Source organism: Alsobacter soli, assembly GCF_003004785.1.
GTDB lineage: Bacteria > Pseudomonadota > Alphaproteobacteria > Rhizobiales > Beijerinckiaceae > Alsobacter > Alsobacter soli.
In genome coordinates this window covers 1-114,371 of record NZ_PVZS01000012.1, presented here as the reverse complement: position 1 = coordinate 114,371, position 114,371 = coordinate 1, and the positions used below count along the sequence as shown (strand labels likewise).

Below are 114,371 nucleotides of genomic sequence, written 5' to 3'. Positions count from 1 at the left end.
ATCCCGCCAAACGCGAGCAGGGGCAGTCGCCGGGCGAGGTCACGGTCACGGGCGTGCTACGCGTGCCCGAGAAGCCCGGCTACTTCGTTCCGGCGAACGACCCCGTCAGAAACAACTGGTTCTCGCGAGATCCCGCCGCCATCGCCCGGGCCAAGGGACTGGAGCGCGTGGCGCCCTTCATCATCGACGCCGACGCCACGCCCGTTCCGGGCGGATGGCCGAAGGGCGGCAACACGGTCGTGAGCTTCCCCGACAACCACCTCCAATACGCGATCACGTGGTTCGCACTGGCCCTGGCGCTGCTGGGCGTGTTCGGTTTCTGGGCCCGGCAGCAATGGCGGGCCAAACCTGCGTAACGCAAGCTTGTCAGGCCCGGACCGGGCCCCTACCCTCGACGCCGTTCCAAGAGGTCCATCCGTGCTCCACGTGTCCACCCGGGGCGAAGCGCCCGCCCTCGGCTTTTCCGACGCCCTCCTCGCCGGGCTCGCCCGCGACGGCGGCCTTTACCTGCCCGAGAGCTGGCCGACGCTGAGCCGCGAGGCCATCGCGGGTCTGGCCGGCCTGCCCTATGCGGAAGCCGCAAAGCGCGTCATCGGCCCCTTCGCGTCGGACATCGAGCCGGCCGCCTTCTCGGACATGGTGGACAAGGCCTACGCCTCCTTCCGGCACCCGGCCGTGTGCCCGCTGGTGCAACTCGGCGACAACCTCTTCGTGCTGGAGCTTTTCCACGGCCCGACGCTGGCCTTCAAGGACGTCGCCATGCAGCTGCTGGGGCGGCTGATGGACCATGTGCTGGAGCAGCGCGGCCAGCGCGCCACCATCGTGGGCGCCACGTCGGGCGACACGGGGGGCGCCGCCATCGAGGCGTTCAGGGGCCTCAGGCGCGTGGACGTGTTCATTCTCTACCCGCACGGGCGCGTCAGCGAGGTGCAGCGGCGGCAGATGACCACGGCGGCGGCGGACAATGTCCACGCGGTGGCGGTCGAGGGCGACTTCGACGATTGCCAGGCGCTCGTGAAGGCGATGTTCAACCACCACGGCTTCCGCGACCAGCTGCAGCTCTCGGGCGTCAATTCGATCAACTGGGCCCGCATCGTGGCCCAGGTCGTCTACTACTTCACCGCTGCGGTCAGCCTGGGCGGGCCGCACCGGCCCGTGAACTTCTCCGTGCCGACCGGCAATTTCGGCGACGTGCTCGCCGGCTGGGTGGCCAAGACCATGGGCCTGCCGGTCGGGCTGCTGAACGTGGCCACGAACAGCAACGATATCCTGGCCCGCGCCATCGCGACCGGACGCTACGAGGCGACCGGCGTGGTGGCGACGACCTCGCCTTCCATGGACATCCAGGTGTCGTCCAACTTCGAGCGCGTGCTGTTCGAGGCCTATGGCCGGGACGGGACGGCGATCCGCCGCCTCATGCAGAGCCTCTCGCAGAGCAAGGCGTTCACCATCGATGCGGTGCCCCTGGAGAGGATCCGGTCGGAGTTCACGGCCAGCGCCGTGAGCGAGGAGGCGGTCAAGGCCGAGATGAGCGCCACCTACAAGGACGCGGGCTACACGCTCGATCCACACACCGCGATCGGCATCTCCAGCGCCCGGGGCGTGCTGAAGCGCGATCCCGCCACGCCGATGGTGGTGCTGGGCACCGCCCATCCGGCCAAGTTCCCGGATGCGGTTGTCGCCGCCACGGGCCGCAGGCCGGAGCTGCCGGAGCATCTGGCGGATCTTCTCGACAGGCCTGAACGTTTCACCGTCCTGCCGAACCAACAGGCCGCGGTTGAGGACTTCGTCCGCAGCCGCGCCAGGGCCGCCGGGGCGTCCCGGCCGGGAGCCGCCGCATGAACGCGCCATCGCGCAGCAAGGACCTGAAGATCGGCGCGCCGCGCGAAGAGGCGGTGCGCATCACCACCCTTCCGAACGGGCTGCGCGTCGTCACTGAGACCATCCCGGCCCTCGCCACGGCGTCCCTCGGGGTCTGGATCGGGGCCGGCACCCGGCACGAGCGCGAAGGCGAGCAGGGTCTCGCCCATTTGCTCGAGCACATGGCCTTCAAGGGCACGCGCCGGCGCTCGGCGCTGGACATCGTGGCCGAGATCGAGGCCGTCGGCGGCGACCTCAACGCCGAAACCAGCGTGGAGCGGACGTCCTACTACGTCCGCCTGCTGGGTGAGGACGTGCCGCTCGCCCTCGACATCCTGTCCGACATCCTCACCGAGCCCGCCTTCGACAAGGGCGAGCTCAAGCGCGAGAAGGGCGTCGTGCTGCAGGAGATCGGCGCCTGCGAGGACACGCCTGACGAGGTCGTGTTCGACATGTTCATGGAGACGGCCTACGGCGGCGCGCCCATCGGGCGGCGCATCCTGGGCACGCCCAAGACCGTGCGGGCGCAGACGCCGGAGTCCATGCGCACCTTCCTGGACCGGCAATATCGCGGGCCCGACATGGTCGTGGCGGCCGCAGGCGCCGTGGACCACGACGCCGTGGTGGAGGAGGCGAGCCGCCGCTTCGCCAGCATCAAGGGCGAGCAGCCCGGGGCTCCCGTGGAGGGCGTCTACGCCGGCGGGGACGAGCGCAAGATCCGCAAGCTCGAGCAGGCCCACATGGTGCTGGGCTTCGCCGGCTGCTCGTTCCACAGCCCGGACCACTACGCCCTGCACGTCTTCTCCAACCTCCTCGGCGGGGGGATGTCGTCGCGCCTTTTCCAGGAGATCCGCGAGAAGCGCGGGCTCTGCTACGAGATCTACTCGTTCCACCAGCCCTTCTCGGACACGGGGACCTTCGCCATCTATGGCGGCACCGGCGAGGACAAGCTTGGCGAGTTCATGCCGGTGATGCTCGACTGCCTCCGCGAGGCGGCCGAGCGGCCCACCGACGAGGAAGTCGCCCGGGCGAAGCAGCAGATCAAGGTCTCGCTGCTGACGGGGCTCGAATCCTCCGCTCGCCGGGCCGAGCAGATGGCGCGGCACGTTCTCGCCTTCGGGCGCGTGCTGCCGCGGGAGGAGATCGTGGCCGCCATCGACGCGATCACGCTGGACGACGTGAAGCGGGTCGCCCGGACGATGCTGGCCTCCGCCCCCACGGTCACGGCCGTCGGGCCCGTGCGCAAGCTCATGGACCCGGGGCGGATCGCCGCCCACCTGGGCTCGGCGGCATAAGGGACGCGCGGCGATGGCGTTCTTCCGCCTGCCCATCGCCGCCGAAGAGCCGCCAAGCGTCCGCGGCCAAGGCCTGCTGCTGCGCACGCCGCGGCTGGAGGATTTCGACGCCTGGTCGGCCCTGCGCGAAGCGAGCCGCGAATTCCTGAAGCCCTGGGAGCCGATCTGGCCGGCGGACGACCTGACCCGGTCCGCCTATCGGCGGCGGCTGAAGCGCTACGCGCGCGAGATCGAGGAGGACGCGGCGTACCCGTTCTTCCTGTTCCGGGAGCGCGACGGCGCGCTGCTGGGCGGGCTCACGCTCGGCATGGTGCGGCGGGGCGTCTCGCAGGCGGCGACGCTGGGCTACTGGATGGGCCAGGCGTTCGCCGGCCGAGGCTACATGACGGCCGGCGTGCGGCTCGCGGCGCACTACGCCTTCGACACGCTGCGACTGCGTCGGATCGAAGCGGCCTGCGTGCCCTACAACCTCCCATCCATGAAGCTGCTCGAGCGGGTCGGCTTCCAGCGCGAGGGCTACGCGCGCCAGTATCTCTGCATCGACGGGTTGTGGCAGGACCATCTCCTTTACGCCTTGTTGCGCAGCGACTTCGCGCCCGACACACCCTCGCCTTGAATCCTCGGCAGAACGCGCCCGCATTGCTCCTGATGGGGCAAGCCCGCCTTGCCCTCCACCCCAGCCAAGGCTACCACTGCTGACGCTTCGAAGCGGGCTGCGCGAGCAGCCGGCCGATTCCCCAGGGTCCTGTCTTTGCGTCTTTTCCGGCTCATCCTCGCTGTCGTCGGGTTGGCCCTCGCGCTGGCGGCCGTCCCCCAGGAGGCGTTCGCGCTCGACCCTGTCTCCGTGCGCTCGGGCAGCGCGGCGATCGACCTGCTGCCCTTCGTGGAGCGCTCGCGCTCCGACAGCGACCTGATCCAGATCTCCACCGCGCCCGGGGCTGACGGCATCGTCCGGCGCATCGCCATCAAGGCGAAGGAGGCCGGCACGCGGCCGGACTGGATCGTCTTCGCGCTCAAGAACGACACCAACGAGCAGCTCACCCGCTGGCTCGTCGCGCCGCATTTCCGGCTGGTGAACTCGGGCGTGGTCGCGCCGGACCTCGGAGCCACGCGCATCACGGCGGTCACGGCCTCCCAGGGCGAGAGCCCGGACCGCGAGGACAACGCCGAGGCCGACATCTTCGAGATCGTGCTCGATCCCGGCTCCACGGTGACCTACATCGCCGAGCTCGCGAACCCGCGGCTGCCGCAGCTCTACCTGTGGAATCCGGACGACTACAAGGAGAAGGCCAACGGCCTGACGCTATACCGCGGCATCGTGATCGGCATCGCGGGGCTCCTGGCGCTGTTCCTCACCATCGTGTTCGTGGTGAAGGGCGCGGTGATCTTCCCCGCCGCGGCGGCGCTGGCCTGGGCGGTGCTGGCCTATATCTGCATTGACTTCGGCTTCTGGCAGAAGATCGTGCCGACCACGCCGCAGGGCGAGCAGGTCTATCGCGCCGCCGCGGAGGCGGTGCTGGCGGCGACGCTGCTGGTGTTCCTGTTCGCCTATCTCAATCTCAACCGCTGGCACGTGCGCTACAGCCACGTGACGGCGGGCTGGCTGGTGTTCCTCACCGCCCTGATCGGGCTCGCCGTGTTCGACCCCGTGATGGCGGCCGGCGTGGCGCGGATCTCCATCGCGGCCGTGGCGGCGGTGGGCTTCCTGCTGGTGGTGTATCTCTCCACGCACCACTACGACCGCGCCGTGATGCTGGCGCCCACGTGGTTCCTGCTTCTGGTCTGGGTGATTGCGACGGCCTTCGCGGTCTCCGGCACGCTGACCAACGACTTCGTGTCGCCTGCCCTCCTGGGCGGCCTCGTGCTCATCGTGATGCTGATCGGCTTCACGGTGATGCAGCACGCGTTCGCCGGCGGAGCGCTGGCGCAGGGCCTGGTCAGCGACGCCGAGCGCAAGGCGCTGGCGCTGGCGGGCTCCGGCGACACCGTGTTCGACTGGGACGTCACCGCCGACCGGGTCTTCGTGAGCCCCGAAGTCGAGGCGCATCTCGGGCTCAAGCGCGGCACGCTGGAAGGACCGGCGGCTAACTGGCTCGAGGTGATGCACCCCTTCGACCGGGACCGGTTCCGCGCCACCCTGGACGCGGTTCTGGAGCAGCGGCGCGGGCGCGTGTCCCTCGATTTCCGGCTGAAGACCGCCGATGGCCACTACTACTGGTATGCGCTGAAGGCGCGGCCCGTCGTCGGCTCCGACGGCGAGGTGGTGCGGGTGGTCGGCACGCTGGGCGACGTCACCGAGATCAAGACCGCCGAGGAGCGTATCCTGCACGACGCCGTGCACGACAACCTCACCGGCCTGCCCAATCGCCGCCTGTTCCTCGACCGCCTCGACGCGGCGCTCACGCTGGGGCGGTCCGACGAGGACGTGCGCCCGACCGTGATCGTGCTCGATCTCGACCGGTTCAAGCAGATCAACGAGTCTGTCGGCCTTCCGGCCGGCGACTCGATCCTGCTCGCCATCGCACGCCGCCTCGGCCGCCTGCTCAAGCCGCAGGACACGCTGGCGCGCGTCACCGGCGACCAGTTCGGCCTGCTGCTGCTCTCCGAGCGCGAGCCCGAGCGTATCACCATGCTGGCCGACACCATTCGGCGCGTGATCACGACGCCCGTGGTGTTCGGCGACCGCGAAATTTTTCTCACGGCCTCGACCGGGATCGTCCTGCCAGACCCCAGCGCGCAGTCGCGCGGGGAGGACGTGCTGCGCTCGGCCGAGATCGCCATGATGCACGCCAAGCGTCTCGGCGGCGACCGCATCGAGGTGTTCCGCCCCGCCATGCGGGCGCAGCGCACCGACCGGCTGGCGCTGGAGATGGACCTGCGCCGGGCGCTCGAACGCAACGAGATCAAGATCCTGTTCCAGCCCATCGTCCGGCTGGAGGACCGCACGGTCGCGGGCTTCGAGGCGCTGATGCGCTGGGATCATCCGAAGCACGGGCGGCTGGCGCCGAGCGAGTTCATCGGCATCGCCGAGGAAAGCGGGCTCATCATCGAGCTCGGCGTGTTCGCCATGGATCGCACGGCCCAGGAGCTCGCAGCCTGGCAGCGGGCGCTTGAGGTGGACCCGCCGATCTTCGCCAGCGTCAACGTGTCCAGCCGGCAACTGCTGCGCCACGACCTGCTGCAGGACGTGAAGATGGTGCTGTCGCGCTACCCGGTTCAGCGCGGGACGCTGAAGCTCGAGATCACCGAAAGCCTGGTGATGGAGAACCCGGAATACGCCACCCAGATCCTGACCCGCATCGCCGACCTGGGCGCCGGGCTTGCCCTGGATGACTTCGGCACGGGCTATTCCTCGCTCAGCTATCTGCAGCGCTTCCCCTTCGACACCATCAAGATCGACCGCTCCTTCGTAAAGCCGGACGGCAAGGGGACGCGCCCGGTCATCCTGCGCTCCATCGTCACGCTCGCGCATGACCTCGGCATGGAAGTGGTGGCGGAGGGAGCGGAGTCCGAGTCGGACGCAGTGGAGCTGTCCCAAATCGGCTGCGAATACGCCCAGGGCTACGCCTTTGGCCCACCCATGACGGCGCTGGAAGCGCGCAAGCTGGTGGGAGCCGCGACGGAAGCGGCCTGAAGCGCTTGCCTCAAGACCACCGAGGTCGCTCCCGGGCGCCGTAGTAGACGGCGAGGGTGTCGATGGTTCCCCGCGCGAGGTCGAGCCGGTAGACGATCACATCTGACGAGATAGAACGACGAGTTCCCGTGTCATGCGGTGGCCAGTGCGGCCAGCCTGAGGCCAAGCCCAGAGTCGTTCCGCTGATGCCCGGATGCGTGAAATGATTTCACGCGCACTGGTTGCGTTGCGGTCTGCGATGTAGCGTTTGATGTCCCGCGGCTGGCGAGTGGCTTTGTATGTAAACCGAAGCTTCACTCGAGAAGATCGCGCCAGAGGCGCTCAACTTCTTCGCCCGTCGCAAATTCGAGCCGCCCCTCGTCCAGCTCCCGGAGCATCTGGCGAACTTCGGCGATCTGCTCGGCCGACAGAAGAGTCAGCGGCTCCTTGTCCGCACGGCTCTCAATCTTTTCGGTCGCGACACAGGTTCGCGATTGCGGCATGCAAGCCCTGCAGTGGGCTGATGCTGAAGGTGTCAAAGCTCGCCGGAAGAGTCGCCTACGCGTGTCCCGCCTCAGTGGACAGCATCGCGGGGTCGATGCCGATCTTGCGCAGGGCGCGGTCGTACTTTGTCTCGAAGCTCAGGTCGAAGAGCAGTTCCGGGTCGGCCTCGCAGTGGAGCCAGCCGTTCTCGTTGATCTCCGTCTCGAGCTGGCCCGCGCCCCAGCCGGCGTAGCCCAGGGCCAGGATGGCGTCGCGGGGGCCGCCGCCCGTGGCGATGGCGCGCAGGATGTCCACGGTCGCGGTCAGGCAGATGCCGTCGTCGATCGGCAGGGTCGACTTGTCGATGAAGAAATCGGACGAGTGGAGCACGAAGCCGCGGCCGGTCTCCACCGGACCGCCCTTGAGCACGCGGAACCGCTCGGCCCGCTCGGGCAGCTTGATGCCGCTGTCGCTGGAGATGATCTCGAGTTGCTCCAGCAGATGGGGGAATTCGATGTTGGGCGCCGGCTGGTTGATCACCAGTCCCATCGCCCCCTCGGGAGAGTGGGCGCAGACGTAGATCACGCTTCGGGCGAAGCGCTCATCGGGCATCCCCGGCATCGCGATCAGAAGTTGTCCGTCCAGGAAGCCGCGGGAAGTCATCGCGACGGAATTCTCGATGGTTTCAAGAAACATGATCGTATGCCCTTTCGCCGTGGAAGCCAACGCGGGCGCGCCAGCGACGTTCCCCCTGCGGCTGCGCGACCCGGGCATTCCATGCGCGGTTTCACTCCATCGTGGCTTTGCGGTGCGATGGCGCTCTGGCATGACACGGGAATGACTCCGTTTCCCCGTTCCGCCCTTGCCGCTTGTGCGGCCCTCGTTCTCGCAAGCGCCTCCCAGGCCGCCCCTCCGGGCGTCTCGGAATGGTCTTCCGGCCTTCACGCGTCTGTCCGGCTCGTCGACGGTGGCCCAGGCGCCGAGGGGACGCGGAAGGCCGGAATCGAGATCCGGCTGGATCCTCACTTCAAGACGTATTGGCGCACACCGGGCGATTCGGGCCTGCCGCCCAGCTTCGACTGGTCCGCCTCCGACAACGTGAAGTCCGTCGATGTGCTGTGGCCGGCGCCGGAGCGCTTCCAGGACCCGGCGGGGTTCAGCCTCGGCTACAAGGGCCAGGTCGTCCTACCACTCCGGGTCACCACCACGGAGCACGGCAAGCCGGCCACCCTCCTTCTCAAACTGGACTACGCGGTGTGCGAGCAGATCTGCATTCCCGTTCACGGCGAGGCTGCCCTGCCGCTTGGGGGCCCGCTGGCGCCGTTCGCCGACTTGGTCGCGGAGGCCGAGAAACGGGTTCCGACCCCGGCGGCCATGGGGGAAGGCGCCCCGCCCGTCCTCGCCGCGGTGCGACAGGACGGTGACGCGCTTCGTGTCACCGCGGCGCTTGAGCCCGGCGCCCCGACTGACCTCTTCGTGGAGGGCGACAACGCCGATTGGATCTTCGGCGCCCCGGCCGTGCTTTCGGATCAAACGGCGGGCGGCGTCCGGCGTGTGGAGATGAGGATCCCGGTCGACAGCCGACCGCCGGATGCGAAACTCGCCGGGCAGGCGCTCACCCTGACGCTGAAGAACGGCGACAAGGCCGTAGAGGTTCGGACTCGCCTCGACGCAGAGGTCAAGCCGCACTAAGTCTAGGACGTCATGACGCAGGGCGGCGGCCCCCGACCGCTCGCCCGCGCCAGCGCAAAGCCCGGGCCCGTCCCGAGACCCCTAGGAGAATCCTTCGATGAGCATCGCAGTTGGCGATACCCTGCCCCAGGCCACCTTCCGCGTCATGACCGAGAACGGGCCGGCCGCGAAAACCACCGATGACATCTTCAAGGGCCGCAAGGTGGTGCTGTTCGCCGTGCCCGGCGCCTTCACGCCTACATGCCACCGGAACCACCTTCCCGGCTTCCTGGAGAAGGCGGACGAGATCAAGGCCAAGGGCGTTGACGCCATCGCGGTGACCGGCGTCAACGACGTCTTCGTCATGGACGCCTGGGCCAAGTCCACCGGCGCCAATGGCAAGATCGAGTTCCTCTCCGACGGCAACGGCGACTTCGCCAAGGCGCTCGGCCTCGCCCTCGACGGCTCCGGCTTCGGCCTCGGCACCCGCTCGCAGCGCTATTCCATGCTGGTCGATGACGGCGTGGTGCGGTCGCTGAACGTGGAGGACACGCCTTCCAAGGCCGACGTGTCCGGTGCGGAGAACCTGCTGAAGCAGCTCTGAGCTAATAGCCGTCATCGCGAGCGCAGCGAAGCGACCCAGGAGAAGGGACCTCGCCCGCCTGGGTCGCTTCGTCGCTGCGCTCCTCGCGATGACGGAGAGGACGTCAGCCCCCGAACAACGTCCCCTGCCCAACGGGCTCGGGAGCCTTCGGCCTGGCGGGCCTCGGCCGCGGGCCCTCGCCGGTGACGGCCTTCACCTTGCCGTCCGCGAACTCGATCTCCACCGTGGTTCCGAGCGCCACGTGGGCGGCTTCGCGCACGAGGTGGCCGTCCGGCCCGTGCACCAGGGCGTAGCCGCGCTCCAGCACGCGCCTGTAGTTGTAGCTTTCGAGCAGCTGGTTGAAGCGCCCGAGCATTTCGGCCCGGCGCTGCACCCCGGCAGCCACGGCGCGCTGCGGCCGGTCGTCGATTCGCTCCAGCCGCTCGCGACGCTTGCCGATCAGCACCAGCATGGCCCGGTCGCGCCGCTCCCCGAGGGCGGCCAGGCGCTCGCGGCGCTGCGCGATGCGTTGCCGCTCGGCCCGCAGGTTGGCCGCCTGGGCGGCCGCGAGCCGCTTCTCCAGACCGTCGAGCTTGGCGCGCATGCCGGCGAGCCTCGCCTGCGGCGACAGCCGCGCGAGCCGCCGGGAGGCCTCGGCCAGCCGCGCCTCGTGCTTGCGCGAGTTCACCACGAGCGCGTGGGCGAGCTTGCCGCCCGCGAGGTCGAGCCGCTGGCGCGGCGTGGCCAACAGATCCTCCGGCCCCGGCAGCGCGCGGGCGGCCGAACGCAGGTCCGCCCTGCGACGGTCGAGATGACGCATGAGGGCGCCGAGCACGCGGCGGCCGAGGTCGCCGACGCTCGCCATCAGTTCGGAACGGACCGGCACGGCCATCTCGGCCGCGCCGGTGGGCGTGGGAGCGCGCCGGTCCGCCGCGTAGTCGATCAGGGTCCAGTCGGTCTCGTGGCCCACGGCCGAGATCAGCGGGATGCCGCTGTCGGCCGCGGCGCGCACCACCTGCTCGTCGTTGAAGCCCCAGAGGTCCTCGATCGAGCCGCCGCCCCGGGCGACGATGAGCAGGTCCGGTCGCGGAATGGGTCCGCCCTCGGGCAGGGCGTTGAAGCCCCGGATGGCGGCCGTCACCTCCGCGGCGCAGGTGTCGCCCTGCACGCGCACCGGCCACACCAGCACGTGGCGCGGAAAGCGGTCCGACAGCCGATGGAGGATGTCGCGGATCACCGCGCCCGTGGGCGAGGTCACCACGCCGATCACGGCCGGCAGGTAGGGCAGCAGCTGCTTGCGGGCCTCGTCGAACAGACCTTCGGCGGCGAGCCGCTTCTTGCGCTCCTCGATCTGCGCCAGCAGGGCGCCGACGCCCGCGGGCTCCAGCGTCTCGATGATGAGCTGGTACTTGGACTGCCCCGGGAAGGTCGTGATCTTGCCCGTGGCGATCACCTCCATGCCCATTTCGGGCCGGAACCGCATCTTGCTCGCCGCGCCGCGCCAGATCACGCCGGCAAGGCAGGCCCGGTCGTCCTTGAGGTCCAGGTAGACGTGCCCGCTGCCGTGCACGGTGACCTTGCCGAGCTCGGCGCGCACCCGCACGTGGCCGTAGGCGTCCTCCAGCGTGCGCCGCAGGGCGCCCGACAGCTCGCTGACCGACCACTCGGGGACGTTGGAGACGGGTTCGTCGAACATGCCGGCACCATAGTGGGCGAATCGGCCGGGTGGTAGGGCCGGCGCTCATCCGGCTTCCGCGCCCCCGCCACGTGCTCCAGCCGTCATTGCGAGCGCAGCGAAGCAATCCAGGGCCGCGCCTCGATCGACCGCATATTGCGTCTTCGCGGCCTTGGATGCTTCGTCGCTGCGCTCCTCGCAATGACGGAGGGGCACGAGCGCCCCGTTCCCCTTCCGCCTCGCATGTTCTAAAGCACGGCCACGTTCTGACGCGGCGGAGGCCACCATGAAGATCCTGCTCATCGGCTCGGGCGGGCGCGAGCACGCGCTGGCGTGGAAGCTCGTCCAGAGCCCCCGCTGCGAGAAGCTGTTCATCGCGCCTGGCAACCCCGGCATCGCGCAGTGTGGCGAGAACGTCGCCGTGGACGTGACCGACCACAAGGCGGTCGTGGATTTCTGCCGCCTGATGGGCGTCGACTTCGTGGTGGTCGGCCCGGAGGCGCCGCTGGTGGCCGGGCTGGTGGACGACCTCGCGACGGCGGGAATCAAGGCGTTCGGGCCGGGCAAGGTGGCCGCCCAGCTCGAGGGCTCGAAGAGCTACACCAAGGAGCTGTGCCGGGAAGCCGGCATCCCCACCGCCGCCTTCGCGCGCTTCACGCAGCCGGGGCCGGCGAAGGACTACATCCGCGGCCAGGGCGCGCCTATCGTGGTGAAGGCGGACGGGCTGGCGGCCGGCAAGGGCGTGGTGGTGGCCGTGACCGTGGCGGAGGCCGAGGCTGCCGTCGACATGATGTTCTCGGGCGGCCTCGGGGCCGCCGGCGAGGAGGTGGTGGTGGAGGAGTGCCTGGTCGGCGAGGAGGCGAGCTTCTTCGCCCTCGTGGATGGCGAGCGCGCCGTGCCGCTGGCCTCCGCCCAGGACCACAAGCGCGTGGGCGACGGCGACACGGGACCCAACACGGGCGGCATGGGGGCCTATTCGCCCGCCCCGGTGGTGACCGAGGAGGTCGCCACCCGGGTGATGCGCGAGATTATCGAGCCCACCGTGGCGGCCATGAAGCGGCGCGGCGCGCCGTTCCGGGGCGTGCTGTTCGCTGGTCTGATGATCACGGCCGAGGGGCCGAAGCTGATCGAGTACAACTGCCGCTTCGGCGATCCCGAGTGCGAGGTGCTGATGCCGCGCCTCGAGGGCGACCTCGTGGACCTGCTGCTCGCGACCGCCGAAGGCCGCCTGGACCAGGTAAGCCTCGGCTGGCGCCCCGAGGCGGCCCTCACGGTGGTGATGGCGGCCAGCGGCTACCCCGGCAAGCCCGAGACGGGCACGCCCATCCGGGGCGTCGAGGCTGCGGAGGCGCTGGAGGGCGTCACCGTGTTCCACGCCGGCACGAAGGCGCAGCCGGACGGGACGCTGGTGGCCAATGGCGGCCGGGTGCTGGCCGTCACGGCCTTGGGGGCCACGGTGGCGGAGGCGCAGAAGCGCGCCTACGAGGGCGTGGCGCGCATCGATTGGCCGGGCGGCTTCTGCCGCAAGGACATCGGCTGGCGGGCGGTGTAGGCTCGCGGCCCAACCCGGAGCGCACCGATGTCCGACCTCGCCGACCTCTTCCCCGGCTTCGCCTCCAAGTGGATCGACACGGAGGCCGGCAAGATCTTCGCCCGAGTCGGCGGCGAGGGCCCGCCGCTGATGCTGCTGCACGGCTTCCCGCAGACGCATGTGATGTGGCGCCGCCTCGCGCCCGCCCTGGCCGAGCGCTTCACCGTGGTGGCCATGGACCTGCGCGGCTACGGCTGGTCCACGGCGCCGCGCGGCGACGGCGGCCTCGAGGTGTACTCAAAGCGCGCCATGGGGCGGGACGTCGTGGCCGTCATGGAGCAACTCGGCCATGTGCGCTTCGCGCTGGTCGGCCACGACCGCGGCGCCCGGGTCGGCTACCGGCTGGCCCTGGACGAGCCCGGCCGGGTGGAGCGGCTCGCTCTGCTCGACATCATGCCCACCCTGCTGATGTGGGAGCGCATGGACGCCAAGCGCGCCATGCAGGTGTACCACTGGACCTTCCTGGCCCAGCCGGAGCCCCTGCCCGAGAAGGTCATCGGCGGCGATCCCATCCACTGGCTCGAGCACACCCTGGCGAGTTGGACCAAGGCCAAGTCGCTCGCTCCCTTCGACGCGGGGGCGCTCGCCCACTACCGCGCCTTCTTCAACAACCCGGACCGCATCCACGCCTGCTGCGAGGACTACAGGGCCGGCGCCACCACCGACCTCGCCCAGGACCGGGCGGACCGCGACGCGGGCAAAACCATCGCCTGCCCCACGGCGGTGATCTGGGGATCGGCCGGCATCCCGGCGGCGGGCTCCAGCCCGCTCGACACGTGGCATGAGACCTTCGCCCCGCAGGCGACCGGCCAGGCGGTGGACAGCGGCCACTTCGTCGCCGAGGAAAACCCGCAGTCGACGCTCGACGCGCTGCTGCCGTTCCTCACCGCCTGAACAACGGCTTCGACCCAGGGCTCGGCGCCTGGCGCTCCTGGTCCCCTCCCGGCCTGCTGCGCAGGCCGCCGGGGATGACGCGGCGAGGCGGGTGAGATAGGGAGCGTAGCCCCACCTGCTGCCCGGAGACTCCCCTTGCGCCTGTCCGTCGTGATCTCGGCCGTGGTCGCGGCCCTGGTGGGGTTCGGCGGCACGCTGGCCATCATCGTGCAGGCCGCGCAGGCGGCCGGGGCGGACGCGGCGCAGACGTCCTCCTGGGTCACGGGCCTGTGCCTGGCCATGGCGGCGACCAGCACGATCCTGAGCGTCCGGCACCGGATGCCGATCATCACCGCCTGGTCGACGCCGGGCGCGGCGCTGATCGCGGCCTCGACGGCGCCGGTCGGCATGGAGGCCGCCGTGGGCGCCTTCGTGCTGGCAGGCGCCCTGATCCTGGTGGCGGCGGCGTTCCGGCCCCTCGGCGACCTCATCGGCCGCATCCCCACCGCCGTCGCGGCCGCCATGCTGGCCGGGGTGCTCATCCGCTTCGTGCTGGCCGTGTTCGAGAGCGCGGGGCACGCGCCGGCGCTGGTGTGGCCGCTCGTCGGCCTGTTCCTGGTCGCGCGCCTCTTGAACCCGTCCTGGGCCGTGCTGGCGGTGCTCGCCGCCGGCGGGGCGCTCGCGGCGGCGCTCGGACTGACCGGCCCCATGCCGGCGCATCTGGGCCTGACCACCGTCACCCTCATCCCGCCGCGCTTCGAGCCGGCCGTCCTCATCGGGCTCGGCCTGCCGCTGTTCCTGGTGACCATGGCCTCCCAGAACCTGCCGGGATTCGCCGTGCTGCAGGCCGCCGGCTACCAGCCTCCGGCGCGCTCGATCCTGTCGCTCACTGGGCTCGCTTCCGTGCTCACCGCCTTCCTGGGCGCGCACACCAGCAACCTCGCGGCGATCACGGCCGCCATCTGCACCGGGCCGGACACGCACCCGGACCCGCACAAGCGCTGGATGACGGGGCCGTTCTACGGCCTCACCTACCTGGTGTTCGCCGCCTTCGGGGCCTCCCTGGTCGCGATCTTCGCCGCCCTGCCGGGCGACCTGGTGAAGACGGTCGCCGGCCTCGCCCTGGTCGGGCCGCTCACCGGCGCGCTCGCCGGCGCCCTGGCGGACGAGAAGCGCCGCTTCGCGGCCGTGCTCACCCTGGTGGTGACGGCCTCGGGCTATTCCGCCTTCAGCATCGGCTCCGCCTTCTGGGGCCTCGCCGCCGGCCTCCTGGCGCTCGGCCTCGACAAGGCTGTGCAGGCCTGGCGAGGACGCCAGGCCATGCCGTCCCCGTCATTGCGAGCGTAGCGAAGCAATCCAGAGCCGCGGGCCTATCCCGTCGAGACTGGCGCCCTGCCGCGCCTGGATTGCTTCGTCGCTGCGCTCCTCGCAAGGACGGGAGAGGCTCTGGCATCACGCCTTGACCTCGCCCCGCCGCGCCCCCACAAGGACGGCATGGCCGACGCTTCCCTTTCCGTGACCCCAAGCCCCGACAAGCCGCCCCTGACCGTGCTGCTGTGCGCCCCGCGCGGGTTCTGCGCCGGGGTCGTGCGGGCCATCGACGCGGTGGAGCAGGCGCTGCGGCTCTACGGGCCGCCGGTCTATGTGCGGCACGAAATCGTGCACAACAAATACGTGGTCGAGGGCCTGCGCCGGAAGGGCGCTGTCTTCGTGGACGAGCTCGCCGAGATCCCGGACACGACCGCCCCGGTGGTCTTCTCCGCCCACGGGGTTCCGAAGTCCGTTCCGGCCGAGGCGGCCGAGCGCCGGTTTTTCGCCGTGGACGCCACATGCCCTCTCGTCACCAAGGTTCATCGCGAGGCCGAGGTCCACTGGAAGAAGGGCCGCACCGTGGTGCTGGTCGGCCATTCCGGCCACCCCGAGGTGGTCGGCACCATGGGCCAGTTGCCGCAAGGCGCCGTGCTGCTGGTGGAGACCGTGGCGGACGTGGCGACGCTCGCGCCGCCCGATCCGCAGACGCTGGCCTATGTCACCCAGACCACGCTCTCCGTGGACGACACCCGCGAGATCGTGGACGCCCTGCGCGCCCGCTTCCCGGCCATCGTCGCCCCGCACAAGGAAGACATCTGCTACGCCACCACCAACCGGCAGGAGGCCGTGAAGGTCGTGGCCCCGAAGGTGGACGCCATGATCGTGGTGGGCTCGCCCAACTCGTCCAACTCGCAGCGCCTGAAGGAAGTGGCCGAGCGGGCTGGCTGCCCGGTGTCGCGCCTGGTGCTGAGGGCCGAGGACATCGACTGGTCGCTGTTCGGCGCCATCCGGGCGCTCGGCGTCACCGCCGGCGCATCGGCGCCCGAGGTGCTGGTCGAGGAGATCATCGACGCCTTCGCCGAGCGCTACGCCGTGACGGTCGAGACCGTCTCCACCGCCGACGAGAGCGTCTTCTTCCCCCTGCCGCGCGAATTGCGCGGCGCAGCCGCGGAGTAGGCCGGTGGCCGTCTACACCGACGTCTCCGACGAGGAGCTTTCCGCTTTCGTCGCCCGCTACGACATTGGCGGCCTGCTGGCCGCCAAGGGCATCGCGGAGGGCGTGGAGAACTCCAACTACCTGCTCCACACGGAGAAGGCCTTCTTTATCCTCACGCTCTACGAGAAGCGGGTGAAGGAGGAGGACCTCCCCTTCTTCATCGGCCTCATGCAGCATCTCGCGGCCGGCGGGCTCAACTGCCCGGTGCCGGTGCGCAATCGCGAGGGCGAGGCTCTGGGACGGCTCGCCGGCCGGCCGGCCTGCATCGTGACCTTCCTGGACGGCATGGGCGTGCGCCGCCCCGGGGTCGGCCACTGCCACGCGGTCGGCGAAGCCCTGGCGCGCCTCCACCTCGCCGGGGCCGACTTCCCCATGCGGCGCGTCAACGCCCTTTCGGTGCAGGGCTGGCGGCCGCTGTTCGAGCAGGCGCAGGACCGGGCGGACACGGTCACCCCCGGCCTGCGCGAGCACACCGCCAATGCGCTCGCCGCGCTCGAGCGCGACTGGCCGACCGGGCTGCCCGACGGCGTCATTCACGCCGACCTGTTTCCGGACAACGTGTTCTTCCTGGGCCAAACCCTGTCGGGCCTCATCGACTTCTACTTCGCCTGCACGGACGCCCTGGCGTACGACCTCGCGGTCTGCCTGAACGCCTGGTGCTTCGAGGCGGACGGCTCCTACAACCTCACCAAGGGTCAGGCCATGATCACGGGCTACGAGCGCGTGCGCCGGCTGGAGCCGCGCGAGGTCGAGGCCCTCCCCATCCTGTGCCGCGGCGCGGCGCTGCGCTTCATGCTGACCCGGCTGGTGGACTGGCTCAACGTGCCCCCTGGGGCGCTCGTGCGCCCCAAGGACCCGCTCGAATACTACCGCAAGCTCCGCTTCCACGAGCGCGCCGCGAGCGCGGCCGACTACGGGAGGGCCGCGTGACGGCGCAGAACGTCCAGGCCGACAAGGTCACGATCTACACGGACGGCGCCTGCAGCGGGAATCCTGGCCCGGGCGGCTGGGGCGCCCTGCTCGTCTCTGGCGACCACAAGAAGATCATGAAGGGCGGCGAGCCGCTCACCACCAACAACCGCATGGAGCTGATGGCCGCCATCATGGCGCTGGAAGCCTTGAAGCGCCCCTGCGTGGTCGATCTCTACACGGATAGCCAGTACGTCCGGCAGGGCGTCACGTCCTGGATCTACGGCTGGAAAAAGAACGGCTGGAAGACGGCCGACAAGAAGCCCGTGAAGAACGCAGAGCTGTGGCAGCAGCTCGACGCGGCCCGGGCGAAGCACACCGTCCAGTTCCACTGGGTGAAGGGCCACGCCGGCCATACGGAAAACGAGATGGTCGACGGCCTCGCCCGCGAGGGCATGGCGCCTTTCCTCGGCAAGAAGCGCAGCGCCGCCGGCTAGCGCCGCAGCCCCGCCTCGCTTTCCACGCCAGTCCTTGCGAGGAGAGCAGCGACGAAGCAATCCAGGAGAGATCGGCGTCCGCCCCTGGATCGCTTCGCTGCGCTCGCGATGACGGCGTAAGCGCCGGCGTCAGGGCCTTTCGACGAACTCCCGCTTGCTCAGCACCACGGGGCGCTCGGGCAGGCAAGTGGTCTTGCGGCGCTGGAGGAAGCGGGGGCGGCGGCGGCTGATGGTGGCCGTGCGGCGGCGGTAGCGGAAGGGGCCCATCATGACGGCCCCGCAGTTCTGGTAGGGCTGGAGGATCTCGCCGTCCTGGCGCTGGACCATCAGAGGCAGCCCGAGTTCGATGGCGGTGCGGCGCCAATGAGCCACCACGGCGGCGTCGTCCTGGGCGGCGGCGAGCACCTGAGGGGTGCGGCCGTCGGAGTAAACCAGGCTGATGTCGTAGAAGTCGCCGGGCACCTCGCTCTGGGACAGGAGCACCCCGCGCGCCTGCGCCGCAACCGTACGGCGGGCTGCGGTGGGCCCAGTCTGCAGCATGGCGCCGAGCGGACCCACGATCACCGCCCCGTGGCGGGCTGCGGCCGCGAGCCGCTGTGCGCGGCCCGCGGCGCCGGCCAGCTCCTGAAACCTGTTCATCGACGTCTCCCAAGACGTTGGCGGCCCGTTTGTTTTTGGGTCCGCTCACTTGCCTGCGAGGATGCCGGCAGCCATCTGGGAATCGCTTAAAGGGCGTGGTTAACGCGGTGATCCAAACGGGTTAACGCGCGTTTTCCTTGAGCATCCATTACCTGAACCGCGGCTTGCCGCATCGCAGCAACGGGGCTAGAAGACCCTCGCCCCCCAGACCGGATGATCCATGGCCCACGAGCCGAGCTCCATTCCGCTAGGCGCGCTGGACGCCGCCCGCGACGCCGCCATCGAGGCCGGGCGCATCGCGCTGGGCTATTTCCGCCATGGCGGGAAGACCTCGGCCGGCGTGAGCTACAAGGAGGGTGGCTCCCCTGTCACCGAAGCAGACCTCGCGGTGGACCGCTTCCTGAAGAAGCGGCTGACCGACATCGCCCCGGCCTTCGGATGGCTCTCGGAAGAGACTGCGGACAACGCCGCACGCCTGCGCCGACGGCATGTCTGGGTGGTCGACCCCATCGACGGCACGCGCTCCTTCGCGCGGGGCGACAAGGACTGGACGGTCGCGCTCGGGCTGGTGGAGGACGGGGCGCCGGTCGCGGGCTTCGTCTACGCTCCTGTCCAGGACGTCATGTACGAGGCCCTGCCCGGCGGTCCGGCCCTGCGAAACGGCATGGAGATCCGGGCCACCGGGCACGCTACGGTCGAACGCGCCCGCATCGCCGGGCCCGGGCCGATCCTCGACGCCATGCAGGCGGCCAGGACGCCGTTCCAGCGCATGCCGCGCATCCACTCGCTGGCCTACCGGCTGGTGCATGTCGCCGAGGGGTCCGTTGACGGCGCGCTGGCCAGCGGCCGCGCCCACGACTGGGACCTCGCCGCCGCCCACGCCATCGTGGCCGCGTCCGGGGCCGTGGTGCAGACCACGTCCGGCCAACCACCTGCCTACAACCGACCCTCCACGGTTCACGAACCCATCGTGGCGGCCTCCGGCGCGCTTGCGGCCGACCTGGCCCGGATGCTGGCCGCCGGACCGGTCGCCCGCGCGGCCGGCCACAAGGACGCCATCGCAGGGCTATAGCCGCTCCCGAGACCCCCGCCCCCTCGCCACCCGCAACTGCTCCGTATCGCCGAGGACGCCCATCATGACCGAAACGCCCGCCAAGCAGCTCCCGCATCTCGTGTTCGGCGGGGAACTCGTCTCCCTGGAAGGAACCGAGTTCCGGGATCTCTCCAAGCTCGACATCGTCGGCGTTTTCCCGAACTATGCGTCGGCTCACGCGGCCTGGAAGGCCAAGGCGCAGTCCACGGTCGACAATGCCCACATGCGCTACTTCATCGTGCACCTGCACCGGCTGCTCGATCCGACCAGCGGCTCCGGCGAGGCCGCGGCGCGCTGAGGCGCGCTTCCCCCGCATGCGCCCATGTTGAACAGGATCGGACGTTCGCGCGCCGTCCAGACAGCCGTTGGACGGCTTCTGGCGGGGTATCTGCGGCTGGTGGGCCGCACCAATCGGTTCGACGTGGACCCGCCGGACCTGTTCGAGCGGCTCGACGCGGAGGCGCCGTTCATCTGCGCCCTGTGGCATGGGCAGCATTTCATGATCCCGCTCGGCAAGCGTCCGCAGGACCGCTACGCCGTGCTGATCTCGCGCCATGGCGACGGCGGCATCAACGCCGCCGCCTGCGAGGCCTTCGGGATCCGGCCGATTCGGGGCTCGGGCGGCAAGCCCTCCAAGATGCACAAGCGCGGCGGGGTCCATGGGCTGCGCGAGATGCTGCGCGCCCTGGAGGCGGGCGACAACGTCACGCTCACCGCGGACATCCCCAAGAAGGCCCGGATCGCGGGGCTGGGCATCATCACGCTGGCCCGCATGTCCGGCCGGCCCATCCTGCCCGCGGCCGTGGTCACCAGCCGGCGCATGACCCTCTCCAACTGGGACCGGACGTCGATCGGGTTGCCGTTCGGGCGCGGGGTCGTGGCCGTGGGCGAGCCCATCCGCGTCGCGCGCGACGCGGGCGAGGCGGACATGGAGGCGGCGCGCGCGGCGCTCGAGCGCGAGCTCGACCGGGTGCACGCACGCGCGTACGCGCGCGTAGGCGGCGCGGACCCGGGCGCGGCCCTGCGGCCGCGGGAGCGCGCCGCATGAGCGCGCGTCCGCTGTCGCTGCGCGCCTACGCGCTGGGCACGCGCCTGTTCGGGCCGTTCGCGCGCGTGCTCCTGCAGCAGCGCGCGCGCCGGGGCAAGGAGGAGCGCACGCGCATCGGCGAGCGCCGGGGCGAGCCCAGCCTCGGGCGTCCGCCCGGGCGCCTCGCCTGGCTGCACGGCGCGAGCGTGGGCGAGACCCTGTCCATGCTCCCGCTCGTGGAGCGCCTGGCCCAGCGCGGGCTCAACGTGCTCGTGACCTCGGGCACGGTCACGTCCGCGCGCCTGCTCGACCGGCGCCTGCCCCCGGGCGCGTTCCACCAGTTCGTGCCCCTGGACGTGCCCGCCTATGTGCGGCGCTTCCTCGACCACTGGGCGCCCGACCTGGTGCTCGTGGCCGAGTCGGAGCTCTGGCCCAACATGCTCGTGGAGGTTGACGAGCGCGGCATCCCGCTCGTGCTGGTGAACGCCCGCATGTCCGAGCGCAGCTTCCGGCGCTGGCAGCGCTTCGGCGGCATGATCGAGGCCGTGCTGTCGCGCATCGACCTGTGCCTGGCCCAGACGCCCGCGGACGCGGACCGGCTCGCCCGCCTGGGCGCGCCGCGGGTCGGGGTGGCCGGCAACCTGAAGTTCGACACGCCGCCGCCCCCGGCCGACCCGCTGCGCGTTTCGGCGCTCAGCGGCCTCGTGGCGGGCCGGCCGCTGTGGGTCGCCGCCTCCACCCATCCGGGCGAGGAGGAGATCGCCGCCGCGGTCCACCGCGCCATCGCGCCCCATTTCCCGGGCCTGCTCACCATCGTGGCGCCCCGCCACATCGTGCGGGGCGACGAAATCGCCGAGATCGCCGGCGACTTCGAGCTGCGCGCCGCCCAGCGCTCGAAGGGGCTGGAGCCGGACAGCGGCGTGGAATTCTACGTCGCCGACACCATGGGCGAACTGGGGCTCTTCTACCGGGTAGCCCCGGTGGTGTTCGTGGGCAAGTCCCTGGTGGGCGACGGCGGCCAGAACCCGATCGAGCCCGCGAAGCTGGGCGCGGCGATCCTGCACGGCCCCCACGTCCAGAATTTCGCCGACGTCTACGCCGCCCTGGACCGCGACGGCGGCTCCCTGGCGATTCCCGACGCCCAGCAGCTCGCGAACACGCTGATGCGCCTCCTCGGCGACGGCCAGCGCCTGCGGCGCATGGCCCGCGCGGCCGCAGCCACCGTCGATTCCTTCGGGGGGGCCGTGGAGCGCACCATGGCGGCCGTCGAGCCCTATCTCATGCAGATGCACCTGGAGGCGCGCTGATGCGGGCTCCCGCCTTCTGGCGGACCCGCGGGCTCCCCGCTCGGCTGCTTGCGCCCCTAGGGGCGATCTACGGCGCGGTGACGGCCCGGCGCATGCGCCGGGAGGGGGTCCGCGCGGAAGCGCCCGTGGTCTGCATCGGCAATTTCACAGCCGGAGGCGCCGGCAAGACGCCGACCGCGCTGGCCCTCGCGGACGCGCTCGCGGCCCAGGGGCGGCGCCCCGCCTTCCTGTCGCGGGGCTACGGCGGCGCAATCCGCGAGCCGACCCGGGTGGACCTCAACCGGCACCGGGCGGACATGACCGGCGACGAACCGCTTCTGCTGGCCCGGCGGGCCCCGACGGTGGTGTCTCCCGACCGGGTGGAGGGGGCCCGACTGGCTGCCGCCCTGGGCGACGTCGTGGTGATGGACGACGGGCTGCAGAACTCGTCGCTGGCCAAGGATCTTCGCCTGGCGGTTGTCGACGGCGGCTTCGGAGTGGGCAATGGCCTGTGCCTTCCGGCAGGCCCACTGAGGGCTCCGCTGGAGACCCAGTTGGACGCCGTGGATGCGGTGGTCGTGGTCGGCCCCGGCGCGCCGGGAGCGGAGGTGGGCCGGCTTGCCGCTTCGCGGGGCCTTCCCGTGCTGCAGGCCGACATCGCGCCCGACTCGCGCACGGTCGCGGCGCTCAGGCGCGGCAAGGTCCTGGCCTTCGCGGGCATCGGCCGTCCGGAGAAGATGTTCGAGACATTGCGGGCCGCAGGCGTGCTCGTGGCCGAGGAGATGGCCTTTCCGGACCACCACCCCTTCACCCGGGCCGAGGTGGCCTCCCTGCTGGCGCGGGCGCGCCGCAAGGGGCTCAGGCCCGTCACCACGACCAAGGATTGGGTCAGGGTGTCCGGCCTCCTCGCGCCTGGCGAGGAGCATGACATCGTGGCGCTGCCGGTGACGCTCGAGTTTCGCGACCCCGCCGCGCTCGGAAGGCTCCTGGCCGAGCGGCTTAGGCGGCCGGCGCTCAGGCCTTCCGCGTGACGCCCAGCCGCTCCAGCGCCGCCTCGCGGGTGGCGTAGGCTTCCTGCAGGTCCACGTTCCAGTATTTCAGCTCGTCGAGCGGGATGGGCTGCTTCGTCACGGCGCAGCGCACGAAGGCGCCCGGCTTGACCACGCGGAAGTCCCCGTCGAGGAACTCCACCACCGCCTCGCCCTGGATGGGGCCGCGACGTTCGAAACGGTTCAGCACAGGCATCACTCCTACTCGACTTGCGGACGTGCGGCGAACGGGGACAATAGGCGCTGTTTACTCCAGCGCGCCGCGCCATCCAAGCTTCGGAAACCTCATGCGCCTCGTCGCCGCGCTTTCGGCGCTCCTGATCGGCTGCTTCGGCCTGACCCCGGCCCGCGCGGGGGCGCCGGAACGGGTGCGCATCCACGGCTCGGACGTGGTGCTCGCCGCCGCGCTTTACAAGCCGGAGGGGCACGGCCCCTTTCCCGCCGTGGTGGCTCTGCACGGCTGCGGCGGATTGTTCCTGCGCAACGGCAAGGTGGCCCCGCGCGACGCCGACTGGGGCGAGCGCCTCGCGGCCCAGGGTTTCGTGGTGCTGATGCCCGACAGCTACGGTCCGCGCGCCCTGGGGCCCCAATGCCGCAACCGCGACCGCGTCGTGCGGCCGAGCCACCAGCGGCAGGCGGACGCCCATGTCGCCCGGCGCTGGCTGCAGGCTCAGCCCTACGTCAAGCCGGACGCCGTGAACATCCTGGGCTGGTCCAATGGGGCCACCACGGCGCTCTACGCGATCCGCGACGGCAAGACCAGCCGCGCCGCCATGGGCGCTGGCCCCGACTTCGCCCGCGCCGTGACGTTCTACCCTGGCTGCCGCACGCTGGCCGAGAGCGGCCACTACAAGCCGCGCGCGCCGCTCCTCGTGCTGATCGGCGCAGATGACGACTGGACTCCTGCGGAGGCCTGCAAGCGGCTGGTCGAGCAGGCCAAGGCGGCCGGGCGCGAGGCCACGATCGTGACCTATCCGGAGGCGGTGCACGACTTCGACCATCCGCACCTGCCCCTCGTCACCCGGCGGGGAATCGCCTTCTCGGCCTCCGACACGGGCGAGGCCCGGGCCGGCACCAACCCGGCTGGCCGCGCCGACGCCATCCGCCGTGTGCCGGAGTTCCTGGCGCGGTAAGGGCGGAAAGCCGGCGCCATCGCGTTCCTTGCCCAGCCTTCACCCCACCCCGCCGCTGCGCGGCGACCCTCCCCCTCCAGGGGAGGGTGGCGCTGCGCGCGAGCTGGTATCGCTCCTAGCGTCATCGCGAGCGCAGCGAAGCGATCCAGGGGGGCGCACGCCGACCTGTCCTGGATTGCTTCGTCGCTGCGCTCCTCGCAAGGACGGGGGCTGGGTGGCGGGCTTCAGACGGCGCGAAGCGCCGCGCCCTTCCCTTGAGGGGGAGGAGCCTGCCCTCGGCCTTGACCCGAGGGTCGTCGGCCGGAGGCCGGCGGGGTGGGGTGGCGCCGCGCCGGGCGAGGGCGCGGGCTTTCACGGCCGAATGCCTGCGCCGTCGCGTTCCTTGCCCAGCCTTCACCCCACCCCGCCGCTGCGCGGCGACCCTTCCCCTCCAGGGGAGGGTGGCGCTGCGCGCGAGTGGACGTCGTTCCTACCGTCATCGCGAGCGCAGCGAAGCGATCCAGGGGGCGCACGCCGACCTGTCCTGGATTGCTTCGTCGCTGCGCTCCTCGCAAGGACGGGTGGAGCGTCGGAGGGTGTCGGCGGCGCGCCCGGGCGCTAGAGGCTGCGGGAGAGGGCGTCGAGGGCCAGGCCGGCGAAAAACAGGAGGCCGGCGTCGCGGTTGGAGCGGAACAGGCGCAGGGCGCGGGCGCTGTCGGCGCCGCGGATCTGGCGGATCTGCCAGGCCAGGTGGGCCGCGAAGGCGAGAAGGCCGAGGTAGGACAGCCAGCCCAGTTCCGCGCTGCGCACCGCGGCGGCGGCGAGCGCGATCGTGATGGCGTAGAAGGCCCCGACGGCCTCGCGGGCGTGGGCGCCGAACATGCGGGCGGTCGACTTGATGCCCGCGATGACGTCGTCCTCGAGGTCCTGGATGGCGTAGACGGTGTCGTAGCCGATCGTCCACGCGATGGCGCAGGCGTAGAACAGGAAGGCCGGGAGGGCGAGCGCGCCCTCGTGGGCCGCCCAGCCCATCAACCCGCCCCAGGCGAAGGCCAGGCCCAGCATGGCCTGGGGCCACGACGTGACCCGCTTCATGAAGGGGTAGATCGCCACGAAGACGAGCGAGGCGAAGCCCGTGACGACGGCGAAGCGGTTGAATTGCAGCAGGACGGCAAGGCCGACGAGGCACTGGGCCGCCAGGAAGGCGGCCGCCTGCCGGGTGGTCACCTGGCCCGAGGGAATGGGGCGGTTGCGCGTCCGCTCCACCTGCCGGTCGAGGTCGCGGTCGACGATGTCGTTGTAGGTGCAGCCAGCCCCGCGCATGGCCACCGCGCCGATCCAGAACAGCGCGAGATGCCAGACGGAGAGCGGCCCCGCCGCCGGGTCGCTGGCCGCCGCGGCCGCGGAGGACCACCAGCAGGGCAGCAGCAGCAGCCACCACCCGATCGGCCGATCGATGCGGGCCAACCGGAGGTAGGGCCGCCACGAAGGGGGCGCATAGCTGTCGACGATGTTGCCGCGGGGCGCGTCAGGGAGGACCTGACCGTCCCCCGCCGCCTGTGGGCTCACAGCGCCCCTTGGGGCATCTTGATCGGACCGCCGACCACGTCGTCGCCGCCGCCAAACAGGCCCGGGGCCTGGCCGCCGCCCTTCTTGGCCTGGGCTTCCATCTTCTTCTGGGTGGCCGCGGCCTGGCAGGCGTTGGCCTTGGCCTTGTTCACCGCCGCTTCCTGGGCGCCGATGTTCTGCGCCACCTCCGGCGGCACGTGGCACCAGTCCTGGTTGGCCTTGAGCCAGGGCATCACCTTGGAGCCGTTGGCGGCCAGGTTGGAGAACACCGAGCAGGCTTCCACGGCGGTGGGCTTCTTCTTGTGGAACGCCTGGACGCGCTGGAGGAGTTCCCCGCGCTGCTTCAGCATAGGGCCGATGGCCGCGCACTCGGCGGGCGCCTGGGCGAAGGAAGGCGAGGCGACGCCCATCACGAGCGCCGCGCCGAGCGCCGCCGCTGCGATGCGCATCGTCCTGCAAGCACGCGAATCAGCCGAGACCATGCTTCGTCCCCCGTTCAACATCGACGTTCCTTAACAGCATGAGACAAGCGGGCGCAACGCCCGGTGGGTCCCGCCGGCGAAGGGCACGAGAGCTTTCCCCACGTCCTGCACGCCCGCCTAGACGGAGAAAGCGGCTGAAATCCGGCCACGCGCCGCTTATGACAGGCGCTCAACGAGAGGAGACGCGTCTTGGCCGCCTATGACTTCCGCGCGCATCGCCTGTTCGTGGACGCCCCGCTTGCGGTTGGAACGCCCGCGACGCTGGAGCGCGAGCCGTCGCACTACCTCCTGAACGTGCTTCGCATGCAGGAGGGCGACCGCGTTCTGCTGTTCAACGGCCGGGACGGCGAGTTCCTGGCGCGCCTCGCCGGGGGGTCCAAGAAAGCCGCCGTCCTGGACGTGGTGGAGCAGACGCGGCCGCAACCGGCGGCCCCGGACCTGCACTACCTGTTCGCGCCGCTGAAGCATGCGCGGCTCGACTACATGCTGCAGAAGGCCGTGGAGATGGGCGCGGGGCGGATCCAGCCCGTGCTGACGCGCCACACGCAGGTGTCGCGGGTGAACCTGGAGCGCATGCGGGCGAACGTGACCGAGGCGGCCGAGCAGTGCGGCGTGCTGGCCGTGCCCGAGGTGGCCGAGGAGATCCGGTTCGAGCGCCTCCTCGGCGCGTGGCCGGCGGAACGGCTGATGATCTTCTGCGACGAGGACGCGCCCATCGCCGATCCGATCGCGGCCCTGAAGGGGGCCCCGCGCGGGCCCGCCGCGGTGCTGATCGGCCCGGAGGGCGGCTTCTCGGAGGAGGAACGGGCGGCCCTGCTGCGGCTGCCGCGCGTGCTGCGGGTGTCGCTCGGGCCGCGCATCCTGCGCGCCGACACGGCGGCCGTGGCGGCGCTGGCGCTGGTGCAGGCGACGTTGGGCGATTGGGGACAGGCCTAGGCTGCACGGTTTCGAGCGTCCTGACGCTTCCCCCTCCCCCTGTGGGGAGAGGCCAGGGGTAGGGGTCTTGCTTCAGAGATCGGAGGCGCCCCCCAGCCTCATTCCCTCCCACAAGGGGAGGGGGAGGCCGATCAAGCCTGGCCCTGACCTCGCAACGACTGGGCGAGATCTTGAGGCGCAAACGAAAGGAGGCCCCGCCGGGGGAGACGGGGCCTCAGGGGCGGATCGCGGGAGGGGGTCACGCGATCCGCGAAGTCGGATCGATCACGCGGCGCGATGGCCCGTCGCGGCGGGGGCGGACTGCGGGGCCGCCGCCGGTCGGGTCAGGTTCAGAACCCGAGCCGATCGAAGGCTTTCCCGCAGGCGCATGGTCTCGTTCTGGCGTGCGCGGGCGGCGCAGGCGCCGAGCGCGGCCGATGCGTCGCCCATCGCAGGGCCGCTGAGCGCCTCGAAGACGTCGCCGCGGGCCACGCCGAGATCGGCGAGCAAATGTTCGTCCAGGGAGAGCAGCGCCGCGACCTGGCGGCGGTTGCGCCAGCGCTTCCAGGCGGACGCCACGCGCTCGACCAGCGCGATGGCGCGCATGTCGGCTGTTGCGAAAACCTGCGGCGCCGGGGACGTCATCGTACTCTCCTGTGGTCTGGTCACCCCTGGTGGGATCATTGCTGAACGGGTCGCGACCTTCGCGTCCCATGCGACGGATGTACGCGCGCCACGATCATTAGTGAAACGAATGTTTCTGATGGACGCCATCAACAGAACAGATCATTGTCACGCACACGTCATCCGGCGCGCGGGTTCCGCCATGCACCTCCTGGACACCGACCAGCTCAAGACCTTCGTAGCCATCGCGGACACGGGATCGTTCACCAAGGCGGCGGACGTGGTGCACAAGACCCAGTCGGCCGTCTCCATGCAGATGAAGCGGCTGGAGGAGCGGCTCGGGAAGCCGGTGTTCGAGCGCGACGGACGGGCCTCGCGCCTCACCGAGGACGGGGAGCGGCTGCTGGACTACGCCCGGCGCATCCTGCGGCTCAACGCCGAGTGCCTGGCGAGCTTCGCGGACGCTGAGCTGGCGGGGCGGGTGCGGCTGGGCGTGCCGGACGACTACGCCGAGCGCTACCTGCCGGAGATCCTGGCGCGGTTCTCGCACTCGAACCCGAAGGTCGAGGTGACGGTGGTGTGCGAGCCGACGCCCATGCTGGCCGACCGCATCCAGACCAGCGACCTGGACCTCGCCATCATCACCCATGTGGAAAGCCGGGGGCCGGCTGAGATCTTCAGGACGGAGCGGCTGCTCTGGGTGTCGTCAGCCCGGCACGCGGTGCACGAGGAGGCGCTGCTGCCGCTGGCGCTGGGCCGGCCGACCTGCAACTGGCGCCAGGCGGCGACGGAGGGGCTCGACCGCATCGGGCGGCCGTACCGCATCCTCTACGCCAGCTGGAACTCCAACGCGGTGGGGGCGGCGGTGCTGGCGGGACTGGCCGTGGGGGTGCTGCCCGAAAGCGCGGCGCGGCCGGGAATGCGGGTGCTGGGGCCGTCGGAGGGGTTCCCCACCCTGCCCTCCTGCAAGATCGGGCTCCTGCGCAACCGGCACGAGCGCTCGGCGCTGGCGGACGCGCTGGCCGGGCACATCGTCTCAAGCCTGGACAACCTGAAGGGGACGAGCTTCGCGGACGCGGCGGAGTGACTCAGGTCGCGGCGGCCATCCTGGTCAGGATGGTGTTGAAAGTGTCCCACAGGGCGCTACGGATCGATCCGGAGCCGCCGATAATCACCAGCGAGATGATGGCCGCGATCAGCCCGTATTCGATGGCGGTGGCGCCGCGGTCGTCGGTCGCGAACTGATTCAGGAGACGGCGCATCACGGGTATCCAGGGGTCGACGCTTCACCTTAGGCGCCCGCGATTTAACGTATTCTGATCGGGATCGGTGAAAACTACCCCTGGTTGCAATTTTCTTGCTCGACTGGCGGGCGAAACGCCCCACATCCATCAAGAGTATGAGCCACACAGATCCCGCGGCGGCTCAGGGTGGTCTTGTTCGCACAGCTTAGGCGTGCCACCCTGATTGCATTCAGCCGATGGGCGCAGCGGTCCTCCTGCCCGGCTCAAGGAACGTTCGCACCGCGCATGGCGTTCTCCCGTGCTCATCAAGCTGGCCGGAGCCCAGTGCGGGAGTCCGTCGACATGTTTCAACCCGTTGCGGGCTCCTTTGGGGCTTCCCGCGCCGCGGCGCGGTCGCCCCGCGTCCTTATCTACAGCCACGACACGTTCGGGCTGGGGCACCTGCGTCGCTCGCGCGCCATCGCGAACGCGCTGGTGGATTCGGCGCCAGACGCCTCCGTGATGATCGTGACCGGCTCGCCCGTGGTGGGCAGCTTCGACTTCGGCAACGGCGTCGACTTCGTGCGCGTGCCGGGGGTGGTGAAGCTGCCGAACGGCGACTACACCACGCTCAACCTCAACATCGGGCTCGACGAGGCGGTGGCCCTGCGGGAGACCATCATCCGCAACACGGCGCTGGCGCTGAGCCCGGACATCATCATCGTCGACAAGGAGCCGACCGGGTTCCGGGGCGAGATCGCGCCCACGCTGGAGATGATGAAGGCGCGCGGCTCGCGGCTGGTGCTCGGCATCCGGGACGTGATGGACGAGCCGGCGCTGCTGGCGGCGGAATGGAGCCGCAAGGGCGCGGTGCAGGCGCTCTGCGACTTCTACGACGACATCTGGATCTACGGGCTCAAGGAGCTCTACGACCCGCTCGGGGGATTCGACCTGCCGGCGGAGGTGACCGCGCGGATGAGCTATACGGGGTACCTCCGGCGCGAGTTGCCCGACTCGCCCCAGTTCGCGCGCTATCCCAAGATCACGCGAGGGCCCTACGTGCTCGTCACCACGGGCGGGGGCGGGGACGGCGCCGAGCTGATCGACTGGGTGATCTCTGCCTATGAGCACGACCCGGAGATCCCGATCCCGGCCCTGGTGGTGTTCGGCCCCTTCATCTCGCGCAGCACCCGGCAGCAGCTGGTGGACCGCATCGCGCGGCTGGACAAGGTGGACGCGATCACCTTCGACTCGAAGATCGAGCACCTGATGCAGAAGGCCTCGGCGGTTGTCGCGATGGGCGGCTACAACACGTTCTGCGAGATCCTGTCCATGGACAAGCCGGCCCTCATCGTGCCCCGCAAGGCGCCGCGGCTGGAGCAGGCGATCCGGGCGCAGTTCGCCGCGGAGGCCGGGCTGGTGCGGCAGCTGGACGGGCTGGACGCGCCCGCCGCCACGCGCGACCCCCTGGAGATGGCGCGCGCCATCCGCGAGCTGCGGACGCGGCCGCGGCCCTCGCAGGCGGTGATCCCCGGCCTGCTGGACGGGCTCGTGAAGATCGGCGCCATGACCAAGCCCTGGTTCGAGGCCGCGCGCGAGCGGCCCTGCCCGGCCCGGGCTCTGGGCGTCGCGGCGGAGTGACCGGCGCGTGAGCATCGAGGCGTCCGCCCCGGCTCGGGGGCGCGCAGGCCTGCCGCCCGTGGCGGTGGTGGTGAAGGGCTACCCACGGCTCTCCGAGACCTTCATCGCCCAGGAGATGCTGGGGCTGGAGCGCGCCGGTTTCCGGCTGCAGATCTGGGCGCTGCGCCGGCCCACCGACAAGGCCGTGCATCCGCTCAACCGCGCCATCCGGGCGCCAGCGCGGTACCTGCCCGAATACCTCTACGAGGAGCCGCTGCGCGTGCTCCGCGGCGCGTGGGCGGCCCGGAATGCTCCCGGGCTCGCGCGCGCCCTGGAGACGTTCTGGCATGACCTCCTGCGCGATCCGACGCCGAATCGCATGCGGCGGTTGGGGCAGGCCTTCGTTTTCGCCCGGGAGCTCGATCCCGCCGTGCGGCACGTCCATGTGCATTACCTGCACACGCCGGCCTCCGTGGTGCGGTACGCCTGCCTGCTCACCGGGCGCACCTTCAGCTTCTCGGCCCACGCCAAGGACATCTGGACCACGGGCGACTGGGAGAAGCGCGAGAAGATCGCCGACGCGGCCTGGGGCACGACCTGCACCCGGCAGGGGTGGGACGAGCTGCGCCGCCTTTCCCCGGCCGACGCGCCCGACCGCGTCTCCCTGATCTATCATGGCCTCGACCTGTCCCGCTTCCCCGCGCCGCCCGCGACCCGGCCGGCGCGGACCGGGGCCGAGCCTGGCGACCCGGTGCGGATCCTGTCCGTCGGCCGGGCCGTGGCGAAAAAGGGGTACGGCGACCTGCTGGACGCGCTGGCCCGCCTCCCGGCCGAGTTGAACTGGCGCTTCGTCCATATCGGGTCCGGCGAGCTGAAGGACGCCCTGCGCCAGCAGGCGGAGCGGCTCGGCCTCGCCGACCGGATCACCTGGATGGGTGGACAGGCGCAGGACGCAGTGATCACGGCCATGCAGGAGGCGGACCTGTTCGTGCTGCCCTGCAAGGAGGGCGACAAGGGCGACCGGGACGGGCTGCCCAACGTGATCATGGAGGCGTCCACGCAGGCGCTGCCGATCCTGTCCACGGCCTTCGCAGGTGTGCCCGAGTTCGTGGACGGCGGCGTCAACGGCCTGCTGGTTCCGCCGGGCGACCGAGCCGGGCTGGCCCGGGCGCTGGAGCGGCTGATCCTCGACGCCGCCTTGCGAGAGCGGCTGGGGCAGGCCGCCGCAGCCCGGGTGCGCGCGTTCTCGTTCGAGGCCGGCGTGGGGGCGATCGCACACCAACTCGACTCCCTGCTGGGCCGCGCGACTGGGGAGGAAACCCCGCCCGCGCCGGCCCGGGCCATCGAGGCGCTGGCGCCGTGACCCGCGCGATCTTCCATGCGCCGCTGAAGCCGCCGGACCACCCCGATCCGTCCGGCGACCGCGAGATGGCCCGCCTGCTCCTCAAGGCGCTCGACCGGGCCGGGATCGCCGTCGAGACGCCCTGCCCTTTGCGCATGTTCGACCGCGGCGGGGATCCGGCGCTGATGCGGCGGCTGTCGGACGAGGCGCGGCGGGCGGCGCAGGCCTATGTGGATGAGGTGCGTCGGCGGGTTCCGGAGGACAGGCCCGACACGGTGCTGACCTACCATGTGCATTACAAGGCGCCGGACGTGTTCGGCCCGGCCGTGGCGGATGCCCTGGCCCTCCCCTACGTCGTGGTGGAAGGCTCCCGAGCCCCCAAGCGGGCGGGGGGCGCGTGGCGACTCGGCCACGAGCTGGCCGAAGCCGCGCTGGACCGGGCCGACGCCGTGCTGATCGTCAACGCCCGTGACCGGGCCATGCTGGAGCGGTTTCGCCCACCCGGGCAGGCGCTCGTCGACTTCCCTCCGTTCCTGGACGCGGACGCATGGCCCACGGCCGAGCGACCGCGGACGTCGCCGGGCTCGCCCCCTCGCCTGCTCGCCGTCGCCATGATGCGGCCGGGCGACAAGCTCGCCTCCTATCGCCTCCTCGCAGCCAGCCTGGAGCTGCTGGCAGGCCACCGGTGGGTTCTCCATGTGGCGGGCGACGGTCCGGCGCGCGCGGAAGTGGAGGCGGCGTTCCGGCCCTTCGCGGACCGCGTCACCATGCTGGGCGAGTTGGACCGATTGGCCTTGGCCAGGGCCTATGCGTCGGCCGACCTGCTGGTCTGGCCGGCGGTCAACGAAGCCTTCGGCATGGTTTTCCTGGAGGCGGCGCTGTTCGGCTGCCCGGCCCTGGCGGGGGCCTATGGGGGCGTGCCCGGGGTGATCCGGGACGGCGTCACCGGCCTGCTCGCGGAGCCCGGCAATGTGAATGACTTCACAGACAAGCTCACGACGCTCCTCCAGAATTCCGCGCGGCTGAGTCGCCTTGGCGAAAGCGCCAGGGCGGATGTCCTTGCCGCGCGCGGGCTCGACGCCGCCGCTCGACGCCTCCGGGACGCCCTGGAGGCGGGCCGGGCGGCGCACCTGGAGCGAAGCGCTTGAGCCTCTCGGCCCTGTTCGTCGTGACCCATCTGCTGGGCGTCGGGCACCTCGCCCGGACAGCCGCCATCGCCCGCGCCATGGCGCGGCGGGGCCATCGCGTGACGCTGGCGAGCGGCGGCGAGGCGGCTCCGACAGTGGACATGGACGGACTGCATCTTGTTCAGCTCGAGCCCGTCCATTGCGAGAACGCCGATTTCTCCCGGCTGCTCGACGCCCATGGCCGGCCGGTCGCGCCGGAACTCCTGGCCCGGCGCCAGGCCGCGCTTCTCGATGCGTTCGACGCGGCCCGGCCCGATGTGGTCGTCATCGAGCTGTTTCCGTTCGGCAGGCGCCAGCTCGCAGGCGAGTTCCTCGCCCTGCTGGAGGCCTGCCGTGAGCGCCGGCCCCGCCCCGCCGTAGCCTGCTCGATCCGCGACGTGCTGAACCCGCCCTCCAAGCGTGGCCGGGCGGCCGAAGCGCTGGAGCGGCTGGGCGCCTGGTATGACCTCGTCCTTGTCCATGGGGACCCGGAGGCCGCCCCGCTGCAGCTGTCCTGGCCCGTGGAGCCGGACCTTGCGCGCCGGCTCGTCTACACGGGCTATGTGGGGTCGGATGGGGCCGAAGCGGGAGCGGCTGCGGCGGAGGACGACGGCGGCGTCATCGTCTCCGGCGGCGGCGGCGCGGCCGGACTGCCGCTGCTCCGGGCCGCGGCCGAAGCGGCGCGCACGGACCCGCAGCGGCGCTCCTGGCGCATCCTGGCCGGGCATGGCGTGCCTGAGGCGGACTTCGCCGCGCTGCGCGGCCAGGGCGGCGAGCGCGTGCTCGTCGAGCGCGCCCGACGCGACTTCCCGGTCCTGCTGGCGCGTGCGTCCGTGTCGGTGAGCCAGGCGGGCTACAACACCGTCATGGACCTCGCCGCCGCACGAGCGCGGGCCGTGGTGGTCCCATTTGAGCAGGGGGCGGAGAAGGAGCAACGGCTCCGGGCGGAAGGGTTCGCCCGAACGGGCCTTCTCGACGTGCTGCCCGAGGCCGAGCTCTCGCCCCAAAGCCTGCTCGCCGCCGTGGACCGCGCGGCGCAACGGACCCGGCCCGTGTGGTCCGTGCGAGGGAACGGCGCGGAATGTAGCTGCGCCGCGCTGGAGCAGGCCGCCGAACGCGCCCGGCGGACGGCCCATGCATGGGATCGGCTGGATCGCGCGCTGGCCCGGCTCCATGCAGCGGGTCTTCGGCTGGACGTCTGGTGGCGGGACGACGACTGCGTCGCGCCCTCGCCCGCCCTCGACCGGCTGCTCGCGCTTTCAGCGCGGCATTCCGCGCCCGTGGCGCTCGCCACGATCCCGGCCACGGTGGAGCCGGCGCTCGCCCCCATCCTGGCGCGCCATCGGCTGGCGTGCGTGCTGCAGCATGGCTACGCCCACGCCAACCATGCCCCGCCCGAGGCCAAGAAGCAGGAGCTGGGCTATGCGCCCACCGCTCTTGTCGTGGCGGAGTTGGAGTTCGGCCGCGAACGGCTGGAGGCGCTGTTCGGCGAGCGGTTCCTGCCGATCCTCGTGCCGCCCTGGAACCGCATCGCGCCGGACGTCACGCGCGAGTTGCAGCGCATCGGCGTCCGGGGGCTCTCGACCTTCAAGCGGCGCGAAAGCGCCTGGGCGGCGCCCGGCGTCTATGTCGCGAACACGCATCTGGACCCGATCGATTGGCGCGGCTCGCGGGGGCTGGCGGACGTGGCCGGTCTCGTGTGCAGCCTCGCGGCCCATGCCGCAGATCTCGCCGAGGGCCGCGCCGACCCGGAGGAGGCCTATGGCCTGCTCACGCACCACCTCGTGCACGACGGCTGGATCTGGCGCTTTCTCGAGGATCTGCTTGGGCGATTGGCGGTATCGCCGGCAGCCCGCTTCGTGTCCGCGCGCGAGGCTTTCGGCTTGTGACAGCGCGATGACGCAGGTTTTGCGTGGCGGCCTAAGCTAATCCACGTTCTTGCGCGTTGTAGTTGCAGGTGGGCACAATACCATGGCCACGCTGGCGCTTGACGGTCCGCCGGACCGCCGCATGCCGGGCCCGCGAGACCAAGAATGCCGGAGGCGTTGGAGCCGCTCGTCAGAATTCGCGACCTCGCCGTCGACTTCGACGGCGACGCCGGGCTGGTGCACGCCGTCCGGGGCGTGTCGTTCGACCTTCACGCCGGCCGCACCCTGGCGGTCGTGGGCGAGTCCGGCTCCGGGAAATCCGTCACCGCCAACGCCATGCTGCGGCTCCTGCCGAAGCGCGGGCGGATTGTGAACGGCTCGATCCTGTTCCGCGACCCGGAGGGGGGCGGCACGATCGACATCGCCGGCCTGGACGCCGCCAGCGAGAAGATGCGCCAGCTGCGCGGCGCGCGCATCGCCATGATCTTCCAGGAGCCGATGACATCGCTGTCGCCGCTCCACACGGTAGGCGACCAGGTGACCGAGGCGCTGCGCATCCACGACGCCGTGCCCATGGCGGAAGCGCAGAAGCGGGCCATGGCGGTGTTCGAGCGGGTCGGCTTCCGCGACCCCAAGCGCATGCTCGACACCTATCCGTTCGAGCTTTCTGGCGGCATGCGCCAGCGCGCCATGATCGCCATGGCGCTGATCTGCCGGCCGGCGCTGCTGATTGCGGACGAGCCCACCACGGCGCTCGACGTCACCACCCAGGCGCAGATCCTGGCGCTCATCAAGGAGCTTCAGGCCGAGACCCAGATGGCCGTGCTGCTGATCACGCACGACCTGGGCGTGGTGGCCAACATGGCCGACGACGTGGTGGTGATGTATCGCGGCCAGGTGATGGAGCGCGGCGGCCTGGCGGACATCTTCCGCCGGCCGGAGCACCCCTATCTCAAGGCGCTGATGAAGGCCGTGCCCCACTTCGACATGAAGCAGGACGAACGGCTCACGCCGCTGCGCGAGATCCGCATCGACGCGGCCGCGGCGGCCGCGGCGGCCCATTGCGGGCGGGAGCCCATCCAGCACGGGCGCACGGTGCTGGCCGTCACGGGCGTGACCAAGACCTTCACGCTGCGCTCGGGCGGGCTTCTGGGCGAGCCGCAGCAGGTCTCGGCGCTCTCCAACGTGAACCTGACGCTGCGGGCTGGCGAGACCCTCGGACTCGTGGGCGAATCCGGTTCGGGCAAAACGACCCTGTCCAAGGTGATCATGCGGGCCATGGCGCCGAATTGCGGACAGGTCTGCTTCGACGACGGCGGCGGCCCCCGCGACGTGTTCAAGCTGAAGGGGCCGGACCTCAAGGACTTCCGCCGGGCGGTGCAGTTCGTGTTCCAGGACCCGTTCTCGAGCCTCGACCCGCGGATGACCGTGTACGACATCCTGGCCGAGCCGCTGCGCATCCACCGTGTGGGCAACGAGGACCAGCGCTTCCAGCGGGTCAAGGACCTGCTGGAGCTGGTCGGCCTCGACCAACGCTCGATGCGCCGCTACCCGCACTCGTTCTCCGGCGGGCAGCGACAGCGGATCGGGCTCGCGCGGGCGCTGGCGCTCAACCCGGCCGTGATCCTGTGCGACGAGCCGACCTCGGCCCTGGACGTCTCCGTGCAGGCGCAGATCCTCAATCTGCTCAAGGATCTCCAGAAGGCGCTGGGGCTGTCCTACCTGTTCGTGTCGCACAATCTCGCCGTCGTGGACTACATGGCCAACGACATCGCGGTGATGTGCCGGGGCGTGATCGTGGAGCAGGCTCCGCGCGAGACGCTGTTCCGCTCGCCCAAGCACCCCTACACGCAGGCGCTGCTCGCCGCCGTGCCGAGCCCGGACCTGGACCACCCGCTCGACTTCGCCCGCCTCACCCGCGGCGGCTTCTCCAACCCGGCGGACTGGCCCGAGCCGTTCCGCATCGTCCCCGGGGAGACCCGGCCGGAAATGGCGGAGGTGGAGCCCGAGCACTTCCTGGCGCTCGCCCGGCCCTGCGCGCCGGCGCACCCCGAACCCATGAGGGCGGCGTCATGAGCCAGACCCGCCGCGCCATGCTTCAGACCGGGCTCGCCGCCGCCGCGGCGGCGGTCGGGCCGCGGCTGGCGCTGGGCCAGGAGATGCCGCTGGGCGAGGCGCCCATGCTGGCCGAGCTGGTCGAGAAGGGGCGGCTGCCGCCCGTGGCGGAGCGGGTGCCGCTCATTCCGCATATCGCCGAGTTCGCGTCGCGCGACCGCGTGCTGGGGCGCTACGGGGGCGAGATCCGGACCCTCGTCGCGAAGACGCGCGACCTCCGCTACATGTCGGCCAACGGCTACACCCGGCTGGTCGGCTACGACGAGAGCCTGCTGCTGCTGCCCGACCTGGCGCAGTCCTTCACGCATGAGGGCAACCAGCGCTTCACCTTCAAGCTGCGGCCCGGCCACCGCTGGTCGGACGGCCACCCGTTCACGACGGAGGACTTCCGCTACTACTGGGAGGACGTGGCGCTTAACCGGGACCTGAGCCCGAGCGGGCCGTCCGAGATCTTCGTGGTGAACGGCAAGCTGCCCCGGTTCGAGGTGCTGGACGAGTTACGCGTCCAGTTCACCTGGGACGCGCCGAACCCGCGCTTCCTCCCTGCCCTGGCGCTGCCGCGCCCGCTGCGGCTGTTCTCGCCGTCGCACTATCTGCGCGCCTTCCACAAGCGCTACGCCGACAAGGAGGCGCTGGAGCGCGCGATCGCCGCCGCCAAGGTGCGCAACTGGGCGGCGCTGCACAACCGCCTGGACGATGACTACGATTTCAGCAACCCGGATTGTCCGACCCTGACGGCGTGGAAGATCGTGGTGGGGCCTCCGGCCTCGCGCATGGTGTTCGAGCGCAACCCGTATTTCCACCGGGTCGACCCGGAAGGGCGGCAGCTGCCCTACATCGACCGCGTGCTGGTGGACATCGCATCCCCCGGGCTGTTCGCCGCCAAGGCCAACGCCGGCGAGGTGGACCTGCAGGCGCGCGGGCTCTCCATGAACGACGTGCCGGTGCTGAAGGAGGGCGAGGCCGTCCAGCAGTACCGGACGCTGCTGTGGCCCTATGCGCGCGGGTCCATCTACACGCTCTACCCCAACCTGAACACGAACGACCCGGAATGGCGCCGCCTCAACCGCGACGTGCGTTTCCGTCGGGCGCTCTCCGCCGCGATCGACCGGCGCATCCTCAACAACGCGCTGCTGTTCGGGCTGGGGGTGGAGGGCAACAATACGGTGCTGGCGCGCAGCCCGCTCTACCTGGAGAGCTACCGGACGCAATTCGCCGAGTACAACGTGGAGCTCGCCAACGCCTTCCTGGACGACCTCGGCCTCAAGGGCCGGGACACGTCCGGGTTCCGCACCCTCCCGGACGGGCGCACGCTTGAGATCGTTGTGGAGGTCGACGGCGAGGCCGGCGACGTGATCGACGCCCTGCAGCTCATCACCGAGTTCTGGCGCGACATCGGCGTGAAGCTGTTCATGAAGCCTCAGGACCGCAGCATCCTGCGGCAGCGCTCCTTCGCGGGCCAGACCGTGATGGTCGCCTCCACAGGGCTCGACAACGCGGTGCCGACCGCGCTCATGCCCCCCACCGAGCTCGCCCCGGTGCGGCAGGAGCACTACGCCTGGCCGAAGTGGGGGCAGTGGTTCGAGACTCAGGGCAAGGCGGGCGAGGAGCCGGACACGGACGAAGGCAAGCGGCTGCTCCAGCTCTACAAGGCGTGGCTGCAATCCTCCGACAAGGCCGAGAGCACCACGATCTGGCGCGAGATGCTGGGCATCCACGCCGAGCAGCAGTTCACCATCGGCACGGTGGCCGGCGAGCTGCAACCCATCGTGGTCAACAAGCGCATGCGCAACGTTCCCGAGAGGGCCCTGTTCTCCTGGGAGCCGACCTCGCTGCTCGGGGTCTACCGCATCGAAGAATTCTTCTACGAGGCGTGAGATGGGCGGCGCTGCATTCAAGTCCCACATGGCGAGCGGAGCGAAGCCATCCAGGGCCGCTCGCGGTCCTGCCCGCCTGGATTGCTTCGTCGCTCCGCTCCTCGCAATGACGGGGGAAAGCGCGGGAGGCGGCCCATGCGGATGATCCTCTACATCCTGCGCCGCAGCGTCACGATGATCCTCACCCTGCTCGCCATTTCGGCGCTGGTGTTCATCGTCATCAAGCTGCCGCCCGGCGACTTCCTCAGCAACCAGATCGCCGAGCTGCGGTCGCAGGGCGATCCGTCGGCGGTCGCCAAGGCCGAGTTCCTGCGGACCCAGTACGGCCTCGACCGGCCCGTGTGGGAGCAGTACCTCATCTGGATCGGCGCCTGGCCGGGTCCGAACGGGTTCTCCGGCCTGCTGCAGGGCGACTGGGGCTGGTCCTTCGAATTCCAGCGGCCGGTCAACGACGTGGTGGGCGGCGCGCTCGGGCTCACCCTGCTGGTCAACATCGCCGTCGTGATCTTCGTGCACGTGGTGGCGATCCCCATCGCGCTCTATTCGGCCACGCGGCAGTATTCGTGGGGCGACTACGCCGCCACGCTGCTGGGCTATCTCGGGCTGGCCACGCCCAACTTCCTCCTCGCGCTGATCCTGCTCTTCTACCTGAACCGCTGGTTCGGCATCTCCATCGGCGGGATGATGGACCCGAGGTTCGACCAGGAGCCCATGAGCATGGCGAAGCTCCAGTCGATCGGCTCCCACCTGATCGCGCCGGTGATCGTGATCGGCCTCGGCGGCACCGCCGCGATGATCCGGCGCATGCGCGCCAACCTGCTGGACGAGTTGCAGAAGCAGTACACCATCACGGCCCGTGCGAAGGGCATGAAGCCAGTGCCCGCGCTGGTCAAATACCCGTTCCGCATGGCGCTGAACCCGTTCGTGGCGGATATCGGCAACCTGCTGCCGCACCTCATCTCCGGGTCCGTGCTGGTGTCGCTGGTGCTGAGCCTGCCGACGGTCGGGCCCGTGCTGCTGCAGGCGCTGAAGCAGCAGGACCAGTTCCTGGCGGGCTTCATCCTGATGTTCGTGGCCGTGCTGACCGTGGTCGGCATGCTCCTGTCCGACCTGCTGCTCGCGGCCATCGACCCGCGCATCCGCTTCGGGCGCCGGAGGGGCTGAGATGAGCAGCGGCGTCCTCTCCCCCATCACCCACGACCCGAACGCGCCGGGCCACTACGTCAACACCGCGCCGTTCGACCCGGTGACGGCCGAGAAGATGACCGTGGAGGAGGAGGCGTTCTATCGCGCCTCGGCGGCGCAGCTCATCTGGTGGAAGTTCAAGCGCCACAGGGTGGCGCTGGTCTCGGCGGCGTTCCTGGCCCTGCTCTACCTGGCGCTGCCCTTCGTGGAGGTGATCGCGCCCTACACGGTGGGCCACCGCAACGCCAACCACCTCTCCGCGCCCCCTCAGGGCGTGCACCTGTTCCACGAGGGGCGCCTGCAGGCTCCGTTCGTGTATCCCTACACCTTCCATTTCAACGTCGACACGTTCCGGCGTGAGTACCGGGTCGACACGACCACGCCGCAGCCGCTGCGGTTCTTCTGCCAGGGCGCGCCCTACACATTCTGGGGGCTGTTCCAGTCCCGCTTCCACCTGGTGTGCCCGCCCGCGGAGGGCACGTTCTTTCTGGTTGGCACGGACAAGCTGGGGAGGGACCTGTTCTCGCGGATCATCTACGGCGCGCGCATCTCGCTCACCGTGGGCCTGATGGGCATCGCGGTGTCGTTCGTGATCGGCCTCACGCTCGGCGGGCTCGCGGGCTACATGGGCGGATGGGTCGACGCCGCCGTGCAGCGGCTCATCGAGATCCTTCGCTCGCTGCCCGAGCTGCCGCTCTGGCTCGCGCTGTCGGCGGCCCTGCCGGCCAACTGGAGCCCGGTGCTGGTGTTCTTCGCCATCACGCTGATCCTCGGCCTGCTCGACTGGCCGGGGTTGGCGCGGGCCGTGCGATCCAAGCTGCTGGCGCTGCGGGAGGAGGAGTTCGTCCGGGCGGCCGAGCTGATGGGCGCCTCCCGGGGGCGCATCATCGCCCACCACCTCGTGCCCAACTTCATGAGCCACCTGATCGCCAGCGCGACGCTTTCGATCCCGTCCATGATCCTGGGCGAGACGGCGCTGTCCTTCCTCGGCCTCGGCCTGCGCCCGCCGGTGACCAGCTGGGGCGTGCTGCTGAACGAGGCGCAGAACCTTGCGGCGGTGAACCTCTACCCGTGGCTGCTGGCCCCCATGGTCCCGGTGATCCTGGTGGTGCTGGCCTTCAACTTCATGGGCGACGGGCTCAGGGACGCCGCGGACCCGTACAGCTGAGGCTTTCACCCTCCGTCATCGCGAGGAGCGGAGCGACGACGCGATCCAGGGCGGCGGCCGGCCCCTGGATCGCTTCGCTGCGCTCGCGATGACGGCTGAGGGGCCGTGCAGGGCAAGACCGGGCATGCGGGACGGAGCGGCAGGCTTCCTCACCCCGCCCTGTCCCGCGCCGGGGAGAGGGGGTGGCGCGGCATGGCGCATGCGGCCTCGCCTCGGCGCGGTTGGGGGCCTATGTTGGAGGGTCCATTCCCCCGGCCCCGGACCCATGCCCGATCATCCAGAGACGACGAGCTTCCTCGCGCCCATCCTGATTTTCTGCCTCAGCGCCGTGCTGGCGGTGCCGCTGTTCAAGCGGCTGGGGCTGGGCGCTGTGATCGGCTACCTGGTGGCCGGGGCGGCGATCGGGCCGGCCGGGCTGCGGCTGTTCACGGACGCCAATGGCGTGCGCACGGTCGCGGAAGTCGGCGTGGTGATGCTGCTGTTCGTGATCGGGCTGGAGCTCAAGCCTTCCAAGCTGCTCGCCATGCGGCGGGATATCTTTGGGCTCGGGACGGCGCAGTTCCTGGCCACGGGCGTCGTGATCGCCGGGGCGGCGATGGGGCTCGGAGCGAGCGCGCGCGGCGCGACGCTGCTGGGCGTCGCCCTGGCGCTGTCGGCTACGGCCATCGCGCTGCAGATCCTGGACGAGCGCGGCACGCTGCAGACGCCCTACGGCCAGCGCACCTTCTCCGTGCTGCTGTTCCAGGACATGGCGGTGGTGCCGATCCTGGCGCTGGTTCCGCTGCTTGCGCCGGAGTCGAGCGCGCCCGGCGGGCCGGACCTGTGGGACGGCCTTCGCTCGACGGGCGTCGCGATGGCCTCCATCGCAGCCATCGTGGTGGCCGGCCTCTACCTGCTGAACCCGCTCTTCCGGGTGCTCGCATGGACCGGAGCACGGGAGGTGATGACGGCGGCGGCCCTGCTCGTGGTGCTCGGGGCGGCGCTGCTGATGGAGCACGCCGGCATGTCCATGGCGCTCGGCGCCTTCCTGGCGGGGCTGCTGCTGTCGGAATCCAACTTCCGGCACCAGCTGGAGGCGGACATCGAGCCGTTCCGGGGCCTGCTTCTGGGCCTGTTCTTCATGAGCGTCGGCATGGGCATGGACGCCAAGGTCATCCTGGCCGAGGCCGTGCCCCTGCTGTTAGCGGCCGTCGGCGTGGTGGCCCTGAAGATCGCCGTCGCCTATGGGCTGGAGCGCTGGATGTGCTCGGCCCGGCGAGACGCCCTGCGCAGCGCGGCGCTGCTGGCGCCGGCCGGCGAGTTCGCCTTCGTGCTGCTGCCCATGGCAGGGGCGCTCGGCATCCTTTCGCCCCAGGAGTCGGGCCTTGCTTCGGCCCTCGCCGCGCTGACCATGGTGATCGGGCCCATCGTGGCCAAGCTGATCGAGGTTGGGATCGCCCGGCGCGAAGCCGCCCAGCCGGAGCCCGAATTCGACCCCGCAAGCTTCGACGGCGCGCATGGGAGCGTGCTGGTGATCGGCTTCGGGCGCTTCGGCCAGATCGCCACCCAGGTCCTGCTCGCCGACGGCGTCGACGTGACGGTGATCGACAAGGACGTGGACCGGATCAAGGCGGCCGGCCGGTTCGGCTTCAAGGTCTATTACGGCGACGGCGCCCGGCTCGACGTGCTTCGGGCGTCCGGCGCCGGGCAGGCGCGCGTCATCGCCATCTGCGTGGACGACAGGCAGGCGGCACTGGCCATCACGGAGCTGGTCCGGGAGAACTTCCCGCTCGCGCAGGTCCACGCCCGCGCCTATGACCGCATCCATGCCATCGACCTGATCAAGGCGGGAGTGGACTACCAGATCCGCGCGACCCTCAGCTCCGCGCTGGAGTTCGGCCGCGAGACGCTGGTCGCGCTCGGTTCGGCCGCCGAGCGGGCCGAGGAGGTCCGGCTCGCGGTGCGCGAGCGCGACGAGCAGCGCCTCGCCCTGCAGCAGGCGGAGGGCAAGCTGCGCCCGGCCGACTACAGCAAGGTCGCGCCGCGGCTCACGCCGGAGCCTCTCGTCACTCCCAAGGCCAAGTCCCGGGCGCTCTCGGCCGAGACCCAGGACGTCATGGACGCGCCCGAACGGGCGGATTGAGCCGAACGGCTCATCCAAAGGCGTGCATGGTAAAAACGTGCAACCCGTGAGAGTTTGCGATTGAGAAGCGCGCCCGCGGGCGCGATGCTGCGGGGTGCGCGACTTCCGCTCGGGCGCACCTGCACAACACAGGATCGCGATGATCAACCTGTTCGAGATGATGCAGAAGGCGCAAGGAGGCCAGGCCGTGAACGACCTCGCCCGGCAATTCGGACTGACGCCGGAACAGAGCGAGGCGGCCGTGGACGCCATCCTGCCGGCCTTCACCATCGCGCTGCGCCAGCAGCTCAAGAACCCGCAGGCCTGGCCCTACCTGGTCGCGGCCCTGTCGATCCCTCCTGGCCAGCCCGGCGCCATGTTCCAGGCCTTCTCGCCGCAGGGACTGCAACAGGGCCAGCAACTCATGGGCGCGCTGTTCGGCTCGCCGCAACTCGGGCAGCAGATCGCCGCTCAGGCGGCCTCGGCCACCGGGCTCAACGCCGCCCTGATGCAGCAGATGATGCCCGCGATGGCGGCCATGCTGACAGGGGGCGCGTGGAAGACGTTCGGCAACGCGATCGCCAGCGCCATGGAGGCCTTCGCGGGCGCGATGGGCACGGGCAAGCCCGAACCCAAGCCGGCCGCAGGGGCGCCCGGGTTCCCGGTCGGGATCCCGGAGAACTGGGGCGAGATCGTCGGCGAATGGATGGGGGGCAAGCCGGAGCCGAAGCCGGAGGCGGCCAAGGCGGACGAGCCGAACATGTTTGACCCCGCCGGCCTCGGCCCGATGCTCCAGCGCATGATGGAGCGCGCCGCGGACTCCGCCGCCAGAACCGCGCCCGATACGCCGCCTGCGCCAGAGGCGACACCGGCAGAGCCGGCGACTGCCCCCGAGGCCGCCGCACCCGCGCCGGAGCCGACCCCCGAGCCGGCGCCGGCGGAAGCCCCGAAGCCGGCGGCCGCAACCGCAGGGACGACGCCGAACTTCGACGCGTTCACGCGCATGATCGAGACGGGCCGCGAAGTCCAGCAGCAGCACCTGCGCAACCTGCAGGCCCTGATGGGCGTGTGGAGCCCAAGCCTCGGCGAGGCGAAGCAGGACACGGAGGGCGGGGCCGGGAGGACCGGCTAGCGCTTGTCTTGCGCGGGCCCGCCACTTCTTCGCGCAAGTTTGCGCAAACGCAAAGATGAAGCCCTGAGCTGTCATTGCTTCTTTGCGTTGCGGGCTCTATCTAACGGGACCCTTGCCCGCCCCCGGAGCCCAGGATCCCCGCATGGCCCGTGACCAGTCCGACCCGACGCCGATCGAAAGCCGCGCCGAACTGGTCGCCTGGTTCGAAAAAGGGTGCAAGCCTGAGTCGGATTTCCGGCTCGGGACGGAGCACGAGAAGTTCGGCTTCTACGCCTACGACCACGCGCCCGTGCCCTATGACGGCCCGCGTGGCATCCGGGCCATCCTGGAGGGCCTGCAGGCGCGGATCGGCTGGGAGCCGATCATGGACGGCGAGGCCATTATCGGGCTGGCCGACCCTCTGGGCGGCGGCGCGATCTCGCTGGAGCCGGGCGGCCAGTTCGAGTTGTCCGGCGCGCCGGTGGCGACCCTGCACGAGACCCGCTCCGAGCTCGCCCAGCACCTCGACGCCCTGGACGCGGTGGCCGCGCATTTCGGCATCCGCTTCCTCGGGCTGGGGCACAGCCCGACCTGGACCCGCGCCGAAACGCCGGTGATGCCGAAGCAGCGCTACGGCATCATGAGGCGCTACATGCCGACCGTCGGCTCGCGCGGGCTGGACATGATGTTCCGCACCTCCACGGTGCAGGTGAACCTCGACTTCGCCTCCGAGGCGGACATGACGCGCAAGATCCGCGTCGCCGTCGCGCTGCAGCCCGTGGCGACGGCGCTGTTCGCCAACTCGCCGTTCACGGAGGGCAAGCCGAACGGGTTCAAGTCGATGCGCTCGGAGATCTGGCGCGACACGGACAACAACCGGGCCGGCATGATCCCGTTCGTGTTCGGGGACGGCATGGGCTTCGAGCGCTATGTCGACTATGCGCTCGACGTGCCGATGTATTTCGTGAAGCGCGGCGACCATTACCACGACGTGGCCGGCGCATCCTTCCGCGACCTGCTGGACGGCAAGCTGCCGCAGTTGCCGGGCGAGCGGGCCACCATCTCGGACTGGGCGAACCACCTCTCCACGCTGTTCCCCGAGGCGCGGTTGAAGCGCTACCTGGAGATGCGCGGCGCCGACATGGGCACGTCGGACATGGTGGTGGCGCTGCCCGCCTTCTGGGTCGGCCTGATGTATGACGCCGGCGCGCTGGACCAGGCATGGCAGCTGGTGAAGGACTGGACGGACGAGGAGCGGCAGGCCCTGCGTGACGCCGTTCCCCGGCAGGCGCTGGCGGCGCCGTTCCGCGGCCGCACCGTGCGCGAACTGGCGCGCGACGTGCTGGCCATCTCGACGGAAGGCCTCAAGCGCCGCGCCAAGGTCGAGGGCGGGCAGGACGAGACAGCCTACCTCGCGCCGCTGCAGGAGATCGTCGAGACGGGTCGCACCCGGGCGGACGTGCTGCTGGAGCGCTATGCGGGCGAATGGGGCGGCTCGGTGGAGCCGGTGTTCGAGACGAACGTTCTGTAGCGTCATCCCCGGCGGCGCGAAGCGCCGGGAAGGGGATCCAAGAGACCACGAGCGATTTACTGACCCGGTCGGGCCCGGCGCGCGGCCCCTGGATCCCCTTCCCCTCCGCCGCTTCGCGGCTCCGGCCGGGGATGACGGCGGAAAGGCTGGGCCATTCCGCGCCGCGCGGCCTGGGCGCATTCCCCCGCGCCCGCGCTGCGCTATGCTCCCGCCCATGACGCACCCATCCTCTTCGCCCCGCATCGCCCTCGCTCTGGGAGGCGGCGGCGCGCGCGGGCTGGCGCACATCGCCATCCTGGAGGCCCTGGACGAGCTCGGCGTGCGGCCGGCCGCCATCGCGGGCACGTCGATCGGGGCGATCGTGGGCGCCGCCTATGCGGCGGGGCTTTCCGGCAAGGACCTGCGCGCCCACGCGGTCTCGCGGCTGAGGGACCGTGCGCAGGTGATGGCGCGGCTGCTGCAGGCCAGGGTGGGCAGGCTCACTGACCTGTTCTCCAGCTTCAGCAACCCAGTGCTGATCGACGGCGAGAAGATGCTCGACCTGTTCTGGCCGGACGCGGTGCCGGACACGATCGAGGAGCTCGAACTTCCATTCCAGGCGGTTGCGACGGACTATTTCGGACGCTGCGAACACCGGTTCGCCAGCGGCCCGCTGGTGACGGCGGTGGCGGCTTCGATGGCGGTTCCGGGCCTGGTGCGGCCGGTCGCGGCAGGGAGCCGGGTCTATATCGACGGGGGGGCCGTCAATCCGCTGCCCTTCGAAGGGCTCGACGGGCCGGACATGGCCGTGATCGCCGTGGACGTCACGGGCGGGCCTGCGACCGAGGTTAAGGCGGCGCCGGAGGCGTTCGAGGCCATGCTGGGCGCGTCGCAGATCATGCAGGGGGCCATCGTGGCCGAGAAGCTGAAGGCGCGGGCGCCGGACATCCTGGTGCGGCCGCTCGTGGACGGGTTCCGGGGACTCGACTTCTTCAGGGCCAAGGCGATCCTGCAGGCGGCGGAGCCGGCCAAGGACCAGCTCAAGCGCGACCTGGAGGCGCTGCTGGCGCCGCCCGCACGGGTCAGCGCCGCCCGGCGAAGAAGGCCCTGAGCAGCGCGGCGGCCTCGCTCTCGCGGATGCCGCCGTAGACCTCCGGGGCGTGGTGGCAGGTCGGCGAGCCGAATAGCCGGACGCCATGCTCCACCGCGCCGCCCTTGGGGTCGCCGGCGCCGAAATAGAGCCGCCGGATGCGCGCGAAGGAGATGACGCCGGCGCACATGGGGCAGGGCTCCAGGGTGACATAGAGGTCGCAGCCGACGAGGCGCTCCGAGCCAAGCTTCGCGGCGGCCTCGCGAATGGCCAGCATTTCGGCGTGGGCCGAGGGGTCGCGGTCGGCCAGGGTGCGGTTGCCGGCCGCCGCCAGGATGGCGCCGTCCTTCACCACCACGGCGCCCACAGGCACCTCGCCCCGCGCGGCGGCGGCCTCCGCCTGCCTCAGGGCCTCGGCCATGGGGTGGGGACGTGATTGCAACGCTGGCGGCCTCTCATTTATTCCGAGATGTCGATACCACTTCCCCCGGAAATGCTCTATCAGCGCGACATGAGCGACAGAACCAACGATCGTGGCGGCGGCGGCAAAGGCCGGCCTCCGGGCAAGGGCGGCGCACGGGGCGGCGCCGGCAAGACTTTCGGCGCCCGCGGCGGAGACCGGCCGGCCAGGGGCCGCGGCGGCGATGAACGGCCCTCTCGCGGCCCGCGCCGCGAAGGCGACGAGCCGCGCGCCAAGCGCTTCGGCGGCGATCGCCCGGCGCGGTCCGAGCGGCCGCGGCGCGACGAGGGGGACCGGCCCTTCCGGGGCAAGCGTCCGACTGGCGAGCGCGAAAGCTTCGGCGAAGGCCGCTCCCGGCGCGAGGACCGGACCCGGACGCGCCCCAAGGCGGCTGCGGCTGGCGAGAAGGTCGCCAAGCCGCGCACCGAATTTTCCGAGCGCATCGCCAAGGTGATCGCTCGCGCGGGCCTCTGTTCGCGCCGGGACGCGGAGGCCTGGATCGAGGCCGGACGCGTCGAAGTCAACGGCGTCACGCTGACGAGCCCGGCCCTGGACGTCTCCTCCAAGGACAAGATCCTGGTGGATGGCGCGCCGCTGCCGAGCCGCGAGCGCACGCGCCTCTTCATGTACCACAAGCCTCGCGGCGTGGTGACGACGGCGCGCGACCCTGAAGGCCGCACCACGGTGTTCGAGGCGCTCCCGCCGGGGCTGCCGCGCGTGGTGACCATCGGTCGGCTCGACATCAACACCGAGGGCCTTCTGCTGCTCACCAACGACGGCGGGCTGGCGCGCGTGCTGGAATTGCCGGAGACCGGCTGGCTGCGGCGCTACCGCGTGCGCGCCTTCGGGGAGATCACCCAGCCGCAGCTCGACGCGCTGCGCGACGGCGTCACCGTGGAAGGCATCCATTACGGGCCGGTCGAGGCCACGCTGGACCGCTCGCAGGGCGACAACGCCTGGCTGACGCTGGGTCTGCGCGAGGGCAAGAACCGCGAGGTCAAGAAGATCCTGGAGCACCTGGGCCTGCAGGTGAACCGGCTGATCCGCCTCTCCTTCGGGCCGTTCCAGCTGGGCGACCTGCCGGAGGGCGCAGCGGAGGAAATCACGACGCGCGTGCTGCAGGACCAGCTCGGCCCCGAGCTCGCCGCGCAGGCAGAGGCGGACTTCGACGCCCCGGTGTTCGTGTACGACGAGGACGATTTCCGCCCGACGGCCAAGATCATCCGCGGCGCGGGCGTGAGCGGCGACGACCGGCCGCGGCGCCGCGGCCGCGACGAGCCCCCCGCGTGGGGCGAGGACCGGGACGAACGCCGCGGGCGTGGACGGGCGGAGGCCGAGGAAGAGGCGCCCCGTCCCAAGCGGCGGCATCCCATGGAGCCGCTGACCAGCATTTGGCGGGCCGAGGACGCCGAGGCCCAGGCCCCGAAGGGGAAGATCCCGCGCCGGGGCGCGGACCCGAAGCTGGCGCGCCAGGAAAGCGCCGACAAGCCGCGGGAGCGTGTCGGCAAGGTGACCGACCCGAAGGGCCGCGCCGTGAAGGTGGAGCGCATCAAGGCGGCGCCGGAGCTCGCCGAGCGCGCGCCTGAAGGCGAGCGCCGCCCGCGTCGGGCGGCGGCTGACCGGCCCATGCGCGACCGGGGCGACCGGCCCGTGCGTGACCGAGCCGAGCGGAGCGAGCGCCCAGCGCGCGCAGGGGGCGAGCGTCCCTTCCGGGGTCGCACCGAAGGCGAGCGCGGCGAGGGGCGGGGGTTCGGCGGCAAGGGCCGAGGCGAGCGCCCGGCCGGTGGCAAGCGGTTCGAAAGCCGCGGGCCGCGGGACGACGGCGGCGGCGGCGAAGGAAAGCCCAAGCAGAACCTCTGGTTCGAGAGCCGCCGCGCCGAAGGCGAAGGCGGCGCGCGCAAGCCGCGGTCGTTCAAGCCGCGCGAGGACCGTGGCGAGGGCTTCAAGCCGCGCGGCGAGCGCGCGGCTGGCGGCTTCAAGGGACGGGCCGACCGTGCCGAGGGCGGCTTCAAGCCCCGCGGCGGCAAGCCGGGCGGCGGCCGGGGCGGTCCGGGCGGCTCGCGTCCTGGCGGCTCGCGTCCTGGCGGCGGCGGGCGTCCGCCGCGGCGTCCGCGCGAGGGGTAAGCGATGCGGATCGTCGGGGGGCGGTTCAAGGGCCGGTCGCTGACCGGCCCCAAGACGCAGGCTGTGCGGCCGACGTCCGACCGGTTGCGCGAGACGATCTTCAACATCGTCGCCCACGCCTATGACGATCCCGTGCCGGGCGCGCGCGTGCTGGACCTCTTCGCCGGCACGGGGGCCATGGGGCTGGAAGCGCTGTCACGCGGGGCCGCCTATGCGCTGTTCGTGGACGACTCGGCCGAGGGTCGCGGGCTGACCAAGGCCAACATCGAGGCGCTCGGCGCCGCTGGGGTCAGCAAGGTGTTTCGTCGCGACGCCACGAAGCTCGGCCCTGCGCACCCGAACCAGCCGTTCGGGCTCGTGTTCTGCGACCCGCCCTACGGCCGCGGCTATGCGCCCCTGGCGCTCGCCTCGGCGCGCGAAGGGGGCTGGCTCAAGCCCGAGGCGCTGGTTGTGGTGGAAGAGGCCGCCGGGGCGGAGTTCTCGCTGCCGGAGGGGTTTCAAGAGCTGGACCGGCGGGAATACGGCGACACGCAGGTGGTGTTCACGAAGCTGGGCTAAATGCTCCGTCCGCCGTCATCCCCGGCGGCGCGAAGCGCCGGGAAGGGGATCCAGGAGACTGGGTCCCATTTCTGTGTTCCGGACAAAGGCAAGGTGGCGCGCGTGGCCCCTGGATCCCCTTCCCCTCCGCCGCTTCGCGGCTCCGGCCGGGAATGACAGCGGCAGGTGGCCCGCCCGATCAAGACGGACGCAACAGTCTTCTACCGCCTCCCGAACAGCCTTTCGATGTCAGCCAGCTTGAGCTCCACGTAGGTCGGCCTGCCGTGGTTGCACTGGCCGGAGAGGGGCGTGGCCTCCATCTCGCGCAGGAGGGCGTTCATTTCCTCCGGCTTCATGCGGCGGCCGGCGCGGACGGAATGGTGGCAGGCGAAGGTCGCCAGCACGTGGTCGAGGCGGTCCTCCAGGGCCAGGGCGCTTCCCCATTCCTCCAGGGAATCGGCGAGGTCGCGGACGAGCGCCGGCACGTCAGCGCTGGCCAGCGCGGCCGGGACTTCGCTGACGGCGATCGCGCCCGGGCCGAACGGCTCGATCACCAGACCAAGGGAGGCGAGCAGGTCCGCCTTCTCGGTTAAGCGGTCGACTTCCACGGGGTCGAGGTCCACGACGGCGGGGATCAGCAACATCTGGCGGGCGACGCCCTGGGCCGCGCGCTCGGCCTTCAGGCGCTCGTAGACAAGCCGCTCGTGGGCGGCGTGCTGGTCGACGATGACCACCCCGTCCTGCGTCTGGGCGACGATGTAGGTGTCGTGCAACTGCGCGCGGGCCGCGCCGAGGGGGCGGGCCAGGAGGTCGGGCCCCGGCGCCGCTTCGGCGGCGCGGGCGTCGGCGACCGGATCGGCGAGGGCTGCAAAGGCGGCCTGGGCGGCTTCGGCGAAGCCGAAGGCAGGGGCAGCGGCGGGCGCGCTCGGCTGGGGGTAGCCGGCGACAGAAGCCGTCCCGACATCGAGGGGGCGACCGCCCGGCTCGGCAGGCGCGGCCGGGCTGGCGCGCCAGTCCCAGTTGGCGTTGCGCGCCGGCTCGCGGCCGGAGAACCAGGAGCGGGCCGGCTGGGCGCCCGTGTGAGCCCGCAAGGCGTCGATGGTCGCAGCGCCGACCGTGTTGGAGGCGCGGTAGCCGGCGTCCGCGATGGCCTGCTTGAGGGCCCCGACCACGAGACCGCGGATCAGCCCGGGGTCGCGGAAGCGGACTTCGCTCTTGCCGGGGTGAACGTTCACGTCCACGAGCCGCGGCGGACACGTGACGAAGAGCGCCAGGGCCGGATGACGGCCCGTGGGCACGACGTCGGCGTAGGCGCCCTTCACCGCGCCGAGCAGCAGCTTGTCGCGCACCGGGCGGCCGTTGACGAAAAGGTGGACCGCGGCGGCCGTGGGCCGATGCGCGGTGGGCAGGCCGGCGAGGCCGGTCAGCCGCGCCTCCTCGCGCCAGGCGTCCACCGGCACGGCGTTGTCGACGAAGTCGCGGCCCATCACCTGGGCGAGGCGCTGGGCCAGCGCGGCCGCGGGATCGCCGGGGGCGGCCGGGTAGTCGAGGGCCGGGGCGCCCTCCCCTCCCAATTCGAAGCGCACGCCGGGGTTGGCCATGGCGAGCCGCTTCAACATGTCGGCGACGGCCTGGGCTTCGGCGCGGTCCGTCTTGAGGAACTTGAGCCGGGCGGGCGTGGCGAAAAACAGGTCGGCGATCTCGACGCGCGTGCCACGGTCGAGGGCGGCGGGGCGGACCGGGTGCTTGAGGCCGGCGTCCACCAGGATGGAGATCCCATGCGGCGCGCCGGCTTGGCGGGTCGCGATGGAGAGGCGTGAGACGGCGCCGATGGAGGGCAGCGCCTCGCCGCGGAAACCGAGCGTATCGATGGCGAAGAGGTCGCCGTCCGGCAGCTTCGAGGTTGCGTGGCGCTCCACGGCGAGGTCGAGGTCGTCCGGGCTCATGCCCAGGCCGTCGTCGACGACGCGAATGAGGCGGCGGCCGCCGCCCTCCAGCACCACCTCGATCCGGCTCGCGCCGGCGTCGAGGGCGTTCTCGACAAGCTCCTTCACGGCGGAGGCCGGGCGCTCCACGACCTCGCCAGCGGCGATGCGGTCGACCAGGACGGGATCCAGGCGGCGGACAGCCATGGTCAGGCAAGGCCCCGCACGAGGCGGGCCTGGGCGGTGACAAAGCGGCAGCTGATTCCCTTGCCGGACATGCCGCGACAATAAGAGCCCCGGCGCTGGAGGGCTAGGCCGCGGCCCGAGCCGCCCAATGAAAACGAAGCCCGGGCAGCCCGGGCTTCGTCGGCTCTAACTCAGTAATGGCAAGTCTCACGCCCGGGCATGTCCCGGGCGTGAGCGCGATACCCGCCTTACTGCTGGATGGCCGCGTACTTGCCGTCGTGCCAGCGGTTGATGTCGTAGCGCGGGTCCTTGATGTCGCCCTTCTGGTCGAAGGTGATCGGGCCGAGCACGGTCTCGACCGGCTTGCCGTCCTTCAGCGCCTTGGCGACCTTCATGGGATCGTCCGAGCCGGCGCGCTTCACGCCCTCGGCGATGGCCTGGATGACGGCGTAGCTGAACAGGGTGAAGCCTTCCGGCTCGTAGTTCTGCGCCTTGAACTGCTCCAGCGCCTTGGCGGCGGTGGGCGAGCGGCGCGGGTCGGTCGGGAAGGTGAACATGGTGCCCTCGCCGGCCGGGCCGGACACGGCCCAGAACTCGGACGTGGCGATGCTGTCGCCGGTCATCAGCGTCGGCTTGTAGCCCTGGTCGGCCGCCTGGCGGAGCATCAGGCCCGCTTCCGTGTGGTAGCCGCCGAAATAGATGAACTCCGCGCCCAGCGACTTCAGCTTGCTGACCACCGCGCCGTAGTCCTTCTCGCCGGCGTTGATGCCGTCGAAGATCACTTCCTTCACGCCGGCCTCGTTCAGCTTCTGCTTCACGACGGTCGCCAGGCCCTTGCCGTAGGCGGACTTGTCGTGGAGCACGGCGATTTTCTTGTCCTTGTAGTGGCTGGCGATCCACGGGCCGATGAAGGCGCCCTGGGCGTCATCGCGGCCGTAGAGGCGCATGATGGTCGGGTTGCCCTTGTCGGTCAGGGTCGGGTTCGACGAGGCCGGGCTCATCATGAGCACGTTGTTCTCGGCGTAGACGTCCGCCGCCGGGATGGACGCGCCCGAGCAGGCGTGGCCGGCTACGAACTTGATCTGCTGGCCGACGATGCGGTTGGCCACCGCGACGGCCTGCTTGGGATCGCACTGGTCGTCCTCGACCACGATCTTGATCTTGCGCCCGTTGACGCCGCCCGCCTCGTTGATGAGCGCCGCGGCGTTCTCAGCCCCGCGCTTCTGCTGCTCGCCGATGGTGGCGACCGCGCCGGTCATGGGGCCGACCACCGCGATGGTGAGATCCTGCGCGCGGGCGACGGCGGCGGACATGGACAGGGCCGCCGCGGCCAGGGACAGGATGAGGCTGGTGCGCATCGTGTTTCACTCCTCAAGTCGGGCGACGAAGCAAGGCGCATGGGTCGCCCGGGGTCGCCATACAGCCTTGTCTGGACATGGATCAATCGCGACCTTCGGTCCCCACCTCCGATTTCTCGCCGGACTGCTCCAAACCTGCCGGAACGGGGAAGCCCGCGAGAACGCGGAAATAGACCGGCAGGAGTTTGCGGCGGAATGAAGCCGACTCCACGATGTGGAGCGCGTAATAGCCGACCTGGTGGTAGTAGAGGATGCGGGCGCGGACCTCGGCCTCCAGGGCCTCGTAGCCGATTGCGGCGAAGAGCCCGCGCAACAGGGCGACCCGCTCGTCATCCACCTCGCGCACCCTGGCGTCGACCTCCGGCGAAGATCGGGCCCAGTCGCGCAGCGCCGCGTCGTAGCGGGGGTCATAGCGCTGCTCGTCCAGCCACACCTCGCTGAAGCGCAGCAGTTGGATCTGCGGCTGGCCAGGGCGACTGGCGATGGCGGCCACGAAGGGGGAAATGGCGGACAACCGCCAGTCCTCCAGCAGGGCCGCGAGCAGATCCTCCCGCGACTTGAAGTGCCAATAAAAGCTGCCGCGGCTCACGCCCATGGCCCTGGCCAGGACATCCACCTTCACGGCCGCGACGCCCTGCTCGACCAGGGCGGAGCGCGCGGCCGCGACCCAATCGGCTCGCCCGAGGCGCTCGGTCCCCGTCGGGCTGGCCGGCTGTTTCCCCAGTTTCGCCATGGCGGTCCCCTTGCTGCGCCCAAGAACCATACAGTAGTGTATGGAGAAGACCATCTCTGCTATGACCGGGAGCGATCCAGTGAAGCGCTACAGCGCGGCGAGCCTGTTCACGGAGGGGTTCCGCGGCCATACGGGCTGGGAGCGGGCCTGGCGCCACCCGGACCCGAAGCCCGCCTATGACGTGGTGATCGTGGGGGCCGGCGGGCATGGGCTCGCCACGGCCTACTACCTCGACAAGGAGCACGGCATCACCAATGTCGCGGTCGTCGAGAAGGGGTGGCTGGGCGGCGGCAACACCGGCCGCAACACGACGGTCGTGCGCTCGAACTATCTCTACCCGGAGAGCGCCGCGCTCTACGAGAAGGCGCTGCAGCTCTACGAGGGGCTCTCGAAGGACCTCAACTACAACATCATGCTGAGCCAGCGCGGCATGCTCGAGGTCGCGCATTCGCGGCACGAGCTCGAGGCGTGCGCCTATTGGGCCAACGCCATGCGGCTCAACGGCATCGACAGCGAGGTGTTGACGCGGGACGAGGTGATCGCGCTCGTGCCGGGCATCAACGCCGGGCCCGGCGCCCGCTATCCCGTCTGCGGCGGCTACATCCAGCGCCGGGGCGGCATCGCCCGCCATGACGCGGTCGCCTGGGGTTACGCCCGCGCGGCGGACGCACGGGGCGTGGACATCATCCAGAACTGCGAGGTGACGGGCTTCCGCCGCGACGGGGCCGGAACGCTCGTCGGCGTCGAGACTACCCGCGGCTTCATCGGGGCCAAGAAGGTGGCGCTGGCGGTGGCCGGGCATTCCAGCGTCATGGCCGAGCGGGCAGGCTTCCGCCTGCCAGTGAAGAGCTATGCCCTGCAGGCCATGGTGACGGAGCCGGTGAAGCCGATGCTCGACACCGTGGTGATGTCGCTCGCCACGGGCGTCTACATGAGCCAGTCCGACAAGGGTGAGCTCGTGATCGGCGGCGGGCTCGATCTCTACGGCAGCTACGCGCAGCGTGGGAACTTCCCGACGATCGAGAAGGTCGTCGCCTCCGCCATCGAGCTGATCCCGGCGATCGGCCGGCTCAAGCTCATGCGCACCTGGGCGGGCATCGTGGACGTGACGCACGACTCCTCCCCGATCATCGACCGGGCGCCCGTGCAGGGCGTCTACGTGAACTGCGGCTGGGGGACCGGCGGGTTCAAGGCCATACCGGTGGGCGGCTACACGCTGGCCCACCTCCTCGCCCGCGACGAGCCGCATCCGCTCGCTGTCCCGTTCAGCCTCAGGCGCTTCGAGAGCGGGCGCCTGATCGACGAGGCCGCGGCCTCCGGCATTCCGCACTGAGGGCGCCGCCATGCTGCTGATCACCTGCCCCGAATGCGGCGCGCGGCCGGAGACGGAGTTCGTCTGCGGCGGCGAGACCCACATAACGCGGCCCGGCCCCTTCGCCGAGGTCCCGGCGGACGTGTGGGCCGGCTACCTGTTCCACCAGGCGAACCCGCGCGGGAAGCTGCGCGAGCGCTGGCGCCACCAGGCGGGGTGCGGGCTGTGGTTCAACCTCGTCCGCGACACCGTCACCCACGAGATCACGTCCGTGTACCGCATGGGCGACCCCAAGCCGGAGATCGCCTGATGGCGCGCCTGCCGCAGGGCGGCCGTATCGACCGGTCGCGTCCCCTCGCCTTCCGGTTCGACGGCCGGACCTATCATGGCTTCCAGGGCGACACGCTCGCGTCGGCGCTGCTCGCCAATGGCGTCTCGGTGGTGGGCCGCAGCTTCAAGCACCACCGCCCGCGCGGCGTCCTGGCGGCCGGAGACGACGAGCCGAACGCGCTGGTGCAACTGGAGCCGGGCACGCCCTACAGCGAGCCCAACGTCAGGGCGACCCGGGTGGAGCTCTACGACGGGCTGACCGCCCGGAGCGTCAACGCCTGGCCCTCGGCCCGCTTCGACGTGAACGCCGCGACGGGGCTGCTGGGACGGTTCATGCCGGCGGGCTTCTACTACAAGACGTTCATGTGGCCGGACTGGCGCCGCTTCGAGCCGTTCATCCGGCGCGCGGCGGGGCTGGGCGTGGCCGAGGCGCCCTTCGACCCGGAGCAGGCCCTCAAGCGACACGCCCACTGCGACCTGCTCGTGGTGGGCGCAGGGCCGGCCGGCCTGGCGGCTGCGCGAGCCGCGGCGGCTGGCGGCGGGCGCGTGATCCTGGCCGAGGTCGAGGCGGACCTTGGCGGATCGCTGCTGTCGGACCCGCATGCGACGATCGAGGGGCAGCCTGCCCGTGCCTGGGTGGCCGAAACGGAAGCCCTGCTCGCCGAGGCGCCGCATGTCACGGTGCTGCGCCGGACGACCGTGACCGGCTACTACGACCACAACGAACTCGTCGCGGTGGAACGCCTGGCGGACCATCTCGCCCCCGCCGCGCGGCGCGGCCGGGCGCGGCAGCGGATCTGGCACATCCGGGCCAGGCGCGTGGTGCTGGGGACAGGCGCGCACGAGCGGCCGCTGGTGTTCCCGGACAACGACCGCCCGGGCGTCCTGCTGGCTTCCGCGGCACGGACATACCTGCACCGTTTCGCCGTGCTGCCCGGTTCGCGGGCCGTGGTGGCGACCAACAATGACAGCGCCTACGAGGCGGCTTGCGACCTCCATGACGCCGGAATGCGGATCGCGGCGATCGCTGATTTGCGTCCCGGTGGGCCGGGCGAGGTCGGCGCGTCAGCGCGCGAGCGAGGCATCGAGGTGCTGGCCGGATCGGGCGTGACCGGCGTGCGGGGGCGATCGAGGGTTCGGGGCGTGCAGGTCTCCCCCGCCGGCGAACCAGAACCCGGGAGGTGGCTGGAGGCGGACCTGTTGCTCATGTCCGGCGGCTGGACGCCGGCGGTTCACCTGTTCTCGCAGTCCGGCGGCGCCCTGGCCTATGACCCGGCGCTAACCGCCTTTCGGCCGGACCGATCGGCGCAGGCGGAGACCTCGGTCGGCGCGGCCGCCGGGCGGTTCTCGCTCGCCGAGGCGCTGGCGGACGGGCACGCGGCGGGGGGCGGCGATCCGACCTCCGCGCCGCAAGCCGGGCCAGCGCCAGAGCCCGCGCCCATCGCGGCGGCATGGCGTACGCCCGGCGCCGTCGGCAAGCAGTGGGTCGACTTCCAGAGCGACGCAACCGAAGCCGACGTCGCGCTGGCGGCGCGCGAGGGCTTCATCTCGGTGGAGCATCTCAAGCGCTACACCACCATCGGCATGGCCACCGACCAGGGGAAGACCTCCAACGTCAACGCCCTGGCGATCCTGGGCGAGGAGACCGGTCGGCTTCCGCCGGAGGTGGGCACGACCCGTTTCCGGGCCCCCTATACGCCCATCACCATGACCACGGTGGCGGCGGGCGCGCGCGGCGACCTGTTCGCGCCCCGGCGCAAGACGCCGCTTGACGCCTGGCACCGCGAGCACGGCGCCGTCATGGAGGATTTCGGCGCCTGGAGCCGGCCGGACGTCTATCTCCAGCCGGGCGAGAGCCACGAGGCGGCCGCCCGGCGCGAGCACCTGGCGGTGCGCCAGGGCGTGGGCCTGTTCGACAGTTCGCCCATCGGAAAGATCGCGGTGAGCGGGCGAGACGCTGCGCGCTTCCTCGACTTCATCATCGCCAACCGGATCGCGAACCTGGGAGTCGGAAAGGCGCGATACGGGCTGATGCTGACCGAGCATGGGGTCGTGTTCGACGATGGCGTCACGTTCAGGCTGGGGGAGGACAGCTTCCTGCTGAGCCCGTCCAGCGGCGCGGCCGCGCGGGTGTACGCGTGGCTGGACGAGTGGCGGCAATGCGAGTTCCCCGACTGGGACCTGCGCATCGCCGACCTCACCACCGCCTGGGCTGCAATCGCGGTGGCGGGACCTCGCGCGCGGGATCTCGTGCGCACGCTGCCGGCCGGGTTCTCGTGGGAGGCGGCGGGCTTCCCGCACATGACCTTGCGCGAGGGCGCGGTCGGAGGCGCGCCGCTTCGGGCGTTCCGGGTGAGCTTCTCGGGCGAGGTGCAATACGAGTTGCAGGTTCCGGCCTCCTATGGGCTGTCGCTCTGGGAGCACCTGATGAGGGCCGGCGCCGCGCATGGGGTCACGCCGGTGGGCGTGGAGGCGTGGCTGCGGCTGCGTCTGGAGAAGGGCTACATCCACGTGGGCTCGGAGACGGACGGCAATACCTTGCCGGACGACATCGGCTTCGGCCCGGCGCTCGCGGCCAAGCCGGGCGACTTCGTGGGCCGGCTCTCGCTGCTGCGCGAGAATGCGTTGGACCCGGACCGGGAGCAGTTGGTGGGTCTCGAGAGCCTCGACGGCGACAAGCTGCCGGTGGGCGGCTGCCTGTTCCGTGGCCCCGCCTTCAACCCGCCGGTCGAGAAGCTCGGACGCGTGACTTCGAGCGCCTTCAGCCCTGCGCTTGGACATCCGGTGGCGCTGGGCCTGCTCAAGCGGGGCCGATCGCGGCATGGCGAGGTGCTGAATGTGTTCTCGCAAGGATGGATCGGCCGCGTGCGGGTGACCTCGCCGGTATTCTACGACCAGAAGGGAGAGCGGCTGCGTGGCTGATCTTGCCCTGACGCGCCACATGGGCGCGCCGCGCCCTGCGCTATCGTGGAACGGCCTCTCCGTTTCACACGCTGCCCACGGGCGCCTGACCCTCGCCATCGGGCTCCATCGGCCTCCCTTGCCGAGGCGGGTGGGCGAGATCGCGGCCATTGACGGAGCCCAGGTGGTGGCGCTGGCGCCGGACCGTTGGCTTGCAGCGGGGGAGGATTCCTTCGGCCAAGCCGCGCCTGCTCTTCCACCGGATCTCACGCTGCACGACGTCACGGACGCCTACGCTGGCGTAAGGATCGACGGCCCTCTCGCGGAGGCCCTGCTGGGGGCTGCGACCGGGATCGACCTGGGGCCCGACGCCTTTCCCGTGGGCCAGGCCCGGCTGACGGAATTCGCGAAGACACGCGCCGTCCTGCTCCGGCAGGCAGGAGGCTCCTTCGACGTCTTCTTCGACAGCTCGGTCGTGGATTCTATCTGGGAGTGGGCGGCCGTAAACGGGGCGCTGGTCGCGTCCGCCTGAGGCGCGCGCCCCTGCGACATTTCGCCATGACGCACGCTAAACGCGCATCGCTTAATCGCCGATCGTTTAAATAGAAACTTCATGAGTTGAGAGGCATTTGGGCCCATCTCCCGAGGTGCACCAGTGCCGCCTGCGCTCTCCATTCATCAGGTCGACGCTCCTGGCTCCATGGTCCATGACCCTGACGTCGAGCCTCGGCTGCTGACCCAACTCGGGGTGGTCTGCGGCTGCATTCTGCTCGTCGCCGGTCCGCTTCTCGCCGTGCGGCTCGCGCCGCCGCCGACCGGGCCCGTGGCCGTTTTCACGAACCCGTTCTCGTCGGAAAGCGCCGCCGACATCGTTGCGCGAAGCGGCGGACAACTGGTGCGCGGCGGTCCGTGGCGCTGGATGGTGATCGGCGACTCGCCGGATCCCGGCTTCCGGGAACGGCTCCGACCCGAAGGCGCCTGGCTGGTGACCACGCCGATCAATCCGGCCGCCTGCGCCTTCTCCCGAAGCTGAGCGCCTCGCCATGACCCTGACCGCCCTTCGCGCGTGGGTGGCTCCGCGCCTCCTCGCCTTCGTCTGGCTCAATGCGCTGCTCGTCATGGGCCTGGCGTTCGGCCGCGGCCTCGACCATGCCTGGACGATATCGGCTGTCGCCGTCGCGCTCGCGGCTGTCGCCTCCCTCATTGCGCAGGCGCAGGGTCCCAGGTTCGCGACGCGCGCATTCACCTCCGTGGCGCTGTGCGGCTTCGGAGCGCTCTACCTCGCCTGCGCGGAGGGCAGCGGCGTCATCCTCGACGTGCACATGACGTTCTTCGCGCTGCTGTCCATCGCGGCGGCGTGGTGCTGCTGGCGTTCGCTGATGGCCGCGGCCCTGTTCATCGTGCTGCACCACTTCGTGCTGAACGAACTCTACCCATCCGTGGTGTTTCCGGCCGCGTCCAGCATGTCACGCGTGCTGCTGCACGGAGGCATCGTGGCGGTGCAGGTGGCGGGGCTGTGCCTGCTGACGGACCGCCTGGCGAAGGCCTTCAAGGCCAGCAAGGCTGCGTTGAGCGAAGCGGAAGCTGCGCGGGCGCGCGCCGACCATCTTGCGCGGGACCACCAGGCCATCGCCGAGCGCGAGAGCCGGGCGCACCAGACCATCGTGGAGCTCGCGCGTTCGTTCCCGGCCACGATCGCCGAACTGCGCGCCGCCTTCGACGCGGCCGCGCGGGAGATGCACGACACCAGCCAGCAGCTCGCGGCGATGTCGTCGGAAGCCTCGGAACTCGCCGGCAAGGTCGAGCAGTGCGCCGCGGCGACCGCCGAAGGCGCTCCCATGGTGCAGATGGCCACCCAGGAGCTGACCAGCGCCATCGGCGGCATCGCCGAGCGCATGAGCGACACCGCCATCCTGACCTGCGAGGGCCGCGACAAGGCGTCCGAAGCGGATCGTCAGGCGGACGAGCTCGCCCGCTCCATCGAGCGCATCGCCTCCTTCGTGGACATCATCCGCAACGTAGCCAATCAGACCAATCTTCTGGCCCTCAACGCCACCATCGAGGCGGCGCGCGCCGGCGAGGCCGGGCGCGGCTTCGCGGTCGTGGCGGGCGAGGTGAAGATGCTGTCGGCCCAGACGGCGTCCGCCGCCGTGGCCATCGAAAGCCAGGTCGCGGAGGTGATCGCCATCTCCAAGCGGGCCGTGGACGGCGTCCGCTTTTTCTCGACGGCGCTCGACAGCATCGACGAGAGCGCCATGGAGATCGCGGCTTCCGTCGAGGAGCAGCACGCGGCCATCCAGGAGATCGCCAACGCGGTGAGCTTCATCTCGGACGGCGCCGAGCGCATGAAGGAATTCTCGGCCAAGGCCGCGACGGCGGCCGAGCGGACCCGGCACAACGCCTTCACCACGGGGAGCGCGGCTTCGACGGTCCAGGCCGCCGCCGCGCGGCTCAACGATGACGTCGAGAAGTTCCTTGAGAGGCTTGTGGGGACTTAAGTCCGACGCCGGGATCACTGCGTGAGGCGGGTCGTCTTCACGCTCTGCTTGAACAGCTCGATCATGGTGTCGGTGAGCGATTGGGACGGGTTCACCTCCGCGTAAAGCCCTGGGCTTGCGCAAGCCTGCATCCGGGGGCCAATCAGATTCTGGAAGGGGCGGATCTGGTTCTCATAGAATTCATTGCCCGGTAGCGGCAGATAGGTCGTGTACAGGGCGGCGATCTTGATCCCACGCGCCTTCATGGCGTCGCAGATGGATGGATCCACAGGCTGCTCGCAACGTCCGCTGTCGTGGAGGGATTGCCAGCAGGACTCGGCTCCGCGCTCGTCCGCCACGCCGTCCGAGACGAAGAAGAGCACCTTCTGCGGCGCGTCAGGGCGGAAGCCGTCGCCAGCGCTGGGAATCACCTGGTTGGCCGCCCTCAGAATTTTCTGGATGGGGCTGCCGAGGTCAGGGCTGACGTTGAGCATCAGGTCAAACGCGTTAGTGCGGGCTCTGGCAAGGTCCAGATTGGACGTCAGCCCGAAGATCTGGGTCAGCCCGGGGCGGTTCGTGGCCAGCCCGAAACTGTAAGCCGCCATGCGGAGCTGATTGGGCCCGGCGACCGTCTGGCCCGCGACAGCGATCAGTTGCTGGGTGGCCATGCGGAGCGACTCGATCCTGGTGAGCGCTCCGATCTTCTTGGCTTGAACATACATGTCGTCACGCGTGCCCTCATGGCACGCGAAGGCGCAGCCAAGCCTGGCGGTCATCAGGTTGATGTCGCGCGTGGTCGCGCCCAGGCCCATGGACGGCGAGTTGTCCAGCACCAGGTAAACGTCCAGATACGGAGCCCGGGTTTGGGACGCCACGGCCACGCCTTGCGCCTGCATGCTCTGGATGCCGACCACGGCGGTCAAGGTTGTCGGCACCTGCAGGCTGTATCTGATCCGGGCGCTTCGGGTCAGTCCCTGTTCGCTGATATCGAGGCTGACGCCGGTGATCTGGGCGCCGCCGATGCCTTGGGTCAGGGTCGTGAAGACGTCGAGGCCCATCCGCCTTGCTTCGTCGACGGACTTGGAAGCGCTCTGGCTGTTGGTCGCAGCAAGCACCGCTGCGTCGGCCGCAGCTTCGACTTTGCCTTTCGCCGCCACCACGCGGGAGTAGTCGATCGCGGCTCCGGCGGCCAGGATCAGCGGAACGGCCGCTATGGCGAACATTACCGCCACGCCGCCCTTGTCCTGCCGTATGAACGCGCCGACCCTGCTGAGGAGAGACATACCCGCCAACCATCATCCGTCTGAGTTGATGGATGATATTGCGCCGAATGCCTTAAGCTAAGTTTGCGCTAAAGCCCGACCGGCTGTCCGACCACGGTCACGAGCAACCGCCCGTCGCCGAGCAGGCGCTTGGCGACGCGCTTGGCCTCTTCCAGCGTCACGGCCTGCACCAGCCCGTTGCGACGGTCCATGTAGTCCAGCCCGAGGTCATCGAGCTGGATGCGCACCAACTGGCTGGCGATCTTGGTCGAGGTGTCGAAGTTCAGGGCGTAGGAGCCGACCAGGTATTTCTTCGCCTTGTCGAGTTCGTCAGCTGTCGGGCCGTCGTCGGCCATGGACCGGATCTCGCTTTCGATCAGCGCCAGGCTCTCGGCCGTGCGCTCGTTCTTGGTCGAGGTGCCGCCCAGGAACAGGGCCGAATGCTGCAGGGGCGCCAGGTGGGAGTAGACCGAATACGCGAGCCCGCGCTTCTCGCGCACCTCCCGGAACAGGCGGGCCGAAAAGACGCCCCCGCCCAGGATGTGGTTCACCACCAGGGCCGGGATCCAGTCGGGATCGCGACGGGCCAGCCCAGGGCCGCCGAAACGGAGGGAGGACTGCGGTATGTCGAGGGGGATCACCTTGCGCGATCCGACCCCGGCGGGCGCCACGTCCGGCACCGGATTGCGCTTGGCTGACGCCGGAAGCCCCCCGAACACATGGTCCAGAGCCTCGGCAAGGGCGGCGGCGTCGATGGCGCCGACCACGCCGATCCTGATCGCGTCGCGCGCGATGATGCGGCCCTGGTAGGCGAGCAGGTCATCCCGCGCGATGCGCGGCAGCGACTCGAGCGATCCATGGACCTGCTTGCCATAGGGATGGTCCGGGAACGCCGCCTCGAAGAACGCGCGGCTCACGACAGAGTCCGGGTCGTTCATCTCGTGCCGGATGCCGGCCTCGATCTGGTGGCGCACGCGCTCAAGCGGCTCCTCATCGAGGCGCGGCTCCATCAGGCTCAGGCGCAGCATCTCGAACGCCTCGTCCTTGCGCTTGGCGAGCGTGCGCAGGTGGCCTGAGAAGACGTCCCGGTCCGCGTGGAAGCGCAACTCGATGGCGCACTCGTCCAGGCGCTCGTGGAACGCGGCCGAGTCATAAGGCCCGGCGCCCTCGTCCAGGATCCCGGAAAGGAAGTAGGCCACGCCGGACTTGTCGGCAGGGTCCTGGGACGAGCCTCCCAGCGCGGCGAATTCGAGCGCGATCAGGGGGACGGTGTAGTCCTCGACCAGCCAGGCCTCGACGCCGGACTTCGAGACCACCCGCTGGATGCGGGAGGCGTGAGAGGTTCGCTCGGGTGCGGCAGGCGCGTTCATGAGAGACTCAACCGTTGGTTCGCGAGCCGGGAGCCTTGCCCCGCCCCGCTTGCATCAGGGACGTTCGGACGCGAACGCCGCGGCTCAGGCAGCCTCGTCCTTGACGAGATAGCCGCTCACGCAGCGCCGCGCGTCGAGCCATTGGGCCGCGGCGCGTCGGACGTCATCGGCCGAGACCTTTTCGATGTCCGAGGGCCAGCGCGCGACATCCCTGACCGTGCCGCCGGTGGCGAGGGTCGACCCGTAGATGCGCGCCAGGGAGGCCTGGCTGTCCTGGGCGTAGACGGTGTCGGCGATCAGCCGCGTCTTGGCGCGCTCGAGCTCCTTCTCGTCCACGCCCTTCTCGACCAGTTCGGCGATCGCGGCGACGAGATCCTTTTCGAGATCCTCGAGCGCGACGCCCGGCCGGGGCACGGCGTAGAGGACCAGGCGACTGCGGTCCACGGCCGTGCTCTGGTACCAGCCCCCTGTCCCGACGGCGACGCGCTTGTCCATCACGAGCCGGCGGTGCAAGCGGCCGGTGGCGTGGGCGCCCAGGATCTGGGTCAGCACGTCGATGGCTTCGGCCTCGCCAGGCTGGGCGGTCGTGTAGGACGGGACCAGGAACCCGAGTTGCAGCGAGGGCTGCTCGACCTTGGGGTCGGCGAGGCTGACGCGGCGATAGGCTCTGGTATCGGGCTCCTGAGGCCGGCGGCGCACCGGGGCGTCGCCGCGGGCCGAAATGCGGCCGTATGTCTTCTCGGCGAGGGCCTTCACCTCGTCGGCCTCGACGTCGCCGGCGACGACCAGGATGGCGTTCTCGGGCGTGTAGAAGCGCTTGTAGAACTCCAGCGCATCGGCTCGGCCCAGGGATTCGATCTCGTGCATCCAGCCGATGATCGGTATTCCATAGGGGTGGTGCGTGAAGAGCGCGGAGGCCACCGACTCGCCGAGCTGCGCGCCCGGGTCCGTCTCCACGCGCATGCGGCGCTCCTCGAGAACGACGTCGCGCTCGGGATCCACCACCTCGTCCGACAGCACGAGGTTCGACATGCGGTCGGCCTCAAGGTCCATCACGGCGCCGAGATGCTCCTTGGCGACACGCTGGTAATAAGCGGTGTAGTCGAGCGACGTGAAGGCGTTCTCCTGGCCGCCGAGCTCCGCGACGATGTTCGAGAATTCGCCCTGCGGGTGATTGCTGGTCCCCTTGAACATCAGGTGCTCAAGGAAGTGGGCGATTCCGGACTTCCCGATCGGATCGTCGGCCGAGCCGTTGCGATACCAGATCATGTGGGTCACGACCGGCGTGCGGTGATCGGGGATGACGACCACCTCGAGTCCATTCGCCAGCTTGAAGTCGGAAACCTGCGGGCCCTCGCCGCGGACAGGGGCGGACGGGTCGGCGGAGGGAGCTTCGGCTGCGGTCATGCGAGTCCGTTCTGCATGTGCGAGGGCCCGGTCATCGGGAACAGTGATGACCTAACATAGAGAGGGGCCCTGCCTTTCGACAGGGCCCCGTGCGATCAGGCGTCGGAGAGCCTATTCGGCGCTCTGCTTGCGCCACATCTGGTAGGGGCTGGCTTCTTCGTTGTCGCTCAGCTTGCGCTGGGCCTGGGCCTTGGGCATCGCCAGGCTGCCACGGGCGTTCGGCGCGCGATATCCGACGGGCGGATCAGTGAGGTACTGCCGCTCAGGCTCCTCGCCGGCGACCATCTGGTCCTTGTCCGTCTTGGCGCTCAGCTTGCCCTGAGCCTGGGTCTTGTTCGGTCCGGCCCAGAACTCGGCGCGCAGGTCATCCTTGTAGGGGTTGCCGGGGCCGTCGTTCGTGTGCGCGCCGGCCATGCGACCGCCCCGCATCTCGTAGACGCTGAGCGGCTTGCCCTCGTTGAGCTTGTAGGTCTGCGTCTCGTGGACGGGCACGCGGGCCTCGGCGGCCTTCTTGCGCTCCCTCACCACGTCCGGGTCGGTCGGCCAGTTAGCGGTGCGGCCGGCGCCGGCCTGCTGGGGCGCGCGCAGCTCCATCTTGGGCGGAACGACCAGCGGCGCCCGCTCGCGATACTCGATCTCAGGCTTGTCGTCGCTCTGCAGGCCGAGGAAGCCCATCAGGCTGTTGAGCGTCTCGCTCTGCGCCATCGCGGGCGAGCCGAACGACAACGACGCCGCCATCGCAGCGGCCGCCAAGGCCAGTCTTGCGGAGAGCTTGAACATCATCAACGCGAATCCTTTCGCCGCCAGCTCTGCAACTTTCGCGAGCTGGATGCCCGCCCAACGCGGCCAATTCAAGGCGCTTCCGCCCTGGCTAGATGCCTGCTCCAGGATCGACCCCGGCGGCGCCCGGCCCGGCGGACCGCTCTTTGCGGCCTTCGACGAGGACCGAGTCATACAGAAGCAGGGCCACGCCCGCAACGATGGCCGAGTCCGCCACGTTGAAGACGTAGGGGAAGAACGGGATCCAGTAGAGCAGAACGAAGTCCGCGACGGCCCCATAGACGAGGCGGTCGACGGCGTTGCCGAGGGCGCCGCCGATCAGCAGGCCGAGCGCGAGCGCCACCAGGGCGGACTTGGCCCGCATGAGCCAGACCGACAGCCCGACGGCCGCGACCACGGACACGGCGACGAGCAGGTAGCGGCCCAGGTCGGCGTGCTGCTGGAAGAGGCCGTAGGAAATCCCCCGGTTCCAGACCATCACGAGCTCGAACAGGGGCGCGATGCGGATCGGCGGGCGCTCCGGCAGGCGCAGCCCGTGGAGGATCCAGGCCTTCGAGGCCTGGTCCGCCACGAAGGCGACCAGCGCGACCGACGCGCCTATCCGGGTCCAGCGCGCCATGTCAGGCGGCAGGCTTGGCGGCGTGGGCGGCGTCCCATTCACGGAGCGCAGCCGCATCGCGCGGGGTCACGTCGGGGTAGTCCGGATCGGCGCCGATCTCTGTGGAGAACTTCCACGAGCGGGCGCACTTGCGCCCGGGCGCCGGCTTGGAGACCACCGCGACTCCGGGAACATCCTCCATGCGGAAGGCGCCCTCGGGGCCCTCCCCTTCCATGAGGATGAGGCCCGACGTGATGCACACTTCCGCCATGTCGACGGTGGCGAGCAGGGCGCGCAGATCCGCGTCGGCGACGTAGAGCTCGGGCGCGGCCTCCAGCGATGCGCCGATGCGCTTCTGGGCGCGCTCGATCTCCAGCGCGCCGGTGACGACGCGCCGCACCCGGCGGATCCTCCCCCACTTCTCGGCTAGAGCGTCGTCGCGCCAGGCGGCCGGAGTATCCGGGAAGGTCTCCAGGTGGACCGAGCCGCTGGCGCCCGGGTTGCGGGCGAGCCAGGCCTCCTCCGCGGTGAACACCAGGATGGGAGCCAGCCAGCCGTTCACGCGCCGGAACACGGCGTCGATGACGGCGAGCGCCGCGATCCGGGTCTCGCTGGAGGCCGGGTCGCAATAGAGCACGTCTTTGCGGACGTCGAAGTAGAAGGCCGACAGGTCGCTCGTCATGAAGGCGCTGAGCAGCGCAATCACCTTCTTGTAGTCGAACTCCGCGTAGGCCTCGCGCACCTGCCCGTCGAGCTCCGCCAGGCGGTGGAGGATGAAGCGCTCCAGCTCCGGCATCTGCATCGGGATGGGCGCGTTCGGGTCGTAGTGCGCGAGCGTGCCCAGCATCCACCGGACGGTGTTGCGCAGCTTGCGATAGGTCTCGACGAAGGTCTTGAGGATCTCCTTGCCGATGCGCAGGTCGTCCGAGTAGTCGGACGCCGCGACCCACAGGCGCAGGATGTCGGCGCCGGCCTCCTTGATGACGTCCTGCGGCGCCGTGACGTTGCCGAGCGACTTCGACATCTTCTGGCCCTTCTCGTCCAGAACGAAGCCGTGGGTCAGCACCACGTCATAAGGGGCGCGGCCACGCGTGCCGCAGCTCTCCAGCAGGGAGGAGTGGAACCAGCCGCGGTGCTGGTCCGAGCCCTCCAGGTACATCACCGTGTCCTTGCCGCCGTCCACCACGCGCTTCACGCCGGCGAGGCCCGGGAAGTGCTCCGGGTCCTCCAGGGTGAAGGCGTGGGTGGAGCCGGAGTCGAACCAGACGTCCAGCACGTCGTAGACCGGCGTCCACGCGGAAGGGTTATCGACCAGGCCCTCCAGGAAGCGGCGCGGGTCGCCCTCGAACCAGGCGTCGGCGCCGCTCTCGGCGAAGGAGGCCTTGATGCGGGCGGTCAGTTCGTCGCTCTTGGCGAAGTTCGGGCCGGGGGCGAGTTCCACCACGTTGCCGCTGTCGTCCTCGCGGACGAAGACGGTGATCGGCACGCCCCAGGCGCGCTGGCGCGAGATGACCCAGTCCGGCCGGTTCTCGATCATGCCGTTGATGCGGTTCTCGCCCGTGGCCGGCACCCATCGGGTGTGGCTGATGGCCGTGAGCGCCACCTCGCGCAGCGTCTTGTTCCCCAGAGCCGGGACGGTCTTGTCCATGGCGATGAACCACTGGGGCGTGTTGCGGAAGATGAGCGGGGCCTTGGAGCGCCAGGAGTGCGGGTAGCTGTGCTGCAGCCGGCCACGCGCGATCAGGGCGCCGGCCTGCACCAGCTTCTCGATCACCTTCTTGTTGGCGTCGCCTTCCTTGCCCTTGTCGTCGAGCACGCGGGCGCCAGCGAAGATGGCCACACTGGGATAATAGGCGCCGTCCGGGCCCACCGTGTGGGGCACCTCGGCCGTGCCGGCCTCGGCGAAGACCTGGCGGTAGTTGATGAAGGTGATGTAGTCGTCCGCGCCGTGGCCCGGCGCCGTATGGACGAAGCCCGTGCCGGCGTCGTCGGTCACGTAGTCGGCCGGCAGCATCGGGACGGCGAAGTCGTAGAAGCCCTTGGCCTCCGGCATGCCGTGGAAGGGATGCGAGCAGGTCTGGATGAAGGCAGGGTCGAGGTCGCGGATGCGCTCATAGGCGTCCACCTTGGCGGCCTTCATGGTCGCCTCGACCAGCTTGTCCGCGATCACATAGAGGTCGCCCACCTTGGCCCAGTTGCCCTCCGGCGCGGCGAGAACCTTGTAGAGGCCGTAGGCGACCGTCTTGGAATACGCGATTGCGCGGTTGGCCGGGATCGTCCAGGGCGTGGTGGTCCAGATCACCACCGAGGCGTCGCTCAGCGACACGTCCGACGTGTCCCGCACGGAGAACTTCACGAAGATCGTGGTCGACTGGTGGTCGTGGTACTCGACCTCGGCCTCGGCGAGCGCCGTGCGCTCCACGACGGACCACATCACCGGCTTGGAGCCGCGGTAGAGTTGCCCGGTGGCGGCGAACTTCATCAGCTCGTGGGCGATCTGGGCCTCGGCCGGGTAGGCCATGGTCTGGTAGGGGTTCTCCCAGTCGCCGGTGATGCCGAGGCGCTTGAACTCCTGCCGCTGCACGTTCAGCCAGTGCTCGGCGAAGGCGCGGCATTCCTGGCGGAACTCGACGACGGGCACCTCGTCCTTGTTCTTGCCTTTGGCGCGATACTGCTCCTCGATCTTCCACTCGATCGGCAGGCCGTGGCAGTCCCAGCCCGGCACGTAGTTGGAGTCGTAGCCCAGCATCTGCTGCGACCGGGTCACGAGATCCTTGAGGATCTTGTTGAGCGCGTGGCCGATGTGGATGTTGCCGTTGGCGTAGGGCGGGCCGTCGTGCAGCACGAATTTCGGGCGGCCGGCCGCGGTCTCGCGCAATCGCTTGTAGAGGTTGCCCTCCTCCCAGCGCTGGAGCAGCTTGGGTTCGGCCTGCGGCAGGCCGGCGCGCATCGGGAAATCCGTCTGCGGCAGGAAGAGGGTCTCGGAATAGTCGCGGCCGGGCTTTTCAGCGTTGTCGCCGGCAGAAGTCCGGGCCTCGCCGGCAGGCTTTGAAACGGCGTCGTTCATCAGGTGCAACCGCTATGTGCCGGCCGCGATGGGCGGCGGGCGAGAGACGTTCGGGCGAAAAGGGGCGCGCATGCGCCGAAGTCCCGGACCCTCGCGAGGCGATCGCCTCACCCGAGGGCCGGGCCGATAATTCGCAAAACGGCGGGCGCGCGGCGCGCGGCGTCGGTCATGCGGGGCGTTCTAGCAGCGCTCGGGCGGGGAATAAAGGGCGCCTCGCCTCAGAGCGCTGGCAGCGGCAGGGCCGACGGCGCGGGGACGTCCGCCGGGCGCGCGAGTGCGGTGCGGGCCTCGGCGCTGTCCTGGTCCATGCGGGCGACCAGCGCTTCGGCGCTGTCGAACTTCAGCTCGCCCCGGATCCAGGCCACGAACTCGACGTCGACGGTCTTGCCGTAGAGGTCGCCCTTGAAGTCGAAGACGAACACCTCGAGCAGCGGCGCGCCGTCGTCGAAGGTGGGGCGGCGGCCGTAGCTGGCGACGCCGTCGCGGACGACGCCGTCCACGGCGATGCGCACGGCGTAGATGCCGTGCCGCAAGGCGCAGCCCGCGGGCAGGCGGATGTTGGCGGTGGGAAAGCCCAGGGTGCGGCCGCGCTTGTCGCCGTGCTGGACGACGCCGCGGGCCAGCCAGCGATAGCCGAGCATGCGGGCAGCAGCCTCCACGTCGCCCTGGACCAGGGCGGCGCGGATGGCGGTGGACGAAACGGCGCCGCCGTCCAGGGTCATGGGATCCACGATCTCCACCGCAAGCCCGAGGCGCCCGCCCTCCTCCTGCAAGAAAGTCGGCGTGCCCTGGCGCGCATGGCCGAAGTGGAAATCGTAGCCGGCGACCACGCCGGCGAGCCCGAGCCGATTCACAAGCAACTCGGCCAGGAATTCATGGGCCGACATCGCGGCGAGGCGCCCGTCGAAGGGGAGCACGATGGCGCCCTGGAGGCCCTCCCTGGCGAAAAGCGCAAGCTTCACCGGCTCCGGCGTGAGCGAGAATACGGACTCGCCAGGCCCGAAGAAGGCGCGCGGGTGCGGATCGAAGGTCAGCACGCAGGCCGGGCGGCCCAGGCGGCCCGCCATGGACCGGGCGCGGGCGATCACGGCCTTGTGGCCCCGATGGACGCCGTCGAAATTGCCGATGGCCGCCACGGCGCCGCGCAAGGCGTGGTCGGCGCCGTCGGCGCGAACCACGACGAAACGGGACTGCGGGGGCTCGGTGAATGAAGCGTCTCGCACGCTGGCCAGCCTGACGGATATCGGAACGCGTCCGCCCAGGGGCGGCGGACGGCGCGCAAACTGGCGCGCCCGCCTTGCCGGGTCAAGCTGTTGCGGTTGCGGGCTGGGGCGCGCCTTTCGGCTTCCCGGAGGGCGGGGCCATGACCCAGGCCTCGCCTTCCAGCACGGGCTTCCCGTCCACCAGGCACTGGCATTCGAGCCGCACGCGGCGGCCCTTCTCGACGAGCTCGGCGACCTCGACCACGGCGGCGACCACATCGCCGATCTTCACCGGCGCCAGGAAGCGGAGCGTCTGGGACAGGTAGACCGCGCCCGGCCCCGGCAAACGGGTGCCGATCACGGCCGAGATGAGGCTCGCCGTGAACATGCCATGGGCGATGCGCTGCCCGAAACGGGTCGAAGCCGCGTAGTCGTCGGACAGATGAACGGGGTTTACGTCCCCCGATACCTCGGCGAAGGCGTTGACGGTGCTCGCCATGACCGTGCGCAGCAACGTTTCGCGCATGCCCACCTGGAGTTCATCGAAGCTGTAGGTCCGCAAGGCCATGGATAATCCTGTTCAAAAACACATCGGGGGACGCCCAAGACTCCGCCGGTCACCGTAGGCGAACGCGGAACAGGGCGGCTATTCGACTTTCCGCCCCGATCAACTCGTCCCGGCTGCGTTAACGCGATCGCAATGCGGGATCCCTATGGTTGCGCGGAGTAAAGCCACCGCCGCCGGCATTTCGTTCTTCAACGCCGGGACTTTCGTGGGCGTTTCAGGGGGAAGGTTATGGGCTTCGAGACTTCGATGCCGATCCTCGTCGTCGATGATTACCAGACGATGGTCCGCATCATCCGCAACCTCTTGAAGCAACTCGGCTTCGAGGACGTGGACGACGCCGCAGACGGGGTGCAGGCCATGTCCAAGATGCGGCAGCGCCGGTACGGTCTCGTCATCTCGGACTGGAACATGGAGCCCATGACCGGATACGAGCTGCTGAAGACCGTGCGCGCGGACGACGAGCTCAAGGACACGCCCTTCATCATGGTCACGGCCGAGTCGAAGACCGACAACGTGATCGCGGCGAAGAAGGCGGGCGTCAGCAGCTACATCGTGAAGCCTTTCAACGCCCAGACGCTGAAGTCCAAGATCGAGGCCGTCTGCGGCATGTGATCAGCGCGGATCCGCGGCGGACCGCTGATCCGCGCCCCAGCTTCAGAGTTCATCATGACCGACAGCCCTCCGCGGCCAGCCTTGTCCATCGCCTACGCAACCACGGCCCGCGGTCCCCATCCCAGGCCGACGCGCAGCCTGGAGGCCCTGGCGGGCGAGCCCGCAGGCTCCCGTTCGCCCATCGTGCGGGAGTTGAACGCCGCCGCGGACTACCTGCGCTTCCTTCGCCAGGAGATCGCGCGCCTCGGGGCGGACGAGATCGCCAAGGAGCGCATCCCGGTCGCCATCCGCGAGCTCGAGTGCATCGTGGATGGGACGGAGAAGTCCTCCAACGCCATCATGGGCGCCGCCGAAGAGGTGATCGCCGGCGCCGGCATGGCGCCGGAGGCTTACAAGGCTTTCGTCGCCGAGAAGATGACGGCCATCTTCGTCGCCTGCGCGTTCCAGGATCTCGCCAGCCAGCGCGCCCGGCGCATCCAGTCCACGCTGCAGACCATGGAGAGGCGGCTGTCGCGCCTCGCCACCATGGTGAACACGCGCCACGTTCCCGACCTGGTCGACTTCACCCCGGCTGCGGACGAAGTCTCCGAGATCGGGCCCGCCTTCCCGGACGAGGCCAACGACCAGCAGCGCGTGGACGAAATCTTCGAAGAGCATCACGACATCGACTGGAAGTGAGGCGACCCGCATGCGCCCGCCGCGCATGACCGGAGTACCGCTCGCGGCCGAAATGCTCTAGGACGCGGTCAACTCCCTGTCTGATTAGGCGTCCGACAATGTCCGACAAGACCGACAAGTCCACCCGCGTGAAGGCGCGCCTGCCGCGCGGCCTCGCCGATCGCGGCCCCGCCGACATCGCGGCGACCGAGCGCATGCTGGCCGCCATCCGGGACACGTTCGAGCTCTACGGGTTCGAGGCGGTCGAGACGCCGTTCATCGAGTACACGGAAGCCTTGGGCAAGTTCCTGCCCGACCAGGACAGGCCAAACGAAGGCGTGTTCTCGTTCCAGGACGACGACGACCAGTGGCTCTCGCTGCGCTACGACCTCACTGCGCCGCTGGCGCGGTCGGTGGCGGAGCGCTTCGACAGCCTCTCCAAGCCCTATCGCAGCTACCGCTGCGGCTGGGTGTTCCGCAACGAGAAGCCCGGCCCCGGGCGCTTCCGCCAGTTCATGCAGTTCGACGCGGACACCGTGGGCGCGCCCACTGTCGCGGCGGACGCCGAAGCCGCGATGCTGATGGCGGACACGCTGGAGAAGGTCGGCGTGCCGCGCGGGCAGTATGTGGTGAAGGTCAACAACCGCAAGGTGCTCGACGGCGTGCTGGAGGCGATCGGCCTCGCCGGCGACGAGAACGCCGGACGCCGGCTCACGGTGCTGCGCGCCATCGACAAGCTGGACAAGGTGGGCCCGCAGGGCGTGCGCGACCTGCTGGGCCCCGGCCGCATGGACCCGAGCGGCGACTTCACCAAGGGGGCGGGGCTGCCCGAGGATGCGATCGCGCGCGTGCTGGCCTTCACGGAGGCCAAGCGCGAGACGGCGTGCGCCACCATCGCGGCGTTGGGCGACGTCGTTGGGGGATCCGCCCGCGGGACCGAGGGCGTGTCCGAACTCGGCCAGATCGCCGAACTCGTGGCCGCCGCCGGCTACGCGGACGGGCGCGTGGTGATCGACCCGTCCGTGGTGCGGGGCCTCGAGTATTACACCGGCCCTGTCTACGAAGGCGAACTCACGTTCGAGGTGAAGGACGAGGACGGCCGCCCCGTCCGCTTCGGCTCCGTGGCGGGCGGCGGGCGCTATGACGGGCTCGTGGCCCGCTTTCGTGGCGAGCCCGTGCCGGCGACGGGCTTCTCCATCGGGGTTTCCCGCCTGCTGGCGGCCCTGAAGGCGCTGGGCCAGGTGAATGAGCAGTCGGGGCGCGGCCCGGTGGTCGTGCTCGTGATGGATCCGGATCAGACCGCCCATTACCAGAGGCTCGTCGCGGGGCTCCGCCAGGAGGGAATCCGCGCCGAGCTGTATCTGGGCGCCGGCAAGATGAACGCGCAGATGAAATACGCGGACAAGCGCGGCAGCGTGTGCGTGGTGATCCAGGGCTCGAACGAGCGCGAGAAGGGGACCGTGCAGATCAAGGATCTCGTGCTCGGAGCCAAGCTGGCCAGCGCGCCCGACCGCGAGACCTATCTGGCCATGCAGGCCGAGGCGCAGATCGAAGTCCCCGAAGCGGAGCTGGTCGCGGGCGTCCGCAGAGTGCTGGCGCGCCACGCCTGAGGCGGCGCCGGCGCTACCCTGCGGCGCCGCGCTTCAGGAAGGCGCGCAGCGACTGCCGCATCTGGTCCGTGGCCCCAGTCGACTGGACGGTCCCAGGCGCAGGGGCCGGCTGCTGGGGCGTCGGGCTCACGCCACGCGCGATGCCGAGCTCGCGCGCAAGGGCGGCCAATGCGGTGTCGGGTGGCGGCATCGGCGCAGGCGGCGTCGGCTGCGGCTCGACCTGGCGGGCTGCGGCATAGGGGCCCGCGGGCTGGCGCTGAACGGAGGCTGGCGGCTCTGGCCGGGGCGCGGGCTTGTCGGCCAGCACCTCGGACCGGACCGGCCGCGGGCCTCCGAACAGTTCGCCCGAAGCGAGCGACACGCCGAAATCGCCCAGGTCGACGACGATCTCTTCGAGGGCGACATCTTCGACGATCAGCGCGAGCCCGTGCCGGGCGAGCAGGCCGGACAGGTCCGCCGGATGGATGTCCGTCGACACGGCGCCGCTCTGGGCGGCGAGCAGCAGCGTCGCGGGCGCGCTCAGGAAGCGGAAGCCCCGCTCGAACAGGGCGCGGGAATCGATCCTCAGGTCCTCCACGTCCCGGACCGCGAAGCGGAAGCCGAGTTCGCGAATGGCCTCCAGGCCCTCCAGTTCGAGCGCGCCGAAGCCGCGGACCGCATCGAGCGAGAACTGGAACACGAGGCGCCCCACCAGCGGGCGCTCGGCGGCCTGCAGGGCCACCAGCGCCTGATACAGCGTGGGATCGACCAGAGCCCGAGTCGTCAGGGCGCACAACACGGGGACGTCCCGGCCGCGCGCCAGCAGATGGCGGGCCACCTTGACGACGTTGGCCAGCAGGAAGGCGTCGAGCCGGGCGGCGAGATCGCGGGCCTGGGCGACCGCGACCAGATCGGGCATCTCCAGGAAGGCGCCGTCCGGCAGGCGGACGCGCGCGCGGGTCTCGTAGAGCGAGACCTTGCGGTGGGGCATGCCCATCACCGGCTGCAGATAGAGCTCGATATGCTCCTGCAGGATGGCCTTGGCGGCGATGTCCGCCTCGCCGGGCGAGAGCCGCGGGCGCGGCGCGCGCGGCTCCGGGCCACGGCTCGCGGCGTCGCCCCATGGGCGCTGGGCAGGCTGGGGCGTGAAGCTTGGGGGCGTTGGCTCGGGCTCTGCTTCCGCCTTGAAGAGCTCTGCGTCGTGAAGCGCGACCGCCTGGGCCAGGTCACGCACGACCGCGCCCACCATGTCGAGCTCGTTGGCGACAGCGCTGACGGTCTTGCGGCTGTACTCCACAATGGCGTTGTCCAGCACGCCCATGCGCTCCTCGGCGGCGAGGAGGCGCTCCCGCACGGCGGCAAGCTCGGCCTCCAGGGCGGCGATGCGCGCCTTGTCCGCGCCGTCCAGGGCCGCCCCGCGGCGCAGGCGCGCCGCAACGGCCAGCATGCCGACCGAGGCCGCTATGCCGGCGAGCGCCGCCCAGGGCCACGGCGCACCCATGCCGGACCAGACCGTCATGGCCACGGCGACGGACACCCCCGCGATGGCGGCGAAGATGGCGATGGGTTCCAGCCTCTCGGTCACGGGCGCAGACGTCATTCCGTTTGGCGCTGCGAATCGCGGTCCGAACCCGCCCAGCGCCGATGCATTCGGCCGCACAGTGTCGCAACCGCGGCGCCTGGAAAAGGGCGTTTCGGGCCCTCGAAGGCGGTCGCCGCCCGCTTATCCCATGCAAACGCCGCCGGAAGGCCGCTTGGCGACGAGGCGGGGGGCGCCTATGTGTGTTCAGCCCCCGGCATTCACTGGAGCGACCCATGACCGATTCCACCCAATCCGCGCCGGACGTGGTGCTCGCCGTGAAGGGCATGACCTGCGGCGGATGCGCCAACGCGGTGACCCGCGTCGTGAAGCGCCTGGACCCGAACGCGGAAGTCAGCGTTGACCTGCCGAACGCCCGCGTGAACGCCCGGACGAGCGCCGACCCGCACGGCCTGGCCGAGGCCATCACGAAGGCGGGCTACGAGGCCGTTCCGCTCGCCTGACGCGGATGGGGCGCGAAACGCCCCTCCCTGCGCAGAATCTGCGAAATTGCTGCGGCGGGGCGCCGCACATTCGCAGCCACCACGCGTGCCGCGCGCTTCCGTGCGCCCGGGCGCCCTGCTAGGCTTCTCCGATCCGTCACGCTTCGTCGTCCGACCGCTCGGAGGCCCCGATGTCCCTTGCTCACGATCACCTGTCCGGCCGCGACCTGGCGCCGAACGACCTCGACGCCTTCTGGATGCCCTTCACGGCCAACCGCGCGTTCAAGAAGAACCCGCGCATGATCGCCGGCGCGAAGGACATGCACTACGTCACGCCCGAGGGGCGCAAGATCCTCGACGGCGTCGCCGGCCTGTGGTGCTGCAACGCCGGCCATGGCCGCAAGCCCATCGTCGAGGCGATCCAGAAGCAGGCCGCCGAACTCGACTATTCACCCGCCTTCCAGTTCGGACACCCCAAGGCGTTCCAGCTGGCCTCGCGCATCGCGGCGCTGGCGCCGGCCGACCTCGACCACGTGTTCTTCGCCAATTCAGGCTCGGAGGCCGTCGACACGGCGCTGAAGATCGCCCTCGCCTACTGGAATGTGAAGGGACAGGGCCAGAAGACGCGCCTGATCGGCCGCGAGCGCGGCTACCATGGTGTCGGCTTCGGCGGCATCTCGGTGGGCGGCATCGTCAGCAACCGCAAGTTCTTCGGGTCTCTGCTGGCGGGCGTCGACCACCTGCCGCACACCTATAACCGGGCCGAGCAGGCCTTCTCGCGCGGCGAGCCCGAATGGGGCGCGCATCTCGCGGACGAGCTGGAGCGCATCGTCACCCTGCACGACGCCTCCACGGTCGCGGCCGTGATCGTGGAGCCGATGGCCGGCTCGACGGGCGTCCTGCCGCCTCCGAAGGGATACCTCAAGCGCCTGCGCGAGATCTGCGACAAGCACGGCATCCTGCTGATCTTCGACGAGGTGATCTCCGGGTTCGGCCGCCTGGGCTACGCCTTCGCGGCGGAGCGCTACGGCGTCGTTCCGGACATGATCACCTTCGCCAAGGCGGTGAACTCGGGCACGGTGCCGATGGGCGGCGTGATCGCCCGCAAGGGCATCTACGACGCCTTCATGAATGGGCCGGACAGCGTCATCGAGCTGTTCCACGGCTACACCTATTCGGGCCACCCGCTGGCGGCCGCCGCCGGGCTCGCCACGCTGGACCTGTATCGCGAGGAGCAGCTCTTCGAGCGCGCCCGCGCTCTGGAGCCGAAGTGGATCGACGCCATGATGTCCCTGAAAGGGCTGCCCAACGTGCTCGACATCCGGGCCATCGGGCTTGTCGGCGCGATCGACCTCGCGTCGAAGCCCGACGCGGTCGGCAAGCGCGCTTTCGAAGCCATGGACCTCGGCTTCCGCGACCACGACCTGATGATCCGCATCACGGGCGAGACCATCGCCGTCACCCCGCCGCTGATCATCTCGGAGGAGCAGATCGGCGAATTGGTCGACAAGCTCGGCAAGATCATCAAGGCCGTCGCGTAAAGCGTGAGCGGCCGGGCCCTCTCCCGCCCTGCGGGGGAGGGACGTCGATTCAATCTGAATGCGCCAACCGCCTTCCCCGGCGGCGCGCAGCGCCGGCAAGGGATCCAGGGGACGCGCTTTGCCCCTGGATCCCCTTCCCCTCCGCGCCTGTGGCGCTCCGGCCGGGGATGACGGCCTTTCCTTCCGCTCCCCAGCCAGCTGATTCCCAGCAGCCATGCCGGCGGCGTCGCCCTCACGCTGGCCCGTCCGCCAAGGAAAGCGGACCGCGACTCCCTGTCCTGCCCGCTCTCTTCGGTTCGTGGCCTGGGCGTGCTAAGGCTGCGCGCCGTTCGCGCCGCCGGCGCTGGGAGACAGACCCCCGATGCACCAATCCAAGCTGAAGCCGCTCGCCCTGGCTGTCCTTCTCGCGGCCATTGCGGCCGGCGTGTTCGCCGCGACGGCGCGAAGCGGCACGGCGGCGGGACTCGCGGTGGCCGGATTGCTGCTCGCGGGCGCCACATGGGCTTCGGCCTCGATCTCGGTGTTCCTGCGCATCTTCGTGGCGATCTTCGGCGTCGAGTACGTGCTCTCGACGCTTGCGGTGCTGCTGGTTCTTGGGGAGTGGTGGCCCGAGTCCATGGCCGAGATGGCGCTCCCCTCGAGCCTCCCGCTCACCGTCAGCGTCTTCGGCATCCTGGTCTGGGCCTGCTCGCACCTGAACAAGGTGCGCGCCGTGACCGACATCGCCGACCGCTACTTCGGGACGCGGGACGTCGGCACGGTCCGGATCTGGCCATTCGGGGTCCGGCAGGTGCACGAGCGCCGGCTCGCCGCGGCGGCCATCACCTTCCTGGTGGTGATCAACCAGGCGCAGGTCGGCATCTCCGTGCGCCTGTCGTTCTTTAACCGCGACTGGTTCAACGCCATTCAGGAGAAGAACGCCACGGCCTTCTGGTCGCTGCTCTTCACCGTCTTCATGTTCTGGGCCTTCGTGTACATCGCGAGCGGCATCATCGAGTACGTGGTGCAGTCCGGCCTCGTGATCCGGTGGCGGCGGTGGCTCACCGACGACATCGCGACGCACTGGCTCGACGGGCACCACCACTATCGCATGGTGCTGGCCGGGTCCGGGGCGGACAACCCCGACCAGCGCATCGCCGAGGACATCAAGCAGTTCATCGGCGGGTCGCGGGGCGCGGCCTTCGGCACCTACGACCTGTCGATCACGCTGCTCGCGACCCTGAGCTCGCTGGTGTCGTTCTCCATCATCCTGTGGAACCTGTCGGCGAACTTCACCATCCCGGGGCTGGACCTGGCGGTGCCTGGATTCCTGTTCTGGGTGGCGCTGCTCTATGCGGGCCTGGGCACGCTGATCACGCACCTGATCGGCCGCACGCTGACGCCGCTGAACTTCGCCCAGCAGCGCTATGAAGCCGACTTCCGCTTCTCCCTGGCGCGCCTGCGCGAATATTCCGAGCAGATCGCGCTCCTGGACGGCGAGCCCACGGAGCGCCGCATGGTCATGGGCCGCTTCGGCTCGGTGCTGGCGAACTTCTGGCAGATCGTAACGGTGCGGAAGCGGCTGATCGCCTTCACGGCGGCCTACGGGCAGGTGAGCCCGATCATCCCTTACGTGATCGTGGCGCCCTTCTACTTCTCCGGGAAAGTCACGCTCGGCGCTATGTCCCAGACGGCAGGCGCGTTCGGGAACGTGGAGGGGGCGCTCAACTACTTCGTCAGCTACTACGTCAGCCTGGCCGAGTACCAGTCCGTGGTAAACCGCCTCGGCACCTTCAACGAGGCGATCGCCAAGGCCGACCTGCTCGGCCGCGAGCCGCCGCGGGTGGAGGTCTCGCCCATGGCGGGCCGCACCGAGGTGCATGTCGACGACCTGGACCTGGGACTGCCCGACGGCCGCACCATCGTGCGCATCGACCGCCTCGTGTTCCGGCCGCACGAGTCGACCCTCATCACGGGCCCCTCGGGCTCGGGAAAGTCGACGCTGCTGCGCGCGCTCTCCGGCATCTGGCCCTATGGGGCCGGGCGCATCACCGTGCCGGAGGGGCAGAGCGTGATGCTCCTGCCGCAGCGGCCCTACATCCCCATGGGCTCGCTTCGGGCCGCCGTCACCTATCCGGCGGCGAGCGGCACGTTCGAGGATGCGGACATCCGCGACGCGCTGGTCGCCGCGCGGCTGCCGGCGCTGGTGGACCGGCTGGACGACGAGGACGTTTGGCCGCAGCGGCTCTCCGGCGGCGAGCAGCAGCGACTGTCGATCGCGCGCGCCTTGCTGGCCAAGCCCGACTGGCTGTTCCTCGACGAGGCGACTTCGGCGCTCGACGAGCTTGGCGAGGCCGCGCTCTACAAGATGCTGGCGGAGCGCCTGCCGCAAACGACCGTGGTGTCCATCGGACACCGCTCGACGCTCATCGGCATGCACAAGCGACACGTTGCGATGGCGCCCAAGGGCGATCAGTTCACGGTCGAGGACGTGGCGCAGAAGGAAAGCGCGTAGCGGGCCGCGCGCTCCGTCATCGCGAGCGCGGCGAAGCGATCCAGGAGGGCGGCCCGTTTGGCCTGGATCGCTTCGTCGCTGCGCTCCTATGACGGCAGGTTCAGATGGAGCGCTGGAACTTCAGTTCGCCGTGGGCGCTCTGGATGATCAGGTAGCCGTCCTTGACGTCCCAGGTCTGGGCGGTGCGGAAGGCGACCAGGAAGGCCTTTTCCGTCTCCATGACGCCCTTCTCGCAGGCCTTCTTGGTGGCGGCGATCGGCCCCACGGCGAAGTGCTGGGCCTGAAGCGGATAGGCAGTCGCCGAGAAGTTGTTGCAGCCGCCGAATCCGCGGGCGCGGAACTGGCCGTCCAGCATGATGGAGGGCCGCTCGCCGGTGTTGAAGGTGCGTCCGCCCATGCTGTAGAGCGTCCACTGGACGTTGGTGGGGAAGACCTTCTGGGGCTTGGGGACGACGACCCCGCCTTGCTGCGGCGCCTCCGGCCTTGCAGTCGCCTTGTGCTGCGCCAGGGCGGGCCCGGCGCCCGCAACGGCGGCGACGGCGGCCAGGACGGCGAGGCGGGCGGAGTGCGAGCGGCGAAGCATAGTCACGGGTCCCCTATGGAATGGCGGCGGAGCATAGTCAGCCGAAAGCGCCGCCGCAATGGCGCGCGACGCCGCGACGCGCGGCCCCGAGAGACCTTGCGGTCGCGCGTTTCCGGTCAGGCCGCGGGGCCGATGCGGCACTCAAGCTTTTCGATGAGCGGGTTGGAGGCGGCGAACACGTATTCGTTCTGCCGCACGGCCACCCGGGTCGCGCCCTGGGCCACCAAGGCTTCGGAGAGGCCGAAGATCTGGGACACGGGGCACTGGAGCGTGACCAGACCCGAGGCTTCGTCTCGCTGGAGCAAGCGGGCGGAGAACGGCTCCAGGGCGGCTGAGCCGACGGACGCATGGGGCAGCGCGGCCGCGACCTCGCGGGTCGTGCGGGCCTCCTCCTCCGCGGCGATGCGGGCGAGGATGGAGCGCACGGCCCGGCGGGCGCGCTCGCTCCAGGGCGCGCGCGTGGAGGCCACCAGGTTGGCCTCGCTCTTCAGCATCACGCCGTCGTCGATGACCTTGAGCGCGTTGGCGGCGAGCGTCGCGCCCGTGGTGGTGATGTCGACGATGAGCTCCGCCGCGCCGGAGGCCGGCGCGCCCTCGGTGGCGCCAAGGCTTTCCACGATGCGGTAGTCGGCGACGCCATGCTGGGCGAAGAAGGCGCGCGTCAGGTTCACGTATTTGGTGGCGACGCGCATCTTGTGGCCGTGCCGCGTGCGGAACACGGAGGCGACGTCCTCCAGGTCCGCCATGCGGCGCACGTCGATCCAGGCCTGGGGCACCGCAACGACCACGTTGGCGTGGCCGAAGCCGAGCGGGGTCAGCAGCTCCAGCTTCTCGTCCGCGTCCGGCAGGGATTCGCGGATCAGGTCCTCACCGGTGATGCCGAGATGGGCGCCTCCGGCGGCGAGCTCGCGGGCGATCTCGGAAGCGGAGAGGAACAGCACCTCCACGTCCGGCACGCCGGCGATGACGCCCCGATAGTCACGGGCGCCGCGGCCCTGCGACAGCGGCAGGCCGGCGCGCTTGAAGAAGGCGAAGGCGTTCTCCTGCAGCCGGCCCTTGGAAGGAACGGCGAGGATCAGCGGCGCGTCGGTCATGCCAGCGCTCCTGCGAGACGGTCGAGCCAGACGGAGCAGCCGACGGCCGGGATGGGGTGGGACGCGCCGAGCGTCTGAAGCAGGCGGTCGTAGCGGCCGCCGCCCACGATGGGCTTGGCGTCCGCCTTCGAGCCATCGCGGATCTCGAAGACCACGCCCGTGTAGTAGTCCAGGTTGCGTCCGAAGGCGGCCGAGAAGGCGACTGCGCCCACATCCACGCCCCGAGCGGCGATGAAGCCCGTGCGGGCGTCGAAGCTGTCGAGCACCGGGGCGATGTCGAGGCCCGCCTCGCCCGCCAGCTTGCGAATCTGCGCCGAGGCTGCGTCCGGGTCGCCGGCGATCGCGGCGAAGCGCTTCAGCACCGCGATGGCCTCGGCGGAGACGCCGCCATCGGCGTCCGCCTCGGCGCGGGCCAGGAAGCGCTCCGCGATTTCGGCGGCGCTGCGGCCGCCCACCGTCGAGATGCCCGCGATGTTGAGCACGTCCTCCACGAAGGCGCGCGCCGCCTTGGGGTCCTGTCCTTGCACGGCGCGCAAGAGGCCGGCGTGCTCGCCGCCCACGGCGCTGGCGACGGAGAAATCCTGCGTGAGGGCGGCGGCGAGTTGCCCCTGCGCGTAGGCCCGGCGCAGCTGGCGGGCGCGGACGGGGGGCAACGCGAGCGCGTCGAGGAGGGCCGTGAACAGTCCGACGTCGCCCAGCCGGATCTCCGGCTTGCGCAGGCCGAGCGCGCTCACCGCCTCGACCGCAATCCCGAGGACCTCGGCGTCGGCGGCCTCCGCGTCCGGGCGGCCATAGCTTTCGATGCCGGCCTGCCAGAACTCCCCGCTCTCGCCGGCGCGCAGGCGGAACACGGGGCCGCCATAGGAAAGGGCGGCCGGCTCGGCCGCGCCGGGCGAGGCCAGGTAGGCCCGGGCGACGGGGATCGTGTATTCGGGCCGCAGCGCCCACTCATGGCCGGCGGCGTCCATCGTCACGAACATGCGCGCGCGGATATCCTCGCCCGACAGGTCGAGGAACACGTCGGCGGGCTGCAGCACGGGCGGCTCGACCCGGCCGTAGCCGGCGTCACCGAAGCTCGCGACGAGCGCTTCGGCCAGATCCTGTGGCGTGCGGTCCATTGAGCCCTGTCCTGCGGATTGCGGCAGGTCGACATAGCAGGAGGCGCGCGGGGACGCGACCCTCTTCGCCCGCCAGGGTGAACGCTTCCCGGAGCCTGGCCTCAGAGCGTGATGGAGAAGGTGCGGTCCAGCACCGCCTGTCCGTTTCGAAGCACGCGACACCGGGCGGTCCAGGCGCCGGGAGCGAAACCGCCTTCCGGGCGCTTGCGGCCGATGAACAGCATGCGCTCGGCCTGGCTGCGCGCCAGGGAGGGCTCCTGCCGCTCGGCGATCGTCGCGCCGGCGGGATCCATCAGGCGCAGATCGAGCGCGTCGCCCTCGCGCAGCGCGATGAGCCGAACATAGGCGACGAGCGCGGCGGACCCGGCAGTGGGCGTTCGGACTTGGCCCAGATTGAGCCCGTCAGTCGTCACGGGGCCATCCGCGAAGCCTGCGTTGAGCAGCGCGTCCTGACGATAGGCCAGTCCTTTCCGAGCAGCCTCGTCCCAGAGAGGCTGACCCGCTCCGCAGTTGCCGGCGGGCGCTCCATACGCGAAGGGATCCACGGGCCTGCCGTCCTGCCGGACGGTCAGGTGCAGGTGCGGAAACTCGGCCAGTCCCGACATCCCCACGGACCCGAGGCGCTGTCCGGCGCCGACCCTGTCGCCTGGGCGTACGGCGAGGCTGCCTTTCAGCATATGACAGTATTGGGTGGACCAACCGGCTCCGTGGTCGATCACCACCCCGTTGCCGCACTCTTGTCCAGCCACCGCCTCTCGGCCCCGAGCCTTGACCGAGACGTCCTCCACGCCGTCGCGCACGCGCAGGACCGTGCCCGACGCCGCGGCGAGTACGGGAGTGGGCCCATCGGGCCCGGCTAGCGATGGGGGGCGGAAGTCGACCCCGTCATGGCCGTCATAGGTCTGGGCGCCGCACTGGTAGTCCTTCACGGCGCCGGGCGCGGGGTCGTCGTCGACGTAGTTCTGGACGAAGCAGGTCTCGCCCAGCCGGCAGCCGACAGGGGCGTGCAGCTTCAGGAGTTCGGCCTGCGCCTGGCCGGACGCCATGGCGCTCATCGCGGCCGCGAAAAGGCCGATGCGCATGGTGCAGCGTCTCCCTCCTCGCGCCGCCAAGTCTGCCAGCATGGTTCGAAACGCCCGCCGAAGCCAAGATGGGCCATGCCGCCGCGCCTCGAAAACTTGACGCGGGGGACGGGCGCCGGTAACCGCCCGTGCATCTCCCCTTCCCTGTTCCTGCTGCGGCGTCGCCGCGCCAGCCCGGTGAGCCATGAACGCGTCCCCTGCCCTGCCCCCCATCCTCGACGGCGTGCGCGACTGGATCGGCCAGTTCGACCTGATCCTCTGCGACATTTGGGGCGTGCTGCATGACGGCCTGCGGGCCCATCCGGGCGCCGGCGAGGCGCTGACGCGCTTCCGCGAAGGCGGCGGGACGGTGGTGCTGGTGTCCAACGCGCCGCGGCCTGCCCTGTCCGTCGTGCCGCATCTCGACCAGCTCGGGGTCGTCCGTTCCGCCTGGGACGGCGCGGTGACATCCGGCGACGTCACCCGGTCCATGCTGGAGGAGCGGGCGGGCGCGCCCTACTACTGGCTGGGCCCGGATCGGGACGCGCCGCTGTTCCGGGGCTTGTCAGCCAAGCAGGCGCCGCTGGAAGAGGCGGAGCTGCTGGTGTGCACCGGCCTTATCGACGACGAGACCGAGACGCCGGCGGACTACCGGGAACTTCTGGCCAAGGCCAAGGCGCGGGACCTGCCGTTCGTGTGCGCCAACCCGGACCTGGTGGTGGAGCGCGGCAGCGACCTCATCTACTGCGCCGGCGCGCTGGCCGAGGCCTATGAGGCCATCGGGGGCCCCACCCTTTACGCCGGCAAGCCGCATGCGCCGATCTACAAGGCCGCGCGCGACATCGCCGCCTCCATCCGCAAGGAACGCACGCCGGTGGAGCGCATCCTCGCCATCGGCGACGCCCTGCGCACGGACGTGGCCGGGGCCAACCTGCTGGGCTGCTCCTCCCTGTTCGTGGCGCGCGGCATCCACACCCACGAGCTCGGCATCGCGGACCGTCCGCTTCACGAAGAGGGGCTTGCGAAGCTCCTGGCTGGCGCAACGGTGCGGCCGACCGCAGCGATCGACAAACTGGTGTGGTGAACCCTCCCCTTGAGGGGGAGGGTCGACGGCCGAAGGCCGGCGGGGTGGGGTGACGCGCGCCCGGCGAGGGCGCGTTCAATTCGTTGAGATTGGCGTTTGTGGCGCCGCCACCCCACCCCGGCCCTGCGGGCCGACCCTCCCCCTCCAGGGGAGGGTGGCGCTGCGCGCGATCGCGCGTCCTCCTTGCCGTGATTGCGCGGGCAGCGCAGCGATCCGGAAGGTAAAGGCCCGACCTCTCATGGATTGCTTCGTCGCTGCGCTCCTCGCAAGGGCGGCGTAGAGCATGCGGATCCGAGCGCCTGCGCTGGGGTCGGGGTTCTCCCCCTCAAAACCTGCCTGAAACCAAAAAGGGCGGCCTCGCGGCCGCCCTTCTCGTATCAGCTCGGAGACCCGAGCGGCTTTGGACTTAGAAGTCCATGCCGCCCATGCCGCCGCCGCCGCCCATCGGCATGGCGGGCTTCTCCTTCGGGAGCTCCGCGACCATGGCCTCGGTGGTGATCAGCAGGCCGGCGACCGAAGCCGCGTCCTGGAGAGCCGTGCGGACGACCTTCGCCGGGTCGACGATGCCGGCCTCGAGCATGTCCACGAACTTCTCCGTCTGGGCGTTGAAGCCGTAGGTGTTCGAGGAGTTCTCGCCGATCTTGCCGACCACGATCGAGCCTTCCACGCCGGCGTTCTCGACGATCTGGCGGATGGGGGCCTCGAGAGCCTTCATCACGATGTTGATGCCGGCCTGGACGTCGGCGTTGTCCGACTTGAGGGCCGAGACGGCACCCTTGGCGCGCAGCAGAGCCGTGCCGCCGCCGGGGACGATGCCCTCTTCCACCGCAGCGCGGGTGGCGTTGAGCGCGTCGTCAACGCGGTCCTTCTTCTCCTTCACCTCGACCTCGGTCGCGCCGCCGACACGGATCACCGCGACGCCGCCAGCGAGCTTGGCGAGACGCTCCTGGAGCTTCTCACGGTCGTAGTCGGAGGTGGTCTCCTCGATCTGGGCCTTGATCTGGGAAACGCGGGCCTCGATGTCGGAGCGCTGGCCGGCGCCGTCGACGATCGTGGTGTTCTCCTTCTCGATGCGGACGCGCTTGGCGCGGCCCAGCATGTTGAGTGAGACGTTCTCCAGCTTGATGCCCAGATCCTCGGCGATCATCTGACCGGCGGTCAGGATCGCGATGTCCTCGAGCATGGCCTTGCGGCGATCGCCGAAGCCCGGAGCCTTCACGGCCGCGACCTTCAGGCCGCCGCGCAGCTTGTTGACCACCAGGGTGGCGAGAGCCTCGCCCTCGATGTCCTCGGCGATGATCAGCAGCGGCTTGCCGGTCTGCACCACCGCCTCGAGGATCGGCAGCATCGCCTGGAGCGACGACAGCTTCTTCTCGTGGATGAGGATGTAGGGGTCCTCGAGCTCGGCGACCATCTTCTCCGCGTTCGTGATGAAGTACGGGGAGAGGTAGCCGCGGTCGAACTGCATGCCCTCGACGACGTCGAGCTCGGTCTCGGCGGTCTTCGCCTCCTCAACCGTGATCACGCCCTCGTTGCCGACCTTCTGCATGGCCTGGGCGATCATCTCGCCGATGGCGCTGTCGCCGTTGGCCGAGATGGTGCCGACCTGCGCGACCTCGGCGGAGGAGGCGACCTTGCGGGCGCGGTTCTTGATGTCCTCGAGGGCCGCGGTCACGGCGAGATCAACGCCGCGCTTCAGGTCCATCGGATTCATGCCGGCCGCAACGGCCTTGGCGCCTTCCTTCACGATCGCCTGGGCGAGAACCGTGGCGGTCGTGGTGCCGTCGCCGGCGATGTCGTTGGTCTTCGAGGCCACTTCGCGCACCATCTGCGCGCCCATGTTCTCGAACTTGTCCTCGAGCTCGATCTCCTTGGCGACGGTGACGCCGTCCTTGGTGATGCGGGGAGCGCCGAAGGACTTCTCGATGACGACGTTGCGGCCCTTCGGGCCGAGGGTCACCTTGACGGCGTTGGCGAGGATGTCCACGCCGCGCAGCATCTTCTCGCGGGCGTCAGAGGAAAAGCGAACGTCTTTGGCAGCCATGACGTTGAGCTCCTATTGGATGAAATCAGGGGAAGGCGCGGGAAAGTCCGATCAGGCGACGATGCCCATGATGTCGGACTCCTTCATGATCAGGAGGTCCTGACCGTCGATCTTGACCTCGGTGCCCGACCACTTGCCGAACAGGACGCGGTCGCCGGCCTTCACGTCGAGGGCGACGAGCTTGCCGCTCTCGTCCCGGGCGCCCGGGCCAACCGCCACGACCTCGCCCTCCTGGGGCTTCTCCTTGGCGGTGTCGGGGATGATGATGCCGCCCTTGGTCTTCTCCTCCGACTCGAGGCGGCGGACGACGACGCGGTCGTGCAGGGGACGGAACTTCATGTGTGTCTTCCTCTTGGCGACGCGCACGAAGCGCTGAAGCTGGCAAGAAACGATGGCCTGTTAGCACTCTCAATCGGTGAGTGCCAGCCAGGGTGAAGCGGAGATAAGCAGCCCTGTCCGGGCTGTCAAGAACGCGCGCAGCGGGAGCTTTGCAGTTTTTTCGTCTGGTCGGGGGTTGGTTAACCCGGCGGGACAACGCCCGCAGTCGCGTGGCGCCGCGCTATGCGCGGCTCCGGCCTCTCGCGCCGGCGCTCAACCGGCTGGTCGCGTCTTCCCGGATCCTGTCCGCGGGAGCGCGGGTCGCCTTTTACCCCGAACGGGCGCGGGCCGAAAGCCCCCCGGGGCTAGGCCTGCCCGATGTCGCGCGCGAATGCGTATTCGAAAGAGCGCCCCACGTCGTGCAGCGCCCGGATGCCGGGCAGCTGGCGGAAGCCATGCTTGCGGTAGAAGGCGTGGCCCCGCTTGAAGCGCGTGTCGCTCCAGAGCACCATCCTGCGCCCGCCCCGCTCCCGGGCGTAGGTCATGGCGTCGCACAGGAGGCGGGCCGAGAGGCCCTGCCCGCGCTCGTCCGCAGCCACATAGACCTTGAACAGCTCGAACGTGTAGCGTTCGGCGTGAGGCGTGACCGCGAGGGAGCCGACGATCCGGCGCGAGCCGTCCGGCCCCTCGCGCTCCACCACCCAGAGGACGCCGCCCTTGCGCGGCCCGTAGTGGGTCGCGGGCGCCTCCAGCTCCGGGAATTCCTCCGGCACGAAAGGGCAGTCGTCGTATTCGGCGAAGACGGCGCGGATCAGGTCGGCCATGGCCGGGCCGTCGGCGTCGACGGCGGGACGGATGCGGAGGGCGGGGTCGAGGGGAGTCATGGTCAGCCGGGAATACGCAACACTGGCGGCCTTTTGGCACGCCTTGCCGCGCCCGTGAAGGGTCCGGCCTCAGGTCAACAGGCGATCCACCTCGGCCTGGGTGAGATGTCCGGCGTCCGACTGCAGCCGCGGGCCGTTCTCCAGCTCCGACGCCTGGGAGTTGCCGCCCCAGCCCGGGATGCCTCGGCCGGGTTCGGGGGCGGCCTTCGCGGCAGGACCGGCGCCGAAGCGCCAGGTCGTGATGCGCCGGTCGAGTTCGTTGAGCAGCCCGCGCACATTGGCGATGCGCTGGCCTGCGAGATCCTGGAAGTCGCAGGCCTGGAACAGCAGGACGATCCGCTCCGTGAGTTGCTCGGCGGCTTCCTGGGTGAGCGCCCCGTCGGCCCGGAGGCGGTGGATGGCGGCGTCCAGCTCCTCGCAGACGCCCAGGATGGCGTGAACGCCGCGCCCGACGTCGCTGATCACGGCCGTGAGCTCGGCCGAAGCCCTCCCGAGCCCTGCGCCGGCCTCGACCACGGCCGCCGCCGCCGCCCTGTGCCCGGCGCCATCGACTGGGTCCGCGGGACGCGGGGGCTCGGCCGCAGGCCGCTGGGGCGCGGAGCCGAGGCGGCCGAGCTGCTCGAGCCGGTAAGGGCGGGTGGTGCGTGTCAACCGAGGGGTCCTGGCGATGGGCGCATGCTGCGCCAGGATGGTGAAGGAAGCGCTACTGCGGGCCAACAGCCTGTCGGGCCAGGCGCCCGCGCGAAACCAGGCGTAAACCAATCCGTCAATTTCGAATCCGAACGCGCGCATTATCAGCCCGTTAACGACGATCCTTCAGCCGCCGTTGAGCAGGTCTCGCGCGAAGCTGGCGCAAGGCTCCGAAGAACTCGGACAGCATGCTGCGGGCTGCGCGACGATGAGAACCTCGTTCACACTGGCGACGCTGCTCGCCCTGGCTGCCCTCCCGTCCGCCGCGCAGGCGGGGTCGGGAGGCCTGGGCGGCGGCTTCATCGAGATGATCATGACCGGGCGGGACCCGACCCCGCCCCGCGGCGCCGTCGCGGCGCCCGTGCCGGGCGCTCCGCTCGGCGTGCCCGAGCGGCTCTGGGCGCCCCAGCAGGGCCGAGCGGCGCCGCAGGCGCCGGACCCGCGCTACGCGGCGCTGCCGGCCTACGAGCCGGAGCCCATGGGCCGGATCGAGCGAGGATTCGATCCGCGCTACGAGCGCCAGGTTGTGGACTATGACGGCGGGCACGCGCCGGGGACCATCATCATCGACTCGCCGAACAAGTTCCTCTACCTCGTCCAGCCTGGCGGCAAGGCGCTGCGCTACGGCATCGGGGTGGGCCGGCCGGGGTTCACCTGGTCCGGCGTGAAGACGATCACCCGCAAGGCCGAGTGGCCCGACTGGACGCCGCCGCCCGAGATGCTGAAGCGCCGGCCGGACCTGCCGCGGCACATGGAGGGCGGGCCCGAGAACCCGCTCGGCGCGCGGGCGATGTATCTGGGCTCGACGCTCTACCGCATCCACGGCACCAACGAGCCGAACACGATCGGCCAGAACGTCTCCTCCGGCTGCATCCGGCTGCGCAACGAGGACGTCACGGACCTCTACAACCGCGTGAAGGTCGGCACGAAGGTGGTGGTGATGTAGCGTCGGCGACGCTCGGGCTGGGGCTGACGGGCGCCTGTTCAGTTCAGTTCAGTTCAGCTCAGCGCAGGCTGGCCGCGCCGGCGCTTCTGGTGGGGCAGCGGCAGGCCGCGTTCGACCAGGGCGGCCCAGATGTCCTCTGCGTCGTCGGCGAAGCTGAAGAGGTCGAGGTCCTCGCGCCGGACCATGCCGGCTTCCACCAAGGCGTCGAAGTTGATGACCTTGGTCCAATAGCCCCGGTCGGCCAGCACGATCGGGATGAAGGGCGCCTTGCCGGTCTGGCGCAGGGTCAGGATCTCAAAGAGTTCGTCGAACGTCCCGAACCCGCCCGGGAACACCACGAGGCCGTTGGCGCGCATCGCCAAGTGCATCTTGCGCATGGCGAAGTAGTGGAAGCGGAAGGTGAGGTCCGGCGTGGAGTAGGCGTTCGGGTCCTGCTCGTGCGGCAGGGTGATGTTGAAACCCACCGAAGGCGCCCCAGCGTCGCAGGCGCCGCGGTTGGCGGCCTCCATGACGCCCGGGCCTCCGCCCGTGGCGATGACGTTGTCGCGCTGGCCGCCATTGGCCAGCAAGGCGCCGCCGCGCTGGGAGGCGATCATGCCGAAGCGGCGGGCCTGCGCGTACCAGCGAGCGCCGTTCTCGCCGAGGGCGGAGGGCTCGCCGGGCGGACGAGCCCGGGCGGAGCCGAACACCACGATGGTTGAGCGCACGCCCCATGCGCGCAGGCGCTCTTCGGGCTTGGCGTATTCCAGGAGGAAGCGGACGCCGCGCATCGAGTCGCCGAGCAGGAAATCCTGGTCCAGCGCCGGCAGGCGATACGCGGCGGACGCCTTCTGGGCGGAGTTGTCGGGCGAATCAGTCACCCGGCGACCCTATCAGGCCCAGCTGTCGCCGTCGTCGGCCGAGCCGCCGTCGTCGTAGCCCGCATCATCAATGGAGCCGTCGTCCGGCGAGCCGTCGTCATAGCCGGCGGACTGGATGTCCTGGTCGGGCGGCGGCTGGTCGGAGCCAAGGTATTCGTTGTTGATGATCGTGGTTCCGCCTAAGGCCGCCGGGTCCAAGGCGCCGGCCTGGCCGCCGAAGAGGCCGCTCGCGCCGTGGTGACTGTTGAACAGGGACGAGATGCCCTGGAACAGCAGCGCGCCGCCGGCGACCCCCGCAGCGGTGGTCATGGCGCCGCGCAGGAAGCCGCCGCCACCACCACCGCCCATGGGCCCGCCCTGGCCGCCGCCGAAGAAGCCGCCACCCTGCGGCTGGGCCGGAGCGCCCCAGGGGCCCGGAGCCGGAGGCGGGCCACCCTGCGGCTGCGCCGCCTGACCCCAGGGGCCGGGAGCAGGACGAGCCTGCTGCTGCGGCGGACGCTGGTCCTGGCCGCCGAAAATGCTTTTGCCGAGACCGCCCAGGAAACTGGTCGAGCCGGCGTCGCGCTCGCGCGCATGGTCGGCGAGTTGCGCCTCGAGCTCCTGGATCCGGCTGGCGGCCGCCTTCAGGGCTTCCTCCTGCACGATCACGGTCTGGGCCATCATGTAGGGCGCATAGGGCTGCTGGCGCACGGCGTCGGCGATGAAGGCCTCGGCCTCCTTGTCGCGGGGCGTGTTCGCCGCGCCCTTCACGCGCTCGAACAGGTTCGCGAGCAGCTGGCGTTCCTCGGGACTCATGGTCGATCCTCGTGTGCGTGGCAGCCTGCCCCATCGGGGACCGCACCCGCCACGTGGCGCGGCGTCGATGATGTGGTGCGCCCAAGATGGCGCTCCAAGGGCGCCCAACATGAATTCGCGGAAAGCCGGCGCGTTCCGGCCGGAACAGCCCTGCGCCTTGACGCGCCCAGCGCGAGGCCCCTCAGGCGGCCAGCAGGTCGTAGGCCGAGAGGGTCAGGAAGTCGGGGACGTCCTGGGCCAGGGTCATATCGGACAGGAGCTTCGCCGACTCGGCGAAACGACCGGAGCGGAACGCCTCCTCGCCCAGATCGGCCCGGAGCTTGCCCGCCTCGTCCTGCAGGATCTCGCCGAACAGCTCGGGCGTGATCTTGCGGCCGTCTGAGAGGGAGGCGCGATGGTAGACCCACTGCCAGAGCTGCACGCGCGCGATCTCGGCCGTGCCGGCGTCCTCCAGCATGTGATGCAGGGTCACGGCCCCCTGCCCTTCCAGCCAGGCGGACAGGTAGCGCAGGACGACCCGAATGTTGCCGCGCAGCCCGGACTCGGTGCGCCGGCCGGGGTGCATGGAGAGCATGTCTTCGCGGATGATCTCCACGTCCGCATGGGTGACGCCGAGCTGGTTCTGCTCGGGCACGAGGCCGTGGAAAACCTCCTGGGCCACCCGCGCCAGGTCGGGACGCGACACCCAGACGCCGTCGAACCCTTCCAGGGCCGCGCGCTGCTTGTCGGCCTTGATCCTGTTCAGGGCGTCGCGGTTGGCGGCGCGGTTCCCCGCCACGGGCAGGTCGGCGATCTTGCCGCCGAGCGCGAGCGCTCCGCGGCGGTGACAGGTCTTGACCAGCAGGTAGGAGCAGGCCGCCAGGAAGTTGGAGCCCATCACCATGGAGGCGCGGTCCGGCGTAACGAAGCGCGCGTGCTTCCCGAGGCACTTCACGAAGGAGAAGATCAGGTCGAAACGGCCGCAGTTCAGCGCCACCGCGCGTTCACGCATGGCGTGGAGGATCTCATCCATCTGGAAGGCGGCCGGCAGGGTCTCGATGAGCACCGTCGCCTTTACGCTGCCCTTGGTCAGATCCAGCTTGTGTTCCGCAAAGGCCAGGACGTCGTTCCAGAGCCGCGCCTCGCGAGCGTCCTCGACCTTGGGCAGGTAGACGGCGACAGTCTTGCCGGCGGCGCGAATCCGCCCGGCGTTGTGGAACAGGTACAGGCCGAGGTCGAACAAGGCTGCGGCGATCGGGCCGCCGTCCACATGAACGTGGGCTTCGGGCAGGCGCCAGCCGCGCGGGCGCAGCATTACGGCGGCGCCGTCGGGACGCGGCGCGTGTTTGGAACCCCTGCGGTTCACCGCCTCCAGACGGCCGGCCCAGAGGTCGATGAGGTTGGCCTGGCCTGCGATCAGGTTGGCCCAGCTTGGGGACAGAGCGTCCTCGAGATCCGCCACGAAGACCCGCGCGCCCGAATTGATCCCCTCCACGATCGTCGTGGCCTCGGGAGGACCTGCGATCTCGATGCGTCGATCCAGCAAGTCCGCCGGGACGGGGGCGACCCGCCAGTCGGCGTCACGGATATCCTGGGTCTCGGGGCTGAAGTCCGGCATCTGGCCGGCGTCGAACTCGCGGCGCCGCTCGGCCCGGGCCTGCAGCACCGCCTGACGCTCGCCCTCGAATGCGCGGTGCATCGCGGCCAGAAACGCGGCGGCTGAGGGCGTGATCACGTCGGAGGCGCGGCCCTCCATGGCTCCGCGGATCGTCAGGCCTTCGATGTGGATCTCGTTGGACACGCTAAAACCCTCGCGCGTGGTCTTCTACGCGCGCAGCTTTGGCTTGCAGGCCTTTTCAGGAGGTTGCTGGCGAACCTGAGACTATCGCTATGGTTTACGAATGCTCGCCGGGCGGGCCGGCCTGCTGGGGCAGGCCATTTGGAGCCCCGCGCTTATTCGGCCGCAGCCGGCAAGCTCTCCGTCTCGGACGGACGATGGGCGAAACCGGCGTCCTCCAGGGCTTCCGGCATCGGGCCGCCAGTGGCCCAGTCGAGCAGCTCGACCGTGTGCACGATGGGGGTACGGTCACCGCGGTCGGCGAAGCCCTTTCCGATCTGGGTCATGCAGCCGATGTTGCCGGTCGCCACGATGGCGGGGCGGGTCTTCTCGATGTTGTCGACCTTGCGCTCGCGCAGGCGCGCCGAAAGCTCCGGCTGGAGCATGTTGTAGGTGCCGGCCGAGCCGCAGCAGATATGCGCCTCGGGGACGTCCTTCACCACGAAACCCGCCGCCTTCAGCAGCTTCTTGGGCAGGTCCGTGATCTTCTGGCCGTGCTGCATGGAGCAGGCGGAGTGATAGGTCACCACATCGCCCGTGCGCCGCACCGGGGCGGTCCACTCGATCGAGCCCAGGTATTCCGTGATGTCCTTGGCCAGCGCCGAGACCCGGGCGGCCTTCTCGGCATACGCGCGGTCCTCGCGGAACATGAAGCCATAATCCTTCACGGTCGTGCCGCAGCCCGACGCCGTGATGATGATCGCGTCCAGGCCCTCGCCCTCGATCTCACGGGTCCAGGCGTCGATGGTCCGCTTGGCGAACGCCCGTCCCTGGTCCTCGCGGCCCATGTGGTGGACGAGCGCGCCGCAGCAGCCCTCATCCTTCGGAATGACCACCTCGACGCCGTTGCGGTTGAGCAGGCGGATCGCGGCGTCGTTGATGGAGGGCCGCAGCACCGGCTGGGCGCAGCCGTTGAGCATGGCGACCCGGCTCCTGCGGGGGCCCTCCGGCTTGAACACGGTCAGGCGCTCGTTGACCGAACGGGCAGGAAGCCGCGCGGGCGCGAGGGCCAGCATGGCCCCGAGGCGCGAGCCGGCGCCAGGCAGATGCCGCAACAGAGGCGCCAGCGGCTTCGCAAGGAGAGCGCCGGCCAGCGCCAGGCGGAAGCGACCGCGGTAGGGCAGGACGGCCGCCAGCACAGCGCGGGTGAGGCGGTCCAACGGAGGCCGTTCGTAGGTTTCCTCGATATAGGACCGGGCATGGTCCACCAGGTGCATGTAGTGCACGCCGGACGGGCAGGTCGTCATGCAGGACAGGCAGGAGAGGCAGCGGTCGATGTGCTTGACCACCTGCGGCGTCGCCGGGCGGTCGTTCTCCAGCATGTCCTTGATGAGGTAGATGCGGCCGCGCGGGCTGTCCAACTCGTCGCCGAGCAAAAGGTAGGTTGGACAGGTCGCCGTGCAGAATCCGCAATGCACGCAGGTGCGCAGGATCTTCTCGGCCGTGGCCGTGGCCGAGTCCTTCAGCTGTTCGGGGGCGAAGTTGGTCTGCATCGGATGACTTTCAGAGCCCCGCCGCCATGCGGCCAGGGTTGAGGATTCCTGCGGGGTCGAAGCTGGCCTTGATCCCAGCCGAAAGCGCCGCGATCGCGGCGGGCTGGGGCTCGAAGACCGGGACAGAGGCGCGCACCTCCGCAGGGGCGCGGATCAGCGTGGCGTGGCCGCCCGTGCCGGCGAGCGCCGCGCGGATCGGGCCGGAGCCGGCATCCCCGGCGGGCGTCGTCGCGAGCCACACGAGGCCGCCGCCCCAGTCGTAGAAGCAGCGGACCGGCAGGGCGCGGCGGATGGCCGCCACCGCAGCTGCGGCCTTGGAGGGCGCGATCGAGATCCGCCAGACCGCGGCGTCGCGCGGCTCGGCGATGAATGTCGCGTCCCGGACCTGGCGCCAGAGCGAGGTCGCGGGGTCGCCCTCGACCACGTCGGCGCCGCCGAAGCCCTTCAGGAGCTTGCGCAGCTCGGCGGCCCGATAGGCCATCGACTCGGGGAAGCCTTCCAGGCGAAGCAGGGTCTTGGAGACGCGCTCAAGCCCCGCGGGCAGATGCGCCGCGCCGTTCACCTCGAAGGGGGAACCCAGGCCCGCCGCCATGGCCTCCACGGCGCGCGCGTCATCGAGGCCGTGCAGGACGACAGTCACCGTGTGCGCCGGCGCGGGCAGCACCTTGAAGATGACCTCGCTCATCACGCCCAGCGTGCCCCACGAGCCCGCCATGAGCTTCACCAGGTCGAGGCCGGTGACGTTCTTCATGACGCGTCCGCCGGTCTTCACCACCTCGCCGCGTCCGTTGACGAAGCGCACGCCGATGAGACTGTCGCGGCACGCGCCAGCCATGATGCGGCGCGGGCCGGAGTTGTTGGCCGCCGCGACGCCGCCGATCGTGGGTTCGCCGGCAGTTCCGAGCAGGCCGCGATAGTCCACCGGCTCGAAGGTGAGCGCCTGCCCCTTCTCGGCCAGCGTCGCCTCGATCTCCCGGAGCGGGGTGCCGGCCCGGGCGCCGATGACCATTTCGGAGGGCTCGTAGAGCGTGACGCCGGTCAGGCCCTTGGCCGTAAGGGTCCGCTCGGTCTGGAGCGGGCGGCCGATCCCGGCCTTCGTGCCGGCGCCTTCGACGGCGAGCGGCGTCTTGCCGGCGAAGGCGGATCGGACGGCCTCGGCCAGTTCGGCTTCGTCGCGGGGCTGGAGAAGGTCGGTCATGCTTGGGTCCGGGTCATCCCCGGCGCGCCTGAGACGCGGGAAGGGGATCCATTGGGCGGGTCCGTCTGGTTCCCCTTCCCGGCCCGCTGCGCGGGCCGCCGGGGATGACGGAGAGAATCAGGCCGCATCCGTCTGGGGCAGCCAGCGGCCTTCCAGGGGGAAGACCTTGGCTGGGTTCAGCAGCCACTGGCGGTCGAACACGGCGCGCACGCGCATCTGCTGCTCCAGGTCGACGTCGTTGAACTGGCGGCGCATGAGGTCGCGCTTCTCGATGCCGACGCCATGCTCGCCCGTGAGGCAGCCGCCGACCTCCACGCAGAGCGTCAGGATGTCGTTGCCGGCGTCCTCGGCCTTCTTGGCTTCGACCGGGTCATTGACGTTGTACATGATCAGCGGGTGCAGGTTGCCGTCGCCGGCGTGGAACACGTTGGCGACGCGCAGGCTGTAGCCCTTCACGATCTCGTCCATGCGCTTCAGCACGTAGGGCAGCTGGCCGGTGGGAATGGTGCCGTCCATGCAGATGTAGTCGGCGATGCGGCCGGTGGCCCCGAAGGCCGACTTGCGGCCCTTCCAGATCGCCGCCGTCTCCATGGCGGACTTGGATTCCTTCACGGTCTGCACGCCGTGCTGTTTGGCGATCTCCACGATGCGCGCCAAGGTCGCGTCCATCTCGGCGTCGGAGCCCTCGACCTCGATGATGAGCAGGGCCTCCACGTCCAGAGGGTAGCCCGCCTTGGCGAAGGCCTCGCAGATCTCGATGGCGGGCTTGTCCATGAACTCCATCGCCACCGGCACGATGCCGGCGGCGATGATGGCCGCCACGCAGGCGCCGGCGCTCTCGCTGGTCGGGAAGCCGAACAGCACCGGGCGGGCGCCCTCGGCGGCGCGCAGGATGCGCAGCGTCGCCTCCGTCACGACGCCGAGCTGGCCTTCGGAGCCCACCACGATGCCGAGCAGGTCGTAGCCGGGCGCGTCCAGGGCGTCGCCGCCGATGTCGACGATCGCGCCGTCCAGCAGGACCATGCGGACGCCGAGCACGTTGTTGGTGGTGACGCCGTACTTCAGGCAGTGGGCCCCGCCCGAGTTGTTGGCGATGTTGCCCGCGATGGTGCAGGCCAGCTGGGACGAGGGGTCGGGCGCGTAGAAGAAGCCTTCGTAGTTCACCGCCTGGCTGACCGCGAGGTTGGTGATTCCCGCCTGCACCCGCATGGTGCGGTCGGCGAAGTTCACGTCCAGCACGCGGTTCATCTTGGAGACGCCCAGGATGATGGCGTCCTCCTGGGCGATGGCGCCGCCGCAGAGCGACGTGCCGGCGCCGCGCGGCACCACCTTCACGCCGTTCTCGTGGCAGTATCTGAGGATGGCGGAGACCTCCTCCGTGGTGGAGGGCAGCACCACCGCGAGCGGAAGCTTGCGGTAGGCCGTGAGGCCGTCCGTCTCGAAGGCCCGGCGCTCGTCCTCGCTGGTGACGAGGGCCTCCGGCGCGACCAGCCGGGACAGGCCCGCGACGATCTCGTCGCGTCGCGCCACGACGCGCGCGTCCGGGGTCGGAAAGGCGATGCCGCTCATGGGTCCTCCTGCGCGACTTCTGGCGCATGGCCAGCTCGAGCTCGACAATTTTCAGCTTAGCGGAGAGCGGAGCATCTTGCAGGATGCCGCTTCGATCAGGATTATTTCTTCCAGGGCAAAAATGTCCATGCCCTTGTGAACCGATCCCCTGCGGCGTCCGCCGCATCCCGCCCCGAGCTCCCCATGAATCCTCTCGCCGATCTCGACATCTTCGCCCGCGTGGTCACGGAGGGCTCGATGTCCGGCGCCGGGCGCGGCCTGGGTCTTTCGCCCGCGGTGATCTCCAAGCGCATCCGCAGGCTGGAGGAGCGGCTCGGCACCCGCCTCCTGCAGCGCACGACCCGCCAGATCGCCCTCACGGAGGCCGGGCAGGGCTTCTACGAGCGCGTGGTCGCCATCCTGGCGAGCGTGGAGGAGGCGGAAGCCTGGGTGTCGCGCCGCTCCTCCGCGGTGCGCGGCGTCCTGCGGGTGTCGGCGCCGACCTCCTTCGGGCGGCTGCACATCGCCCCTCACCTCACGTCGTTCCTCGACTCGCATCCCGAGCTGACGGTGGAGCTGGTGCTGTCGGACGCCTTCGTGGACATCGTGGGGGACGGGTTCGACCTCGCGGTGCGCATCGCCGACCTCCAGGACTCGAGCCTCGTGGCCCGGCGTCTCGCGCCGAACCACCGGGTCCTGTGCGCGTCGCCGGGATATATCGCCGCGCACGGCCGGCCGGAGCGGCTGGGCGACCTGGCGCGGCACCGCCTCCTTGCGCACAACACCGACCATTGGCGGCTGGAAGGGCCGGACGGCCCCGTCACCGTGCGGGTGGACAGCCCGCTCAAGACGAACTCCAGCGAGGTGGTGCGGGAATCGGTGATCGGCGGCGCCGGGATCGCCCTGCGGTCCACGTGGGACGTCGGACCGGAGCTGCGAGCCGGCAAGCTGGTGCGCGTGCTGCCGGGCTTTGGCGGCTCCCGCAAGGTGGCGATCCACGCGGTCTATCCGTCGCGCCGGCACCTCGCCCAGAAGGTCCGGGCCTTCATCGACCACCTGGCCGACCTCTACGGCCCGACGCCGCCCTGGGACGAAGGACTGGAGTTCCTGGCCGCGGCCTGACGCATGCCCGCGGAACGCCTCGAACGGAACTCCCGTCATGCTTGCGACTTATGGCGGGTGCGACATACGTCCAGTGCAAGCAGGCACATTGGATGTGCTATTGCCACGATGGAGCCATTCAGGCCTCGCAGACCCAGGGAGCAACTGCTCATGACCAAGTTCACTGTCATTCTCGCCGCCGGCGCCGCGCTTGCGCTCTCCGCAGGCGCCGCTTTCGCGCAGGACGCCGCGGCGGGTGAGAAGGTCTTCCTGAAGTGCAAGGCTTGCCACCAGATCGGCGAAGGCGCCAAGAACGGCGTCGGCCCGAATCTCAACGGTGTCGTGGGCCGCAAGGCTGGCACGGTCGAGGGCTACAGCTACTCCGAGGCGAACAAGAGCTCGGGCCTGACGTGGGACGAGGCCACCCTCAAGGAGTATCTCAAGAACCCGAAGGCCAAGGTGCCGGGCACGAAGATGATCTTCCCCGGCCTGCCCAACGAGGCGGATATCGACAACGTCATCGCCTACCTGAAGCAGTTCGACGCCTCCGGCAAGAAGAGCTGATTTTTTCTCCGTCATTGCGAGCGAAGCGAAGCAATCCAGGGCCTCCGTGAAGCGCTCCTGGATTGCTTCGTCGCTGCGCTCCTCGCAAAGACGGGGATAGCGGCCTCGCCGTGCGGCAGGCCCTGCGGCGCCATCGCGCGGCGCCGCGCTTGAAACGGGGGACGCGCTGGTCCACTCTCCCGCGCGCCGGCCGTCCATAAGGCCGCGCCCGTGTTGGAGACGCCTTCCGCCGTGCCATCGTCCGCCCGCCCGCAGCGGCCCCGCGTGGGGCTGTTCGTCACCTGCCTTGTCGACCTGATGCGCCCGTCCGTGGGCTTCGCCGCGGTGAAGCTGCTCGAGGACGCCGGCTGCGTTGTCGAGGTTCCCCGCCAGACCTGCTGCGGCCAGCCGGCCTTCAACTCGGGCGACCGCGACACCGCGCGCGCCCTGGCCGAGCAGGCCATCGAGGCCTTCGCGCCCTACGACTACGTGGTGGCGCCCTCAGGCTCCTGCGCCGGGCAGATCAAGGCCCACTATCCGGAGCTGTTCGCCGGCGATCCCAACATCGCCCGCAAGGCGGACGCGCTGGCGGCCAAGACCTATGAGCTCGTCAGCTTCCTCGTCGACGTGATGGGCGTGACCGAGGTGGACGCCCGCTTCGACGGCACGGTCACTTACCACGACAGCTGTTCGGGCCTGCGCGAGCTCGGGGTCAAGCGCCAGCCGCGGCAGCTGCTGGCCACCGTGGAGGGCCTCACCCTCACGGAGATGAAGGAGAACGAGGTGTGCTGCGGCTTCGGCGGCACCTTCGCGGTGAAATACGGCGAGATCTCCAACTCCATCGTCGAGAAGAAGACCGAGAACATCGTGGCGAGCGGCGCGCACACGCTGCTGGCGGGCGATCTCGGCTGCCTCATGAACATGGCCGGCAAGCTCTCGCGCGAAGGCCAGCCCGTTGAGGTGCGCCATGTCGCAGAGGTGCTGGCCGGCATGACGGACGAGCCGCCGATCGGCGCCCCGGCGCCCGGGAAGTGAGGCCGTCATGACCGTCCACGTCACCTCCCCCAAGTTCAAGGACAACGCCCACCGCGCGCTGCAAGACGAGCAGCTGCAGAAGGCCATGGGCAATGTCCGGCAGGGCTTCATCGATCGCCGTGCGGCGGTCGCGGCCAAGTTGCCCGAGTTCGAGGCCCTGCGCGACAGCGCGCGGGACATCAAGAACCACACCCTGCAGCATCTCGACCTCTATCTGGAGCAGTACGAGCGCCGGGTGACGGCCGCCGGCGGCCACGTCCACTGGGCGCGCACGGCCGACGAAGCGCGGCGCGCCATCCTCGATATCTGCAAGCGGGTCGGCGCACGCACCGTGACCAAGGGCAAGAGCATGATCTCGGAGGAGATCGGGCTCAACGCCGCCCTGGAAGCGGCGAATATCCGACCCGTGGAGACGGACCTCGGCGAATACATCATCCAGCTGCGCGGCGAGATCCCGTCGCACATCATCGCGCCTGCGGTGCACCTGAACGCGACGCAGGTGGAGAGCGACTTCCGCCGCGTGCACACCCATCTCGACCCGCAGCGCGACCTGTCGCAGCCCGTGCAACTCCTCACGGAGGCGCGCGGCGTGCTGCGCGACCGCTTCCTGGCGGCGGACGTGGGCATCACGGGCGCGAACTTCCTGATCGCGGAGACCGGCACGTCCGTCATCGTGACCAACGAGGGCAACGGCGACCTGACGCAGACCATGCCGAAGGTCCACATCGTGATCGCCTCCATCGAGAAGGTGGTCCCCACGCTTGAGGACGTGTCGCAGATCCTGCGCGTGCTGGCGCGCTCGGCCACCGGGCAGGAGATGAGCGTCTACACGACCTTCTCCACGGGCCCCCGTCGGCCGGAGGACGTGGACGGACCGGAGGAGTACCACGTCGTCATCCTGGACAACGGCCGCTCCTCCATGCTGGGCACGACCTTCCAGGACATGCTCCGCTGCATCCGCTGCGGCGCGTGCATGAACCACTGCCCGGTCTACCACGCCGTCGGCGGCCACGCGTATGGCTGGGTCTATCCCGGCCCCATGGGCGCGGTGCTGTCGCCGTCGCTGATCGGCGTCGACAAGGCGGGCCACCTACCGAACGCCTCCACCTTCTGCGGGCGCTGCGAGAGCGTGTGCCCGGTGCGCATCCCTCTGCCAAAGCTGATGCGGCACTGGCGCGAGCGCGAATTCGAGCGGCACCTGCAGCCGGCGACCTTCAGGTCAGGCCTGGGCTTCTGGGCCTACTTCGCCAAGCGGCCGCGGCTCTACCGGCTGGCGACGAGCGTCGCCATGCGCGGCCTGGCGTGGCTGGGCCGCGACAAGGGTCGGTTCAAGACGCTGCCGCTGGCGGGCGGCTGGACCGATTTCCGCGACTTCCCGGCGCCGCAGGGCGCCACCTTCCAGGACCAGTGGAAGAGCCGCCGGGCCGGAGGCGCGAAATGAGCGCGCGCGACGAGATCTTCGCCAACCTCCGGCGCTCCCTGGGCGTAAAGGGGTCGGAGGCCCCGCGCCGGCACGTGGTTCAGGAGCGGCTGGAGAGCGCGCCCAAGGGGCTGGTCCCGCAGCGCGGCCAGCTCATCGGCGAGGGCCTGATCGAGCTGTTCAAGACGCAGGCCGAGGCCGCCATGGCCAGCGTCGTCGAGGTCGACGGGCCGATGGCCGTGCCGGAGGCGGTTGCGGAGTATCTGAGGGCCTCCAACCTCCCCGCCCGCATCAAGATGGGCGATGACCTGCGGCTCGCCGCCATGCCGTGGGGCGAGACCGCGCTGGAGATCAGCAAGGGGCGCAGCGACGGCCAGGATCTCGTGGCGGTCAACCACGCCTTCGCGGGCGTGGCCGAGACCGGCACCCTCACCATGACGTCCGGGCCGGAGAACCCCTCCACCCTCAACCTGCTGCCCGACTACGCCATCGTCGTGCTGTCTGCCAAGGACGTGGTGGGCGACTACGAAACCATGTGGGCCCGGCTGCGGGACGAATACGGCAAGGGCCAGATGCCCCGGACGGTGAACTGGATCACCGGCCCGTCCCGCTCCGCCGACATCGAGCAGACCCTGCTCTTGGGCGCTCACGGGCCCCGCAGCCTGCACATCGTGCTCGTGAATGGCTGAGAGACAACTTTTGATAGATTTATTTTTAAAGCAGACTTTTTGATTGGTGGCTTGTTGCTTTAGGGATCCTTAACCTGCCCTCCGCCGGACCGATGCCCGGCGGGGTGGGGGCCCTTCGATGATCACGCCGACCCGGTGGCGCCTTGGTCTTGCGCCGCTTGCGTTGCTTGCCGTAGCGACGCTCGTCCTGGGCACGAAGCGCGTCGAGCAAGATGTGGCGCAGCGGGCCGAAGCGAGTCTCGCGCAAAATCACCACGTCGCCGAGGGTCGGCTCTGGCCCTCCCTGAGCGTCCGCGGACGCGACGTGCGGATGGGCGGCGAGGCGCCGACTCCGGCGGAGCCGACGGTTGCGCTCGGCGTGGTGGAGACCACCTGGGGCGTGCGTCGCGCCATGGATGGCGGCGTGACAACGACCCCGTCGGCAAGCCCCTTCCTGTGGCGGGCGGCCGTGGCGGGCAACTCACTCGAGATGGCGGGAGCCGTGCCGCGCGATGGATCCCGCACGATTATCACGGCGGCTGCCCAGTCCGCGATGCCTCTGGCCCTGGTCACCGACGCAGCTACCGCGGCCCGCGGCGCGCCGGAGGGTTTCGCCAAGGCTGGCGTCTTCGCGCTCGGCGTCCTGAGCCAGTTGGAGCGCGGCGAAGCGGCGCTGAGCGACTCCACACTCACCATTACCGGGCAGGCCCGCACCCGGGCCGGGTATGACGCGGTCCGAGCCGCCTTCGCGTCGCCGCCTGCCGGCTTCACCCTGAAGGGCCAAATCACGCCGCCGCGGCTCACCCCCTACGTCACCACCCTCGAGAAGGCCGGCGCCGCTGCGCGATTCGCGGGGGCGGTCCCCTCCGAGGCCGCGCAGGGCGCCGCTCTCAAGGCCCTTGCGGCCGCGATGCCCGGGACCGCGCTGAAGGACGCCACGGCCGTCTGGTCCGGCGCCCCGGCGAAGCTCGACGCTGCGGCGGCCGCGGACCTTATGGGCCGCGTCGCCGCCGGCCTGAAGACCGCGATGATCCAGATCCGGGATGGCGCGCTCTCGGTGAAGGGCGAGACCTCCTCGCAGCAGAGCCGGGCGGCGGTTCTCGCGCTGCTCGACGGACCGCTTCCGGCAGGCCTCGCCAAGGGCGCCGTGGAGATCGCGCCGCCGCCCTTCGCATGGTCGGCGACGCGGGGCGACCGCCGGCTGGCGCTCGCCGGGTCCGTCCCGGACGAGGCGACGCGGGCGCGAATCCTGGGCTGGGCCCGGCGCCTGTTCCAGGGGGACGCTGTGACCGACGGAATGACGGTTGGCGCCACGCCTGAAGGGTTCGCGGACGGGGCCCGGACGGCGCTCGCCGTGTTGTCGCGACTGGCGGTCGGATCGGCGACCCTGGGGGACCGAACCATCACGCTCGAAGGCGGCGCCTATTATGGGGCGGCGGCCGAACGGATCGCGTCGCTGCTTCACACGGCGGCGGGCCTGCCCGCAGGCTGGACCATGGGCGGCAAGGTCGGCACGGCGCCTGTCGGGCCGCAGTTGCCCGCCCGGGAATGCTCCCAGCTCATCGCGACGGCGCTGGCCGAGGGGGTGGTCTACTTCGAGACAGGCAAGGCCAGCCTGGACGCGGACGCGGCCGGCCTCCTGGACGCCATCGCGGGGACCGCCCTGCGCTGCCCCGAGGCCGCCTTCACGATCTCAGGGCACACGGATTCGACCGGTTCGCCCGAGGCGAACATGGAGCTTTCCCGGCGGCGCGCCGAAGCGGTTGCGGCGTGGCTGGCAGAGGCCGGCGTGAACCGCGCGCGCCTCTCGGCCGCCGGCTTTGGAGAAGAGCGCCCCGTCGCCTCCAACGACACGGAGGAAGGCCGGGCTAAGAACCGCCGCATCGACATCGAAGTCCGCGAGCCGTGAGGTGTTGAGATGACCTACCTTCTCGTGACCCTCTGGCTGCCCTGCCTCCTGGCCGTCTTGCTCGGCGCCGTGGTGGGGCTCGCAACGTTCGGCCTCGGCCCGGCCGGCTTCTGGCAGGGCTGGATGAAGCCCGCGGCCGTGCTGTTCGCCATCGGCCTGTTCGCCGCGGCGACGCAACTGCTGAACGGCCGGCTCGGGCTCGCGCTCGACGTCGCCCTCCTGCTGTTTGGCCTCTACATCCTTGGCTGCCTGCTGGGCGCCCTCCTGCGATGGGCGCTCAGGCCGGCGACGCAAGCGGAACCGGCCCTCGCCGGCATGCCGCAGGCGTCCCAGGCGGCGTTGGTGGGGACGCAGCCTGCTGCGCCCGCGCCAGCGGTCAGCCCCGAAGAGGCCCAGCGCGAGGGCGTCGTTGCGCCCGCCGTTGTCCTGCCCGCCCCGGCCACGGACGCCATGCCGGAGTCCATGGACGTCGGCCCTGGCGACGCGGCGCACGCCGCTCCTCGCCTTGACGACAAGCCCGCCGGCTTGACTGGCCCCCGCGACGGCAAGATGGACGATCTCAAGCGGATCCGCGGCATCGGGCGGCAAAACGAGGCCAAGCTGCACGAGCTTGGCGTCTGGCACTTCGACCAGATCGCGGCGTGGACGCCGGCCCATGCCGCGTGGGTCGGGCATTTCCTCGCCTTCCCGGGGCGCATCGAACGCGAAGACTGGGTGGGGCAGGCCAAGGTTCTGGCGTCCGGCGGAATGACCGCGTTCGCCGAGAGGGTGGACCGGGGCGAAGTCCCGACATCGAGCAACGAGGAGTGACGCCTCGCGGTGAGCCGCCGCGCTCGCGCCATCATCCGGTTGGCTCCTGTTAACCAATCCCCATCACGATGGCGGAACCTTTTGCGAGTGCGCGTCATGTTCCGCCGTCCGCCGTTCTCCCCCTCGGCCCTGGCCCTTGCGGCCGCGCTTTGCGTCCCTCTCCCGGCTTCCGCCCAGACCTTCGCTCCTGCTCCGGCGGCCGCCCCCGCGGCGCGGCCGCTCACGGTGGCGCCTCCCGCGACCGTCATGTCCGAGCCGCTCGCGCCGCCCACGCCTGCTCCCAGCCAGGGCGCCGCGCAGCCCGCGGCGCAGGCGGCCGCGCCCGCCGCGCTTCCGACCGCTTCGGCCGCTCCGCCTGCGGCGGCGCCGTTGTCGTCTGTCCCGGCGGCTCCGGCGCCGGCGACTGCTCCGCCCGCCTCCGGGCAACCCGCGCCCGGGCAGCCCGTCCTCGCCCTGCCGGCCAAGCCGAAGCCCCCGGCGCCGGCGCCCGAGGTGAAGATCTCGCAGGATCCGAGCCCGAGCTACCACCCCGACAGCGTCGCCATGATCCTGGCGGCGGCCAAGGCCTATGGGGAGGCCGCCGCCCGCGGCGGCTGGGCGCCCGTGCCGGAGGGCGGGCCGCTCATCAAATTCGGGGTGAAGGACCCGATCGTGGCGCAGATCCGGACCCGTCTGGTCGCCACCAGCGACCTCGCCGACGACAACGGCTCCGACCGGTACGACCGGGAGATGCTGAACGCAGTGCGCCGGTTCCAGGCCCGGCATGGGTTGCCCGAAAGCGGCGTGATCGGCCCCGCCACGGTCAAGGCCATGAACGTGCCCGCGGAGGAGCGCCAGCGGCAGCTGCTGCTGTCCGCGCAGCGGCTGCAGAGCGCCAACTTCGCCTTCGGCCCGCGCTACATCGCGGTGAACATCCCGTCGGCCGCCGTGGAGGCGGTGGAGAACGGCGTCGTGGCGCGACGCTACGTGGCGGTGGCGGGCGACCCCGAGCACCACTCGCCCACCGTCGAAGCCAAGGTGGGGGCGGTCAACTTCCACCCGACCTGGACCGTGCCGGTGTCCATCATCCGCCGGGAGATCATCCCGAAGATGCGCAAGGACGCCACCTATCTGGCCAAGCAAAACATCCGCATCCTGAACGCCGCCGGGCAGGAGGTGGACCCGGCCCAGGTCGACTGGAGCAACGAGAGCGCGGTCAACTACACGCTGCGTCAGGACTCCGGCGCGTCGAACTCGCTTGGCATCGTGCGCATCGCCATGCCGAACCAGCATGCCGTCTACATGCACGACACGCCGTCGAAGCGCTTCTTCGGCCAGGATTTCCGGTTCCTGTCCCACGGCTGCGTGCGGGTCTCCGGCGTGCTCGACCTCGTCACCTGGCTGCTCGCCCCGCAGGGATGGACGCGCGAGCAGGTGGACGCGATGGTCGCCTCCGGCGAGCGCAAGGACGTCAAGCTGCCGCAGTCGGTCCCGGTCGCCTGGGTGTACATGACCGGCTTCGTGGCGGCCGACGGCGCGGTGAACTTCCGCGAGGACGTCTACGGCCTGGACAAACCGGCCGCCACCGACCCGGTCGCGACCGCCAGCGTCGTGCGCCGGGAGGCCTCGCGCGGCCAGGCGCAGCGCTGAGGATGCCCCTCCAGAACCGCGTCCTGCCGGACGGCTCCATCGTGGCCGACCCCAGCCGCGGGACGCTGATGGGCAACCGCGGCGGGCGCATCCACGACCCGGCCACGAGGACGCTCGGGCGCAGCCGCTGGACGTCGCAGGCCTGGATCTGCTGCGAGCTCGCCTTCAAGGACCGCCTGAGGCCCGTGTTCGGCTCGGGCTACACGGAGCTGTTCTTCTGCGACGAGGTGACGGCCCTGGCGGCCGGCCACCGCCCCTGCGTCGAATGCCGCCGCAAGGACGCGCACGCCTACCGTGACGCGGCCGTGCGAGGGCTCGGCCTGGGCGAGACGCCCCTGTTCCCCTTGCTTGACCGGCGCCTCCACGCGGAGCGTCTGGACGGCCGCGCCAAGCGCATCCACGCGCTCGCGGCCGAGGCCCTGCCGGATGGCGCCATGCTGCGCGACCGCGCCGGCCGCTTCCTGGCCCTGACAGGCGATCGTGCGCTGGTCTGGTCGCCGGCGGGCTATGTCGGCGCGGAGCCGCGACCATCGGGAAACGTCGACGTGCTCACGCCGCCGACCACCCTGGCCGCGCTCGGCGCCAATTTCCGGCCACGCTGGCACCCAAGCGCGGCTGCGCTCTAGCGCCGAACGCGGATGGGCGCCGCCGCGGCTTCTGGCAGCGGCGGCGCAATGCTAGCCTCGGGCCAAAGCCAGGAGACGCCCGATGCATTTCGCCTTCACCGACGAGGAAGAGATGATCCGCGCCACCGCCGAGCGGCTGGCGGCGGAGCGCCTCGCCCCCTTGGCCGCCCGGCTCGACCGCGGCGAGGGCCGGGCCGAGATGCTGGCGAACCTCAGGCTCCTGGCCGAGAACGGCTTCATGGGCCTGAACGTGCGGCCCGAATACGGCGGGACTGGCGCCGGCACGGTGGCCTTCGCGCTCAGCATCGAGGCGCTGGGCTACGCCTGCGCGTCCACCGCCGTCGGGGTCTCCGTCACCAACATGGTGGGCGAGGTGATCCAGGCGGTCGGCAGCGAGGAACAGAAGCGGCTGCACCTCCCCCGGCTCGCGGACGGGACCTACCCGGCCGGCGCGTTCTGCCTCACCGAGAGCGGCGCGGGGTCGGACCCCGCCGGCATGCGGACGCGGGCGCGCCGGGACGGGGACGGTTACGTGCTCGACGGCCAGAAGATCTACATCACGTCGGCCGAATACACCGGCGTCTTTGTGGTCTGGGCGGTGACGGACCCGGACCGTCCCAAGGGGAAGGGCATCTCGTGCTTCCTGATCGAGGCCGGAACGCCGGGTCTCGTCGTCGGCAAGGCCGAGGAAAAAATGGGCCAGCACGGCTCGGCGACGAACACCGTCACCTTCGAGAACTGCCGCGTGCCCTCCTCCGCCCTCATGGGCCGGGAGAACGACGGCTTCCGAATCGCCGTCGGCGAACTCGCCGGCGGGCGGATCGGCGTGGCGGCCCTGTCGCTCGGCATCGCCCGGGCGGCCATGGACGCCGCGAAGGCCTATGCGCGAGACCGGCGCCAGTTCGGGCAATCCATCAGCGAGTTCCAGGGCGTCCAGTGGATGATCGCCGATCGCGAGGTGGACCTCGAGGCGGCCCGGCTGCTGATCCTGAGCGCGGCCGCCAAGAAGGACCGTGGCGAGCCCTTCGGCAAGGAGGCCTCCATGGCGAAGCTCTTCGCCTCGGAAGCCGCGCACCGCGCCACCGACACTGCCATCCAGTTGCATGGGGGGGCCGGCTACATCCGCGACTACCCGGTCGAGCGCCTGGCGCGGGACGCGCGCATCACGCGGATCTATGAAGGCACTTCGGAGGTCCAGCGCCTCATCATCGCGCGAGAGACCCTGCGGAACCTCTAAGCCGCCAGAGTTGCTGCGCTGCACAGATCGCGCCGCATTGCGATAGCTCAGCGCCGGAGGCCAGAGTTTGGACGTATCGAAGGGGTAAAGCGGCGCGAGTCTGGACGCGCCAGCATTCGCGAGGGCCCATGAGCACCTATCGGCTTGAGAACCTGTTCGCGCCGCGTTCCGTGGCCCTCGTCGGGGCGAGCCCGCGGGAAGGCTCGCTGGGCCGGGCCGTCCTCAAGAACCTGCGCGACGCCGGCTTCCCGGGGCCGCTGCACCTCGTGAACCCCAAATACGCGGAGATCGACGGGGTCGCGACCGCGCCGTCGCTCTCGGCCCTGCCCGCCCCGCCCGACGTCGTGGTGATCGCCGCCCCGAAAGATTCGGTCCCGGACCTGATCGACGAAGCGGGCAGACTCGGCGTCTGCGCGGCCGTGGTGATCACGGCGGGGTTCGACCGGGGGCCGGGCTCGGCCGAAGAGCGCATCGCGGCCTCCGCCCGCAAGAGCGGGCTGCGCATCGTCGGTCCGAACTGCCTGGGCGTGATCGCCCCCGGGGCCAAATTCGACGCCAGCTTCGCGGCGCGGCCGGCGCTCAAGGGGGATCTCGCGCTCATCTCGCAGTCCGGCGCCATCGCGGCGGCGCTCATCGAGTGGGCGGGCAACCACGGCGTCGGCTTCTCCGGCGTGGTTTCGCTCGGCGACAAGCTCGACGTCGATTTCGGCGACTGCCTCGACTACTTCGCGCAGGACCGCTCGACCCGCGCCATCCTGCTCTACGTCGAATCCATCAACGACGCGCGCAAGTTCATGTCGGCCGCCCGCGCCGCCGCCCGCACCAAGCCGGTGGTGGTGGTGAAGTCGGGCCGCCACAAGGCCGGGGCCCAGGCGGCGCGCACGCACACCGGCGCTCTGGCCGGGTCGGACGCCGTCTACGAGGCCGCCTTCCGGCGGGCGGGCCTGCTGCGCGTGTACGACCTGGACGAGCTCTTCGCCGCAGTCGAGACGCTGTCTCGTGTCGCGCCGTTCAAGGGCGACCGGATCGGCATCCTGACCAACGGCGGCGGCCTCGGCGTGCTCGCGGTGGACCGGATCACGGACCTGGGCAACCAGCTCGCCACCCTCACCCCAGGGACCCTGGATTCGCTCGGACAGGCGTTGCCGGCCGGATGGTCGCACGGCAACCCGGTGGACATCATCGGCGACGCCAATGCGGAGCGCTACGCCCGCGCGCTCGAGATCATGCTGAAGGACGACGGCACGGACGCCGTTCTGGTGATGAACTGCCCGACCGCGCTCGTCTCCAGCAAGGAGGCGGCCCAGGCGGTCGCCAATGTCGTCAAGGCGCATCGCGCGTCCAGCTACAAGCCGAAGCCGGTGTTCGCGGTGTGGCTGGGCGACGCGGCGGAGTCCAACGAGATCTTCGAGAAGGCGCGCATCCCCAACTACGCCAGCGAGGCGGAGGCCGTGCAGGGCATCTCCCACCTGATCGCCTACCGCAAGGCGCAGGACCTCATCATGGAAATGCCGCCAAGCCTGCCGGAGGAGTTCTCGCCGGACGTGGAGACAGCCCGGCGGCTCGTGCGCGAGGGCCTGGAGAAGGGCGAGCGCTGGCTCGACCCGGTGGCGGTCACCGGCGTGCTGGAGGCCTACCAGATCCCGGTCGCGCCAGTGCGCCGGGCCCGGACGCCGGAGGAAGCAGCGGAGATCGGCGCCGCCTTCATCGCCCAGGGCTCGGCCGTGGCGGTCAAGATCCTGTCCCAGCAGATCACGCACAAGTCGGACGTCGGCGGCGTGGTGCTGAACCTGTCCACGCCCAGGGCGGTCGAGGACGCGGCGCGGGCCATGCTGGCGCATGTCGCCGAGGTGCGGCCCGACGCGGTGTTGGACGGCGTGACCGTGCAGCCGACCATCTTCCGGCCGCGCGGCCGCGAGTTGATCGCCGGCCTGGCCGACGATCCGACCTTCGGGCCCGTGGTGGTGTTCGGCCGCGGGGGCACGGCGGTGGAGGTCATCAACGATAAGTCGCTGGCCTTGCCGCCCCTGGACATGACGCTGGCGCAAACCCTGATCGCCCGCACGCGCGTGTACCGGCTGCTGAGCGGCTATCGCGACGTTCCGCCCGCCGACATCGATGCTGTCGCCCTCACGCTGGTGAAGCTGGCGCAGCTCTCTGCGGACGTGCCCGAGATCCGCGAACTCGACCTCAATCCGCTCATCGCGGACGAGAGCGGCTGCATCGCGCTGGACGCCCGGATCGGCATCGAGGCCGTGCCGGCCTCCGAGCGGCGCGCCAAAATGAACCCGCGCTTCGCCATCAAGCCCTATCCGACGGAGTGGGAGCGCGAGATGACGCTGAAGGGCGGCTTGCAGGTGCTGGTCCGTCCGGTGCGGCCCGAGGACGAGCCGCTCTATGTCGAGTTCTTCAAGAAGGTGACGCCGGAGGACCTCCGGCTGCGCTTCTTCGCCAAGGTGAAGGACTTCAGCCACGCCTTCATCGCCAGGCTCACGCAGCTCGACTATTCGCGCGCCATCGCGTTCGCGGCCCTCGACAAGGAGACCGGCGAGCTCCTGGGCGTGGTGCGACTCCACGCCGACGCCAACCACGACACGGGCGAATACGCCATCCTGCTGCGCAGCGACCTCAAGGGGCGCGGGCTCGGCTGGGCCCTCATGCGCCTGATGATCGACTACGCGAAGGCGGACGGCCTGAAGACCGTGCACGGCCAGATCCTGCGCGAGAACACCACCATGCTCGCCATGTGCGAGGCGCTCGGCTTCGAAGCGCACGCGGACCCCGACGACCGCGACATCAAGAACGTGGTGCTGAAACTCGACCAGATCCAGGCGCAGGCGGCGGAGTAGGCCGGGCGGTATCCCCTCTCCCGCCGCGCACGGGAGGGAGGCATATCGAGCCTCACTCCGACAGCACGCGCGTGGTCGGGAAGGTGACTTCCACCAGGGTGCCCGAGTCCTTGGCCGAGCGGATCGTCAGCGAGGCGCGGTTGGCTTCCACCAGGGCCTTGGTGAGCGGCAGGCCCAGGCCCGTGCCGCCGCGGGCCGAGCCGGCGACCTGGCGGAAGGGCTCGAGCGCCGTCTCGATCTCCTTCTCGGTCATGCCGATGCCGGTGTCGCGGACGCGCAGGGCCACCTCGCCCCGGTCCGTGAACGCCGTCGAGACGATCACCTGGCCGCCGGGATCGGTGAACTTCACCGCGTTGGAGAGGATGTTCAGCACGATCTGCCGCAGCGAGCGCTCGTCCGCCACGACGCGGGGCAGCCGCTGGCTGAGGCTGGTGCGAAGCACCACCCGGGCGGCGCTGGCCTGGGGCTGCAACATGGCCACCGAGCGGCTCACGATCTCGTTCGCGTCCACGCTGACGAAGTTCAGGTCGAACTTGCCGGCCTCGATCTTGGACAGGTCCAGCAGATCGTTGATCAGGCTGATGACGTGCCCGCCGGAGGCGTGGATGTCGCGCAGGTATTCCAGGTAGCGCTCGTTGCCGATGGGGCCGAAGCGCTCCTCGATCATCACCTCGGCGAAGCCGATGATGGCCGACAGCGGCGTGCGCACCTCGTGGCTGATCTTGGCCAGGAAGTCGGATTTCTGGGCGCTGGCCTGCTCGGCCGCCTGCTTGGCCTCCAGAAGGTCGCCTTCGGCCTTCTTCCAGGGCGTGATGTCGCGCAGCACCGCGCAGAACTTGCGCTCCGGCGCTTCGCTGATGGCGCCCAGCGTCATGAACAGCGGGATGCGGCCGCCCTGGCGGACGCGGCCGACGACCTCGCGGCCGTCGTTGAGCACGCTGGCGACGCCGTTGGCCTTCAGGCCCTCCAGGTAGTCCAGCGCGAGGGCGTGGCTGTCCGGCGCGAAGAGCGTGATGAAGGTTTCGCCCGCGACCTCGTTCTGGTCGTAGCCGAACAGGGCCTCCGCCGCCTTGTTGAGCGACAGGATACGGCCGGCCTCATCGAGCACGATCACGCCGTCCGTGGCCGTATCCAGGATGGCGCGGAGTTCCCTGACGTCCGCCGTGCGGCGGCGCAGGTCGAGCTCGACGGCCTTCAGCTTGGGCAGCGTCTCCGCGTCCACGGCGCGGCGGAAGGACATGAGGGTGGCGGGGAGTTCGTCCCACAGGATCGCCTGCAGGCGCGCGTCCACCGCGATCGTCTCGCCATCGCGGGCCGTCAGCATCACGGTGGAGCCTTCGGCGCCGGGCGAGAGGCTCTCGGCGGCGCGTCCGTTGAACAGGCCCTCCAGGCCGCTCTCCCGGTGAAACGCGTCGATATCCTCGTAGCCGAGCAGATCCAGCAGCGTCCGGTTCATGGCGATCGGCACGTCGCCGCGGCTGACCATGACGCCGATGGGGAGGCGGTCGAAGATCAGCTCCGCATGGCGGGCCAGTTCGGACACGGGAGCCTGGGCCGGCTGCTCCGCAGCGGGCGCTGCGGGCTGGGGCTCCGGGGGAAGCTGGGCTGTGGCCGCTGGCGCGGGGGCAAGACCCTCGGGCGCTGGCGCGGGGTAGGACTCAGGCTCGGGCAGGCGTTCCTGGAGCGGGTCATGCCCCGGCGATGCAGGTTCCGCGGGAGGGGCCTCCGCCGCCTCTGGGGCGACCCGCTCTTCGGGCGGCTGGCCAGGGCCGGTTTCTGCGCCCTCGGCAAAGGCTTCCAGTTCCTCCCCTTCCACGCGCGCTCCCAGAGCCCGCGCGATTTCGCGGAAAGCATGGCGCTCGCTTCGGCTCAGGCCGGTCGGGCCAGCCGCGCCAGATGCGGCGTCCGGGGCGGCGCTGCGCAGCGGCACGACCTTGCCGATGGGCTCCGCCGGGCTGGAAGGCTGGGCGGACTGGGTGCGCGGGGGCTCTCCGTTGGGCGCCTCTGCGGTTTCGGCGAGAGCCCCGGGGATCCGGGATGCGTCGGGCTCGGCCAGGGCGCCGTCGAGCGTCGCCGCCGCGTCGCGCGACACAGGCCCGGACTGGACCTCGCTCGCCTCCGGAGCGCGCGCCTCGGAGGGCTGGGCCGCCAAAGCGGCGGACGGCTCCTGGGCAGCGGTCAGGCTGATGATGTCGCGCGCGGGCGGGGCCGTCCTTGGCGGGAACGGCGGCTCCGAAACAGGCGCGGCCTCGTCCTCGGCCTGTTCGGCTTCCTCGCGTCTTGACTCCGCTTCCACCGTGGCGGACGGCGCGGCCGGCAGCGGCACGAGCTCGTCCAGGTGGATGACGCCGAAGCCGCGATACCCGGTGAACGCGCGCCCGCGGTCGAAGGTCGGCACCCCGGACAGGGACACGGCGACGCCGCCCGCGGCGCCCTGCACCGGCCAGGTCAGGTCCACGCCCGTGAAGGTCTGACGCGCCAACAGCGCGGCCGCCAGGGCGCCCTCCCGGGCCTGGACGCCGCGCGCGGCGAGGGCGCCCATGTCCTCCCCGCACGCCGGCGTGTTTTCCGGCCCCACCGCGCGGGTGAAGTCTTCGGAGATGTCTTCCAGGCGCCCGTGCGGGTCCGAGCGCCAGGTGAAGCGGGCGAGCGGGCGTCCGCCGAATCGCGCGCGCAGCGCGGGCGCGTCCACGGCGGCCGGCGGCTGCGCGTCGGGGGCGCGTGCGAAGGCGGGCGGCGGCTCGGGGGCGC

At 70.4% G+C, this 114,371-nt stretch carries 98 protein-coding genes (1 of these 98 running past the window's edge); 60 read left to right on the top strand and 38 right to left on the bottom strand.

The window, feature by feature from the left end:
- From SLNSH_RS12850 to SLNSH_RS12830, 5 genes are all read left to right on the top strand, one after another.
- A protein-coding gene (locus tag SLNSH_RS12850; RefSeq protein ID WP_106337398.1) for an SURF1 family protein crosses the window boundary here: on the top strand, positions 1–356 show its 3' portion. Its footprint begins 400 nt before the window's first position; 356 of the gene's 756 nt are visible here — the last part of the coding sequence; its start codon lies beyond the left edge, outside the window; its stop codon occupies positions 354–356.
- Positions 357–417: 61 nt separating this feature from the next.
- Positions 418–1,842, top strand: coding sequence for a threonine synthase (gene thrC, locus SLNSH_RS12845; protein WP_106337397.1), 1,425 nt, complete (start codon positions 418–420; stop codon positions 1,840–1,842).
- Positions 1,839–3,155, top strand: coding sequence for a M16 family metallopeptidase (locus SLNSH_RS12840; protein ID WP_106337396.1), 1,317 nt, complete (start codon positions 1,839–1,841; stop codon positions 3,153–3,155). The genes thrC and SLNSH_RS12840 overlap by 4 nt, the downstream gene beginning before the upstream one ends.
- 13 nt (positions 3,156–3,168) lie before the next feature.
- Positions 3,169–3,771, top strand: coding sequence for a GNAT family N-acetyltransferase (locus SLNSH_RS12835; RefSeq protein WP_106337395.1), 603 nt, complete (start codon positions 3,169–3,171; stop codon positions 3,769–3,771).
- Positions 3,772–3,906: 135 nt separating this feature from the next.
- Positions 3,907–6,789 carry an EAL domain-containing protein gene (locus tag SLNSH_RS12830; protein WP_106337394.1) on the top strand — a complete coding sequence of 961 codons (2,883 nt, stop codon included), beginning with the start codon at positions 3,907–3,909 and terminating at the stop codon, positions 6,787–6,789.
- Between the two features lie 96 nt (positions 6,790–6,885).
- Here SLNSH_RS12830 and SLNSH_RS25710 read toward each other — a convergent pair whose 3' ends face one another.
- Genes SLNSH_RS25710 through SLNSH_RS12820 form a run of 3 tightly spaced genes read right to left on the bottom strand, consistent with a single transcriptional unit; the run spans position 6,886 to position 7,947 of the window.
- On the bottom strand, positions 6,886–7,086 hold the full coding sequence (locus SLNSH_RS25710) for a type II toxin-antitoxin system RelE/ParE family toxin (protein WP_158266752.1): 201 nt from the start codon (positions 7,084–7,086) through the stop codon (positions 6,886–6,888).
- The gene (locus SLNSH_RS12825; RefSeq protein WP_106337393.1) at positions 7,083–7,271 is read right to left on the bottom strand and encodes a hypothetical protein; all 189 of its coding nucleotides are present in this window, start codon (positions 7,269–7,271) and stop codon (positions 7,083–7,085) included. The genes SLNSH_RS25710 and SLNSH_RS12825 overlap by 4 nt, the downstream gene beginning before the upstream one ends.
- Positions 7,272–7,326: 55 nt before the next feature.
- Positions 7,327–7,947, bottom strand: coding sequence for a YqgE/AlgH family protein (locus SLNSH_RS12820; RefSeq protein WP_106337392.1), 621 nt, complete (start codon positions 7,945–7,947; stop codon positions 7,327–7,329).
- A 141-nt stretch (positions 7,948–8,088) separates the two neighbouring features.
- On the opposite strand from SLNSH_RS12820, the gene SLNSH_RS12815 reads away from it, so the two are divergent.
- The gene (locus tag SLNSH_RS12815) at positions 8,089–8,943 is read left to right on the top strand and encodes a protein-disulfide reductase DsbD domain-containing protein (protein WP_158266751.1); all 855 of its coding nucleotides are present in this window, start codon (positions 8,089–8,091) and stop codon (positions 8,941–8,943) included.
- A gap of 97 nt (positions 8,944–9,040) precedes the next feature.
- On the top strand, positions 9,041–9,526 hold the full coding sequence (locus tag SLNSH_RS12810; RefSeq protein WP_106337390.1) for a peroxiredoxin: 486 nt from the start codon (positions 9,041–9,043) through the stop codon (positions 9,524–9,526).
- A 103-nt stretch (positions 9,527–9,629) separates the two neighbouring features.
- Here the strand turns inward: SLNSH_RS12810 and xseA are convergent, their stop codons facing one another.
- A complete protein-coding gene (gene xseA, locus SLNSH_RS12805) occupies positions 9,630–11,201 on the bottom strand; it encodes an exodeoxyribonuclease VII large subunit (protein WP_106337389.1) in 1,572 nt (523 codons plus the stop codon).
- Positions 11,202–11,466: 265 nt separating this feature from the next.
- On the opposite strand from xseA, the gene purD reads away from it, so the two are divergent.
- The 6 genes from purD to rnhA all read left to right on the top strand — a co-directional run bounded on the left by purD (position 11,467) and on the right by rnhA (position 17,577).
- On the top strand, positions 11,467–12,732 hold the full coding sequence (purD, locus tag SLNSH_RS12800) for a phosphoribosylamine--glycine ligase (RefSeq protein WP_106337388.1): 1,266 nt from the start codon (positions 11,467–11,469) through the stop codon (positions 12,730–12,732).
- Between the two features lie 27 nt (positions 12,733–12,759).
- Positions 12,760–13,665, top strand: coding sequence for an alpha/beta fold hydrolase (locus tag SLNSH_RS12795; protein WP_106337387.1), 906 nt, complete (start codon positions 12,760–12,762; stop codon positions 13,663–13,665).
- Positions 13,666–13,800: 135 nt separating this feature from the next.
- The gene (locus SLNSH_RS12790; protein WP_106337386.1) at positions 13,801–14,991 is read left to right on the top strand and encodes a benzoate/H(+) symporter BenE family transporter; all 1,191 of its coding nucleotides are present in this window, start codon (positions 13,801–13,803) and stop codon (positions 14,989–14,991) included.
- A gap of 147 nt (positions 14,992–15,138) precedes the next feature.
- Positions 15,139–16,131, top strand: coding sequence for a 4-hydroxy-3-methylbut-2-enyl diphosphate reductase (gene ispH / locus SLNSH_RS12785; RefSeq protein ID WP_106337385.1), 993 nt, complete (start codon positions 15,139–15,141; stop codon positions 16,129–16,131).
- A gap of 4 nt (positions 16,132–16,135) precedes the next feature.
- Positions 16,136–17,101, top strand: a complete 966-nt coding sequence (locus tag SLNSH_RS12780) for a homoserine kinase (protein ID WP_106337384.1) — start codon at positions 16,136–16,138, stop codon at positions 17,099–17,101.
- Positions 17,098–17,577: a ribonuclease HI gene (gene rnhA / locus SLNSH_RS12775; protein WP_106337383.1), complete on the top strand. Its 480-nt coding sequence runs from the start codon at positions 17,098–17,100 to the stop codon at positions 17,575–17,577. Before SLNSH_RS12780 ends, rnhA begins: the two co-directional genes overlap by 4 nt.
- 129 nt (positions 17,578–17,706) lie before the next feature.
- Here the strand turns inward: rnhA and SLNSH_RS12770 are convergent, their stop codons facing one another.
- Entirely contained in the window at positions 17,707–18,216 is a 510-nt protein-coding gene (locus SLNSH_RS12770) for a DUF6101 family protein (RefSeq protein ID WP_106337382.1), read from the bottom strand.
- Positions 18,217–18,436: 220 nt separating this feature from the next.
- On the opposite strand from SLNSH_RS12770, the gene SLNSH_RS12765 reads away from it, so the two are divergent.
- The 5 genes from SLNSH_RS12765 to lpxK all read left to right on the top strand — a co-directional run bounded on the left by SLNSH_RS12765 (position 18,437) and on the right by lpxK (position 22,653).
- Positions 18,437–19,288, top strand: coding sequence for a 3'(2'),5'-bisphosphate nucleotidase CysQ (locus SLNSH_RS12765; protein WP_106337381.1), 852 nt, complete (start codon positions 18,437–18,439; stop codon positions 19,286–19,288).
- Positions 19,289–19,352: 64 nt separating this feature from the next.
- The gene (locus SLNSH_RS12760) at positions 19,353–19,607 is read left to right on the top strand and encodes a DUF4170 domain-containing protein (protein WP_106337380.1); all 255 of its coding nucleotides are present in this window, start codon (positions 19,353–19,355) and stop codon (positions 19,605–19,607) included.
- A gap of 24 nt (positions 19,608–19,631) precedes the next feature.
- Positions 19,632–20,357, top strand: coding sequence for a lysophospholipid acyltransferase family protein (locus SLNSH_RS12755; protein ID WP_106337379.1), 726 nt, complete (start codon positions 19,632–19,634; stop codon positions 20,355–20,357).
- Complete coding sequence (locus SLNSH_RS12750) at positions 20,354–21,643, top strand: 3-deoxy-D-manno-octulosonic acid transferase (protein WP_106337378.1); 1,290 nt, start codon at positions 20,354–20,356, stop codon at positions 21,641–21,643. Before SLNSH_RS12755 ends, SLNSH_RS12750 begins: the two co-directional genes overlap by 4 nt.
- Positions 21,643–22,653, top strand: a complete 1,011-nt coding sequence (gene lpxK, locus SLNSH_RS12745) for a tetraacyldisaccharide 4'-kinase (protein ID WP_106337377.1) — start codon at positions 21,643–21,645, stop codon at positions 22,651–22,653. Before SLNSH_RS12750 ends, lpxK begins: the two co-directional genes overlap by 1 nt.
- Here the strand turns inward: lpxK and SLNSH_RS12740 are convergent.
- A complete protein-coding gene (locus SLNSH_RS12740; RefSeq protein ID WP_106337455.1) occupies positions 22,637–22,858 on the bottom strand; it encodes a DUF2093 domain-containing protein in 222 nt (73 codons plus the stop codon). The two genes, lpxK and SLNSH_RS12740, sit on opposite strands and share 17 nt — an antisense overlap.
- 100 nt (positions 22,859–22,958) lie before the next feature.
- On the opposite strand from SLNSH_RS12740, the gene SLNSH_RS12735 reads away from it, so the two are divergent.
- Entirely contained in the window at positions 22,959–23,804 is an 846-nt protein-coding gene (locus SLNSH_RS12735; RefSeq protein WP_106337376.1) for a dienelactone hydrolase family protein, read from the top strand.
- Between the two features lie 597 nt (positions 23,805–24,401).
- Here SLNSH_RS12735 and ubiA read toward each other — a convergent pair.
- Together ubiA and SLNSH_RS12725 are read right to left on the bottom strand one after the other, a co-directional pair.
- The gene (ubiA, locus tag SLNSH_RS12730; RefSeq protein WP_106337375.1) at positions 24,402–25,352 is read right to left on the bottom strand and encodes a 4-hydroxybenzoate octaprenyltransferase; all 951 of its coding nucleotides are present in this window, start codon (positions 25,350–25,352) and stop codon (positions 24,402–24,404) included.
- Complete coding sequence (locus SLNSH_RS12725) at positions 25,349–25,801, bottom strand: hypothetical protein (RefSeq protein WP_106337374.1); 453 nt, start codon at positions 25,799–25,801, stop codon at positions 25,349–25,351. Before SLNSH_RS12725 ends, ubiA begins: the two co-directional genes overlap by 4 nt.
- Before the next feature lie 222 nt (positions 25,802–26,023).
- On the opposite strand from SLNSH_RS12725, the gene SLNSH_RS12720 reads away from it, so the two are divergent.
- Positions 26,024–26,770 carry a 16S rRNA (uracil(1498)-N(3))-methyltransferase gene (locus SLNSH_RS12720; RefSeq protein WP_106337373.1) on the top strand — a complete coding sequence of 249 codons (747 nt, stop codon included), beginning with the start codon at positions 26,024–26,026 and terminating at the stop codon, positions 26,768–26,770.
- A gap of 264 nt (positions 26,771–27,034) precedes the next feature.
- Here SLNSH_RS12720 and SLNSH_RS12715 read toward each other — a convergent pair whose 3' ends face one another.
- The gene (locus SLNSH_RS12715) at positions 27,035–27,394 is read right to left on the bottom strand and encodes a DUF1127 domain-containing protein (RefSeq protein WP_158266750.1); all 360 of its coding nucleotides are present in this window, start codon (positions 27,392–27,394) and stop codon (positions 27,035–27,037) included.
- Between the two features lie 181 nt (positions 27,395–27,575).
- Here SLNSH_RS12715 and SLNSH_RS12710 point away from each other — a divergent pair, with 181 nt between their 5' ends.
- On the top strand, positions 27,576–28,460 hold the full coding sequence (locus SLNSH_RS12710) for a LysR substrate-binding domain-containing protein (protein ID WP_106337371.1): 885 nt from the start codon (positions 27,576–27,578) through the stop codon (positions 28,458–28,460).
- Between the two features lies 1 nt (position 28,461).
- Here SLNSH_RS12710 and SLNSH_RS12705 read toward each other — a convergent pair whose 3' ends face one another.
- Positions 28,462–28,635, bottom strand: a complete 174-nt coding sequence (locus tag SLNSH_RS12705; RefSeq protein WP_106337370.1) for a Flp family type IVb pilin — start codon at positions 28,633–28,635, stop codon at positions 28,462–28,464.
- A gap of 324 nt (positions 28,636–28,959) precedes the next feature.
- On the opposite strand from SLNSH_RS12705, the gene SLNSH_RS12700 reads away from it, so the two are divergent.
- The 12 genes from SLNSH_RS12700 to SLNSH_RS12645 all read left to right on the top strand — a co-directional run bounded on the left by SLNSH_RS12700 (position 28,960) and on the right by SLNSH_RS12645 (position 46,770).
- Positions 28,960–30,237 carry a glycosyltransferase family protein gene (locus SLNSH_RS12700; RefSeq protein WP_106337454.1) on the top strand — a complete coding sequence of 426 codons (1,278 nt, stop codon included), beginning with the start codon at positions 28,960–28,962 and terminating at the stop codon, positions 30,235–30,237.
- Between the two features lie 49 nt (positions 30,238–30,286).
- Entirely contained in the window at positions 30,287–31,579 is a 1,293-nt protein-coding gene (locus SLNSH_RS12695; protein WP_425352996.1) for a glycosyltransferase family 4 protein, read from the top strand.
- Entirely contained in the window at positions 31,576–32,706 is a 1,131-nt protein-coding gene (locus SLNSH_RS12690) for a glycosyltransferase family 4 protein (protein WP_245422316.1), read from the top strand. Before SLNSH_RS12695 ends, SLNSH_RS12690 begins: the two co-directional genes overlap by 4 nt.
- Positions 32,703–34,613: a glycosyltransferase gene (locus SLNSH_RS12685; protein WP_106337369.1), complete on the top strand. Its 1,911-nt coding sequence runs from the start codon at positions 32,703–32,705 to the stop codon at positions 34,611–34,613. Before SLNSH_RS12690 ends, SLNSH_RS12685 begins: the two co-directional genes overlap by 4 nt.
- A gap of 144 nt (positions 34,614–34,757) precedes the next feature.
- The gene (locus SLNSH_RS12680; protein ID WP_106337368.1) at positions 34,758–36,668 is read left to right on the top strand and encodes an ABC transporter ATP-binding protein; all 1,911 of its coding nucleotides are present in this window, start codon (positions 34,758–34,760) and stop codon (positions 36,666–36,668) included.
- Entirely contained in the window at positions 36,665–38,584 is a 1,920-nt protein-coding gene (locus SLNSH_RS12675; RefSeq protein ID WP_245422314.1) for an ABC transporter substrate-binding protein, read from the top strand. The genes SLNSH_RS12680 and SLNSH_RS12675 overlap by 4 nt, the downstream gene beginning before the upstream one ends.
- Positions 38,585–38,725: 141 nt before the next feature.
- Positions 38,726–39,748, top strand: a complete 1,023-nt coding sequence (locus SLNSH_RS12670; protein WP_106337450.1) for an ABC transporter permease — start codon at positions 38,726–38,728, stop codon at positions 39,746–39,748.
- A 1-nt stretch (position 39,749) separates the two neighbouring features.
- Positions 39,750–40,937 carry an ABC transporter permease gene (locus SLNSH_RS12665; RefSeq protein ID WP_106337367.1) on the top strand — a complete coding sequence of 396 codons (1,188 nt, stop codon included), beginning with the start codon at positions 39,750–39,752 and terminating at the stop codon, positions 40,935–40,937.
- Between the two features lie 265 nt (positions 40,938–41,202).
- On the top strand, positions 41,203–43,059 hold the full coding sequence (locus SLNSH_RS12660; RefSeq protein WP_106337366.1) for a monovalent cation:proton antiporter-2 (CPA2) family protein: 1,857 nt from the start codon (positions 41,203–41,205) through the stop codon (positions 43,057–43,059).
- A 139-nt stretch (positions 43,060–43,198) separates the two neighbouring features.
- Positions 43,199–44,170 (top strand): DUF937 domain-containing protein, encoded by a 972-nt coding sequence (locus SLNSH_RS12655; RefSeq protein WP_106337365.1) that lies wholly within the window; start codon positions 43,199–43,201, stop codon positions 44,168–44,170.
- A gap of 142 nt (positions 44,171–44,312) precedes the next feature.
- Positions 44,313–45,680, top strand: a complete 1,368-nt coding sequence (locus SLNSH_RS12650; RefSeq protein WP_106337364.1) for a glutamate--cysteine ligase — start codon at positions 44,313–44,315, stop codon at positions 45,678–45,680.
- A 214-nt stretch (positions 45,681–45,894) separates the two neighbouring features.
- Positions 45,895–46,770, top strand: coding sequence for a patatin-like phospholipase family protein (locus SLNSH_RS12645; protein WP_106337449.1), 876 nt, complete (start codon positions 45,895–45,897; stop codon positions 46,768–46,770).
- On the opposite strand, the gene SLNSH_RS12640 is transcribed toward SLNSH_RS12645, so the two are convergent.
- Positions 46,742–47,170 carry a nucleoside deaminase gene (locus tag SLNSH_RS12640; RefSeq protein ID WP_106337363.1) on the bottom strand — a complete coding sequence of 143 codons (429 nt, stop codon included), beginning with the start codon at positions 47,168–47,170 and terminating at the stop codon, positions 46,742–46,744. The genes SLNSH_RS12645 and SLNSH_RS12640 overlap by 29 nt on opposite strands.
- Positions 47,171–47,260: 90 nt before the next feature.
- Between SLNSH_RS12640 and SLNSH_RS25225 the strand changes: the two genes are divergently transcribed.
- Positions 47,261–49,333: a pseudouridine synthase gene (locus tag SLNSH_RS25225; RefSeq protein WP_245422312.1), complete on the top strand. Its 2,073-nt coding sequence runs from the start codon at positions 47,261–47,263 to the stop codon at positions 49,331–49,333.
- Between the two features lie 3 nt (positions 49,334–49,336).
- Positions 49,337–49,891 carry a 16S rRNA (guanine(966)-N(2))-methyltransferase RsmD gene (rsmD, locus tag SLNSH_RS12630; protein WP_106337362.1) on the top strand — a complete coding sequence of 185 codons (555 nt, stop codon included), beginning with the start codon at positions 49,337–49,339 and terminating at the stop codon, positions 49,889–49,891.
- A 200-nt stretch (positions 49,892–50,091) separates the two neighbouring features.
- Here rsmD and mutL read toward each other — a convergent pair whose 3' ends face one another.
- The 3 genes from mutL to SLNSH_RS12615 form a co-directional block, all read right to left on the bottom strand.
- Positions 50,092–52,002: a DNA mismatch repair endonuclease MutL gene (gene mutL / locus SLNSH_RS12625; RefSeq protein WP_106337361.1), complete on the bottom strand. Its 1,911-nt coding sequence runs from the start codon at positions 52,000–52,002 to the stop codon at positions 50,092–50,094.
- Between the two features lie 227 nt (positions 52,003–52,229).
- Positions 52,230–53,339 (bottom strand): ABC transporter substrate-binding protein, encoded by a 1,110-nt coding sequence (locus tag SLNSH_RS12620; protein ID WP_106337360.1) that lies wholly within the window; start codon positions 53,337–53,339, stop codon positions 52,230–52,232.
- A gap of 82 nt (positions 53,340–53,421) precedes the next feature.
- Entirely contained in the window at positions 53,422–54,072 is a 651-nt protein-coding gene (locus tag SLNSH_RS12615) for a TetR/AcrR family transcriptional regulator (protein WP_158266749.1), read from the bottom strand.
- A gap of 79 nt (positions 54,073–54,151) precedes the next feature.
- Between SLNSH_RS12615 and SLNSH_RS12610 the strand changes: the two genes are divergently transcribed.
- The 6 genes from SLNSH_RS12610 (at position 54,152) to SLNSH_RS12585 (ending at position 61,113) form a co-directional block, all read left to right on the top strand.
- The gene (locus SLNSH_RS12610; protein WP_210202512.1) at positions 54,152–55,405 is read left to right on the top strand and encodes a sarcosine oxidase subunit beta family protein; all 1,254 of its coding nucleotides are present in this window, start codon (positions 54,152–54,154) and stop codon (positions 55,403–55,405) included.
- 10 nt (positions 55,406–55,415) lie between these two features.
- Positions 55,416–55,694 (top strand): sarcosine oxidase subunit delta, encoded by a 279-nt coding sequence (locus SLNSH_RS12605; RefSeq protein ID WP_106337357.1) that lies wholly within the window; start codon positions 55,416–55,418, stop codon positions 55,692–55,694.
- Positions 55,694–58,636 carry a sarcosine oxidase subunit alpha family protein gene (locus SLNSH_RS12600; protein ID WP_106337356.1) on the top strand — a complete coding sequence of 981 codons (2,943 nt, stop codon included), beginning with the start codon at positions 55,694–55,696 and terminating at the stop codon, positions 58,634–58,636. The genes SLNSH_RS12605 and SLNSH_RS12600 overlap by 1 nt, the downstream gene beginning before the upstream one ends.
- Positions 58,629–59,147 (top strand): sarcosine oxidase subunit gamma family protein, encoded by a 519-nt coding sequence (locus SLNSH_RS12595; protein WP_106337355.1) that lies wholly within the window; start codon positions 58,629–58,631, stop codon positions 59,145–59,147. The genes SLNSH_RS12600 and SLNSH_RS12595 overlap by 8 nt, the downstream gene beginning before the upstream one ends.
- 123 nt (positions 59,148–59,270) lie before the next feature.
- Positions 59,271–59,648, top strand: a complete 378-nt coding sequence (locus SLNSH_RS12590; RefSeq protein ID WP_106337354.1) for a hypothetical protein — start codon at positions 59,271–59,273, stop codon at positions 59,646–59,648.
- Between the two features lie 10 nt (positions 59,649–59,658).
- A complete protein-coding gene (locus SLNSH_RS12585; protein WP_106337353.1) occupies positions 59,659–61,113 on the top strand; it encodes a methyl-accepting chemotaxis protein in 1,455 nt (484 codons plus the stop codon).
- Positions 61,114–61,127: 14 nt separating this feature from the next.
- On the opposite strand, the gene SLNSH_RS12580 is transcribed toward SLNSH_RS12585, so the two are convergent.
- From SLNSH_RS12580 to SLNSH_RS12545, 8 genes are all read right to left on the bottom strand, one after another.
- The gene (locus SLNSH_RS12580) at positions 61,128–62,375 is read right to left on the bottom strand and encodes a TadE/TadG family type IV pilus assembly protein (RefSeq protein ID WP_106337352.1); all 1,248 of its coding nucleotides are present in this window, start codon (positions 62,373–62,375) and stop codon (positions 61,128–61,130) included.
- A gap of 68 nt (positions 62,376–62,443) precedes the next feature.
- Positions 62,444–63,724: a M16 family metallopeptidase gene (locus SLNSH_RS12575; protein WP_106337351.1), complete on the bottom strand. Its 1,281-nt coding sequence runs from the start codon at positions 63,722–63,724 to the stop codon at positions 62,444–62,446.
- Positions 63,725–63,808: 84 nt separating this feature from the next.
- Positions 63,809–65,131 (bottom strand): M16 family metallopeptidase, encoded by a 1,323-nt coding sequence (locus SLNSH_RS12570; RefSeq protein WP_106337350.1) that lies wholly within the window; start codon positions 65,129–65,131, stop codon positions 63,809–63,811.
- A gap of 111 nt (positions 65,132–65,242) precedes the next feature.
- Positions 65,243–65,914 carry a hypothetical protein gene (locus SLNSH_RS12565; protein WP_146140253.1) on the bottom strand — a complete coding sequence of 224 codons (672 nt, stop codon included), beginning with the start codon at positions 65,912–65,914 and terminating at the stop codon, positions 65,243–65,245.
- Between the two features lie 88 nt (positions 65,915–66,002).
- Positions 66,003–66,530 (bottom strand): signal peptidase II, encoded by a 528-nt coding sequence (lspA, locus tag SLNSH_RS12560; RefSeq protein ID WP_106337348.1) that lies wholly within the window; start codon positions 66,528–66,530, stop codon positions 66,003–66,005.
- 1 nt (position 66,531) lies between these two features.
- The gene (ileS, locus tag SLNSH_RS12555; RefSeq protein WP_106337448.1) at positions 66,532–69,576 is read right to left on the bottom strand and encodes an isoleucine--tRNA ligase; all 3,045 of its coding nucleotides are present in this window, start codon (positions 69,574–69,576) and stop codon (positions 66,532–66,534) included.
- A gap of 218 nt (positions 69,577–69,794) precedes the next feature.
- Positions 69,795–70,799 carry a bifunctional riboflavin kinase/FAD synthetase gene (locus tag SLNSH_RS12550; RefSeq protein ID WP_425352994.1) on the bottom strand — a complete coding sequence of 335 codons (1,005 nt, stop codon included), beginning with the start codon at positions 70,797–70,799 and terminating at the stop codon, positions 69,795–69,797.
- An 82-nt stretch (positions 70,800–70,881) separates the two neighbouring features.
- On the bottom strand, positions 70,882–71,346 hold the full coding sequence (locus SLNSH_RS12545; protein ID WP_106337347.1) for a MaoC family dehydratase: 465 nt from the start codon (positions 71,344–71,346) through the stop codon (positions 70,882–70,884).
- Between the two features lie 228 nt (positions 71,347–71,574).
- Between SLNSH_RS12545 and SLNSH_RS12540 the strand changes: the two genes are divergently transcribed.
- From SLNSH_RS12540 to hisS, 3 genes are all read left to right on the top strand, one after another.
- The gene (locus SLNSH_RS12540) at positions 71,575–71,958 is read left to right on the top strand and encodes a response regulator (RefSeq protein ID WP_106337346.1); all 384 of its coding nucleotides are present in this window, start codon (positions 71,575–71,577) and stop codon (positions 71,956–71,958) included.
- Positions 71,959–72,012: 54 nt separating this feature from the next.
- Positions 72,013–72,636, top strand: coding sequence for a hypothetical protein (locus tag SLNSH_RS12535; protein ID WP_106337345.1), 624 nt, complete (start codon positions 72,013–72,015; stop codon positions 72,634–72,636).
- 98 nt (positions 72,637–72,734) lie between these two features.
- Positions 72,735–74,225, top strand: a complete 1,491-nt coding sequence (gene hisS, locus SLNSH_RS12530) for a histidine--tRNA ligase (RefSeq protein ID WP_106337344.1) — start codon at positions 72,735–72,737, stop codon at positions 74,223–74,225.
- Positions 74,226–74,238: 13 nt separating this feature from the next.
- On the opposite strand, the gene SLNSH_RS12525 is transcribed toward hisS, so the two are convergent.
- Positions 74,239–75,789, bottom strand: coding sequence for an EAL domain-containing protein (locus SLNSH_RS12525; RefSeq protein WP_158266748.1), 1,551 nt, complete (start codon positions 75,787–75,789; stop codon positions 74,239–74,241).
- Between the two features lie 230 nt (positions 75,790–76,019).
- Here SLNSH_RS12525 and SLNSH_RS12520 point away from each other — a divergent pair, with 230 nt between their 5' ends.
- The 3 genes from SLNSH_RS12520 to SLNSH_RS12510 all read left to right on the top strand — a co-directional run bounded on the left by SLNSH_RS12520 (position 76,020) and on the right by SLNSH_RS12510 (position 80,261).
- Entirely contained in the window at positions 76,020–76,247 is a 228-nt protein-coding gene (locus tag SLNSH_RS12520) for a heavy-metal-associated domain-containing protein (RefSeq protein WP_106337342.1), read from the top strand.
- Between the two features lie 170 nt (positions 76,248–76,417).
- On the top strand, positions 76,418–77,767 hold the full coding sequence (gene aptA / locus SLNSH_RS12515; protein WP_106337341.1) for an omega-aminotransferase AptA: 1,350 nt from the start codon (positions 76,418–76,420) through the stop codon (positions 77,765–77,767).
- A gap of 361 nt (positions 77,768–78,128) precedes the next feature.
- A complete protein-coding gene (locus tag SLNSH_RS12510) occupies positions 78,129–80,261 on the top strand; it encodes an ABC transporter ATP-binding protein/permease (RefSeq protein WP_106337340.1) in 2,133 nt (710 codons plus the stop codon).
- Between the two features lie 100 nt (positions 80,262–80,361).
- On the opposite strand, the gene SLNSH_RS12505 is transcribed toward SLNSH_RS12510, so the two are convergent.
- The 4 genes from SLNSH_RS12505 to SLNSH_RS12490 form a co-directional block, all read right to left on the bottom strand.
- The gene (locus SLNSH_RS12505; protein WP_106337339.1) at positions 80,362–80,844 is read right to left on the bottom strand and encodes an META domain-containing protein; all 483 of its coding nucleotides are present in this window, start codon (positions 80,842–80,844) and stop codon (positions 80,362–80,364) included.
- Positions 80,845–80,960: 116 nt separating this feature from the next.
- The gene (gene hisG / locus SLNSH_RS12500) at positions 80,961–81,938 is read right to left on the bottom strand and encodes an ATP phosphoribosyltransferase (protein ID WP_106337338.1); all 978 of its coding nucleotides are present in this window, start codon (positions 81,936–81,938) and stop codon (positions 80,961–80,963) included.
- Positions 81,935–83,056 carry an ATP phosphoribosyltransferase regulatory subunit gene (locus SLNSH_RS12495; RefSeq protein WP_106337337.1) on the bottom strand — a complete coding sequence of 374 codons (1,122 nt, stop codon included), beginning with the start codon at positions 83,054–83,056 and terminating at the stop codon, positions 81,935–81,937. Before SLNSH_RS12495 ends, hisG begins: the two co-directional genes overlap by 4 nt.
- A gap of 101 nt (positions 83,057–83,157) precedes the next feature.
- Positions 83,158–84,138 carry a M23 family metallopeptidase gene (locus SLNSH_RS12490; RefSeq protein WP_106337336.1) on the bottom strand — a complete coding sequence of 327 codons (981 nt, stop codon included), beginning with the start codon at positions 84,136–84,138 and terminating at the stop codon, positions 83,158–83,160.
- Between the two features lie 184 nt (positions 84,139–84,322).
- Between SLNSH_RS12490 and SLNSH_RS12485 the strand changes: the two genes are divergently transcribed.
- The gene (locus SLNSH_RS12485) at positions 84,323–85,201 is read left to right on the top strand and encodes a TIGR01459 family HAD-type hydrolase (protein ID WP_106337335.1); all 879 of its coding nucleotides are present in this window, start codon (positions 84,323–84,325) and stop codon (positions 85,199–85,201) included.
- Positions 85,202–85,607: 406 nt separating this feature from the next.
- Here SLNSH_RS12485 and groL read toward each other — a convergent pair whose 3' ends face one another.
- The 4 genes from groL to SLNSH_RS12465 form a co-directional block, all read right to left on the bottom strand.
- Complete coding sequence (gene groL / locus SLNSH_RS12480; protein WP_106337334.1) at positions 85,608–87,245, bottom strand: chaperonin GroEL; 1,638 nt, start codon at positions 87,243–87,245, stop codon at positions 85,608–85,610.
- 51 nt (positions 87,246–87,296) lie between these two features.
- Positions 87,297–87,584, bottom strand: a complete 288-nt coding sequence (gene groES / locus SLNSH_RS12475) for a co-chaperone GroES (RefSeq protein WP_106337333.1) — start codon at positions 87,582–87,584, stop codon at positions 87,297–87,299.
- Positions 87,585–87,928: 344 nt separating this feature from the next.
- Entirely contained in the window at positions 87,929–88,447 is a 519-nt protein-coding gene (locus tag SLNSH_RS12470; RefSeq protein ID WP_106337332.1) for a GNAT family N-acetyltransferase, read from the bottom strand.
- 69 nt (positions 88,448–88,516) lie between these two features.
- Positions 88,517–89,098, bottom strand: coding sequence for a protein phosphatase CheZ (locus SLNSH_RS12465; protein WP_158266747.1), 582 nt, complete (start codon positions 89,096–89,098; stop codon positions 88,517–88,519).
- Positions 89,099–89,345: 247 nt separating this feature from the next.
- On the opposite strand from SLNSH_RS12465, the gene SLNSH_RS12460 reads away from it, so the two are divergent.
- The gene (locus SLNSH_RS12460) at positions 89,346–90,083 is read left to right on the top strand and encodes a L,D-transpeptidase (RefSeq protein WP_106337330.1); all 738 of its coding nucleotides are present in this window, start codon (positions 89,346–89,348) and stop codon (positions 90,081–90,083) included.
- 53 nt (positions 90,084–90,136) lie between these two features.
- Here SLNSH_RS12460 and SLNSH_RS12455 read toward each other — a convergent pair whose 3' ends face one another.
- From SLNSH_RS12455 to SLNSH_RS12430, 6 genes are all read right to left on the bottom strand, one after another.
- Positions 90,137–90,853 carry an LOG family protein gene (locus SLNSH_RS12455; RefSeq protein WP_106337446.1) on the bottom strand — a complete coding sequence of 239 codons (717 nt, stop codon included), beginning with the start codon at positions 90,851–90,853 and terminating at the stop codon, positions 90,137–90,139.
- A 102-nt stretch (positions 90,854–90,955) separates the two neighbouring features.
- A complete protein-coding gene (locus SLNSH_RS12450) occupies positions 90,956–91,738 on the bottom strand; it encodes a DUF2076 domain-containing protein (protein ID WP_106337329.1) in 783 nt (260 codons plus the stop codon).
- Between the two features lie 181 nt (positions 91,739–91,919).
- Entirely contained in the window at positions 91,920–93,518 is a 1,599-nt protein-coding gene (gene aceB / locus SLNSH_RS12445; RefSeq protein WP_210202511.1) for a malate synthase A, read from the bottom strand.
- Positions 93,519–93,670: 152 nt separating this feature from the next.
- Positions 93,671–95,047, bottom strand: coding sequence for a glycolate oxidase subunit GlcF (glcF, locus tag SLNSH_RS12440; RefSeq protein ID WP_106337328.1), 1,377 nt, complete (start codon positions 95,045–95,047; stop codon positions 93,671–93,673).
- 10 nt (positions 95,048–95,057) lie between these two features.
- Entirely contained in the window at positions 95,058–96,245 is a 1,188-nt protein-coding gene (glcE, locus tag SLNSH_RS12435) for a glycolate oxidase subunit GlcE (protein ID WP_106337327.1), read from the bottom strand.
- 117 nt (positions 96,246–96,362) lie between these two features.
- Positions 96,363–97,814, bottom strand: a complete 1,452-nt coding sequence (locus SLNSH_RS12430; protein ID WP_106337326.1) for an FAD-linked oxidase C-terminal domain-containing protein — start codon at positions 97,812–97,814, stop codon at positions 96,363–96,365.
- A gap of 183 nt (positions 97,815–97,997) precedes the next feature.
- Between SLNSH_RS12430 and SLNSH_RS12425 the strand changes: the two genes are divergently transcribed.
- The 11 genes from SLNSH_RS12425 (at position 97,998) to SLNSH_RS12375 (ending at position 111,620) form a co-directional block, all read left to right on the top strand.
- Positions 97,998–98,915 carry a LysR family transcriptional regulator gene (locus SLNSH_RS12425; protein ID WP_106337325.1) on the top strand — a complete coding sequence of 306 codons (918 nt, stop codon included), beginning with the start codon at positions 97,998–98,000 and terminating at the stop codon, positions 98,913–98,915.
- A 150-nt stretch (positions 98,916–99,065) separates the two neighbouring features.
- The gene (locus tag SLNSH_RS12420; protein ID WP_106337324.1) at positions 99,066–99,458 is read left to right on the top strand and encodes a c-type cytochrome; all 393 of its coding nucleotides are present in this window, start codon (positions 99,066–99,068) and stop codon (positions 99,456–99,458) included.
- A 231-nt stretch (positions 99,459–99,689) separates the two neighbouring features.
- Positions 99,690–100,472, top strand: coding sequence for a (Fe-S)-binding protein (locus SLNSH_RS12415; RefSeq protein ID WP_280954472.1), 783 nt, complete (start codon positions 99,690–99,692; stop codon positions 100,470–100,472).
- 7 nt (positions 100,473–100,479) lie between these two features.
- Complete coding sequence (locus SLNSH_RS12410) at positions 100,480–101,913, top strand: LutB/LldF family L-lactate oxidation iron-sulfur protein (protein WP_106337323.1); 1,434 nt, start codon at positions 100,480–100,482, stop codon at positions 101,911–101,913.
- Positions 101,910–102,581 carry a LutC/YkgG family protein gene (locus tag SLNSH_RS12405; RefSeq protein ID WP_106337322.1) on the top strand — a complete coding sequence of 224 codons (672 nt, stop codon included), beginning with the start codon at positions 101,910–101,912 and terminating at the stop codon, positions 102,579–102,581. Before SLNSH_RS12410 ends, SLNSH_RS12405 begins: the two co-directional genes overlap by 4 nt.
- Positions 102,582–102,699: 118 nt before the next feature.
- Entirely contained in the window at positions 102,700–104,469 is a 1,770-nt protein-coding gene (locus tag SLNSH_RS12400; protein ID WP_106337321.1) for an OmpA family protein, read from the top strand.
- A gap of 9 nt (positions 104,470–104,478) precedes the next feature.
- Complete coding sequence (locus SLNSH_RS25655) at positions 104,479–105,279, top strand: NADH-quinone oxidoreductase subunit E (RefSeq protein WP_106337320.1); 801 nt, start codon at positions 104,479–104,481, stop codon at positions 105,277–105,279.
- A gap of 96 nt (positions 105,280–105,375) precedes the next feature.
- Complete coding sequence (locus SLNSH_RS12390) at positions 105,376–106,908, top strand: L,D-transpeptidase family protein (RefSeq protein WP_146140250.1); 1,533 nt, start codon at positions 105,376–105,378, stop codon at positions 106,906–106,908.
- 2 nt (positions 106,909–106,910) lie between these two features.
- Positions 106,911–107,534 (top strand): hypothetical protein, encoded by a 624-nt coding sequence (locus tag SLNSH_RS12385; RefSeq protein WP_106337318.1) that lies wholly within the window; start codon positions 106,911–106,913, stop codon positions 107,532–107,534.
- Between the two features lie 82 nt (positions 107,535–107,616).
- Positions 107,617–108,771, top strand: a complete 1,155-nt coding sequence (locus tag SLNSH_RS12380; protein ID WP_106337317.1) for an acyl-CoA dehydrogenase family protein — start codon at positions 107,617–107,619, stop codon at positions 108,769–108,771.
- Positions 108,772–108,899: 128 nt separating this feature from the next.
- A complete protein-coding gene (locus SLNSH_RS12375; protein ID WP_106337316.1) occupies positions 108,900–111,620 on the top strand; it encodes a bifunctional acetate--CoA ligase family protein/GNAT family N-acetyltransferase in 2,721 nt (906 codons plus the stop codon).
- A 52-nt stretch (positions 111,621–111,672) separates the two neighbouring features.
- Here SLNSH_RS12375 and SLNSH_RS12370 read toward each other — a convergent pair.
- On the bottom strand, positions 111,673–114,371 hold a 2,699-nt coding region (locus SLNSH_RS12370), incomplete at its 5' end, for a PAS domain-containing sensor histidine kinase (protein ID WP_106337315.1).

Excerpts from the sequence above, each read along its gene's own strand:
- SLNSH_RS12840 (WP_106337396.1), top strand. The coding sequence starts at position 1,839 with ATGAACGCGCCATCGCGCAGCAAGGACCTGAAGATCGGCGCGCCGCGC.
- SLNSH_RS12835 (WP_106337395.1), top strand. The coding sequence starts at position 3,169 with ATGGCGTTCTTCCGCCTGCCCATCGCCGCCGAAGAGCCGCCAAGCGTC.
- SLNSH_RS12825 (WP_106337393.1), bottom strand. The coding sequence starts at position 7,271 with ATGCCGCAATCGCGAACCTGTGTCGCGACCGAAAAGATTGAGAGCCGT.
- SLNSH_RS12820 (WP_106337392.1), bottom strand. The coding sequence starts at position 7,947 with ATGTTTCTTGAAACCATCGAGAATTCCGTCGCGATGACTTCCCGCGGC.
- SLNSH_RS12815 (WP_158266751.1), top strand. The coding sequence starts at position 8,089 with ATGACTCCGTTTCCCCGTTCCGCCCTTGCCGCTTGTGCGGCCCTCGTT.
- SLNSH_RS12810 (WP_106337390.1), top strand. The coding sequence starts at position 9,041 with ATGAGCATCGCAGTTGGCGATACCCTGCCCCAGGCCACCTTCCGCGTC.
- xseA (WP_106337389.1), bottom strand. The coding sequence starts at position 11,201 with ATGTTCGACGAACCCGTCTCCAACGTCCCCGAGTGGTCGGTCAGCGAG.
- purD (WP_106337388.1), top strand. The coding sequence starts at position 11,467 with ATGAAGATCCTGCTCATCGGCTCGGGCGGGCGCGAGCACGCGCTGGCG.
- SLNSH_RS12795 (WP_106337387.1), top strand. The coding sequence starts at position 12,760 with ATGTCCGACCTCGCCGACCTCTTCCCCGGCTTCGCCTCCAAGTGGATC.
- ispH (WP_106337385.1), top strand. The coding sequence starts at position 15,139 with ATGGCCGACGCTTCCCTTTCCGTGACCCCAAGCCCCGACAAGCCGCCC.
- SLNSH_RS12770 (WP_106337382.1), bottom strand. The coding sequence starts at position 18,216 with ATGAACAGGTTTCAGGAGCTGGCCGGCGCCGCGGGCCGCGCACAGCGG.
- SLNSH_RS12765 (WP_106337381.1), top strand. The coding sequence starts at position 18,437 with ATGGCCCACGAGCCGAGCTCCATTCCGCTAGGCGCGCTGGACGCCGCC.
- SLNSH_RS12760 (WP_106337380.1), top strand. The coding sequence starts at position 19,353 with ATGACCGAAACGCCCGCCAAGCAGCTCCCGCATCTCGTGTTCGGCGGG.
- SLNSH_RS12755 (WP_106337379.1), top strand. The coding sequence starts at position 19,632 with ATGTTGAACAGGATCGGACGTTCGCGCGCCGTCCAGACAGCCGTTGGA.
- SLNSH_RS12750 (WP_106337378.1), top strand. The coding sequence starts at position 20,354 with ATGAGCGCGCGTCCGCTGTCGCTGCGCGCCTACGCGCTGGGCACGCGC.
- lpxK (WP_106337377.1), top strand. The coding sequence starts at position 21,643 with ATGCGGGCTCCCGCCTTCTGGCGGACCCGCGGGCTCCCCGCTCGGCTG.
- SLNSH_RS12735 (WP_106337376.1), top strand. The coding sequence starts at position 22,959 with ATGCGCCTCGTCGCCGCGCTTTCGGCGCTCCTGATCGGCTGCTTCGGC.
- SLNSH_RS12725 (WP_106337374.1), bottom strand. The coding sequence starts at position 25,801 with ATGCGCATCGCAGCGGCGGCGCTCGGCGCGGCGCTCGTGATGGGCGTC.
- SLNSH_RS12715 (WP_158266750.1), bottom strand. The coding sequence starts at position 27,394 with ATGACGTCCCCGGCGCCGCAGGTTTTCGCAACAGCCGACATGCGCGCC.
- SLNSH_RS12710 (WP_106337371.1), top strand. The coding sequence starts at position 27,576 with ATGCACCTCCTGGACACCGACCAGCTCAAGACCTTCGTAGCCATCGCG.
- SLNSH_RS12705 (WP_106337370.1), bottom strand. The coding sequence starts at position 28,635 with ATGCGCCGTCTCCTGAATCAGTTCGCGACCGACGACCGCGGCGCCACC.
- SLNSH_RS12700 (WP_106337454.1), top strand. The coding sequence starts at position 28,960 with ATGTTTCAACCCGTTGCGGGCTCCTTTGGGGCTTCCCGCGCCGCGGCG.
- SLNSH_RS12680 (WP_106337368.1), top strand. The coding sequence starts at position 34,758 with ATGCCGGAGGCGTTGGAGCCGCTCGTCAGAATTCGCGACCTCGCCGTC.
- SLNSH_RS12675 (WP_245422314.1), top strand. The coding sequence starts at position 36,665 with ATGAGCCAGACCCGCCGCGCCATGCTTCAGACCGGGCTCGCCGCCGCC.
- SLNSH_RS12670 (WP_106337450.1), top strand. The coding sequence starts at position 38,726 with ATGATCCTCTACATCCTGCGCCGCAGCGTCACGATGATCCTCACCCTG.
- SLNSH_RS12665 (WP_106337367.1), top strand. The coding sequence starts at position 39,750 with ATGAGCAGCGGCGTCCTCTCCCCCATCACCCACGACCCGAACGCGCCG.
- SLNSH_RS12660 (WP_106337366.1), top strand. The coding sequence starts at position 41,203 with ATGCCCGATCATCCAGAGACGACGAGCTTCCTCGCGCCCATCCTGATT.
- SLNSH_RS12655 (WP_106337365.1), top strand. The coding sequence starts at position 43,199 with ATGATCAACCTGTTCGAGATGATGCAGAAGGCGCAAGGAGGCCAGGCC.
- SLNSH_RS12650 (WP_106337364.1), top strand. The coding sequence starts at position 44,313 with ATGGCCCGTGACCAGTCCGACCCGACGCCGATCGAAAGCCGCGCCGAA.
- SLNSH_RS12645 (WP_106337449.1), top strand. The coding sequence starts at position 45,895 with ATGACGCACCCATCCTCTTCGCCCCGCATCGCCCTCGCTCTGGGAGGC.
- SLNSH_RS12640 (WP_106337363.1), bottom strand. The coding sequence starts at position 47,170 with ATGGCCGAGGCCCTGAGGCAGGCGGAGGCCGCCGCCGCGCGGGGCGAG.
- SLNSH_RS25225 (WP_245422312.1), top strand. The coding sequence starts at position 47,261 with ATGAGCGACAGAACCAACGATCGTGGCGGCGGCGGCAAAGGCCGGCCT.
- rsmD (WP_106337362.1), top strand. The coding sequence starts at position 49,337 with ATGCGGATCGTCGGGGGGCGGTTCAAGGGCCGGTCGCTGACCGGCCCC.
- mutL (WP_106337361.1), bottom strand. The coding sequence starts at position 52,002 with ATGGCTGTCCGCCGCCTGGATCCCGTCCTGGTCGACCGCATCGCCGCT.
- SLNSH_RS12620 (WP_106337360.1), bottom strand. The coding sequence starts at position 53,339 with ATGCGCACCAGCCTCATCCTGTCCCTGGCCGCGGCGGCCCTGTCCATG.
- SLNSH_RS12615 (WP_158266749.1), bottom strand. The coding sequence starts at position 54,072 with ATGGCGAAACTGGGGAAACAGCCGGCCAGCCCGACGGGGACCGAGCGC.
- SLNSH_RS12605 (WP_106337357.1), top strand. The coding sequence starts at position 55,416 with ATGCTGCTGATCACCTGCCCCGAATGCGGCGCGCGGCCGGAGACGGAG.
- SLNSH_RS12600 (WP_106337356.1), top strand. The coding sequence starts at position 55,694 with ATGGCGCGCCTGCCGCAGGGCGGCCGTATCGACCGGTCGCGTCCCCTC.
- SLNSH_RS12585 (WP_106337353.1), top strand. The coding sequence starts at position 59,659 with ATGACCCTGACCGCCCTTCGCGCGTGGGTGGCTCCGCGCCTCCTCGCC.
- SLNSH_RS12580 (WP_106337352.1), bottom strand. The coding sequence starts at position 62,375 with ATGTCTCTCCTCAGCAGGGTCGGCGCGTTCATACGGCAGGACAAGGGC.
- SLNSH_RS12575 (WP_106337351.1), bottom strand. The coding sequence starts at position 63,724 with ATGAACGCGCCTGCCGCACCCGAGCGAACCTCTCACGCCTCCCGCATC.
- SLNSH_RS12570 (WP_106337350.1), bottom strand. The coding sequence starts at position 65,131 with ATGACCGCAGCCGAAGCTCCCTCCGCCGACCCGTCCGCCCCTGTCCGC.
- SLNSH_RS12565 (WP_146140253.1), bottom strand. The coding sequence starts at position 65,914 with ATGATGTTCAAGCTCTCCGCAAGACTGGCCTTGGCGGCCGCTGCGATG.
- lspA (WP_106337348.1), bottom strand. The coding sequence starts at position 66,530 with ATGGCGCGCTGGACCCGGATAGGCGCGTCGGTCGCGCTGGTCGCCTTC.
- ileS (WP_106337448.1), bottom strand. The coding sequence starts at position 69,576 with ATGAACGACGCCGTTTCAAAGCCTGCCGGCGAGGCCCGGACTTCTGCC.
- SLNSH_RS12545 (WP_106337347.1), bottom strand. The coding sequence starts at position 71,346 with ATGGCCTTGCGGACCTACAGCTTCGATGAACTCCAGGTGGGCATGCGC.
- SLNSH_RS12540 (WP_106337346.1), top strand. The coding sequence starts at position 71,575 with ATGGGCTTCGAGACTTCGATGCCGATCCTCGTCGTCGATGATTACCAG.
- SLNSH_RS12535 (WP_106337345.1), top strand. The coding sequence starts at position 72,013 with ATGACCGACAGCCCTCCGCGGCCAGCCTTGTCCATCGCCTACGCAACC.
- hisS (WP_106337344.1), top strand. The coding sequence starts at position 72,735 with ATGTCCGACAAGACCGACAAGTCCACCCGCGTGAAGGCGCGCCTGCCG.
- SLNSH_RS12520 (WP_106337342.1), top strand. The coding sequence starts at position 76,020 with ATGACCGATTCCACCCAATCCGCGCCGGACGTGGTGCTCGCCGTGAAG.
- aptA (WP_106337341.1), top strand. The coding sequence starts at position 76,418 with ATGTCCCTTGCTCACGATCACCTGTCCGGCCGCGACCTGGCGCCGAAC.
- SLNSH_RS12510 (WP_106337340.1), top strand. The coding sequence starts at position 78,129 with ATGCACCAATCCAAGCTGAAGCCGCTCGCCCTGGCTGTCCTTCTCGCG.
- SLNSH_RS12505 (WP_106337339.1), bottom strand. The coding sequence starts at position 80,844 with ATGCTTCGCCGCTCGCACTCCGCCCGCCTCGCCGTCCTGGCCGCCGTC.
- hisG (WP_106337338.1), bottom strand. The coding sequence starts at position 81,938 with ATGACCGACGCGCCGCTGATCCTCGCCGTTCCTTCCAAGGGCCGGCTG.
- SLNSH_RS12495 (WP_106337337.1), bottom strand. The coding sequence starts at position 83,056 with ATGGACCGCACGCCACAGGATCTGGCCGAAGCGCTCGTCGCGAGCTTC.
- SLNSH_RS12490 (WP_106337336.1), bottom strand. The coding sequence starts at position 84,138 with ATGCGCATCGGCCTTTTCGCGGCCGCGATGAGCGCCATGGCGTCCGGC.
- SLNSH_RS12485 (WP_106337335.1), top strand. The coding sequence starts at position 84,323 with ATGAACGCGTCCCCTGCCCTGCCCCCCATCCTCGACGGCGTGCGCGAC.
- groL (WP_106337334.1), bottom strand. The coding sequence starts at position 87,245 with ATGGCTGCCAAAGACGTTCGCTTTTCCTCTGACGCCCGCGAGAAGATG.
- groES (WP_106337333.1), bottom strand. The coding sequence starts at position 87,584 with ATGAAGTTCCGTCCCCTGCACGACCGCGTCGTCGTCCGCCGCCTCGAG.
- SLNSH_RS12470 (WP_106337332.1), bottom strand. The coding sequence starts at position 88,447 with ATGACTCCCCTCGACCCCGCCCTCCGCATCCGTCCCGCCGTCGACGCC.
- SLNSH_RS12460 (WP_106337330.1), top strand. The coding sequence starts at position 89,346 with ATGAGAACCTCGTTCACACTGGCGACGCTGCTCGCCCTGGCTGCCCTC.
- SLNSH_RS12455 (WP_106337446.1), bottom strand. The coding sequence starts at position 90,853 with ATGCGCGGCGTCCGCTTCCTCCTGGAATACGCCAAGCCCGAAGAGCGC.
- SLNSH_RS12450 (WP_106337329.1), bottom strand. The coding sequence starts at position 91,738 with ATGAGTCCCGAGGAACGCCAGCTGCTCGCGAACCTGTTCGAGCGCGTG.
- glcF (WP_106337328.1), bottom strand. The coding sequence starts at position 95,047 with ATGCAGACCAACTTCGCCCCCGAACAGCTGAAGGACTCGGCCACGGCC.
- glcE (WP_106337327.1), bottom strand. The coding sequence starts at position 96,245 with ATGACCGACCTTCTCCAGCCCCGCGACGAAGCCGAACTGGCCGAGGCC.
- SLNSH_RS12430 (WP_106337326.1), bottom strand. The coding sequence starts at position 97,814 with ATGAGCGGCATCGCCTTTCCGACCCCGGACGCGCGCGTCGTGGCGCGA.
- SLNSH_RS12425 (WP_106337325.1), top strand. The coding sequence starts at position 97,998 with ATGAATCCTCTCGCCGATCTCGACATCTTCGCCCGCGTGGTCACGGAG.
- SLNSH_RS12420 (WP_106337324.1), top strand. The coding sequence starts at position 99,066 with ATGACCAAGTTCACTGTCATTCTCGCCGCCGGCGCCGCGCTTGCGCTC.
- SLNSH_RS12410 (WP_106337323.1), top strand. The coding sequence starts at position 100,480 with ATGACCGTCCACGTCACCTCCCCCAAGTTCAAGGACAACGCCCACCGC.
- SLNSH_RS12405 (WP_106337322.1), top strand. The coding sequence starts at position 101,910 with ATGAGCGCGCGCGACGAGATCTTCGCCAACCTCCGGCGCTCCCTGGGC.
- SLNSH_RS12400 (WP_106337321.1), top strand. The coding sequence starts at position 102,700 with ATGATCACGCCGACCCGGTGGCGCCTTGGTCTTGCGCCGCTTGCGTTG.
- SLNSH_RS25655 (WP_106337320.1), top strand. The coding sequence starts at position 104,479 with ATGACCTACCTTCTCGTGACCCTCTGGCTGCCCTGCCTCCTGGCCGTC.
- SLNSH_RS12390 (WP_146140250.1), top strand. The coding sequence starts at position 105,376 with ATGTTCCGCCGTCCGCCGTTCTCCCCCTCGGCCCTGGCCCTTGCGGCC.
- SLNSH_RS12385 (WP_106337318.1), top strand. The coding sequence starts at position 106,911 with ATGCCCCTCCAGAACCGCGTCCTGCCGGACGGCTCCATCGTGGCCGAC.
- SLNSH_RS12380 (WP_106337317.1), top strand. The coding sequence starts at position 107,617 with ATGCATTTCGCCTTCACCGACGAGGAAGAGATGATCCGCGCCACCGCC.
- SLNSH_RS12375 (WP_106337316.1), top strand. The coding sequence starts at position 108,900 with ATGAGCACCTATCGGCTTGAGAACCTGTTCGCGCCGCGTTCCGTGGCC.